This window comes from Macrococcus sp. GL_134 (assembly GCF_057834705.1).
This window is the reverse complement of record NZ_CM174409.1, coordinates 634387-749729: the sequence shown is the minus strand read 5'-3', so window position 1 is coordinate 749729 and position 115343 is coordinate 634387. Positions and strand designations below refer to the sequence as shown.

The 115343-nt window shown below is 38.8% G+C and carries 112 protein-coding genes (2 of these 112 only partly in view); 32 read left to right on the top strand and 80 right to left on the bottom strand.

Translation table 11 applies throughout. The annotated features are described in order from the left end of the window. The 4 genes in view from AC3IPL_RS03930 to cyoE are tightly spaced (at most 31 nt apart) and all read right to left on the bottom strand, a layout consistent with a single transcriptional unit that may run on beyond the window. Positions 1-3, bottom strand: partial view of a cytochrome (ubi)quinol oxidase subunit III gene (locus AC3IPL_RS03930; RefSeq protein WP_489241906.1) — the beginning only. The gene continues 627 nt to the left of window position 1, outside the view; only the first 3 of its 630 coding nucleotides appear in the window; it begins with the start codon at positions 1-3; its stop codon lies beyond the left edge, outside the window. Continuing rightward, positions 3-1904: a cytochrome c oxidase subunit I gene (ctaD, locus tag AC3IPL_RS03925; protein WP_489241905.1), complete on the bottom strand. Its 1902-nt coding sequence runs from the start codon at positions 1902-1904 to the stop codon at positions 3-5. Before ctaD ends, AC3IPL_RS03930 begins: the two co-directional genes overlap by 1 nt. Positions 1905-1925: 21 nt before the next feature. Further along, complete coding sequence (gene coxB / locus AC3IPL_RS03920) at positions 1926-2990, bottom strand: cytochrome c oxidase subunit II (RefSeq protein WP_489241904.1); 1065 nt, start codon at positions 2988-2990, stop codon at positions 1926-1928. A 31-nt stretch (positions 2991-3021) separates the two neighbouring features. Further along, positions 3022-3942: a heme o synthase gene (gene cyoE / locus AC3IPL_RS03915; protein WP_489241903.1), complete on the bottom strand. Its 921-nt coding sequence runs from the start codon at positions 3940-3942 to the stop codon at positions 3022-3024. A gap of 276 nt (positions 3943-4218) precedes the next feature. On the opposite strand from cyoE, the gene AC3IPL_RS03910 reads away from it, so the two are divergent. Further along, positions 4219-5130 (top strand): COX15/CtaA family protein, encoded by a 912-nt coding sequence (locus AC3IPL_RS03910; RefSeq protein ID WP_489241902.1) that lies wholly within the window; start codon positions 4219-4221, stop codon positions 5128-5130. A 54-nt stretch (positions 5131-5184) separates the two neighbouring features. Here the strand turns inward: AC3IPL_RS03910 and AC3IPL_RS03905 are convergent, their stop codons facing one another. The 3 genes from AC3IPL_RS03905 to AC3IPL_RS03895 all read right to left on the bottom strand — a co-directional run bounded on the left by AC3IPL_RS03905 (position 5185) and on the right by AC3IPL_RS03895 (position 10265). Then, entirely contained in the window at positions 5185-8625 is a 3441-nt protein-coding gene (locus AC3IPL_RS03905; protein ID WP_489241900.1) for a pyruvate carboxylase, read from the bottom strand. Between the two features lie 100 nt (positions 8626-8725). After that, positions 8726-9937: an FtsW/RodA/SpoVE family cell cycle protein gene (locus AC3IPL_RS03900; protein WP_489241899.1), complete on the bottom strand. Its 1212-nt coding sequence runs from the start codon at positions 9935-9937 to the stop codon at positions 8726-8728. Positions 9938-9992: 55 nt separating this feature from the next. Then, complete coding sequence (locus AC3IPL_RS03895) at positions 9993-10265, bottom strand: Fpa/YlaN family protein (protein ID WP_489242259.1); 273 nt, start codon at positions 10263-10265, stop codon at positions 9993-9995. 118 nt (positions 10266-10383) lie between these two features. Between AC3IPL_RS03895 and AC3IPL_RS03890 the strand changes: the two genes are divergently transcribed. Beyond that, positions 10384-10860, top strand: a complete 477-nt coding sequence (locus tag AC3IPL_RS03890; protein ID WP_489242258.1) for a hypothetical protein — start codon at positions 10384-10386, stop codon at positions 10858-10860. Between the two features lie 35 nt (positions 10861-10895). On the opposite strand, the gene AC3IPL_RS03885 is transcribed toward AC3IPL_RS03890, so the two are convergent. Next, positions 10896-11243, bottom strand: a complete 348-nt coding sequence (locus AC3IPL_RS03885) for a YlaH-like family protein (protein ID WP_489241898.1) — start codon at positions 11241-11243, stop codon at positions 10896-10898. A 4-nt stretch (positions 11244-11247) separates the two neighbouring features. Beyond that, positions 11248-13092, bottom strand: a complete 1845-nt coding sequence (gene typA / locus AC3IPL_RS03880; RefSeq protein WP_489241897.1) for a translational GTPase TypA — start codon at positions 13090-13092, stop codon at positions 11248-11250. An 87-nt stretch (positions 13093-13179) separates the two neighbouring features. Between typA and AC3IPL_RS03875 the strand changes: the two genes are divergently transcribed. Then, positions 13180-13365 (top strand): DUF5325 family protein, encoded by a 186-nt coding sequence (locus AC3IPL_RS03875; RefSeq protein ID WP_489241896.1) that lies wholly within the window; start codon positions 13180-13182, stop codon positions 13363-13365. A gap of 159 nt (positions 13366-13524) precedes the next feature. Beyond that, positions 13525-14100: a hypothetical protein gene (locus AC3IPL_RS03870; protein ID WP_489241895.1), complete on the top strand. Its 576-nt coding sequence runs from the start codon at positions 13525-13527 to the stop codon at positions 14098-14100. Positions 14101-14401: 301 nt separating this feature from the next. On the opposite strand, the gene AC3IPL_RS03865 is transcribed toward AC3IPL_RS03870, so the two are convergent. Further along, entirely contained in the window at positions 14402-15223 is an 822-nt protein-coding gene (locus AC3IPL_RS03865; protein ID WP_489242257.1) for an inositol monophosphatase family protein, read from the bottom strand. A 104-nt stretch (positions 15224-15327) separates the two neighbouring features. Here AC3IPL_RS03865 and AC3IPL_RS03860 point away from each other — a divergent pair, with 104 nt between their 5' ends. Beyond that, complete coding sequence (locus tag AC3IPL_RS03860) at positions 15328-15936, top strand: YktB family protein (protein ID WP_489241894.1); 609 nt, start codon at positions 15328-15330, stop codon at positions 15934-15936. 51 nt (positions 15937-15987) lie between these two features. Here the strand turns inward: AC3IPL_RS03860 and AC3IPL_RS03855 are convergent, their stop codons facing one another. The 12 genes from AC3IPL_RS03855 to AC3IPL_RS03800 form a co-directional block, all read right to left on the bottom strand. Continuing rightward, positions 15988-16836, bottom strand: coding sequence for a DUF4064 domain-containing protein (locus AC3IPL_RS03855; protein WP_489241892.1), 849 nt, complete (start codon positions 16834-16836; stop codon positions 15988-15990). A gap of 108 nt (positions 16837-16944) precedes the next feature. Next, positions 16945-18018, bottom strand: a complete 1074-nt coding sequence (locus tag AC3IPL_RS03850) for an ABC transporter substrate-binding protein (protein ID WP_489241891.1) — start codon at positions 18016-18018, stop codon at positions 16945-16947. Beyond that, a complete protein-coding gene (locus tag AC3IPL_RS03845; protein ID WP_489241890.1) occupies positions 18015-18827 on the bottom strand; it encodes an ABC transporter permease in 813 nt (270 codons plus the stop codon). Before AC3IPL_RS03845 ends, AC3IPL_RS03850 begins: the two co-directional genes overlap by 4 nt. Continuing rightward, positions 18824-19633, bottom strand: a complete 810-nt coding sequence (locus AC3IPL_RS03840) for an ABC transporter permease (protein ID WP_489241889.1) — start codon at positions 19631-19633, stop codon at positions 18824-18826. The genes AC3IPL_RS03845 and AC3IPL_RS03840 overlap by 4 nt, the downstream gene beginning before the upstream one ends. Continuing rightward, positions 19630-20715, bottom strand: a complete 1086-nt coding sequence (locus tag AC3IPL_RS03835; protein ID WP_489241888.1) for an ABC transporter ATP-binding protein — start codon at positions 20713-20715, stop codon at positions 19630-19632. Before AC3IPL_RS03835 ends, AC3IPL_RS03840 begins: the two co-directional genes overlap by 4 nt. A gap of 9 nt (positions 20716-20724) precedes the next feature. Next, positions 20725-21267 carry a helix-turn-helix domain-containing protein gene (locus AC3IPL_RS03830; RefSeq protein ID WP_489241887.1) on the bottom strand — a complete coding sequence of 181 codons (543 nt, stop codon included), beginning with the start codon at positions 21265-21267 and terminating at the stop codon, positions 20725-20727. Between the two features lie 115 nt (positions 21268-21382). After that, positions 21383-21670 (bottom strand): UPF0223 family protein, encoded by a 288-nt coding sequence (locus AC3IPL_RS03825; protein ID WP_489241886.1) that lies wholly within the window; start codon positions 21668-21670, stop codon positions 21383-21385. A gap of 73 nt (positions 21671-21743) precedes the next feature. After that, positions 21744-23150, bottom strand: coding sequence for a dihydrolipoyl dehydrogenase (gene lpdA, locus AC3IPL_RS03820; RefSeq protein ID WP_489241885.1), 1407 nt, complete (start codon positions 23148-23150; stop codon positions 21744-21746). Between the two features lie 3 nt (positions 23151-23153). After that, positions 23154-24461 (bottom strand): dihydrolipoamide acetyltransferase family protein, encoded by a 1308-nt coding sequence (locus AC3IPL_RS03815; protein WP_489241884.1) that lies wholly within the window; start codon positions 24459-24461, stop codon positions 23154-23156. A gap of 83 nt (positions 24462-24544) precedes the next feature. Further along, positions 24545-25522, bottom strand: a complete 978-nt coding sequence (locus tag AC3IPL_RS03810; RefSeq protein ID WP_489241882.1) for an alpha-ketoacid dehydrogenase subunit beta — start codon at positions 25520-25522, stop codon at positions 24545-24547. A gap of 3 nt (positions 25523-25525) precedes the next feature. Continuing rightward, on the bottom strand, positions 25526-26641 hold the full coding sequence (gene pdhA, locus AC3IPL_RS03805) for a pyruvate dehydrogenase (acetyl-transferring) E1 component subunit alpha (protein ID WP_489241881.1): 1116 nt from the start codon (positions 26639-26641) through the stop codon (positions 25526-25528). A gap of 172 nt (positions 26642-26813) precedes the next feature. Beyond that, the gene (locus AC3IPL_RS03800) at positions 26814-27446 is read right to left on the bottom strand and encodes a YkyA family protein (RefSeq protein WP_489241880.1); all 633 of its coding nucleotides are present in this window, start codon (positions 27444-27446) and stop codon (positions 26814-26816) included. 113 nt (positions 27447-27559) lie between these two features. On the opposite strand from AC3IPL_RS03800, the gene def reads away from it, so the two are divergent. Then, positions 27560-28114, top strand: coding sequence for a peptide deformylase (gene def, locus AC3IPL_RS03795; RefSeq protein WP_489241878.1), 555 nt, complete (start codon positions 27560-27562; stop codon positions 28112-28114). A 33-nt stretch (positions 28115-28147) separates the two neighbouring features. Here def and AC3IPL_RS03790 read toward each other — a convergent pair whose 3' ends face one another. Then, positions 28148-28417, bottom strand: coding sequence for a hypothetical protein (locus AC3IPL_RS03790; RefSeq protein WP_489241876.1), 270 nt, complete (start codon positions 28415-28417; stop codon positions 28148-28150). A gap of 11 nt (positions 28418-28428) precedes the next feature. After that, positions 28429-29202: a Cof-type HAD-IIB family hydrolase gene (locus AC3IPL_RS03785; protein WP_489241875.1), complete on the bottom strand. Its 774-nt coding sequence runs from the start codon at positions 29200-29202 to the stop codon at positions 28429-28431. A 201-nt stretch (positions 29203-29403) separates the two neighbouring features. On the opposite strand from AC3IPL_RS03785, the gene AC3IPL_RS03780 reads away from it, so the two are divergent. Further along, positions 29404-29616 (top strand): DNA-dependent RNA polymerase subunit epsilon, encoded by a 213-nt coding sequence (locus AC3IPL_RS03780; RefSeq protein ID WP_489241873.1) that lies wholly within the window; start codon positions 29404-29406, stop codon positions 29614-29616. Next, a complete protein-coding gene (rnjA, locus tag AC3IPL_RS03775) occupies positions 29616-31292 on the top strand; it encodes a ribonuclease J1 (protein ID WP_489241872.1) in 1677 nt (558 codons plus the stop codon). The genes AC3IPL_RS03780 and rnjA overlap by 1 nt, the downstream gene beginning before the upstream one ends. 28 nt (positions 31293-31320) lie before the next feature. Here the strand turns inward: rnjA and AC3IPL_RS03770 are convergent, their stop codons facing one another. The 3 genes from AC3IPL_RS03770 to AC3IPL_RS03760 are packed head-to-tail and all read right to left on the bottom strand — an operon-like array spanning position 31321 to position 34363. After that, positions 31321-31983: a potassium channel family protein gene (locus tag AC3IPL_RS03770; protein ID WP_489241871.1), complete on the bottom strand. Its 663-nt coding sequence runs from the start codon at positions 31981-31983 to the stop codon at positions 31321-31323. A gap of 11 nt (positions 31984-31994) precedes the next feature. Next, complete coding sequence (locus tag AC3IPL_RS03765; RefSeq protein WP_489241870.1) at positions 31995-33014, bottom strand: cytochrome d ubiquinol oxidase subunit II; 1020 nt, start codon at positions 33012-33014, stop codon at positions 31995-31997. A gap of 2 nt (positions 33015-33016) precedes the next feature. Beyond that, entirely contained in the window at positions 33017-34363 is a 1347-nt protein-coding gene (locus AC3IPL_RS03760; protein WP_489241869.1) for a cytochrome ubiquinol oxidase subunit I, read from the bottom strand. 187 nt (positions 34364-34550) lie between these two features. On the opposite strand from AC3IPL_RS03760, the gene AC3IPL_RS03755 reads away from it, so the two are divergent. Together AC3IPL_RS03755 and AC3IPL_RS03750 are read left to right on the top strand one after the other, a co-directional pair. Beyond that, positions 34551-34787, top strand: coding sequence for a glutaredoxin family protein (locus AC3IPL_RS03755; protein WP_489241867.1), 237 nt, complete (start codon positions 34551-34553; stop codon positions 34785-34787). Continuing rightward, entirely contained in the window at positions 34780-35604 is an 825-nt protein-coding gene (locus AC3IPL_RS03750; protein ID WP_489241866.1) for a metallophosphoesterase, read from the top strand. The genes AC3IPL_RS03755 and AC3IPL_RS03750 overlap by 8 nt, the downstream gene beginning before the upstream one ends. A gap of 23 nt (positions 35605-35627) precedes the next feature. On the opposite strand, the gene ptsP is transcribed toward AC3IPL_RS03750, so the two are convergent. The 5 genes from ptsP to auxA form a co-directional block, all read right to left on the bottom strand. After that, complete coding sequence (gene ptsP, locus AC3IPL_RS03745) at positions 35628-37340, bottom strand: phosphoenolpyruvate--protein phosphotransferase (protein WP_489241865.1); 1713 nt, start codon at positions 37338-37340, stop codon at positions 35628-35630. After that, positions 37340-37606 carry a phosphocarrier protein HPr gene (locus AC3IPL_RS03740; protein ID WP_489241864.1) on the bottom strand — a complete coding sequence of 89 codons (267 nt, stop codon included), beginning with the start codon at positions 37604-37606 and terminating at the stop codon, positions 37340-37342. The genes ptsP and AC3IPL_RS03740 overlap by 1 nt, the downstream gene beginning before the upstream one ends. A 152-nt stretch (positions 37607-37758) precedes the next feature. Further along, positions 37759-38307, bottom strand: coding sequence for a DUF697 domain-containing protein (locus AC3IPL_RS03735; RefSeq protein ID WP_489241860.1), 549 nt, complete (start codon positions 38305-38307; stop codon positions 37759-37761). Positions 38308-38361: 54 nt separating this feature from the next. Further along, positions 38362-39531, bottom strand: coding sequence for a class I SAM-dependent rRNA methyltransferase (locus tag AC3IPL_RS03730; RefSeq protein WP_489241859.1), 1170 nt, complete (start codon positions 39529-39531; stop codon positions 38362-38364). 183 nt (positions 39532-39714) lie between these two features. Continuing rightward, positions 39715-40992, bottom strand: coding sequence for a lipoteichoic acid stability factor AuxA (auxA, locus tag AC3IPL_RS03725; RefSeq protein WP_489241858.1), 1278 nt, complete (start codon positions 40990-40992; stop codon positions 39715-39717). Between the two features lie 140 nt (positions 40993-41132). On the opposite strand from auxA, the gene AC3IPL_RS03720 reads away from it, so the two are divergent. After that, positions 41133-41285 carry a hypothetical protein gene (locus AC3IPL_RS03720; RefSeq protein ID WP_489241857.1) on the top strand — a complete coding sequence of 51 codons (153 nt, stop codon included), beginning with the start codon at positions 41133-41135 and terminating at the stop codon, positions 41283-41285. Between the two features lie 69 nt (positions 41286-41354). Here AC3IPL_RS03720 and purD read toward each other — a convergent pair whose 3' ends face one another. Genes purD through purE form a run of 11 tightly spaced genes read right to left on the bottom strand, consistent with a single transcriptional unit; the run spans position 41355 to position 52466 of the window. Continuing rightward, positions 41355-42593: a phosphoribosylamine--glycine ligase gene (purD, locus tag AC3IPL_RS03715; protein WP_489242256.1), complete on the bottom strand. Its 1239-nt coding sequence runs from the start codon at positions 42591-42593 to the stop codon at positions 41355-41357. 10 nt (positions 42594-42603) lie between these two features. Further along, positions 42604-44082, bottom strand: a complete 1479-nt coding sequence (gene purH, locus AC3IPL_RS03710; RefSeq protein ID WP_489241856.1) for a bifunctional phosphoribosylaminoimidazolecarboxamide formyltransferase/IMP cyclohydrolase — start codon at positions 44080-44082, stop codon at positions 42604-42606. A 10-nt stretch (positions 44083-44092) separates the two neighbouring features. Continuing rightward, positions 44093-44659 (bottom strand): phosphoribosylglycinamide formyltransferase, encoded by a 567-nt coding sequence (purN, locus tag AC3IPL_RS03705; protein ID WP_489241855.1) that lies wholly within the window; start codon positions 44657-44659, stop codon positions 44093-44095. 1 nt (position 44660) lies between these two features. After that, positions 44661-45686, bottom strand: a complete 1026-nt coding sequence (gene purM / locus AC3IPL_RS03700; RefSeq protein WP_489241854.1) for a phosphoribosylformylglycinamidine cyclo-ligase — start codon at positions 45684-45686, stop codon at positions 44661-44663. A 2-nt stretch (positions 45687-45688) separates the two neighbouring features. Continuing rightward, positions 45689-47107, bottom strand: a complete 1419-nt coding sequence (purF, locus tag AC3IPL_RS03695) for an amidophosphoribosyltransferase (RefSeq protein ID WP_489241853.1) — start codon at positions 47105-47107, stop codon at positions 45689-45691. Beyond that, a complete protein-coding gene (purL, locus tag AC3IPL_RS03690; protein ID WP_489241852.1) occupies positions 47086-49263 on the bottom strand; it encodes a phosphoribosylformylglycinamidine synthase subunit PurL in 2178 nt (725 codons plus the stop codon). The genes purF and purL overlap by 22 nt, the downstream gene beginning before the upstream one ends. A gap of 1 nt (position 49264) precedes the next feature. Continuing rightward, the gene (gene purQ / locus AC3IPL_RS03685) at positions 49265-49924 is read right to left on the bottom strand and encodes a phosphoribosylformylglycinamidine synthase subunit PurQ (protein WP_489241851.1); all 660 of its coding nucleotides are present in this window, start codon (positions 49922-49924) and stop codon (positions 49265-49267) included. After that, on the bottom strand, positions 49924-50184 hold the full coding sequence (gene purS, locus AC3IPL_RS03680; RefSeq protein ID WP_489241850.1) for a phosphoribosylformylglycinamidine synthase subunit PurS: 261 nt from the start codon (positions 50182-50184) through the stop codon (positions 49924-49926). Before purS ends, purQ begins: the two co-directional genes overlap by 1 nt. Then, the gene (gene purC / locus AC3IPL_RS03675; protein ID WP_489242255.1) at positions 50184-50888 is read right to left on the bottom strand and encodes a phosphoribosylaminoimidazolesuccinocarboxamide synthase; all 705 of its coding nucleotides are present in this window, start codon (positions 50886-50888) and stop codon (positions 50184-50186) included. Before purC ends, purS begins: the two co-directional genes overlap by 1 nt. Further along, complete coding sequence (purK, locus tag AC3IPL_RS03670; RefSeq protein ID WP_489241849.1) at positions 50888-51997, bottom strand: 5-(carboxyamino)imidazole ribonucleotide synthase; 1110 nt, start codon at positions 51995-51997, stop codon at positions 50888-50890. Before purK ends, purC begins: the two co-directional genes overlap by 1 nt. Further along, positions 51984-52466, bottom strand: coding sequence for a 5-(carboxyamino)imidazole ribonucleotide mutase (gene purE / locus AC3IPL_RS03665; protein WP_489241848.1), 483 nt, complete (start codon positions 52464-52466; stop codon positions 51984-51986). The genes purK and purE overlap by 14 nt, the downstream gene beginning before the upstream one ends. Positions 52467-52670: 204 nt before the next feature. Here purE and folD point away from each other — a divergent pair, with 204 nt between their 5' ends. Then, positions 52671-53525, top strand: a complete 855-nt coding sequence (gene folD / locus AC3IPL_RS03660; RefSeq protein WP_489241847.1) for a bifunctional methylenetetrahydrofolate dehydrogenase/methenyltetrahydrofolate cyclohydrolase FolD — start codon at positions 52671-52673, stop codon at positions 53523-53525. Between the two features lie 56 nt (positions 53526-53581). Here the strand turns inward: folD and AC3IPL_RS03655 are convergent, their stop codons facing one another. Then, the gene (locus AC3IPL_RS03655; RefSeq protein ID WP_489241846.1) at positions 53582-54724 is read right to left on the bottom strand and encodes a globin domain-containing protein; all 1143 of its coding nucleotides are present in this window, start codon (positions 54722-54724) and stop codon (positions 53582-53584) included. A 134-nt stretch (positions 54725-54858) separates the two neighbouring features. Between AC3IPL_RS03655 and AC3IPL_RS03650 the strand changes: the two genes are divergently transcribed. Beyond that, the gene (locus AC3IPL_RS03650) at positions 54859-55284 is read left to right on the top strand and encodes an RrF2 family transcriptional regulator (protein WP_489241844.1); all 426 of its coding nucleotides are present in this window, start codon (positions 54859-54861) and stop codon (positions 55282-55284) included. Between the two features lie 19 nt (positions 55285-55303). Here AC3IPL_RS03650 and AC3IPL_RS03645 read toward each other — a convergent pair whose 3' ends face one another. From AC3IPL_RS03645 to AC3IPL_RS03590, 12 genes are all read right to left on the bottom strand, one after another. Next, positions 55304-57103, bottom strand: coding sequence for a polysaccharide biosynthesis protein (locus tag AC3IPL_RS03645; protein WP_489241843.1), 1800 nt, complete (start codon positions 57101-57103; stop codon positions 55304-55306). A 243-nt stretch (positions 57104-57346) separates the two neighbouring features. Further along, positions 57347-58252: an ABC transporter ATP-binding protein gene (locus AC3IPL_RS03640; RefSeq protein WP_489241841.1), complete on the bottom strand. Its 906-nt coding sequence runs from the start codon at positions 58250-58252 to the stop codon at positions 57347-57349. Beyond that, positions 58236-59585, bottom strand: a complete 1350-nt coding sequence (locus AC3IPL_RS03635) for a glycosyltransferase (protein WP_489241840.1) — start codon at positions 59583-59585, stop codon at positions 58236-58238. The genes AC3IPL_RS03640 and AC3IPL_RS03635 overlap by 17 nt, the downstream gene beginning before the upstream one ends. An 8-nt stretch (positions 59586-59593) precedes the next feature. After that, a complete protein-coding gene (locus AC3IPL_RS03630; protein WP_489241839.1) occupies positions 59594-61339 on the bottom strand; it encodes a hypothetical protein in 1746 nt (581 codons plus the stop codon). Beyond that, entirely contained in the window at positions 61339-64020 is a 2682-nt protein-coding gene (locus AC3IPL_RS03625) for a glycosyltransferase (RefSeq protein ID WP_489241837.1), read from the bottom strand. Before AC3IPL_RS03625 ends, AC3IPL_RS03630 begins: the two co-directional genes overlap by 1 nt. Next, the gene (locus AC3IPL_RS03620) at positions 64017-64958 is read right to left on the bottom strand and encodes a GW dipeptide domain-containing protein (RefSeq protein ID WP_489241835.1); all 942 of its coding nucleotides are present in this window, start codon (positions 64956-64958) and stop codon (positions 64017-64019) included. Before AC3IPL_RS03620 ends, AC3IPL_RS03625 begins: the two co-directional genes overlap by 4 nt. Before the next feature lie 5 nt (positions 64959-64963). Next, a complete protein-coding gene (locus AC3IPL_RS03615; protein ID WP_489241834.1) occupies positions 64964-66151 on the bottom strand; it encodes a glycosyltransferase family 4 protein in 1188 nt (395 codons plus the stop codon). 8 nt (positions 66152-66159) lie between these two features. Next, positions 66160-66969 (bottom strand): ABC transporter permease, encoded by an 810-nt coding sequence (locus AC3IPL_RS03610; protein WP_489241833.1) that lies wholly within the window; start codon positions 66967-66969, stop codon positions 66160-66162. 51 nt (positions 66970-67020) lie between these two features. Next, positions 67021-68271: a nucleotide sugar dehydrogenase gene (locus tag AC3IPL_RS03605; protein ID WP_489241831.1), complete on the bottom strand. Its 1251-nt coding sequence runs from the start codon at positions 68269-68271 to the stop codon at positions 67021-67023. Positions 68272-68487: 216 nt separating this feature from the next. After that, positions 68488-70161 (bottom strand): CDP-glycerol glycerophosphotransferase family protein, encoded by a 1674-nt coding sequence (locus AC3IPL_RS03600; RefSeq protein WP_489241829.1) that lies wholly within the window; start codon positions 70159-70161, stop codon positions 68488-68490. A 17-nt stretch (positions 70162-70178) separates the two neighbouring features. Next, on the bottom strand, positions 70179-71204 hold the full coding sequence (locus AC3IPL_RS03595; protein WP_489241827.1) for a ribitol-5-phosphate dehydrogenase: 1026 nt from the start codon (positions 71202-71204) through the stop codon (positions 70179-70181). Beyond that, complete coding sequence (locus AC3IPL_RS03590) at positions 71197-71913, bottom strand: IspD/TarI family cytidylyltransferase (RefSeq protein ID WP_489241825.1); 717 nt, start codon at positions 71911-71913, stop codon at positions 71197-71199. The genes AC3IPL_RS03595 and AC3IPL_RS03590 overlap by 8 nt, the downstream gene beginning before the upstream one ends. A gap of 88 nt (positions 71914-72001) precedes the next feature. Here AC3IPL_RS03590 and tagD point away from each other — a divergent pair, with 88 nt between their 5' ends. Beyond that, positions 72002-72397, top strand: a complete 396-nt coding sequence (gene tagD, locus AC3IPL_RS03585; RefSeq protein ID WP_489241823.1) for a glycerol-3-phosphate cytidylyltransferase — start codon at positions 72002-72004, stop codon at positions 72395-72397. An 8-nt stretch (positions 72398-72405) separates the two neighbouring features. Here the strand turns inward: tagD and AC3IPL_RS03580 are convergent, their stop codons facing one another. Then, positions 72406-73443 (bottom strand): glycosyltransferase family 2 protein, encoded by a 1038-nt coding sequence (locus AC3IPL_RS03580; protein ID WP_489241822.1) that lies wholly within the window; start codon positions 73441-73443, stop codon positions 72406-72408. After that, positions 73440-74477 carry a CDP-glycerol glycerophosphotransferase family protein gene (locus tag AC3IPL_RS03575; RefSeq protein WP_489241821.1) on the bottom strand — a complete coding sequence of 346 codons (1038 nt, stop codon included), beginning with the start codon at positions 74475-74477 and terminating at the stop codon, positions 73440-73442. Before AC3IPL_RS03575 ends, AC3IPL_RS03580 begins: the two co-directional genes overlap by 4 nt. Before the next feature lie 42 nt (positions 74478-74519). Here AC3IPL_RS03575 and AC3IPL_RS03570 point away from each other — a divergent pair, with 42 nt between their 5' ends. After that, positions 74520-75656: a glycosyltransferase gene (locus AC3IPL_RS03570; protein WP_489241820.1), complete on the top strand. Its 1137-nt coding sequence runs from the start codon at positions 74520-74522 to the stop codon at positions 75654-75656. Positions 75657-75696: 40 nt separating this feature from the next. Here the strand turns inward: AC3IPL_RS03570 and AC3IPL_RS03565 are convergent, their stop codons facing one another. Then, on the bottom strand, positions 75697-76497 hold the full coding sequence (locus tag AC3IPL_RS03565; protein WP_489241818.1) for an ABC transporter permease: 801 nt from the start codon (positions 76495-76497) through the stop codon (positions 75697-75699). Between the two features lie 20 nt (positions 76498-76517). Then, complete coding sequence (gene tarA / locus AC3IPL_RS03560) at positions 76518-77300, bottom strand: N-acetylglucosaminyldiphosphoundecaprenol N-acetyl-beta-D-mannosaminyltransferase TarA (protein ID WP_489242253.1); 783 nt, start codon at positions 77298-77300, stop codon at positions 76518-76520. A 182-nt stretch (positions 77301-77482) separates the two neighbouring features. Here tarA and tagH point away from each other — a divergent pair, with 182 nt between their 5' ends. The 4 genes from tagH to AC3IPL_RS03540 all read left to right on the top strand — a co-directional run bounded on the left by tagH (position 77483) and on the right by AC3IPL_RS03540 (position 83373). Beyond that, on the top strand, positions 77483-78277 hold the full coding sequence (gene tagH / locus AC3IPL_RS03555; RefSeq protein WP_489241817.1) for a teichoic acids export ABC transporter ATP-binding subunit TagH: 795 nt from the start codon (positions 77483-77485) through the stop codon (positions 78275-78277). A 69-nt stretch (positions 78278-78346) separates the two neighbouring features. Then, complete coding sequence (locus AC3IPL_RS03550) at positions 78347-79636, top strand: LCP family protein (RefSeq protein WP_489241815.1); 1290 nt, start codon at positions 78347-78349, stop codon at positions 79634-79636. Positions 79637-79650: 14 nt separating this feature from the next. Then, the gene (locus tag AC3IPL_RS03545) at positions 79651-80124 is read left to right on the top strand and encodes a DUF2538 family protein (protein ID WP_489241813.1); all 474 of its coding nucleotides are present in this window, start codon (positions 79651-79653) and stop codon (positions 80122-80124) included. 228 nt (positions 80125-80352) lie between these two features. After that, entirely contained in the window at positions 80353-83373 is a 3021-nt protein-coding gene (locus AC3IPL_RS03540; protein WP_489241812.1) for an N-acetylmuramoyl-L-alanine amidase, read from the top strand. Positions 83374-83426: 53 nt separating this feature from the next. Here AC3IPL_RS03540 and AC3IPL_RS03535 read toward each other — a convergent pair whose 3' ends face one another. Next, positions 83427-83873: a MarR family winged helix-turn-helix transcriptional regulator gene (locus AC3IPL_RS03535; RefSeq protein ID WP_489241811.1), complete on the bottom strand. Its 447-nt coding sequence runs from the start codon at positions 83871-83873 to the stop codon at positions 83427-83429. A gap of 184 nt (positions 83874-84057) precedes the next feature. On the opposite strand from AC3IPL_RS03535, the gene AC3IPL_RS03530 reads away from it, so the two are divergent. Further along, positions 84058-85044 (top strand): acyltransferase family protein, encoded by a 987-nt coding sequence (locus tag AC3IPL_RS03530; protein ID WP_489241810.1) that lies wholly within the window; start codon positions 84058-84060, stop codon positions 85042-85044. 28 nt (positions 85045-85072) lie between these two features. Here the strand turns inward: AC3IPL_RS03530 and AC3IPL_RS03525 are convergent, their stop codons facing one another. After that, entirely contained in the window at positions 85073-86464 is a 1392-nt protein-coding gene (locus tag AC3IPL_RS03525) for a polysaccharide pyruvyl transferase family protein (protein ID WP_489241809.1), read from the bottom strand. A 134-nt stretch (positions 86465-86598) separates the two neighbouring features. Here AC3IPL_RS03525 and AC3IPL_RS03520 point away from each other — a divergent pair, with 134 nt between their 5' ends. Further along, positions 86599-87780, top strand: coding sequence for an aminotransferase class I/II-fold pyridoxal phosphate-dependent enzyme (locus AC3IPL_RS03520; RefSeq protein WP_489241807.1), 1182 nt, complete (start codon positions 86599-86601; stop codon positions 87778-87780). An 18-nt stretch (positions 87781-87798) separates the two neighbouring features. On the opposite strand, the gene AC3IPL_RS03515 is transcribed toward AC3IPL_RS03520, so the two are convergent. After that, a complete protein-coding gene (locus tag AC3IPL_RS03515) occupies positions 87799-88224 on the bottom strand; it encodes a competence protein ComK (protein WP_489241805.1) in 426 nt (141 codons plus the stop codon). 216 nt (positions 88225-88440) lie between these two features. Between AC3IPL_RS03515 and AC3IPL_RS03510 the strand changes: the two genes are divergently transcribed. Genes AC3IPL_RS03510 through AC3IPL_RS03500 form a run of 3 tightly spaced genes read left to right on the top strand, consistent with a single transcriptional unit; the run spans position 88441 to position 89781 of the window. Then, a complete protein-coding gene (locus AC3IPL_RS03510; RefSeq protein WP_489241804.1) occupies positions 88441-88956 on the top strand; it encodes a sigma-70 family RNA polymerase sigma factor in 516 nt (171 codons plus the stop codon). Positions 88957-88997: 41 nt separating this feature from the next. Continuing rightward, positions 88998-89180 (top strand): YkvS family protein, encoded by a 183-nt coding sequence (locus AC3IPL_RS03505; protein ID WP_489241802.1) that lies wholly within the window; start codon positions 88998-89000, stop codon positions 89178-89180. A gap of 1 nt (position 89181) precedes the next feature. After that, positions 89182-89781, top strand: a complete 600-nt coding sequence (locus AC3IPL_RS03500; protein ID WP_489241801.1) for a CPBP family glutamic-type intramembrane protease — start codon at positions 89182-89184, stop codon at positions 89779-89781. 73 nt (positions 89782-89854) lie between these two features. Here the strand turns inward: AC3IPL_RS03500 and AC3IPL_RS03495 are convergent, their stop codons facing one another. Next, on the bottom strand, positions 89855-91321 hold the full coding sequence (locus AC3IPL_RS03495) for a bifunctional metallophosphatase/5'-nucleotidase (protein WP_489241800.1): 1467 nt from the start codon (positions 91319-91321) through the stop codon (positions 89855-89857). A gap of 65 nt (positions 91322-91386) precedes the next feature. Here AC3IPL_RS03495 and AC3IPL_RS03490 point away from each other — a divergent pair, with 65 nt between their 5' ends. Then, positions 91387-92871, top strand: coding sequence for an ATP-binding protein (locus AC3IPL_RS03490; RefSeq protein ID WP_489241799.1), 1485 nt, complete (start codon positions 91387-91389; stop codon positions 92869-92871). A gap of 38 nt (positions 92872-92909) precedes the next feature. On the opposite strand, the gene AC3IPL_RS03485 is transcribed toward AC3IPL_RS03490, so the two are convergent. The 6 genes from AC3IPL_RS03485 to AC3IPL_RS03460 all read right to left on the bottom strand — a co-directional run bounded on the left by AC3IPL_RS03485 (position 92910) and on the right by AC3IPL_RS03460 (position 99751). Next, positions 92910-94253 carry a TrkH family potassium uptake protein gene (locus tag AC3IPL_RS03485; RefSeq protein ID WP_489241797.1) on the bottom strand — a complete coding sequence of 448 codons (1344 nt, stop codon included), beginning with the start codon at positions 94251-94253 and terminating at the stop codon, positions 92910-92912. 16 nt (positions 94254-94269) lie between these two features. Beyond that, positions 94270-95571: a S1C family serine protease gene (locus AC3IPL_RS03480; protein WP_489241795.1), complete on the bottom strand. Its 1302-nt coding sequence runs from the start codon at positions 95569-95571 to the stop codon at positions 94270-94272. A gap of 77 nt (positions 95572-95648) precedes the next feature. Then, entirely contained in the window at positions 95649-96437 is a 789-nt protein-coding gene (locus AC3IPL_RS03475; protein ID WP_489241793.1) for a TerC family protein, read from the bottom strand. 31 nt (positions 96438-96468) lie between these two features. Further along, the gene (locus AC3IPL_RS03470; RefSeq protein WP_489241791.1) at positions 96469-98031 is read right to left on the bottom strand and encodes a peptide chain release factor 3; all 1563 of its coding nucleotides are present in this window, start codon (positions 98029-98031) and stop codon (positions 96469-96471) included. A gap of 9 nt (positions 98032-98040) precedes the next feature. After that, complete coding sequence (locus AC3IPL_RS03465; RefSeq protein ID WP_489241789.1) at positions 98041-98280, bottom strand: YueH family protein; 240 nt, start codon at positions 98278-98280, stop codon at positions 98041-98043. Continuing rightward, the gene (locus tag AC3IPL_RS03460) at positions 98270-99751 is read right to left on the bottom strand and encodes a UDP-N-acetylmuramoyl-L-alanyl-D-glutamate--L-lysine ligase (protein ID WP_489241787.1); all 1482 of its coding nucleotides are present in this window, start codon (positions 99749-99751) and stop codon (positions 98270-98272) included. Before AC3IPL_RS03460 ends, AC3IPL_RS03465 begins: the two co-directional genes overlap by 11 nt. Positions 99752-99982: 231 nt before the next feature. On the opposite strand from AC3IPL_RS03460, the gene AC3IPL_RS03455 reads away from it, so the two are divergent. Beyond that, complete coding sequence (locus AC3IPL_RS03455) at positions 99983-101155, top strand: diglucosyl diacylglycerol synthase (RefSeq protein WP_489241785.1); 1173 nt, start codon at positions 99983-99985, stop codon at positions 101153-101155. Continuing rightward, the gene (ltaA, locus tag AC3IPL_RS03450; protein WP_489241783.1) at positions 101133-102332 is read left to right on the top strand and encodes a lipoteichoic acid biosynthesis MFS flippase LtaA; all 1200 of its coding nucleotides are present in this window, start codon (positions 101133-101135) and stop codon (positions 102330-102332) included. Before AC3IPL_RS03455 ends, ltaA begins: the two co-directional genes overlap by 23 nt. A gap of 44 nt (positions 102333-102376) precedes the next feature. Here the strand turns inward: ltaA and galU are convergent, their stop codons facing one another. Next, complete coding sequence (gene galU / locus AC3IPL_RS03445) at positions 102377-103252, bottom strand: UTP--glucose-1-phosphate uridylyltransferase GalU (RefSeq protein WP_489241781.1); 876 nt, start codon at positions 103250-103252, stop codon at positions 102377-102379. 59 nt (positions 103253-103311) lie between these two features. Beyond that, a complete protein-coding gene (locus AC3IPL_RS03440) occupies positions 103312-104415 on the bottom strand; it encodes an AI-2E family transporter (RefSeq protein ID WP_489241779.1) in 1104 nt (367 codons plus the stop codon). Between the two features lie 136 nt (positions 104416-104551). Here AC3IPL_RS03440 and AC3IPL_RS03435 point away from each other — a divergent pair, with 136 nt between their 5' ends. Then, on the top strand, positions 104552-105274 hold the full coding sequence (locus tag AC3IPL_RS03435) for an alpha/beta hydrolase (RefSeq protein WP_489241777.1): 723 nt from the start codon (positions 104552-104554) through the stop codon (positions 105272-105274). Between the two features lie 42 nt (positions 105275-105316). Beyond that, on the top strand, positions 105317-105826 hold the full coding sequence (locus tag AC3IPL_RS03430) for a YjcG family protein (protein WP_489241775.1): 510 nt from the start codon (positions 105317-105319) through the stop codon (positions 105824-105826). Positions 105827-105912: 86 nt separating this feature from the next. Here AC3IPL_RS03430 and fabI read toward each other — a convergent pair whose 3' ends face one another. From fabI to AC3IPL_RS03395, 7 genes are all read right to left on the bottom strand, one after another. Then, on the bottom strand, positions 105913-106686 hold the full coding sequence (gene fabI, locus AC3IPL_RS03425) for an enoyl-ACP reductase FabI (RefSeq protein WP_489241773.1): 774 nt from the start codon (positions 106684-106686) through the stop codon (positions 105913-105915). A gap of 98 nt (positions 106687-106784) precedes the next feature. Then, positions 106785-108614 (bottom strand): monovalent cation:proton antiporter family protein, encoded by a 1830-nt coding sequence (locus tag AC3IPL_RS03420; RefSeq protein WP_489241771.1) that lies wholly within the window; start codon positions 108612-108614, stop codon positions 106785-106787. Positions 108615-108622: 8 nt separating this feature from the next. Continuing rightward, complete coding sequence (gene mgtE, locus AC3IPL_RS03415; RefSeq protein ID WP_489241769.1) at positions 108623-109984, bottom strand: magnesium transporter; 1362 nt, start codon at positions 109982-109984, stop codon at positions 108623-108625. Positions 109985-110011: 27 nt separating this feature from the next. After that, positions 110012-110863 (bottom strand): RluA family pseudouridine synthase, encoded by an 852-nt coding sequence (locus tag AC3IPL_RS03410; protein WP_489242252.1) that lies wholly within the window; start codon positions 110861-110863, stop codon positions 110012-110014. Next, positions 110863-111663: an NAD kinase gene (locus tag AC3IPL_RS03405; RefSeq protein ID WP_489242251.1), complete on the bottom strand. Its 801-nt coding sequence runs from the start codon at positions 111661-111663 to the stop codon at positions 110863-110865. The genes AC3IPL_RS03410 and AC3IPL_RS03405 overlap by 1 nt, the downstream gene beginning before the upstream one ends. A gap of 11 nt (positions 111664-111674) precedes the next feature. After that, positions 111675-112301, bottom strand: a complete 627-nt coding sequence (gene yjbM, locus AC3IPL_RS03400; protein ID WP_489241767.1) for a GTP diphosphokinase — start codon at positions 112299-112301, stop codon at positions 111675-111677. 17 nt (positions 112302-112318) lie between these two features. Beyond that, on the bottom strand, positions 112319-112663 hold the full coding sequence (locus tag AC3IPL_RS03395) for a UPF0738 family protein (protein WP_489241765.1): 345 nt from the start codon (positions 112661-112663) through the stop codon (positions 112319-112321). 117 nt (positions 112664-112780) lie between these two features. On the opposite strand from AC3IPL_RS03395, the gene AC3IPL_RS03390 reads away from it, so the two are divergent. The 3 genes from AC3IPL_RS03390 to AC3IPL_RS03380 are packed head-to-tail and all read left to right on the top strand — an operon-like array spanning position 112781 to position 114578. Beyond that, positions 112781-113362: a CYTH domain-containing protein gene (locus AC3IPL_RS03390; protein ID WP_489241763.1), complete on the top strand. Its 582-nt coding sequence runs from the start codon at positions 112781-112783 to the stop codon at positions 113360-113362. Between the two features lie 45 nt (positions 113363-113407). After that, positions 113408-113788 carry a globin domain-containing protein gene (locus AC3IPL_RS03385; RefSeq protein WP_489242249.1) on the top strand — a complete coding sequence of 127 codons (381 nt, stop codon included), beginning with the start codon at positions 113408-113410 and terminating at the stop codon, positions 113786-113788. A gap of 4 nt (positions 113789-113792) precedes the next feature. Continuing rightward, the gene (locus tag AC3IPL_RS03380; RefSeq protein ID WP_489241761.1) at positions 113793-114578 is read left to right on the top strand and encodes a DsbA family protein; all 786 of its coding nucleotides are present in this window, start codon (positions 113793-113795) and stop codon (positions 114576-114578) included. 275 nt (positions 114579-114853) lie between these two features. On the opposite strand, the gene pepF is transcribed toward AC3IPL_RS03380, so the two are convergent. Continuing rightward, on the bottom strand, positions 114854-115343 hold the 3' portion of the coding sequence (pepF, locus tag AC3IPL_RS03375) for an oligoendopeptidase F (RefSeq protein WP_489241759.1). It continues 1319 nt past the right edge of the window; 490 of the gene's 1809 nt are visible here — the last part of the coding sequence; its start codon lies off the right edge, out of view; its stop codon occupies positions 114854-114856.

Below are 115343 nucleotides of genomic sequence, written 5' to 3'. Positions count from 1 at the left end.
CATTATTTCACACCTCTTTCAAACTCAATTAACTCTTCTTTAGAGATATGGTAACCATGATCATCTTTAAGAGAACGAGTAATCATTGCGCCGGCAGTAATTGCAAGACCTAGACCAAGAACAAATGGTGCCCAAGGTTGAACTGGTAGATCTTTTACTGCATCAATTGCCCACTCTCTGCCATCTGCAAAGTAAAGTGCACCGAACGCTGCAACAAATAATCCTAATGATTGAATAAACGGAATAATAGAATTGTTCGGCATATGAATATCACCTAAAGATTCAGCCGGCAGAATTTTTCCGTCCCCTTTTGTTTTTTCTAACCAGAATGCATCAATACCACGAACTAATGGGGTTTGTGCAAAGTTATAGAATGGTACAGGCTGTGGTAATGACCATTCAAGTGTACGTCCATCGCCCCATGGGTCGCGTCCGACATGTGGTGCTTTAGCAATGGTCATGATGACATTGATCAATGTAATAATAACAGCGACTGCCATCGTGAATGCACCGATAGTTGAGATCAAGTTGAATAAGTCATACCCTTGACCCGGTAAATAAGTGAAGACACGTCTAGGCATACCCCATAAACCAAGGAAATGCTGTACTAAGAATGTTAAATGGAAACCGATAAAGAATAATACAAATGCGATTTTACCCAGTTTATCGCTCAGCATTTTTCCGAACATTAATGGCCAGTAGAAGTGAAGACCTGCTAATAAGGCAAACACTACCCCACCGACGATAACATAATGGAAATGGGCTACGATAAAGTAAGAATCATGGAACTGATAATCAGCTGGTGCAGATGCCTGCATTACCCCTGTTACCCCACCCATTACGAAAGACGGAATAAATGCGAGTGCATACAGCATAGGAGTTGTAAATTCAACACTACCACCCCAAATAGTCAACAGCCAGTTGAATACTTTGACACCAGTTGGTACTGCGATAGCCATCGTTGCAACTGCAAAGATTGCATTTGCTGTCGGCCCGAGACCTACAGTGAACATATGGTGAGCCCATACCATGAATCCTAAGAATCCGATTAACACTGTAGCGAATACCATTGCTGAGTAACCGAACAATCTTTTACGTGAGAATGTCGGAATAATTTCTGAGAAAATACCAAACGCTGGTAACACTAGAATATATACTTCAGGGTGACCGAATATCCAGAATAAATGTTCCCAGATGATGGTGTTACCACCTTGAGAGACGATGAAGAATCCTGTACCGAACATTCTGTCAAAGATCAGTAAGAATAAACCGATAGTCAGTGGAGGGAAGGCAAAGACGATTAATGCACTGGCAACAAAAGTTGTCCATGTGAAGAGCGGCATACGCATATATGTCATACCCGGTGCTCTCATGTTAACAATGGTTACAAGGAAGTTAATTCCGGCAATCAACGTACCAAAACCAGAAATCTGTAAACCTAATGCATAGAAATCAATACCGTGTCCAGGTGAAGCAAGTGATAATGATGCATATGATGTCCACCCTGCATCAGGAGCACCGCCCATTAACCATGATAGGTTAAGGAATATACCACCGAAGAAGAACATCCAGAAACCTAGTGCATTCAAGAATGGGAATGCAACGTCACGTGCACCGATCTGCAACGGTACAACTGCATTCATAAAAGCGAATAATAGCGGCATAGCTGCCAGGAAAATCATTGTTGTACCATGCATCGTGATAATCTGATTGAACAGACCTGCAGACACAAAGTCATTTTCAGGTACTGCAAGCTGAAGACGAATGAACATCGCTTCCAGACCACCAAGGGCGAAGAAGAAACCACCCATGATCAAATAGAGAATAGCAATTTTTTTATGGTCAACAGTAGTAAGGTATTCCTTAATTGTTGCCCCAAAACCTCTTTTAGTCTGTGTAGACAATTGTGTAACCTCCCTTTAACGTTAGTTTCCGACTTTACGTTCCATTAAGTATTTCGCTAATGCATCGATATCGCTATCAGAAACTTTGTATTGCCCAGTCATTTTATTGCCTGGTTTAATGCTGTCAGGATCTTTGATCCATTTTTTCAAGTTTTCTTCGTTATGCTCTAAAACACCAGCGATTGTCGTTCTATCACCGAAGTTCGTTAAGTTAGGACCTTTAGCTCCTGAACCTGTTGGTGTCACAGCATGACAACCGATACATGACTGCTGGAATACTTTTTCGCCATCTTTAGCGTCACTGCTTGAAGCTACAGGTTTTTTAACTGCCTGCATATCATCTACCCATGCATCAAATTCGCCCTGCGGCAGCGCTTTAACTTTGAAATCCATCAATGCGTGAGAAGGACCGCATAACTCAGTACATTTACCGTAGAAGATGTTGTTCGCATCTTTCGCTTTTTTGTCATCAAAAATTAAATAGAATTTATTGATGTTTTCTACGTTAGTATCTAATTTCCCGCCGACTGCAGGAATCCAGAATGAGTGTTTGATGTCAGAAGAATGTAAACGGAAATAAACTTTTCTGTCAGTTGGAACGACAAGTTCCTGAGATGTTACAATTTTTTGGTTAGGATATTCAAATTCCCACCAATATTGGTTCGCTGTCACATTGACAATCATTTCTTTGTTTTTACCTTTAGAATCTACTTTGTCCATCGCGTCAACACCAGCAAGTTTAAATGTAAGTAATACAGTTGGAATAGCAAGGATGATCAGAAGGACTATCGGGAATAACGTCCATACAATTTCCAATTTTGTATTGCCATGTACTTGTTTGGGCATGAAATCTTCGCCAAGTTTGCTGCGTCTACTCTTCAGAAGAGCTAAGACGAAAACGACTACGACTACAAGAATAACAAATAACATGATGTAAATAGACAGCATCATCAAATTGAATTGTTCCTGCGCAACTTCACCCGCCGGACGAAGTGTCGATAAATATGGTTTGCCACACCCAGCCAGTGTCATTACCAGCACAAAAAACAGGCTAAACAATTTTAAATGCTTTAAATTGTTTTTCATTAAAATAAACCCCTCTTTCACTCATTCATAATTAAATCATTTGAACTAAAGTAACTACCACTATCATAACAAAAAAGATCATTAAATAGTTTAAAGAATAAATAAACATTTTCATAGCCCACTTCTCTTCATTCAGTCCTTTTTTGAAGCCGGTAAGAGCTAGTCCTAACCAGCCGACATTAAGAAGTGAAGCAAGAATGATAAACAAGGTTCCTAACTCTCCCATAAAAAAAGGAGTCGGAAGAAGAACAAGCACCCAGAACAGCATTCCAATCCTAGTTCTGTTAAAACCCTTGACTGTCGGAAGCATCGGTATGCCGGCCATGCGATATTCTTCTTTGCGTTTTATGGCAAGCGCATAGAAATGAGCAGGCTGCCACGCAAACATAATCACAAACAGCATCCATGAAATATTGGATAGCGCTGGATCAATACTAGCCCATCCAATTAACGGAGGGACGGCTCCCGGAAAACTCCCTAATATAGTATTTGATACTAAATGACGTTTAGACCAGATTGAATAGATGATAACATATCCAAAAACACCTAAAAATCCTATAATACCTGTTGTCATATTAATCATGAACAACATGATTTCACCTGCCAATATCAACAGAAGAGCAAAATTCAGTAAACTTGCACTATTGATTTTGCCGGTGACACTTGGTCTGTTCATTTTACTTGGCATTAACGCGTCAATATCCTGATCGTAATAGTTATTTAAAGCACAACTGCCCCCCATAATTAATGTCGATCCTATGAACATCGTCACAAGCACCGGGATACTCCCTAAAAATGATTGGTTGGTCATGATGATGGCTAGCCATGCTGCCGCGAATGTAGGAATAAGGTTCCCCTGGACAAGTCCAAGTTTGATAATCGCTTTGACATCCTTCATTGTTAACTTGTCATCAACAGTTCTGACATCGCTGATGATTGATTCATTTTGCATTTCCACCCTCCTTTACACCATTAACACATATAATAACAATAATAAATCAAAAACCTTATATTTTCTATACCATTTGAAATAAAATATGACAATTTCTGATTAAGTCGGTGCTACTAAAGTTCATGGATGTGACACATTTACAGATTACAATCACTGTTATACTATTATTTAAGTACATATCATGTGATTGGTCTTGATTCTCTTATATTCTACCATATGTATTGGCAAGTTATAACTTGAATTTCAACGATTGTGATGATTATAGAGGTGAATTTAGTGTTAAAAGAAAAGAATTTAAAATGGCTGTCAGTCTTCACTACCATACTGATGCTGTTTGTACAGATAGGTGGCGCTCTCGTCACTAAAACTGGATCAGCTGATGGCTGCGGCAGCTCATGGCCGCTTTGTCACGGACAATTTGTCCCCACCCAGATTCCTAAAGAAACACTGATCGAACTTGCTCACAGAGGAGTATCAGGTCTCGCATTGATCTCAGTGACATGGCTCGTCATTTTAAGTATCAAATATATCGGCCATAAACGAGAAACTAAGTTTTTAAGTTTCATGAGTATCGCCTTTATTTTTGCTCAAGCTTTAATTGGGGCAGCTGCAGTGATATGGCAGCAGAATGATTTTATTCTCGCTCTTCATTTTGGTATTTCACTGATCAGCTTCAGCTCTGTTTTCCTGCTGACACTGCTTATCTTTGAAGTAGATCAGAAATTTGATGCTACGCAGATTGTAATCAAAAATCAGTTGCGATACCATACGATTGCTCTTACATGCTTCATCTATATCGTCATTTACAGCGGTGCACTTGTCAGACACGCAGAAGCGAGTCTTGCCTGTCTGAGCTGGCCGTTATGTACAAACGGCACATTAGCTATGCCGGCTAATTTTTATGAATGGATACAGATGAGTCATAGAACTCTAGCAGGCATATTGTTCTTCTGGCTGTTTTATCTGTTCATTCATGCTGTACGTCATTATCAGCAGTATCGCGTCATCAAATATGGTTATAGCATTGCATTTCTTCTTGTCTGCCTGCAGGTCACGACAGGTGCACTGAGCGTTTTGACGATGTTGAACTTGAATATCGCACTGCTGCATGCTCTGTTCATTACTTTACTGTTCGGTCTACTCTGTTATTTCATCCTGCTCATTTCAAGAGCGCAGTTGAAAAATTAATGCTATTAAACAAAGGAAATCATGATGTCATCATGATTTCCTTTGTTGTTATATTCATCCTGTTCGCTTGACAACCAACAACAGGTCTCTCGTCTTTATAGAATCGCCGGCAGACACATGCAGCGCTTCTACTATCCCTGAGAAAGGTGCCTGCACAGTGCTTTCCATCTTCATTGCTTCAGTAATGATGAGTGGCTGACCTTTTGTCACTACATCTCCTACTTTAACTTTTACTTCTGTGACAGTTCCCGGCATCTGTGCACCGAGATGCTGTGGATCAGATGGATCAGCTGTTGGAATAACCTGTACTGCTGATTCAGCATGTTCGTCTTTAACATATACTTTTCTTGGCATTCCGTTCAGTTCAAAATAAACCCAGCGATATCCATCCGCATGAACATGTCCGATATTTAATAAATTAACGATTAATGTTTTTCCTTCATCTATGACGATTTCCAGTGTTTCATTTTTGCGCATGCCATAGAAGAATGTCGGTGTATCCAGCAGCGAGATATTGCCGTAACGATCGTTGGTCTGACGATACTGTTCATACACCTTAGGATAGAGCGCATAGCTCAAAATATCTCTATCAGTGACTTCATCTTCCTGTTTATCTTTAAGTTCGGCTCTTAACTGTTCAAAGTCGACGGGTTCAAGTAATTCGCCTGGACGTTCAGTGATTGACGGTTGTCCTTTAAGGATGACTTTTTTAAGAGATTCAGGCAGACCATTAGCAGGCTGTCCAATTTCACCTTTAAAGAATGAAACGACAGATTCCGGAAAATCAAGTGTTTCTCCTTTTGCAATTACAGAATCTTCATCCAGATGATTCTGCACCATGTATAGTGCCATATCTCCCACTACTTTTGATGACGGCGTTACTTTAACAATATCTCCGAACAAGAGATTGACGCGAGCATACATCTCCTTCACTTCATTAAACCGTTCACCGAGACCTAGACTTTTAGCCTGCTGACTTAAGTTAGAATACTGACCCCCCGGCATTTCATGTTTATAGACTTCGGTATGAGGTGCCCTGATGTCACTTTCAAAACTCTTATAATAAGGTCTTACTGCTTCCCAGTACTCAGACAGCGACTCTAGTCCATCTATTGATGTTCTTAACTGACGTTGTCGACCGCTCAGCGCATAGTACAAAGTGTTGCTGCTCGGTTGACTGGTCAATCCGCTCATTGCCCCTAAGGCAGTATCCACAATGTCTACTCCTGCATCAATTGCGCGCGAATAGAGCATGATTCCATTGCCGCTAGTATCATGAGTGTGTAAATGAATCGGCATGTTGACTGCTGCTTTCAGTTCTCCTACCAGTTCATATGCAGCTTCAGGTTTCAATAATCCTGCCATATCTTTAATCGCTAATATATGAAATCCTTCTCTTTCCATTGCTTTAGCCATTTTTACGTAGTAGTCCAACGTATAGATGGACGAGCGGGCAGGATCAAGGATATCACCAGTATAGCAGATAGCTCCTTCAGAAATCTTACCTGCTTTTTGAACAGCTTCATTTGCTACTTTCATCTGATCGAGCCAGTTCAATGAGTCAAATATGCGAAATACATCGATTCCGGCTGCTGCACTTTCTTCAACGAACTTAGTGATGACGTTATCAGCATAATTTTTATATCCCACTGCATTAGAGGCACGGAGCAGCATCTGAAACAACACATTAGGTACTAATGCTCTGAGTCTCGTCAATCTTTCCCACGGGTCTTCCTTTAAAAAATTATAGGCGACATCATATGTTGCCCCGCCCCACATCTCGAGCGAAAAGGCATCTTTTAAATAATGACTTGTCGCCGGCGCAATCTCTACCAGATCTTTTGTTCTTACACGAGTTGCAAGAAGTGATTGATGCGCATCTCTAAACGTTGTATCGGTGAGCAGGACATCTTTTTGAGCGGATAGCCATGCAGCCACATGTTCAGGTCCATGATCATCGAGCAGCTGTTTGGTTCCTTTAGCTGCTGAAACAGAAAGCTCTGGAATATGTGGTTGATCAAATTCTGGTTTATCGACTTGTTCAATACCAGGAAATCCATTGACCGTAATGGAGGCGATATATTCCAGCGTCTTCGTTCCTCTGTCTCTCGGCGCCTTAATATCAAACAGCCCTTTCTCCTGATCAAGAAAGCTCGTATTGTAAGTACCGTTTCTGAACTGCGGGTGCTTGATGACATTCAACAGAAACTGAAGGTTCGTTTTTATTCCCCGGATACGCATTTCTTTTAGAGACCGCATCATTTTTTCTTCTGCTTGTTTAAAAGTCATCGCATGGGTCGTTACTTTGACAAGAAGTGAATCATAGTAAGGTGATATTTCGGCTCCTTGGAAGCCGTCACCCGCATCTAGTCGAACTCCGAATCCGCCAGTAGAACGATATGCCATAATTTTACCTGTATCCGGCATGAAATTATTGAGCGGGTCTTCTGTTGTCACCCGGCACTGAATGGCGTAACCTAGTGTCGTTATGTCTTCCTGCTCAGGCATTTCAATACGGTCTCCAAATAAATCTTCACCATCTGCTATTAATATTTGAGATTTCACGATGTCTACGCCTGTGATCATTTCAGTGATGGTATGCTCTACCTGCACACGAGGATTCACTTCAATGAAGAAGAATTCATCTTCCGTCACTAAAAATTCTACCGTTCCCGCATTAACGTAGCCGACATTTTTCATCAACTGCACCGCCGCCTGGCAGACAGCTAACCGCATCGCATCAGGAACCCCTACTGAAGGTGCCACTTCGACCACTTTTTGATGACGACGCTGCACTGAACAGTCGCGTTCATACAGATGTACCAAATTGCCATGTGAATCGCCTAGTATCTGAACTTCAATATGCTTTGGATCTTTGATGAATTTCTCCAAATATACTTCACTGTTTCCAAAAGATTTCTTTGCTTCAGATTGGGCTCGGTTGAAGGCGTCCTCAAGCTCTATTTCACTATTGACAATACGCATCCCCTTACCGCCGCCACCTGAAATTGCTTTGATGATGATCGGAAATCCATGAGTATCGCTGAACTGTTTGACATCTTCAAAGCGTTTGACAGCATTCTTTGTCCCTGGAATAACGGGCAGATCTGCGTTCACTGCTTGAGTTCGTGCTTTCACTTTGTCACCGAACATATCAAGATGCCTCAATTCAGGTCCTATGAAAATAATTCCTTCTTCGAGACAGCGCTTGGCAAAAGTTTCATTTTCACTTAAAAATCCATAGCCCGGATGGATAGCATTCGCTCCACATTTTTTAGCAATAGCGATGATTCCTTCAATATCAAGATAGCTTTCAGTCGGACTTAAGTGTTCTCCGACCATATATGCTTCATCAGCTTTATAACGGTGTAGTGAGCCTGAATCCGCCTTAGAATATATTGCAACTGTAGGAATCTCCAGTTCTGTCGCTGCTCTAAAAATTCTAATAGCGATTTCTCCGCGGTTAGCCGCAAGTATTTTATTTATACGCTGCATATCAATACCCCTCTCATTGCTATTAATATATTTATATCACAAATCTGAATATTCATACAATTTAATTCAAAAAAATATGTCAGCCACGCTGACATATATATTACTTTCGTTTGCTGTAAGTATGCTGTTCTGCTTCCTGCTTCACATGCTTAGAGGCCATTAAGAGCAGTCCGACAGCAATAGACAGACTGAGCATACTTGATCCTCCGTAACTTAAGAAAGGTAGTGGAACACCTGTCAGTGGTATCAATCCAGAGACGCCTCCTAAATTGATAAAGGTCTGAATCCCTATATAACTTGCAACACCGACACAAATTAATTTATAGAATAGCGAATGAGCAAGCGCTGCATACAGAAACCCTTTGTAGACAATAAAGAATAACAGGAAGATAACAACAAGCACGCCTATTAGTCCCAATTCTTCTGAGATCACAGCGAAAATAAAATCAGTATGTGGTTCAGGGAGATAACCAAGTTTCATGATACCGTTCCCCAGTCCGCGGCCGAATAACCCGCCGTTACCGATAGCCAGCAGTGAGTTGGACAGCTGGTAACCACTGTTACTCTCATCTTTGAAAGGGTTGTTCATCACTTCAAACCGTTCTGTCTGATGCTCAAGTAAAAAATTCCCTGTAGCTATATAAGTTCCAAGCATCACCACTAGTGTCGCACTTGCGACTATGCCTCCCATAATCATCATCGGCTTGAATGCAATTCCCGAATACAGAAAAATACATCCGATGATCATCATGATGAGCATCGTTGAACCTAAGTCCGGCTGCAGCAGTACAAGTCCTGAGCAGATCCCGATGAGTATGAGCGGCGCTAATAAATCCAAGCTCATTTCATTCAGACGTTTTTTCCGGTCATAAATATATGCTAAATAAATAATAGTGACGATCTTTAAAAACTCTGACGGCTGAAGACTCATAATACTTAAATTGATCCAACTTCTTGCACCATTGACTTTAGTGCCGATGATCAATGTCAGGAGCAGAATGATTAACATTCCGAATATAGAAATTTGCTGCACCCGTTTATCTTTAATAATATTGATATGCATAAAATACGCCATAAAAAACACAATCCCGAAACCTAAAATGACGGAAAAAAGCTGTCTCACATAAAAGTATGTCGAGCTGACAGCACCATTTCCTCCTGTCAGCATCCCTCGTGGTCCTGCAACCATACTCGCACTATAGATCATGACCAGTCCTATGAGACATAGAACAACATAGGATATCAATAAGGTGAAGTCTACATATTTTGAGTAGACACGTATGTATTCAACAAATTTCTTAAGCTGGTTCACCAATTCAATCACTCGATTCTAATAAAAAATAGTCTAAAGCGTGAGCTCTAGACTTTTATACGTTCGTAAAAGCATCATGCAGCTTGGATAATTCTTTTTCCAGGCTGGATAGTATTGCTTTTCCAACCTCTCTATCAATTAAACCCAACTTCACTGCGAAATCCACTTCGCGGCTCAAGCCGAACATCTGGGTATCCAACACTTCTTCGTATAGGGGACATTGGGGCATCGTTAAATTATCCATCTGAACTTTAATCAGTTGCAGGATTTTATCTGCATCTTGATGAAGCTGGTCATATGCCTGTTGTTTATAGTTCACTTCCTGCATAGACATACACCCCCATTAATCATTCTATAATATAAAATTCTATATGAGCAACCGCTAAAAATCAAGCAAAATTGTATGCTCATTGTGTTAGAATGATTGTGAAGGAGTGAAAAGAATGATTATTCAAATCAAGGGGAACGTCAAGTTTTCAATTACATTAGATCCATCAACCTGGATTTTTGACGACAGAAAAATCACAGTCGAAGAAATGGAGCAAGGCCATAAGTCAGGAGAAAAACCTATTGATTTTAAGGACAACAAAGAATGGAACCGTAATATACTTGAAGGTGGCGCAAAACCTCCTACTTTGAATTCAGAGAGAAAATTCAAAAAACAAGCCCTGCTTGAAGGGACATTTGTCATCAATATGGAGACGTTCTTCCTCAATGCAGAACCTGGAGAAGGCGCATCTGTCATCGCTTTATCCAATGAAGACACAACAGAAGAAATCTCACTGTCTGATTTGACTAACCTATACTTCCAATTCTCTAAAGATGGCAAACGTCTTTATGAAGATGGAATGGTTGATGCATTTGTCTACTACAACGGCTATAAACAGCGCATTAATCACGTGACGAAAATTGAAGTCAAGTAAAAAACAGGAATCCATCAAAGGATTCCTGTTTTTTGTTATTGATGAGCCGTATGCTGACGTTCTTTATGCAGTCTATAGCGATATAATCCAAGGACAATCGCTGCAATCATCAAACTTTCACCAACCGGCAGAAACACTGCCAAAAAGTTCAGTATGATGCAGCCAAGAAACAGCAGAATGTAGATGACGACGTTCTGCCATAGCTTGAGCTTTCTTGCAAATCCCAGATTATAGACAATCGCACTTAATATAAAGATAGCTATCAGCAGATACCACATGCCTGTATCCGGGTGTTTATCGACTTGAAATAATTTTGCTAGAAATGACATCCGTTCATTCGGATTGACGCTGACGCCTTTAGCCATTGCCAGAACAAAATTCATAGGATCACTCCTGTTCCTGTAATGCCGCTTTTTGCTTTTTTTGTTCTCTTTCACGCTGTGCTTTGTCTAATACTTTCTTTCTCAGACGAATAGACTCAGGCGTTACTTCAAGTAACTCATCGTCATTCAAGTATTCAAGTGCTTCCTCCAAAGTCATGATGCGAGGTTTTTTCATAGTTGTTGTCTGTTCTTTAGTAGCAGAACGAATGTTGTTTGCCGCTTTTACTTTAGTGATATTGACAGTCAGATCGTTATCACGTGAGTTTTCTCCGACAATCATTCCTTCATATACTTCTGTTCCTGGTTCCATGAAGTTAGTCCCACGGTCTTCCAATGCCAAAATAGCATATGTACTAGCTACACCTTTATCCATTGAAACGAGAACTCCGTTATGACGACCACCGATACGACCTTTCAATAATGGACGGTATTCATCGAATGTATGGTTTAAAATACCATAACCACGCGTCATTGACATAAACTCAGTACGGTATCCAATCAATCCACGGGCAGGGACATTAAAGATTAACCGTGTCTGACCATTGCCTGTATTGACCATATCAACCATTTCACCTTTACGTGTTCCTAAAGATTCAATGACTGAACCAGTGTTTTCTTCAGGCACATCAATTTGGACACGTTCGTATGGTTCATATTTCTTGCCGTCAATTTCTTTGACGATGACTTGAGGTTTTGATACTTGAAGCTCAAATCCTTCACGACGCATGTTCTCAATCAAGATAGATAAGTGAAGTTCACCGCGTCCGGAAACTGTCCATGAGTCTGGACCAACTGCTTCTACTCTTAACGAAACGTCAGTCTCAAGCTGAGATTCAAGGCGATCTTGAATATTTCGGGCAGTGACAAACTTACCTTCTTTACCCGCAAACGGGGAGTTATTGACAGAGAATGTCATCTGTAATGTCGGTTCATCGATACGAAGAACAGGTAATGCTTCCTGTACATCTACTGGCGTCACCGTTTCACCGACGTTGATGTCTTCCATACCTGATACCGCAATCAAGTCGCCTGGATAAGCTTTCTCAATCTCTACACGACGTAGTCCAAAGAAACCAAAGATTTTAGTGACTCGGAAGTTTTTAATCGTACCGTCAATTTTAATCAATGAGACTTGCTGTCCTACTTCCATAGTACCGCGGAATACACGACCGATACCTATACGACCGACATAATCGTTGTAATCAAGCAGAGCTACTTGGAATTGGAGTGGTTCATCACGGTTATCAACTGGTGCCGGTACGTAATCAAGAATGGTTTCATACAGACTCTGCATGTTCTCATCCTGTGATTCAGCGTCAAGACTTGCTGTTCCATTAATGGCACTCGCATATACCACTGGGAAATCAAGTTGTTCGTCGTTGGCATCAAGTTCGATGAATAGGTCATATACTTCATCCAGTACTTCAGCTGGTCGCGCTGAAGGTTTGTCGATTTTGTTAACAACGACAACTGGTTTTAAGTTTTGCTCCAATGCTTTTTTAAGGACAAAACGCGTCTGAGGCATCGTTCCTTCATATGCATCTACCACAAGAACAACGCCGTCCACCATACGCATAATCCGCTCAACTTCACCACCGAAGTCCGCGTGTCCTGGTGTATCAAGAATGTTGATACGTGTTCCTTTATAATCTATCGCAGTATTCTTTGCTAAAATCGTAATACCACGTTCTCTTTCTAAATCGTTTGAGTCCATTGCACGTTCTTCAACGTGCTCATTGTCACGGAAAATTCCTGATTGTTTAAGTAGTTCATCTACTAATGTCGTTTTACCATGGTCGACGTGGGCGATGATGGCAATATTACGAACATCTTCTCTTAAGTTTGGCATATTGTATCCCTTTCACATGTACAGTTTATTATCTAACTGTGATATTATAGCATATATAAAAGACATATACTATATTGAGGAGTTACTATGAAAAAAAGTAAAACAAGATTTTTGCTGCTCGCTATTTTTGCGGTTCTTATGCTCATTGTTATCAGTGCTGGTATCGCTGAAGAAAGTTTATTGCTGATCCTCATCGGGCTTATTTTATTTATTGCAACTTTCGGTGTCGGTTTTACTCAGAAAAAAAAATACAGAGAAAACGGCTGGCTGTAATTTTTTACGAAACATCGTCAAAAATGCACGCAATTTAATGAAAAAGCATCTTTTCATGATGAAAAGATGCTTTTTTTGCTGTTTTTCATCATCTTCTGCAATTTGCAGAAGATATCATTTCATAATAGATTAGACGTATCAACTGTAAAGGAGCATTTTATGATTATTAAAGAACGGAAAAATTATAAGCAGCTTGATGTTCTTGAAGCGTTAACCCATCGCACTGATCTGACCTCCTATCAACTTAAACTCCTCCACCAGCTCAAAGAAACAACGTTACTTGAACAACAGTTTGAGCATTACTTAGCTGAGCTTAACAGTGAAACCATCGATGTCATCTGGCAGTTCAATTATTCGGATTATCACCAGGATGCATTGATCAATCTTGTATTGATTGCTGATTCAGGCATTTATTTATTTAAGCTTAATAATTACTCAGGGCTGCATTATATTAATCACCAAGGTATGCTCGCTGATTATTATACTGATGAAATAAAGATTGATCTCGTCCACTTGAACTGCGTTAAATACAGTATTTATCACCTGCTGGACCCCGCTGTCAAACAACTGCCTATCATCATGAAATCTGTTTGTCTCAACGACCAATTCGAACTGGACATCCACTCTTCTCAAGAGCAGTTCCTCTTTAAAGAAGATATAGCAGATTATATATCAATGATTAAAGGAAGCCATAAAAAAAAACGAGATTTATCTCTGAAATCATCAGTCAAATAGATGTTCCAGATGAATCCATCTCATTTAATCACGTACGTCAAGGACTCCGTTGTCCAAATTGCCGTCACATTTCAGATTTCAATCATTACCAGCGGCTCTACCTCTGTTTGTCCTGCAGGTCCATCAGCTCAATCGACCACGTATTCGTTCAGACGGTAAAAGATTATCAACTGATCTATCCAGACAGAAAATTAACTAAGTCAGCCATGTACTCATGGTGTAATAGAAGAATACCACCAACAAAAATTTCAGTGCTGCTGAAAAAACATTATAAGTTGGAAGGTCGGACAAAAGGAACGCATTATCTCGAAGTAAACATTCCTTGATGAATCTCACGCAGCTGTTTTTCGTAGGTTTTTAAATAGCCATTTAATATGTCGTGGTGCAGCTTAGGATTCGCCACAAGTATTGAATTTGATTTCAATGGGTCTAACGCTTCACCTAACTGATTAGTCACGACTGCACCCGTCTCTTCTGCAATAATTTGGCCGCCCATGAAATCCCAAGGGTGGAGACGAAGCGTCATATAGCAGTCAACGATGCCAGATGCCACGTAAACAAAATCAAGTGCTGCTGAACCGTAGCTTCTAGCACTTCTGGCATCAGCGATAATCGGTGAATAAACTTCTTTGATCCACTCTTTCGTTAACCAGTTTGGATTCATCGAAATAATGGAAGTCTCAATCACTGTGTCATGAACATTATTTAAATGAACCTCATTTAAATAGGCACCTTCACCAGCAACTGCATGAAACAACCGATCATTCATCACATCATAGACAAGTCCCGCATATTTTTTGCCATCTTTTAAAATCCCGATAGAAATTGCAAAATTCTGTTGCTGATGTACAAAATTCAAAGTACCATCAATTGGATCAATAATCCAGATGACACCTTCCAGCGAATTGACATCTTTGCCATGACCTTCTTCTCCGATGATGACATGGTCCGGATATGTACGCTTAATTCTATCTACAAGTAACTGTTCTGTTTCTTTATCCATATTAGTCACTAAATCATTAGGATTAGATTTAGTCTCTATAATTAATTCTCTTGATAAATTATCTTTAATATTCTGCCCAGCTTCTAATATTATTTCTTTTGCAAACTCATGAATGGTCATATCGATTCCTCCTTGCAATAGTTTCATTATACATTACTCATGTATGAATAAGAATTTATTCAGCTTTGCAGATATGATAAAATTAAAACTGAATGGAGGGTACTATGGCTAAATATCACTTTACAAAAAAAGATTTTGAAGTTTTCAATATTGATGGCCTAGAGCCAAGAATGGCTGCGCTCATCGAACTCATCAGACCTAAACTGAATCATCTCGGCGATCACTTCAGCACATTTCTGACTGAACATACAGGTGATGTCTACTATGCACATGTTGCAAAGCATTTAAGACGAAAGACAAATCCACCGAATGATACATGGGTCGCTTTTGCTATCAATAAAAGAGGCTATAAAATGCTTCCTCATTTCCAGATCGGTATGTTCGGCACACACGCATTTGTTTTGTATGGTGTTATCTATGAATCTCCTGAAAAAACAAGAGTCGCTGAATTATGGAAGAACAATGTGGATGGGCTGCTCACTCTACCTGATGACTTCATTATGAAGAAAGATCATATGAAGGAAGACTTCGAACAATTGTCACATATGTCAGAAGAAGAATTACTGTCTGCCATTGAGCGTCTACAAAAAGTAAAAAAAGGAGAATTGCTTTTCGGAAAAGTTTATCAACCGGATCATCCTGCACTTAAATCTGATGATGCATTTATCAACGAAATTGAAGAAACATTTCTTACCCTTATTGAAATCATGTAATGAAAGAACAGCTCCCGGCATCTGCCGGGAGCTGTTCTTTCATGTAATAAATTAGTCTCTGTTATTCATACGATCATTATAGTTTTGTCTGCGTTCTGCAGTCGCATCTTTAGTTTTATCAACATATTTGACACGATCTCTATCATAATCCTCTAACTGATTACCGCGCTTTCGGTCATCTTCAATCGATTGTCGATTAGAAGATGTCTCATCTACATAATAACCATTGCCTCTATCATCATTAGAACGATTGACACCCGTTTGGTTAGAAGAGTAATCATCATTATACGTCTCACGCTGACGTGAATCATCTGCATCATAAGTATAGTTTCTATCGCGATCAATTGACTCATCTCTATCTACATAAGCAGGTGCCACTTCACGATGACGGTCATATGTGTCACGACGATTATCATCATAATAATCATCATTGCGAATGACTTTATCTTTTCTGACAAACAGCAGAATGGCTGCAATCAAGAAGAATAAAGGAATCCAGAAAATCGCAAACAGTGGTAATGTCAATAAGCCAGCAAGCAGTAATAATATCCCTGCTAAAATACGCTTTTTCATTGAAAGTAAGCCGATTAATCCTAAAATGAGGGGTATTGCTAAAAATGCAAGCAGATACCATCCTGCATTTAACAGTGAATCTACAAATTCCTGTGGTGATAAGTTATTATTCTCCATGAAATCACCAATCTCTGGATTGGTGCTCATCTGTCTTTCAAGTTCAGATGTAGCTGAATCCATGAAATTCGGATCATTCCCGGAAACAAGAAGACTGTAAAGAATAAAACCAGTAATAGCTAATAACGTCAACCACGCCAGCCAACCAAATATTTTTTCAGGTATCCGGCTCACCGGCCGAACTGTTTGTGTGTACTCTCTTTTAACCATATATTCATCTCCTCATTTCTAAAGTTATATTACATTTACCCTGTTGCTAGTCTTATTAATCATTTTAACGCTATGAATAGGATGAACTTTGAATTAAATTGTATGATATTATTTTAGAGACATTTTGAATTTCAGAAAAAGTTCGTTGTATTCTCCGATTTTTTCAGGACCTAAATCTTTGTATACTTCTAGTTTTTCCTGTACTTCCTTAGATGGATAAAATCGTTCATCTTCTCTTACTTCTTTGTCGAGCAGTTGGTAACTCTTTGCGTTAGGTGTCGCATATCCTACCCATTCGGTGTTCTGCTTACCGTTTTCAGCATCAAGCAGGAAGTTAATGAATTCATGAGCTCCCTGTACATTCTGCGCTGTTTTAGGAATGACCATGTTATCGAACCATAAATTCGATCCTTCTTTTGGAACGACAAAGTCAAGGTCTTCATTTTCAGTCATGATATCAGCACCCATGCCGCTCCAGACAACTGCCACATCCGCTTCTTTCTGAACCATCATCGTATTGATTTCATCACCGACGACGCCGCGGACATTCGGCGATAATTGTTCAAGCTTCTGTTCTGCCTGTTTTAATATAGCCGGATCCGTTTCATTCAGCGATTCTCCCATACTATTCAAAGCAAACCCTATACCTTCACGTGCCCCATCAACAATGAGCACATTGTTTTTTAGACGCGCATCCCATAGACTGTCCCAGCTGGAGAAATCTATGCCTTTTGTCGCTTCAGGATTATACAGAATACCAACCGTTCCCCAGAAGTAAGGGATGGAATATTGATTGCCTTTGTCAAAATCAAGATCTAAAAATGAAGGATCAATATTTTTTAAATTTGGAATTTTACTGTGATCGATAGGTACTAACAAATCTTCACTCGCCATCTTCTGAATAGCATATTCACTAGGAATGGCTATATCATAATGTGTCCCGCCATTTTTGACTTTAGCAAGCATCGATTCATTTGAATCAAATGTTTCATAGATGACGCGGATGCCTGTTTCTTTTTCAAACTTCTTAATTAAATCAGGATCCATGTATTCTCCCCAGTTATAAACATATAGCACATTCCCTTTGCCTGCTTCAGGAGGTGGATCAATAAACCGTGTTGAAAATAGCAGTAGTACTGCGATTAGTAGTGAAATCCCGATAAGCTGCATCAGTCGAATCATTTGATCACCCCCGCCTTCACTTTTCGACGTCGTTCTTTTCCTGTTGACAGGAAGTAATAAACCACTATGATGACCATGACAATAAGGAATAACAGCGTTGATAATGCGTTGATTTCCATAGAGATTCCTTTTCGTGCCATGGAGTAAATCTCAACTGACAGCACGCTGAATCCATTCCCTGTGACAAAGAAACTTACTGTGAAGTCATCCAGTGAATACGTAAGTGCCATAAAGAATCCCGCTATTGCACCAGGCATTATGTGCGGAATGATGACACGTGATAATATCTGATAAGTTGATGCTCCGAGATCTGTTGCAGCATTGATCATTGACTGGTTCATGTCATAAAGTTTAGGGATCACCATCAACACGACAATCGGCACACAAAATGCAATATGAGACACTAACACTGACCAGAAGCCAAGCCCTAGACCTGTATAATGACCAATCACTGTAAATAAGATCAGGAACGATGAACCAATGACCACATCTGAGCTGACCATCAAAATATTATTCAAAGTCAGCAGTCCGATTTTCAGCTGCTTATTGCGCATATAATGTATGCCGAGTGCACCGAAGACACCGATCAATGTTGAAATACTTGCAGCAATCAAAGCAACAGCAATCGTGTTCATAATAATGACAATCAATCGTTTATTTTGAAATACTGCTTTGTAATGATCTAATGTAAATCCTTCAAAATGATTCATATTACCTGCGGCATTAAATGAATAATACATGAGGAAGAAAATCGGGAAGTACAGCAGCAACAAAGCAGCAGCTAAAAATAATTTTGCCTGTAGCTTCATCGTTCATCCCTTCTTTCTTTTGCATTTGATTTCGTAATAATCATGACAAGAGCCATAGCCAGTATTAGAAAAACAGCTATTGTAGAACCCATGCCATAATTCTGCGTGACAAGGAATTGTTCCTCTATTGCAGTACCTAGGTTGACCACTTTGTTCCCTGCAATCAATCGAGTGATCATGAACAGACTTAACGTAGGAATAAAAGTTACTTGAATGCCCGTCTTCACACCTTCCCATGACAGCGGCATTACAATCTTCTTGAAAGTTGTCCATTGGTCTGCCCCTAAATCTCGAGATGCCTGCAGTAAATTCTCAGGTATTTCATCCATACTGTTGAATATCGGCAGAATCATAAATGGGATGTAGATATAGACCGATACAATAACGAATGCGATATCCGTAAATAATAGCTGTGTCGTCGGTAAATGCAGTGCACTTAACAAGTCATTTATCGTTCCTTCTTGGCTTAATATCCCAATAAATGCATATGTTTTAAGCAGTAAGTTAATCCACGTCGGTAATATAATAAGCAGCAGCCAGAACTGCTTATTTTTAGCACCTCGTAGCGCGAGTGCGACTGGATAAGCAACAATCAGACAGATCACCGTGATGATCAAAGCATAGATAAATGAAGACAAAGTCATCTCTAAATAGGCCGGGGACAGAAAGTTTTTATAGTTTTCCAGCGTGAAATGATTGTCCAGATCCTTGAAACTTGTATAAAAAATCATGACGAGCGGCGTTATAATAAATAAGACGATCCACAATAAGTAAGGTATTAAAAAGTATTTTTTGGCCTGACTCATACGTTTACCTCATAGGATTCAATTCGGGCATCAAACTCTTCTTCTGTCTCCCCTGGAAGCATGATATGAACATCCTGTTCATCAAACGTCAGTCCAACCTCATCACCTATTTGCGCTGGTTTCGTAGAATGACAGATCCACTCATGTCCAGTTTTATCGTAGAGACAGATTTCATAATGAACGCCTCTAAAGAGCTGCGAGTCCACTCGCGCAGTCAATTTTCCTTTGCCGGCTGAAGTAATCTCGAGATCTTCCGGTCTGATGACAACATCTACCTGCGCATTGGGTTCGAAACCTCCATCTACACATGCATAATCATTGCCATGAATATTGACGACATAATCTTGGACCATCCGTCCTTCAACAATATTAGATTCTCCGATGAAATCAGCGACGTATCGGTTGATCGGTTCATCATATATATCAAGTGGAGTCCCACTCTGTTCGATACGTCCATTTCGCATGACAAATATATAATCGCTCATTGCGAGTGCTTCTTCTTGATCATGAGTAACAAATATAAAGGTAATACCTAGACGCTGCTGTATTTCACGAAGTTCGTACTGCATTTCTGTACGCAATTTTAGATCGAGTGCACTTAGCGGCTCATCAAGAAGAATCACTTCTGGTTCATTGACGATGGCTCTGGCAATCGCGACACGCTGTCGTTGACCCCCACTCATTTCGTCAATCCGGCGGTTTTCATATCCTTCAAGCTTAACAAGTTTCAGTGCTTCTTTGACCTTTGTTTCTACTTCAGCTTTCGCAGTCTTCTTAATCCGCAGACCAAAAGCCACATTTTCATAGACATCTAAATGAGGAAACAACGCGTAGTCCTGAAATACTGTATTGACTTGTCGTTTGTTCGCCGGCACATCATTAATTCTTTTTCCAGCAAAATAGACATCACCAGAACTCGGTTTCTCAAATCCAGCGATCAATCTTAGTATCGTTGTTTTGCCGCATCCCGATGGACCGAGTAATGTATAGAACTTTCCTTGTTCTACTTCGAAATTAATCTTATCCAGCACTTGATTGCCATCGTAAATCTTAGATACGTTATCGAATGTTATGAATTCCATTGTTTCCTCCTAAAGATATGATTCGGTTGCTACTATAAGGATTTTTGCTTCATGTTGTTCACTATTGAATAACTGATGTGATTCATTGGCCTTAAAATAAAAACTTTCACCTGTCAATGCCTGATATTCTTTCTTACCAATTCTAATCGATGCTTTTCCTTGAAGAACGTACATAAAACTCTCTGATAATGACGGTTCAAATTTTTTGTATTCTGCACCGGACTTCAATGTGATGATTACCGGTTCCATATCGTATTCATTGGAATCCGGTACCAACCAGTTGATTAAGTAGCCATCATCATATTCATCATATAACGTCTGTTCACTTTCAGGATAGTAAATTTTCTGCTGATGCAGTTTCTCATTAAAGAAATCGCTAGGCTCCGAACCGAGCACTTCTAAAATATTAAAAAAGGTTTCCATCGATGGTGAACATAAATTGCGTTCAAGTTGAGAGATATAACCTTTTGACAAATCTGTACGTTCACCCAGCTCTTCCTGTGTCAAATTCTTCTGGCGTCTTAAATCCTTAATCTTCTTTCCAATATCCATTCGACACCTCGCTATGTTTAATATATATAAACTAAATGTTTAATGTATTAATAAATTAACAAAAAAAAATGGATAAAACAACACTTCTACTAAATTTTTTTAAAAAAGTTTAGTATTACTTTGTTTTAAGAGATATTGCTTTCGGCTGTTCTTTCAATAACTCATCTTTCATTGCTTTGATCACGAGATAACCATCATAACCAGATACTTTTTTAAAATCTTTATAGATATTATTCTCTTCAGCTTTACCAGGAGCCACCTGCTTAAATTTTTTATAAAGGCGGTTTAATTGCTGGGCATCCATCTTAGCTTCATATGCTTCTTCCACAGCTGATAGGAAATTAACAACATCGACCATTTCTTCCTGGCTCCAGCTGAGATCAATCGGGTAACTGTATTCCATTCTATTTTCCTCCTTAAAAAAAACGTTATCCCATAATAGAATAACGTTTTAAAATATATGTTTAAACTTAAAATTACATAGTGTGGATTGGATGTCCAAGGGCAACTTCAGCAGCTTCCATTGAAATCTCACCTAATGTAGGATGCGCATGAATGGTCATAGCCATATCTTCAGCTGTCATACCTGTTTCAATAGCTAATCCAAGTTCAGCGATAATATCAGAAGCACCAGCACCGGCAACTTGTGCACCGATTAACAGGCCGTCTTCTTTCAATGAAATCAATTTAACAAATCCATCAGTAGCATTAATAGATAATGCACGGCCGTTCGCTGCGAACGGGAATTTAGAAGCTTTGATTTCTAGTCCCTCTTCTTTAGCCATTGTTTCTGTGTAACCTACAGTAGCAAGTTCAGGTTCAGTGAAACATACTGCAGGAATAGCTAAGTAATCCACTTCAGATTTTTCACCTGAAATTGCTTCAGCAGCGATTTTCGCTTCATATGATGCTTTGTGAGCAAGTGGTGGTCCGGCAACGATATCACCGATAGCGAAGATGTTATCCAATGATGTACGACCTTGTTTGTCGACTTCGATAAGTCCGCGGTCCGTCATTTTTATTCCTAATTCTCCAAGACCGATTTCATCTGTGTTAGGACGACGACCTACTGTTACTAAGCAGTAATCCGCTTCAACTGTTTTTGTTTCGCCATTTGCTTCATAAGTCACTTTTACACCGTTGTCAGATTCTTCAGCTGATTTAGCCATTGCTTCTGTTACGATGTCAACACCTTTTGCTTTTAATCCTTTTTTGACGATTTGAGTCATTTGTTTTTCGAATCCGCCAAGGATGTCTTTTGCGCCTTCAAGAATTGTCACTTTAGTGCCGAAGTTAGCATAAGCAGTTCCTAATTCAGAACCGATATAACCGCCACCGACAACAACAAGACTTTCAGGAATTTCTTCAAGTGCAAGCGCACCAGTAGAATCAATCACACGCTTGTTGAATTTAAAGTTAGGAATTTCAATCGGACGTGATCCAGTTGCAATAATTGCATTTTTGAAAGTATAAGTTTGTGATGCTTTTTCAGTCATGACACGAAGGTTGTTCTGGTCGACGAAGTAAGCTTCCCCTTCTACTACGTCTACTTTACGGCCTTTTAGTAATGAACCGACACCGCCTGTTAATTTATTAACGACGCTGTTTTTGAATTCCTGAACTTTTGAGAAGTCAACTTTAACATTCTCAGCAGAAATACCCATATCTTCTGAATGTTTTGCTGTTTCATAGCGGTGAGAAGCTGACAATAACGCTTTAGAAGGAATACATCCAACATTCAGACATACACCACCTAACGAACCTTTTTCAACGATTGTTACTTTTTGGCCTAATTGTGCTGCACGGATAGCTGCTACATATCCACCAGGACCTGCCCCAATAATTATAGTATCTGTTTCAATTGGAAAATCGCCTACTACCATTTTTTACCCCTCCATTAATAATAATTCTGGATTATTTAACAAACGTTTAATATGGTTCATAGCATTTTGAGCTGTTGCTCCATCAATTTGACGGTGGTCAAAGCTAAGTGATAATGCTAATACTGGTGCTGCAATAATCTCGCCGTCTTTAACGATTGGTTTCTGCGCAATGCGACCGATTCCTAGGATTGCAACTTCTGGATGGTTGATGACTGGAGTAAACCATTGACCACCAGCTGAACCGATATTACTAATTGTACATGAAGCACCTTTCATTTCGCTAGCTTGAAGTTTGCCGTCACGTGCTTTTCCTGCCAACTGATTGATTTCATCAGAAATAGCAAAGATTGATTTACGGTCTGCATTTTTAACAACAGGAACAAGTAAGCCACGTTCTGTATCAGCTGCAATACCAATATTATAGTAATGTTTTTGAACCACTTCATCCGTTGCATCGTCAATAGATGTGTTTAAGGCAGGATATGCTTTTAATGCTGATACTAACGCTTTAACAACGTATGGCAGGAATGTTAATTTAATACCTTGCTCAGCTGCCACATCTTTGAATTTTTTACGGTGATCCCATAATGCTGCAACATCAATTTCATCCATCAATGTAACATGAGGCGCAGTGTGTTTAGAGTTGACCATTGCTTTAGCAATTGCTTTACGCATTGCAGGAATTTTTTCGCGTGTTTCTGGGAATTCACCTTCTGGTGCTGCAATAGGCTGTTTCTCTTCAACGGCTTGTTCAGTCGCTTCTTTCGCAGGAGCTGCTTCAACTTCTGGCGCTTGTGCTTGAGCCCCACCATTTTTGTATGCTTCAATATCTTCTTTCAAGACGCGACCGTTTTTACCAGTGCCTTGAACTGCTTTAATATTAACATCATTATCACGAGCAAATTTACGAACAGAAGGCATCGCAATGACACGGCGATTTTCATCAATTTCAACATTCGCTGCTGCTTCATTCGTTGCTTTCACTGGTTCTTCTGTTTTAGTTTCCTCTGGTTGTGAGTCAGCAGCTGCTGGTTCTTCAGCTGATGAATCATGTGAGTCAGAAGCTGGCGCATCAGGTGAATCAATAGTAATGATAACATCACCTAAGTTTGCAACAGTTCCTTCTTCAGCAACGACTTTCTCAACTGTACCTGATACAGGAGATGGGATTTCTACTACAGATTTATCGTTTTGCACTTCACAAAGAATATCATCTTCCTGAATTTCGTCGCCAGCTTTAACAAACCACTTGACGATTTCTCCTTCAAAGATACCTTCACCTAGCGCTGGTAATTTAAATTCAAATGCCACTATAGGTTCCTCCTAAAAATTTCATAATATTTAATATGTGAGAAAGGTAACAGAATCTGCTACCTTTCATACAGTCATTTCAACTAGAATTCCAATGTTCTCTTTGCTGCTTCTAAAATATCCGTTTTGTTTGGCAGCCAAACATTCTCTGCTTGAGTAAATGGATATGCAGTATCGACTGCTGCAACACGAGCAATCGGAGCTTCAAGGCTTAAGACAGCGCGTTCAGAAATCTCTGAAACTACATTAGCACCGACACCTGCTTGTTTTTGTGCTTCTTGAACCACTACGACACGACCCGTTTTTTCAACAGATGCAACGATTGTTTCAATATCAAGTGGTTGGATCGTACGTAAATCGATAACTTCAATAGAGTGACCATCTTTGGCAAGTTCTTCAGCCGCTTTCATTGACTCTTGAACCATAGCGCCATAAGTAATGATTGAAAGATCTGTTCCTTCTTGTTTAACAGCAGCTTTGCCAATTTCAACTGTATACTCTTCTTCCGGTACTTCGTCACGGAAAGAACGGTACAATTTCATATGTTCTAAAAATACAACAGGATCATTGTCACGAATAGCAGCAATCAATAACCCTTTAGCATCGTATGGGTTTGATGGAATAACAACTTTGAGACCCGGTGTCTGAGCCATTAAACCTTCCAGGTTATCAGCATGAAGTTCAGGTGTATGAACACCACCGCCGAATGGTGCACGAATAACAACAGGTGCTGGTTTAGTTCCACCAGAGCGGAAGTTTTGACGAGTTAATTGAGCTGCAATTGAGTCAAATACTTCGAAGACAAAGCCGAAGAATTGAATTTCCATTACAGGACGGAAACCTGTTAAAGACAATCCAACTGCAAGTCCACCAATACCTGATTCAGCAAGTGGTGTATCGAATACACGGTCTTCCCCGAATTCTTTTTGAAGTCCTTCAGTCGCACGGAATACACCACCATTGACACCAACGTCTTCTCCGAATACAAGAACGTTTTCGTCATTTTTTAATTCTGTTTGAAGTGCATTAGTTATTGCTTGAATCATTGTCATTTGTGCCATGACTTACTTCGACTCCTTCTCTTTATAAATTTCATATTGCTCTTTTAAGTTAGCAGGCATTTCTCCTGAGTACATAATCTCAGCTAATTGAGAAACTGTTTGTTTAGGAGTCGCATCTGCTTCTTTGATTGCAGTTTTGATATCTTCTTTCGCACGTTCCATGACTTCATTTTCTTTTTCTTCATTCCATAACCCTTTAGCTTCAAGGAATTTACGGAAACGCACTAATGGATCTTTTTTAACCCATTCAGCATCATCGTCAGAAGTTCTGTAACGTGTCGGATCGTCACCTGCCATTGTATGCGGACCGTAACGGTATGTCATCGTCTCAATTAATGTCGGGCCGTCACCAGCAATGGCACGTTCACGCGCTTGTCGTGTTGCTGAATAGACAGCAAGCACGTCCATACCATCTACTACGATACCCGGGATACCTGCAGCAACTGCTTTTTGAGCCAAAGTTTTTGCCGCAGTCTGTTTGTCTCGAGGAGTAGAAATGGCATAATTATTGTTTTGGATAACGAAGATCGCTGGTGCTTTAAAAGCAGAGGCAAAGTTAATACCTTCATAGAAGTCACCTTGAGATGTTCCTCCATCACCTGTATAAGTAATAGCGACAGCTTCCTGGCCACGTTTTTTAAGACCAAGCGCAACGCCCGCTGTTTGAACATATTGAGCACCGATGATAATTTGAGGTGCAAGTGCGTTCATACCTTCCGGGAACTGACTTCCAACAAAGTGACCACGTGACCATAAGAATGCTTTAGTCAATGGCAGACCTTGCCAGATTAATTGTGGAACATCTCGATAACCAGGTAGAATCCAATCTTCTTTCTCCAGTGCATAGTGTGAGCCAAGTTGAGATGCTTCTTGTCCAGCTGTCGGCGCATAGAAGCCAAGACGTCCTTGACGGTTAAGAGAAATTGAACGTTGGTCAAGCACACGTGTCCAGACCATTCTCTCCATTAATTCAACTAACTGCTCATCAGTTAAGTCCGGCATAAATGCCTCATTTACTACGTTTCCATCCAAATCTAAAACTTGAACTACTTCAAATTTAGACTCGATCTCATTAAGAACTGCTACTGCATCGAATGGTGCTTGTTTCTTCGAAGCCATCCAATTCACCAAACCTTTCGGATTTAATATAATTTCTTTACTAAGTCATTTTACCATATAACTGTAGCAGTGTTAAATAAAAAAAATTGAATGAACAAAACTACAAACGACAACTGTTTCATTAACTGTATTAGTATTTATTTCACTGCTGTTATATATCAAAATTTAGTTTTTATTTTTGGTTTAATATATCAATGACATCTTGCTTTTCTTTTTCAAGGGCTTTTGAATTTTCAGTATATGAATTCGTTAACGTTTGGAAGTCTGCTGTAATTTTATTCAGCTGATCGATTTTTTGATTGACATCTTTACCAGAAGGTTTCTTCTTCTGCAAATAAGTAAAAATCTCTTTTTCCTTCGTTAAAATCTTCTCGTATGATGTCATCAATTTGTCATGAGTTTCATATTTAATTTCCATTTTATCTACAATATCTTCTGCTTCGTTCTTGTTGTTCTGATTGTCAACCTCCTTAGCAAGCGACAAAGCTTTTTTAAACTCTGCTTCAGATTGTGCAATGGCATCTTTTTCTTCTTCTATAACTGTCTTTCTTTCATCTGCGTTGGCATCTAATTTCTTAGCCGTCGCATGAATAGTCTTGATACTGCCTTGATTAATTTTATCGAACATCTCAACCTTTTCGCTTTCAAGTTGACCTAGTTTGTCACTTGTCTGCACGATAGATTTTTCCTGTTCATTTGCTTGTTGAACCTGCTTATAGAAGGTTTCAAGCTGTTCATTTTCATTGCCACACGCTGATAGGAACAATACAGACAAGCACATGGCAGCAATTTTATACTTTGGCATCGTGTTACCTCCTTATGATTTCTTTATCATAGTAGCGGTTTTTATCGATTGATTCAATCATTTGGTGGAAGCAGCATATGCTCTCTGTTATATTAATACCAAGGAGTGATAATATGTTGACAATGAAAGATATAATAAAGGACGGTCATCCAGGACTGCGTCAAAAAGCACAGGAGGTCAGCCTTCCTCTCAGCAGTGAAGATCGAGAGACGATTGACGCTATGCTCGAATTCATCAAAAACAGCCAAGATGACGAGATTGCAGCAAAGTACCAGCTGCGAAGTGGTGTCGGTCTTGCAGCACCACAATTGAACATTAACAAAAGAATGCTGGTCATTCATTTCTTTGATGACAAAAAACAAGATTATATTACCCATCAATTAATTAACCCTAAAATTGTCAGTCACAGTGTCGAGAAAAGTTATTTACCTCAAGGCGAAGGGTGCCTGAGTGTCGATGAGAATATACCAGGCCTCGTCCACCGTTACGCTAGAATCACTGTCAAAGGATTTACTCCTGAAGGCAAGGAAGTGAAACTGCGGTTAAACAGTTTTGCAGCCATCGTCGCACAACATGAGATCGATCATCTGAACGGGGTCATGTTTTATGATCACATTAATCATGACGACCCATTCTCGCCTGAACCTCATTCAATGCCTGTTGAATAAAATCAGTCCCTCTTTAGCAGAGGGACTGATTTATTATATAAAGATATCTGTTCGTTCGTGAAACGACCAGTGGTGGTCATCCAAATATTTTTTCAAGGTGTTCATTTCTTCAATCGTCAGCCATTCCGGATCTTTGTCATGCGGAGCGAGGTGCGGTTCTTTATGCTCATGTGTCTCCGGAAAATACACATAGGTCATAACCACTTCTTGACCTCTTCTATTAAATTCTACATGGCTTAATGATTTCGTAGGATGATGAAACTCGTTTTGAATGTCCTGCTTGATCTTTTCTAAGTTTGCCATATTGACCACCCTTATATCAGTTCTAAATTTTTGAATGCTTGAAAGAGTCCGTCCTCATCTACATGGCCGGTCACATAATCTGCGACTGTTTTTAATTCTGCGACGGCATTTCCCATCGCAATGCCAGTCCCAGCCCACTGTATCATTTCGAAGTCATTGTTTCCGTCTCCGATTGCAATACAGTCTTCACGGCTGAAACCCAGTTTGTCAGCAAACTGCTTAATTCCTTCAGCTTTTGAGCCGTTGCTTGGTACGACATCCCGACTGACTTCGTGCCAGCGATAAAATTTCAGTTTGTCATACTGATTGTCATAGAGATGATCTTCCTTGCTCTCATGAAATAACAGCGCTTGATAAATAGCATTATCATCGAAATATTTATCCGCATAGCGCGGGTGTGCTAATTTGATGGATGATAAGCTTTCCTCAATGTGTTGATGATAATCAACATTTGACACCATTTCATGATGTGAGAAGAATACCATTGGATGATGATGGTCCACTGCCTGCTGTTCCAGCTGACGAAGCGATTCAATATCCATCGGGTTTTTAAAAATGACTTCATCATTATAGACGACATATTGACCATTAAATGCTACATAATTCGGGATATCGGTATCTGCACATACTTTCTCAAGCGTAAACGGTGCTCTTCCGCTTGCAATTGCCAGTATATGTCCATTATCTTTCAACTTATTGATTGCTGTATGTGTTGCTTCAGGTATTTCAAGATGACTATTATAGATTGTTCCATCGACATCAAAAAAGATTAATTTACGTGTCACACTACCGCCTCCATTTTTTTAATCATACAAAAGATTGTAACTAAACTCTAGTTTTTAAGTTAAAGGCTTTACACTCACTCTCAACATCATGTAAAATAACAGTACTCATACATTTATTATAAATGTCTTGTACGGTTTGAATTAGCCCTAGACTACCTAGGGCATTCTTTATGTAGTTTAAATTTATTAGGAGGCTATACCATGGCAATTTTTAAAGTATTTTACCAAGAAGACAGAAGTGAAGTAATTATCCGTGAAAATACACAAGTGAAATATGTAGAAGCAGAAACAGAAGAACAAGTGAGAAAATATTTATCAGATCGCCCTTACAATATCGAATTTGTTCAAAAACTGGAAGGTGCTCATCTTGAATATGAAGAAAAAGCATCGAACTACCAAGTGGAGACTATTTAATGAATCTTCTTCAAAAAAATGAAGTAGGTGTTTTTGCTTTAGGTGGAATGGGCGAAATCGGTAAAAACACTTATGCTATTGAATATCAGGATGAGATTGTCGTCATTGATGCAGGAATCAAATTCCCTGAAGATGAACTTCTAGGCATTGACTATGTGATACCTGACTATTCATATTTAGTTGAAAACCAAGATAAAATCAAAGGACTTTTTATTACCCATGGACACGAAGACCATATCGGCGGCGTCCCGTTTTTATTGAAACAGCTGAACGTCCCTATTTACGGTGGTCCACTTGCTCTAGGTCTGATTAGAAATAAGCTGGAAGAACATCACTTATTAAGAACAGCATCACTTAATCCAATCAACGAAGACAGCGTCTTTGAATTTAATCATCTAAAAGTATCCTTTTATTTAACAACACATTCTATTCCAGAGGCATACGGTGTGGTTGTGGAAACGCCGGAAGGAAAAATTGTTCATACGGGTGATTTCAAGTTTGACTTCACACCAGTAGGCGAACCGGCGAACATTGCCCGGATGGCTTCGCTCGGTGATGAAGGTGTACTGTGCTTATTATCAGACTCAACGAACGCTGAAGTACCGAACTTCACTATTAGTGAACGAGAGGTCGGACAGAATGTCGAACAGATTTTCAGAAAGTGTACGGGCAGAATTATTTTTGCTACTTTCGCTTCAAACATCTATCGCGTTCAGCAGGCCATAGAAGCTGCTGTTAAATTCGACCGTAAAATCGTTATCTTCGGTCGTTCAATGGAAAACAACATTAAGATTGGCACTGAACTCGGCTATATCAAAGTACCCCCTGAAACCTTTGTGGAAGCTAACAAGATCAACAGTATTCCTAAACATAAACTGTTGATTCTATGTACCGGTTCACAAGGAGAACCGATGGCTGCACTTTCGCGTATCGCTAACGGGACTCATCGTCAAATCAGCATCATTCCAGAAGATACAGTCATCTTTTCATCTTCACCAATTCCAGGTAACATACGCAGCGTCAACCGCACAATCAATGCATTGTATAAAGCTGGTGCGGATGTTATTCATGGCAAGCTGTCCAACATCCATACATCTGGGCATGGTTCACAAGAAGAGCAGAAGTTAATGCTGCGTCTCATTAAACCAAAATTTTTCATGCCGATTCACGGTGAATATCGCATGCAGAAACTGCATGGTCAGTTAGGGATCGACTGTGGTGTCGATCCTGACAATGTCTTTATCCATGAAAACGGTGAAGTTCTAGCATTGACTAGAGATTCTGCGAGAAGTGCAGGCAAAGTTCAGTCCGGTGATATTCTAGTAGATGGAAGTGGCATTGGTGATATCGGTAATGTCGTTATTAAAGACCGTAAAATCTTATCTGAAGATGGTCTTGTCATCGTCGTTGTCAGCATTGACTTGAAAACAAAGCAGCTGCTGGCTGGCCCGGATATCATCTCAAGAGGATTTGTCTATATGCGTGAGTCCGGTCACCTTATTTACGATGCACAGCGCCGCTTAAAACGTGTTGTCATTGAAAAATTGAATAGCTCTGACCATGTGGAATGGCACCATATTAAAACTGCTATATCCGAGGAACTCTCACCTTATTTATACGAAAAAACGGAACGTAATCCGATGATTCTTCCAATGATCATGGACGTCAAACAATAAAAGCATCCCTGCTGCGCAGGGATGCTTTTTAATCGTTTGCTATTTTTTTCTCGAAGCGGTTCAAATCATTATCATGTCCGATGACGATTAAAATATCGCCTCGTTCAATGACTTCGTAAGGATCAGGAGAAACCAGTATTTCTTTTCCTCTTTTTAATGCGATAATATTCAATCCATAATTTGCACGGACATCAAGATCAAGAATAGTATTACCTTGGAGCATCTCTCCGGCACGTATTTCGACAATAGAATACTGATCAGCAAGTTCAAGATAATCAAGGACTGATGCACTTGCCAAATTATGGGCGATACGACGTCCCATATCACGCTCGGGATGTACGACTGTATCAGCACCAATTTTATTCAGAACTTTGGCGTGATAATCATTTTGAGCTTTAGTAGTTACTTTCTTAACCCCTAGATCTTTAAGGATTAAAGTGGTCAATATACTTGCCTGGATATTATCACCGATTGCTACAATGACATGATCGAAATTCCGTATTCCTAGACTTTTCAGCACTGCTTCATCTGTTGTATCTGCTATCACAGCATGTGTTGCAATATCAGCATATTCATTGACCCGGGCTTCATCATTATCAATGGCCATTACATCTACGCCGAGTGCATTTAATTCACGGACAATGCTGCCGCCAAATCGACCAAGTCCAATTACTACAAATTCTTTATCCATATGTCCCTCCGCTACTTCTTATTACCTTTAACATAATCTGCATCAAAGATAAATAATCTCAATAACAATAGTAAAGAAGGAACAAGTAAAAGTAAACCTAAAATAAACACTACGACTAAGGCGAATGCCATGTTATCATTGACGACTGCTGTATCAATATTGACATAAGGATACAAAATATACGGCAGTTTACTTAATCCATATCCATAGAATGCCAGAGCAAATTGCACCATGATCATGATAAATGCTAAGCCATGATTCTTTTTCATCCAGATCAGCACGACAGCAATAATGAAAAATACAATACTTAGTCCGAACATCCACCAGTAATGTGTCACAGCCTCATTAAAGTGCTGTTCATTATGTTGTCTTAAGCTCAAGAAGACAAACTGGCAGATAATCAGCATTGGACCGGCCCAAATCAGGAACCATTGACGCATTAACTGATACGCTGCCTTATCCCCTGCTTTATCCGCATAATAAGTAAGAAATCCGGATGAAATATATAGGACAGAAATCACTGCTAAAAACACGACTGCCCATGCATAAGGACTCATTAACAGCTCCAGCCAGTCCAGAGCTACTCCTTCCGACGTCTTCTCAATAAATCCACCTTCAGAGATAGATAGAACTGTTGAAAATGCAGCTGGTATCAACAGACCTGTCATCCCGTATAAAAATATCCATGCAAACTTAGAATCCTTACCGTAAGTTTCAAACGCATAAAATGCCCCACGAATAGATAACAGCAGCAATGCGACCGTTCCTGGTATCAGTAATGTTGATCCAAAGTAATACGCTGTATCAGGAAAAAATCCTACTATTCCAACAAAGAAGAACACGAGGAAAACATTCGTAACTTCCCATACCGGATTCAAATATCTTGAAACAAGGCTGCTGATCAAGTGGTCTTTCTTAGTAAATTTAGCATAGAGCATGAAAAAACCTGCCCCGAAGTCTATCGCTCCGACAATGATGTATCCGTATAGGAAGGTCCATAATACAGCAATACCAATATGTTGATAATCCATTATCATTTCCCTCCTACAAGTGCTTCGTTTTGTTTAACATCCAGTTCAGCAGGTTTATCTCTGAACATTCTAATAAGCACATAAGCGCACGAGTACCCTAATACAGCATAGAGTAAAGCAAATGCTATGAGTGCAAGTGATAAGCCATCAGCATGAGTGGCACCTTCAGCTACTTTCAAGTATCCTCGTAACAGCCATGGTTGTCTTCCCATTTCAGCGAGGAACCAGCCGAATTCAATGGACAGCATACACATTGGACCTGTCAGTGCAATCATATAAAGAATAAATGGATGTTCCGCAATACCCGGCTTAAATTTCTTCAGTATAAAGTAGAGAATGGAAATTGAAAAGGCAAACATTCCGAAGAACACCATTAAATCAAAGAAATAATGAATGATGAGCGGTGGGCGTTCATCTTCAGGAATTTCATTTAATCCTTTGACTTCAGTATCAAAACTGTTATCTGCAAGGAAGCTTAAGACTCCAGGAATTTTAACTGCGCCTTTAACTTCCTGTGTTTCGGGATCCAGTATACCGAACAGAACAAGATCCGCTTGACTTTCCGTCTCAAAGTGCCATTCCATTGCTGCCAATTTCTCCGGTTGTTCGTTGTGAAGGAATTTGGCAGATAAGTCTCCAGCAGCAATCGTTAAAATACTAAATAACAGACCGGTCAGCATCGTTATCTTCAAGCCTTTAAGATGATAATTTCTATCTCCAGGAAACTTATTGCGAAGAATTTTGACAGCAGCAATACTTGCCAGAATAAAAGCTATAGTCATTCCACCTGTTGCTACTACGTGAAACGCCCGCACAAAGAATGATGGGTTCAACATCGCAGCAATAGGATCGACACCTGTCATTTTACCATTGACGATTTCAAAACCTTGTGGTGTATTCATAAATGAATTGACACTTGTAATAAACAATGCGCTCATAGTCGATCCGATGATAATCGGAATATTTAGCAGCCAGTGGAGCCATCTATTTTTAAATCGATCCCATGTATATAAGTAAATACTTAGGAAAATGGCTTCAAAGAAAAATGCAAATGTTTCCATAAAGAGTGGCAGCGCAATTACTTGTCCACCAAGTCTCATAAAGGTCGGCCAAAGCAGTGATAACTGCAGACCGATGATCGTACCTGTTACTACACCTACTGCAACAGTAATCGTAAATCCTTTTGCCCAACGTTTAGACATCGCTAAATAACGTGCATCTTTTTTGTAGAGCCCAAGACCTTCCGCTATCATGAACATGACAGGAAGTGCGACCCCGATTGTTGCAAATATTATATGAAACGCAAGCGTCATTGCTGTTAACAGACGACTTAAAACAACTGCATCCATCGCTTTCCTCCTAATTGTGATTTTTATCACAAATTGATATAAATCCATTATAACGAATTTCACATGTGATTTCTATTGATAAACTCGCTGAAAATGTGACAATAAAATTGCGAATTTGTCATTACTTCATTTGTATTCTCTATTAATAAAGGGTATATTATTAACATTCTAAAAAGGAGTTACAACGATGAACATTACACTATATACTCAGAATCAATGCCCTCCGTGTGAATATATCAAACATTATTTCACCGAAAGATCAATTAAATATACGGAGAAAAATATCAGCCATCCAGCATTTCGTCGAGAAATGATAGCACATGATGCATTCAGCACCCCGCTTATCATTATAAACGATGAAGTCATTCGGACTGTAGATATTGCGGAAATTGAACGTGTGCTGCAGGAGGAGTGTCATGATTAATCAGGCTGTCCGGCTGTTCCTTAAAATAAAACCTCGTTTTCTTTATTCTGATGCGGAGGATGTTAAGATTCGGAATTATCGTCTCCCACTGTTGAATCAACCGCATGAGCGCCCGTTAAGAATCGTTCATATTTCCGATCTGCATATTGGATTTAACTATACCTATGAAGATTTGATCTATCATATTAAAATCATCAATCAACTTCAGCCCGATATCGTTTTGATAACAGGAGATCTATTTGATAAGATCGATATTTATAAAGGTAAATCAAAAGCATTTTCACCGTTGCTGAGAACCATTAAAGCACCACTTGGCGTTTATTTCACTTACGGCAATCATGACCAGCGGAGCAATCACACGCACAAAATTCAATCGGTCATTGAAAATAGTGGAATCCATCTTTTGAACAATTTTGGTCGAACCATTGATTACGATGGTGAAGCTATCTATTTAGGTGGGACTGACGATATATTAAGTAGTAAAGGCAATGTGATTCAAGCACTGAAAAACAGAATCAACGATGAGCAGGTCACTCTCATGATGGTCCATGAACCTGACTATGCAGACTATGTTAATCGCTTCAAAGTAGATTTACAGCTATCTGGACATACACATGGCGGTCAGATCAGAATCCCCTTTATAGGCGCGCCGGTTCTTCCAAAACTCGGCAAGAACTATGTCAAAGGGTTATATGAGCTCAACCAAATGCTGCTCCATGTCTCTCCGGGACTCGGTACCACCCATCTGCCGGTCCGCTTCTTCTGTCCTGCTGAAATTACTTTACTGGAGCTGGAAACAAAAAAAGATATTAAGTGAACTCACAGTTCACTTAATATCTTTTATTTTACACGGTTTACCAGTTCAATGACTTCTTCCTGTGTCGCACAGTTCAAAGCCTGTTCTGCTAATTTTTTCATTTCAGTCTGATTTAAGTTTTTAATTTGACGACGTGCTTTAAGGATACTTGTCGCACTCATAGAAAATTCATCTAATCCTAAACCAAGCAATAATGGAATAGCAGTTGTGTCGCCCGCCATTTCACCACACATCCCTGTCCATTTACCTTCTTTATGACTCGCGTCAATGACTTGTTTCACAAGACGAAGGATGGCCGGATTATAGGGTTGGTATAGATACGATACACGTTCTGACATGCGGTCTGCTGCCATTGTGTATTGAATCAGATCATTAGTACCGATACTGAAGAAATCTACTTCTTTAGCAAAGATATCCGCCATAGCAGCAGTTGATGGTATTTCAACCATGATACCTAACTCAATATCATCAGATACTTTAATTTTATTATCTATGAGTTTACCTTTTTCTTCTTCAAGAATCGCTTTTGCTTCACGGAACTCATTGATTGTCGCAATCATCGGGAACATGATGCTTAAGTTGCCGTGAGCAGAGGCACGTAATAAGGCACGCAATTGTGTTCTGAATATGTCCTGCTGATCAAGACATAGACGAATTGCACGATATCCTAAGAAAGGATTCATTTCATGCGGCAAGTTTAAATACGGCAGTTCTTTATCGCCACCAATATCAAGCGTACGAACAACCACACGTTTATCCTTCATCTCCGACAGAACGCGTTTGTAAGCTTCATACTGTTCATCTTCTGAAGGCATATTATCTCTGCCCATATAAAGGAATTCTGTACGATATAGACCGATACCTTCAGCACCATTATTGATGACACCTTCTAAATCATTAGGTGTTCCAATATTAGCTGCAAGTTCGACGTGTAAACCATCTTTTGAAGTCGTGTTGTCATTGACTAACTGTTTAAGCTCTTCTTTTTCCTGAATAAAGTTCGCCTGCTTCTGTTTGTAAGCGATAATAGTTGTCTCATCAGGATTGATAAGGACTTCACCTGTTGAACCGTCAACAATGACCATATCGCCGTGCTTGACAACATCAGTAATGTTTTTAGTCCCTACTACTGCCGGGATTTCAAGAGAGCGGCTCATAATAGCCGAGTGGCTTGTCCGGCCACCGATATTAGTCGCAAATCCTTTGACAAATTCTTTGTTCAGCTGTGCCGTATCAGATGGTGTCAAGTCATCCGCGATGATGACTACACTTTCATTGATTGTCGTTGGATTCGGCAGTGTCACACCTAATATATGAGCCAGCACACGTTTGGACACATCACGAATGTCCGCCGCACGTTCTCTCATATACTCATTATCCATTGATTCAAAGATCGTCACAAAATTATTTGATACCGTCATCAATGCCGCTGCAGCATTAGATTGGTTCGTACGAATATCTTCTTCGATAGGTTGGATCAATTCTGGGTCTTCCAATACTAATAAGTGAGCATCAAAAATAGCTGCTTTATCCGGGCCAAGAGCAACTTCTGCATTATTTCTGATTTGCGTCAATTCAACTTTTGATTGATTGATGGCCGCTTTAAATTTAACAACTTCTGCTTCACTATCAGTGACAGTATCGTTAGTGTAAGATAAGTCCGGTTCTACTAAAAGATAGGCCTTCGCAATGGCAACGCCATCAGAAGCACCTATACCGTTTAACATATTAGACATTACTCAGTTAAACCTTCTTTAGTTAATACGTCTGAAATTGCTTGAAGGGCTTCTTTTTCATCGCTACCTTCAGCATAAATAGTAATTTCAGCATTTTTACCTACACCAAGACTCATAACACCCATAATTGATTTTAAGTTTACTTTTTTACCGTTGTATTCTAATTGAACATCTGAATCGAACTTGCTTGCTGTTTGTACAAGCATCGTTGCAGGACGTGCGTGAATACCAGTTTCATCAATAATTACATAAGATTTTTGTTCCATAGTTATATTTCTCCTTTGGCCGCATAATTATGCACTTTTTTTTATATATAAACTGAAACGGTCTATACAGTGAATAGAATAACAAATTATAGCGTTAACTTCAATTGTTTGATACTTAAACTTAAAATGTCTATCGATAATGTGATGCACGATTATGCTGCAGCATCTTTAATCAAAGTACGGGCCACTCGTTCACACTTTTCGATATGTGCAAGTCCCATACGTTTCATCATATAATAACTGATGGAAGCAGATATAGCTTGTCCAACGATAGGAACCCACTTAGACTGTTTGGCGAGCTCTCGTCTTGCCATCGCTTTGAAGATCACTGCAATCAGTGATTTTGAAATTCTTTTGCCGATGAACTCGCTGCCCTGCTTAGCTGCAGTTACCATAACTTTTTGTTTCAGCTCATCCGTCATACCGCTGACCTGCTTATAACTGAGTCCATACGTCCGGTTAATCTGCTCAATCAAGTCAGTCATCAACTTCATATCAATACCAACATCAAGTCCAGGAATAGGAACAACTGCCCCGGCTGAACTCATCAATGATTTATTTCTGATTAAATTTTCTGCCGCTTCGCGGCGCTCAATCAGTTCAGTCTCATTGACCGGTAAATCATTTTTCTCCATCTCTATCTTTTTGGCACGATTTAACTTTTTGGAAACATTATTAATCACCATATCCATTATACCCATGTCGTCACTCCTCGATAATTGTTTTCATGAGTTAATTCCCTGAATCAGCGATCATTAATCCAAAAACTTTACGAGAACCACTTTTAAATATTTAGAAGGTTTGTAGTGATTAGTAGTCTTAAAATCTTTAGGGAGGCCCATCACTTCAACGAATTTAAAATCACGGCTCTGCTTGTCAAGTGCAGCTTCTATCATCTTCTTGAATTGCGGCAGCGTATAGTCACTGGCATTCGTACTGAGCAGCAGGTAGCCATTTGCGCTGACGATCGGCTCTGCTCCCGAAACTAATTCATGATAATCTTTTTTGACACTGAAGCGCCGTTTTTTAGATCTGGAAAAGCTCGGTGGATCAATGACAATTAAATCATATGACAGTTTTTTTCGGTAGCAGTATTTGAACATATCAAAAACATCGAGTGTATATCTGTAGTGATCATCGAGCGTCAACTCATTCAATGCAAAATTCTGTTCAATGAGTTCAAGCGATCGTTTAGCAATATCTACACTTGTTGTCAGCATGCCATTTTTAGCAGCTGCAACACTGAAGCCTCCTGAATAAGCAAACAGATTTAACATGGTCCCTTCCTCTAACGGTAACGACTGAATTTTATTTCGGACATCACGCTGGTCAAGAAAAATACCTGTCATCGGGCCATCTTCAAAATGAATCGTGTAAAAGAGATTGTTTTCTTTCACAATGATCGGAAATTCAACTGCTTTATCTGACAGTAGAAATGTCGGTACATCTTTTTCAAATCTTAATTTTTCATAGATGGAGTCAAAATCAAAAATTGCTCTGACAGCTGTCAGCACTTCCTGCTGATAACGATAAATGCCTTTTGAATACCACTGAATCAGCAGATTGCCATCATAGTTATCGATAGTGAAACCGCCAAGGCCGTCCCCTTCTCCATTATAGAGACGAAACGCATTTGTATGTTCGGCCTGGAAAAGTGAAACACGTTCTGACTTAGCCTGTTCCATCAGATTCGTAAAGTAGCTCTGAGTCAGCTTCACTGTTAAATCATTACTGACTTTGTATCCGATTCCTCTATTTTGACGTCCAAAATAAAACAATCCTAAATCTTCGGATGATGCATTCTTCAAAATAAATAAGTCACCCTCATTAAGGGCGTCCATATCAAATACATCTGATTCTTCAACAACTAGATACCCGTCTCGATATTTCTTATCCTGCCGTTCTTTTAGCGTTACTGTCTTCACACACTTCACCTCATTTAGTTATACTCCACTATAACACAAAAAGAGCGTCCTAAAGACACTCTTCACCTTCATTTTATCACTGTACTTTCCCCAAAGTACATTTCTCCCACCGATATGAAAACGTTTTCTAACCCATTATAGATTACTTGCTTTATAATGACAACCCCTAAATTGATTACTGATTTAATATTTTTTTCTTAGATGGTAGAGAAATAGCGGGGTAATCATCAACAGCAGCAGAATCATGACCGGCGGAATAAACAGCGACAAATTAATCCCTTTAAACAGCATTAAATAAAAGGCTGTCACTATTTTTACAAATAGAACTGTAACAGTAAACAGCTGACCGATATAGCCTCTTTTACTAGTGTATATGGTAATCGTAAAGAATAAGTAGGCCGCAATGACAATCAGCATTCCGGTAAGGTTAATCCATTCATAGAAATACTGCATTTTGACAACGTTAAACTTGCTGACTTGAAACAACGTACTTCTATTGTTAAGTTCAATCAATGTAAGGATCAGCATCAATATGCCGAAAAGAAGTTCGATATGAAAAAACTTAAACCACTTTGGTTTTTTCATCCATCCTGGTATATCTTCCTCTTTTAAATCAATCCACTGGACGATTTTTAATTTAAGTTGTTTTAAGGCTAGTGCTAGACGTTCATCAATTTTTAATGATTGTCTTGAAAATTGTTCTACCGCTTCATTGGTCTGATGATTGATCATTTCACTCACTTGTCGATCTCTTTTATTGCGATTGACCCGAGACATTTCCTGTTGGACAGCTGTCAGCTTTTTAGCGCGATGAAGAAATATATAATTACCGAGTGCCGTTAATCCCATCAGTGTAATGAACATGAAGAAGAAATTCAAACTCATGACATCAAGCGGGGTAACAGAATGATCAGCAAGATAATCATAAATTCTATTTTGCGTCAATAAGTAAGCCAATGAAAAAAAGAATAACAGAACGCTATAGTGAATTTTGCGGTAATCCTGATTCAGACGCTTTCTATTCAACACATAGAATACTAGTATGACAAATGCAATGATATAGAAGATAGTAAATATGTCATAGACGCCGTACATCAAAACAGCTGTGAAAAGAAATAGGAAAACTGCACTTAACAAGTAAAATATAGCAATCGACTGATCAAATTGCGTTGTTTTTTTCAGCGTCCGGCTCATATATATAAATCCAAGTCCATAGATGATCAATGCTGAACCATAAACGACAGCATAGCTGTTAATATAGTTACTCAATATTTTGATGAATGCATACGTGTAAATATTAATAAAGTCCATAAAATGAGACATATGCAGTTTATTAACTGCAATCTCTTTGAAGTCAACGATTTCCTCACCTTGAACTATAATAAACAGACCGATCGCTATAAAAATCAGACCGAGCACATAGCCTATGAAGACCTCTATATTATTTTTAAACCATCTCATAGTTTCACCTCAACCTTATTATAAGGAATGGACGACCCAATGTCCTATGAATACGAAAATTTCAGTCTTAAGTATGAGATGTTTCAATCCGGCAGTAACCGGGAATATAGTTGATAAGATTAAATGAGGAGGAATGAACAATGGCTCAAGATAAAATCGAAGAATTTAAAGATGATGCTAAAAAAGCACAGGAATCTACAGAAAAGAATGCAGAAGAAAAAGTGGATTCACTGGAAAATGATAATTCCGGTGAAGAAGAAACAAAAGAAGATATACAGGAAACTTTTGAATAGAACCTAAACAATAAGGTAACTGATGAATCTAGTGAAAAGATTCATCAGTTACCTTATTTGTATGATGAATTAAGAGTTCATCGCCCTATGAGCAATATCATTTCTATAGAACAATCCATCACTAGTAATCCGACTGACACGTTCATAACTCGCATTGACTGCTTCTGTTAATGTTTTCCCTCTACCGACTGCCAGCATGACACGGCCCCCATCAGTTTTCCAGCCGTCATCCTGTTTCAGGCCGCTGACATAATAATCGAGCTCTCCGTGATAGCCATGAACAGGCATTCCTGCAACGTATGAAGCGGGATATCCTTTTGAAGCAAGAACTACGCCGACTACCGTGTCTTCAGACCATGACAATGTAATGGCCTTTTTGTTCTCAAGTGCCACTATGATTTCAATCAAATCAGTTTCGAGACGTGTCAGGAGCACTTGACATTCCGGATCTCCGAACCGTGCATTGAATTCAATTACTTTAGGACCTTGTTGTGTCATGATAGCACCAACATAAAGCAGTCCGAAATAATCAAGGCCTTCCTTATGCATCGCTTCAGCAATAGGGTATGAAATGAGCTGATTGGTTAATTCGACGATTGTCCCATCAATATGCGACACAGGGCAGTAGGCTCCCATGCCCCCGGTATTAGGTCCATGATCACCATCAAAAGCACGTTTATGGTCCTGTGCTATACAATCAAATGGAATGATAAAATCATCATTGACAAATACCATCAATGAAAACTCTTCTCCTTCAAGGTATTCCTCAAATACAACAGGATTGTCTCCGTGCACATACAATTCATTGATGGCTTCTAATGCTTCCTGCTTTGTCATCGCTACAACGACACCTTTACCGGCTGCAAGTCCGTCCTGTTTCAAAACAATCGGTGCGGGGTGTTCTTCAATATAAGCAAGTGCCTCATCTCTTGATGAGATAAGGTCATAAGCTGCGGTTGGAATATTATATTTTTTCATCAGCTGCTTGGCAAAAGATTTGGATCCTTCTACCTGTGCCGCCTGTCGATTCGGCCCAAAGACTTTAATCCCTTGCGCCGTCAATATATCTGCAAGCCCCTCAGTCAATGGTTGTTCCGGGCCAATAATCACCCAGTCAATTCTGTGGTCACGCGCGAATTCACCGATGCGTTCGTGCTCATTTTCAGCAATGGTACCGACCACAGTGGCAACATTAGTCATGGCATCATTGCCAGGTATTACATAAACTTCTTTGACGTGGTCAGACTGGCTGACTTTATGCGCAACTGCATGCTCTCTTCCCCCTGAACCGATCACTAGTATGTTCATCATCCACCTCCTAATGTTTGAAATGACGCATGCCTGTCATCACCATGGCTATTCCATGCTGATCTGCCATATTTATGGACTCCTGGTCTTTGATGGATCCACCGGGCTGAACAATACATTTAATGCCTGCACGTGCTGCTGTTTCCACCGTATCACTCATCGGAAAGAACCCATCAGACGCCATTACGATATTATCATCGATACCGATTGCACGCTCTATTGCTATTTCAGCTGAGCCTACTCTATTCATCTGACCAGCACCGATTCCAACAGTCTGATGTTGATTGGCAAGTACAATAGCATTACTCTTTACACTTTTGACAACGGTCCATGCAAATTCTATCGCCTGCCACTGTTGTTCTGTCGGCTGTACTTTGGTGACAACAGTCATCTCATCAACTGTGCGTTCTCCATTATCTTTATCTTGAATTAAATAGCCACCTGATACAGAAACAAACTCTTCTGATTCTGAATCATCGTCCATCTGAATTTCAAGAAGACGTATATTTTTCTTTTGCGTCAATAATTTAATGGCGTCATCAGAATAGGAAGGTGCAATAATGACTTCGAGAAATATGTCTTTAAGTTGTTCTGCTGTCAGACGATCCACTTCCCGGTTCAGACTGACAATTCCACCGAAAATAGACTGATCATCCGCCTCGTAAGCATGACGAAAGGCTTCGTTGATTGATGTTCCCGTACCAACACCGCAAGGATTCATATGTTTCACTGCAACTGCTGCTGGTGTACTGAACTTCTTAACGAGCTGCAGCGCCGCATCCGCATCCTTTATATTATTGTAGCTCAGTGCTTTCCCGTGCAGCTGCTTCGCTCCAGCAATAGTATTCGCTGCTTGAGATGTTTTGACGAACCGTGCTTTTTGCTGTGGATTTTCACCATATCTAAGCGGTGTCTCTTGATTGCCAAAGAATTTGACGATAGCTGCATCATATCGGTAAGTATGGGTGAATACTTTGATCATCAACTCTTTTCTAAAATTCTCATCGAGTTGCTGCTGTTTGATCTTTTCGACGATCACTGCGTAGTCATTAGGATCGACAATCGTCAATACATGCTTGAAATTTTTAGCACTTGCTCTCAGCATCGATGGTCCACCAATATCGATATTTTCAATAGCCTCTCGTTCTGTAACATCAGGATTGGCAACAGTTTGTTCAAATGGATAGAGATTGACTGCGACTAAATCAATCAGTTCAATATGATGTTCCTGCAATGCAGCTAAGTGTTCTGCATTATCTCTATCGGCGAGGATGCCTCCGTGAATATTCGGATGAAGCGTCTTCAGACGACCATCCATTATTTCAGGAAACTGCGTCAGTTCACTCACTGAGTGCACCGGTACTTGCTGTTCCTCTAATGCTTGTTTTGTTCCACCTGTGGAGTAGAGCTCATAACCGAGTTGAATCAGTTCTTCAGCAAACTCAACAATACCCGTTTTATCTGACACGCTTAATAATGCTTTTTTCATTATAAACTCCTTAAGAAATAATTTTCTTGATAACCCTTGGGTATAATTCATACTCAAGATTCTGAATGCGCAGCTGCAGCGTTTCCTCCGTATCATCCTCATATATTGGACAGCTCATCTGATCAATGATGCGACCCGTATCTATCCCACTATCGACATAATGGACAGTAGCACCACTGACCCGGCAGCCGTAATTCAAGGCTTGACCCACAGCATCTTTACCAGGAAAACTTGGTAGAATTGACGGATGGATGTTGATGATTCGTCCGGTATACGCATTCAATATAGTAGGGCCGATCAGTTTCATATATCCTGCAAGTATGATCCACTCTACTTGATCGCGATGCAGCTGCTTTAAAATAGCAGATTCATAATGTTCTTTGTCGTCAAAACTGCTTCTATTAAAAATATGGACCGGCAGGCTGAATCTCCGCGCACGTTCAATCGCAAATGCTTGATTTTGGTCAGTATATAGCCCTGTGACATGAATATGATTCAAATAACCCACTTGAATGTTCTCCATAATTTTTTCGAAGTTCGATCCATTGCCGGAAGCAAAGACAGCGATATTTCTCATATCAAATACCCACCAATTCTATTCCAGACTCATCCGCTTCGATAGTACCGATAACATATGCTTCTTCGCCCGCATCCGCAATTGTTTGAATGATTGCTCTGCTATGCTGTTCATCAACAATCAAACAATAGCCAATTCCCATATTGAATATATTGTACATCTCGTTCCATTCAAGGTTTCCCTGCTCTTTCAACCAATCAAACACAGCCTGGCGAGGAAAAGATGTGACGTCAATCACAGCAGTCATCTTGTCGGGCAGTATTCTCGGAATGTTTTCGATGAAACCACCGCCTGTAATATGACACATACCTTTGATGGTATACTTCTCAAGCAAAACTTTGACAGATTTTACATAAATACGTGTCGGTTCAATTAATACATCTAGCAGTGAGCGGTCACCGAAGCTTTTTGTCAGCTCTGTATGGTTATCTTTAATAATCTTGCGTACAAGGCTGTATCCGTTTGAATGAATGCCGCTTGACGGCAGACCTATGATGACATCACCTGCAGCAATAGCTTCACCTGTAACATAGCTGCTTTTTTCAACTGCGCCTACTGCAAAACCTGCGATATCATAATCCCCCGGATAATACATTTCTCCCATTTCAGCTGTTTCACCACCGATTAATGCACACTCTGCCTGTTGACAACCGTCTGCCACCCCTTTGACAATTTGTTCGACGATGATTGGATCCACTTGATGTACAGCCAGGTAATCGAGAAAATATATGGGCAGTGCACCTGTTGTCAATATATCGTTGACACACATGGCAACGGCATCTATGCCGATGGTATCGTGTCTATTATGATCAATAGCAAGTTTCAGCTTCGTACCCACACCGTCCGTACCCGAAACGAGGACAGGTGCAGTCATATTCAACGCTGACAAATCAAATGCTGCACCGAATCCACCAAGCCCTCCCAGTACTTCAGGACGCATCGTACGTGCCACGTGTTTTTTCATCCGTTCCACTGCTTCGTAACCTGCATGGATATCGACTCCTGATGCTTTATATGCTTCAGACATCTTTAAACCCCTTTCGTTTTCTTTTCTTTTTCCTGTGGCAGTAAATGATCAACAATTTCAACCGGATAATTACCCGTAAAGCAAGCATCACATTCTCCGTGAGAACCATGTCTTCTATATACGTCATGCATCCCTTCGACAGTGAGATAGCTTAACGAGTCTACTTCTATTTCAGCTCTTATATCTTCCACTGACTGATAAGCGGCAATCAGCTCTGCATGACTAGATACATCAATGCCGTAATAGCAAGGATGTTTAAGCGGAGGTGAGGAGATGCCCATATGAACTTCCTTCGCTCCTGCACTTCTCAATGCTTTGACAATATATTTACTCGTTGTTCCGCGAACAATAGAGTCATCGATAACTATCACTCGTTTCCCTTCAATAACATCTCGAATCGGAGCATGTTTCATCTTTACGGCACGCTCACGCATTTCCTGATTCGGCGTAATAAAGGTTCTTCCGACATATCTATTTTTTAATAACCCCTGCTCATTCGGAATGCCGGAGTAACTTGAAAATCCCATGGCAGCCTGCAGTGAAGAATCGGGTACACCGATAACGATATCGGCTTCCACATTCATTTCCTTTGCCAGCTGTTCACCTAATGATTTTCTGATGTTATAGACAGAATGTCTGTTAAATTCCGAGTCCGGCCTGGCAAAATACACATACTCCATCGAACACAGCTTACTGTCTCTGTACTGAGCATAATTATCTTCATGGATGCCGTCATTGTTAAATGTCAGCACTTCACCCGGTCTAATATCTCTTATATAGGTTGCTCCTATCGCATTGAACGCACAAGTTTCACTCGCAACACAATAGGCACCATCAACGACACCAAGCATCAGTGGTCTAACCCCATGATTATCAAGCGCAGTTGATAGACTATCTTTTCTGAGCACTAAAAAAGCAAAGGCTCCTTTGATCATATTGAGAGATGCTTTTAAGTTTGCCAGCTCATTTGACGAGCGTGCTTTAAGCAGCAGATGTCCAAGCACTTCAGAATCGCTTGATGTCTGGAAAATAGATCCTGCATCTTCAAGCGCCAGTCTGATTTGCCGAGCGTTAGTCAAATTACCGTTATGCGCGAGTCCTATATCACCTTTGGAATGTTTAAAGATAAAAGGCTGAACATTCGACAGCTCAGAAGCACCGGTCGTCGCATAACGTACATGTCCGATAGCATTCGTATAGCCTGCCAGTGAATCCAGCTGCCTTTGACTGATAGCCTCAGGAAGAAGGCCCATGCCACGCGCACCAAAAATATTTTCGCCATTTGAACAGACAATACCCGCGCCTTCCTGTCCACGGTGCTGCAGACTATGAAGGGCCATATAAGTGAGTTCAGCTGCCTGCGGATGATTCCATATACCGAATACACCACATTCCTCGTTTAAACCGCGGATGTCATACATGTCGGTATAGCTCCTTTCCAAGTGTTCTTTATCATTTCAACGTCGTGATTCAGCTGCCCATTATGATAGTGCAGCGTCCAACGCTCACCACCGAACGTTCCGATTTTTACAGCACCTTGAACAGGTAATTCTTTGGCGATCAAAATATATCGTCCTGGTGTTTCTGAAAATAATTCAGCTGCTGTTAATGCGACCTTAACATCTAATCCCGTTTCAAAATAAGCTGCTATCTGTGCCAGTTTAACTGCAACGCCTCCTTTGCCGATTGCCTGTGCATGAGACACTTTGCCGGAACGGATAGCATCAAGCACCTGCTGACCTCGTACGACTTCCTGCTCCAGATCAATATCTACCTGCTGATGGGCTACGTTATCATATAACAATTTCTCAAGCTGCGAGCCACCAAAGTCCTGCTTTGTCTCTCCAACTACATAAATGGATTCACCAGCAGTAGGATGGTATTTATGTAAATAGCTTATATCATCAATCAGTCCGACCATGCCGACTACTGGTGTTGGAAAAATGGACTCACCAGTCGTTTCGTTATAGAGGCTGACGTTGCCTGAAACAACAGGGGTGTTCAATACGTTACATGCTTCTGCCATTCCTCGTGTTGATTCAGCAAGCTGATGGTAAATTTCAGGTTTTTCCGGACTACCGTAGTTCAGACAGTCTGTCATTGCCAGCGGTTCGCTGCCGACTGCTATTAAGTTACGGTACGCTTCAGCCACCACCATTTTCCCACCATTGTAAGGATCATTGAATACATAACGTGCCTCACCGTCAATCGTCGAAGCGATGGCTTTGTTTGTTCCTTCTACACGGGTTACTCCAGCAGATAACCCTGGTCTAATAATCGTATTAGCACCCACCTGCTGATCGTATTGTGAGTACGCCCAGTATTTAGATGCCATTGTCGGATGACCCAATAGCTTAAGCAATGTGTCTTCAGCATTGATCGTACTGTAGTCATGTTCTTCTTTTTCATAGTCCGCTGATTGTCCTTCAAGAATATAGACAGGTGCTTCGTCAGACAAAGGTTGTACAGGAATATCTGCAAATACTTCTCCATCGTAAGTCAGTACGAAACGATCTGTGTTTGTGACTTCTCCGATGACTGCTGAATCCAGTTCATGGTGTTCGAACAGATCGAGAAACTTCTGTTCTGCTCCTTTTTCGACAACGAGCAGCATACGTTCCTGCGTCTCTGATAGCATCATTTCATATGGAGAGATCCCCCTCTCTCTCACCGGAACCTTTTCGAGCGTCAAATGAATACCGGAACCTCCTTTTGCAGCCATTTCTGATGAAGATGAGGTCAAGCCTGCCGCTCCCATATCTTGTATACCGACAAGCTCTGGATAAGTAATCGCTTCCAGAGTTGCTTCCATCAGCTTCTTACCGACAAATGGATCACCAATCTGTACAGAAGGTCGTTTAGATTCTGATGATTCATTCAATTCCTCAGAAGCAAATGTTGCACCGTGAATCCCATCTCTTCCTGTTTTCAGCCCGACATATATCACCGGATTGCCTATGCCTTTAGCGGTCCCCTTTTGAATTCTGTCATGATCAATAATACCGACACACATCGCATTGACGAGCGGATTGCCATCATAATGCGTATCGAACTCGATTTCTCCCGCAACAGTCGGAATACCGATGCAGTTGCCGTAACCGCTGATTCCAGCTACAACCCCTTTGAACAATAGTTGATTCTGTCTGCTGTCCAGTTCTCCAAAACGCAGGCTGTTTAACAGCTGAATAGGACGTGCACCAATAGACACGATATCACGAATAATACCTCCGACACCTGTAGCCGCTCCTTGGTATGGTTCAATGGCACTAGGGTGGTTGTGGGATTCCACTTTGAAGACGACCGCTTGATTATCACCGATATCCACCACTCCTGCCCCTTCCCCGGGTCCCATCAATACTCGAGCTCCCGTTGTAGGGAACTGCTTTAAAAATGGTTTGGAATGTTTATACGAACAATGTTCACTCCACATCACTGAAAATATGCCGATTTCGGTATAGTTCGGCTGCCGTCCGAGAATGTGACATACTTTTTGATATTCATCATCTGACAAACCCATATCTTGATAAAGATGATTGATTTTAATCTCTTCGGCAGTCGGTTCTAAAAACTTTGCCATGTTATCTCCCCCAGCTTTCTAGAATGGATTGAAATAATCGCTTACCATCATCAGAACCGAGGAGGGTCTCCATCGCGCGTTCTGGATGCGGCATCATTCCTAAAACATTGCCTTCTCGACTGATAATGCCTGCAATATCGTCAACAGAACCATTAGGATTGTCCGTATAAGTTAATACAATCTGCTGGTTTTGCTGTAATTCTGATAAAGTGTTGTCGGAACAGTAATAACTTCCTTGTCCATGAGCAATAGGAAATATCACTTGTTCATTATCATCATAGAGCTGGGTGAACTTCGTATGATTGCGGATTGTCAGTTGTTCATCCTTGCAAATGAACTGATGGCTTTCATTGTGCAGCAGCGCACCAGGCAGGAGTCCAATCTCAGTTAAAATTTGAAACCCATTACATACCCCGAGTACAGGCTTTCCTTCTGCAGCAAACCGCTTCACTTCACTGACGACAGGAGCCACTCTTGCCATCGCACCACAGCGCAAGTAATCTCCGAATGAAAATCCTCCCGGTATTAATACACCGTCATACGCATATAAAGAGGTCTCTCTATAGTCTACGTATACGGCTGTTATTCCTGTATTCATTGCTGCATTCAACATATCTCGATCACAATTGGATCCTGGAAATTCAATAACCGCTAATTTCATCAGCTATTCTCCTTTGCCTCAACAATATTATATGAATACTCCTCTATCACTGTATTGGCAAATAACTTTTCACTGAGTGTTCTAACTACTTTATCTACTGCTTCATCTGTCGCTTCGTCTACAGTCATATACAATACTTTTCCGACCCGGATATCATTGATCTGTGGATAACCTAAATCATGAACAGCTCGTGTTAATGCCTGACCTTGTGTATCCAGTACTTGCTGCTGCAAAGTGATGTACAGTTCAATAGTTTTCATTACTTAAGATCCTCCAGTTTATTATAAAATGCTGTATACGTATCAATCAGCGAGGCTGTCTCTTCACGGTATACATCTTTGTCGAAGTTTTCCTCTGTCACCTTATCCCATATTCTGCAAGTGTCCGGTGAAATTTCATCGGCTAGTATGATATGACCCTCTTTATCCTTGCCGAATTCAACTTTAAAATCGACGAGTGACATATTCAACTTATCCATGATACTTGTTAAGATGTTATTGATAATAAGTGCCTGTTCTTTTAACTGCTGAATATCATCATCATCTGCAATATGCAGCAGCTTAATATGATCTTCTGTCATGAGCGGGTCGTTTAAAGCATCATTTTTGTAATAAAATTCTACAAGCGGATGTTCAAGCGTTTCACCCTTAGCTAGTCCGAGCCGTTTGACAATGGACCCTGCTGCTTTGTTTCTGACAACTACTTCAAGCGGGATAATATCGACCGTTTTGACCAACTGTTCCGTTTCAGATAATCGTCTGATGAAATGTGACTGATAACCAGCGTCATTCAGTTTTTCAAAAAACAGAGAAGTAATCATGTTGTTCAGTCGCCCTTTACCAGCCATATAATCTTTTTTCGTCCCATTACCCGCTGTCACTTCATCTTTATATTCAATGCGGTAGACGTCAGCTTCATCTGTACTGAAGACACGTTTTGCTTTACCTTCATAGACTAAAGTCATCATTTTCGCTCCTCATAAATGGTTTCGTAGTCATTAGCCAGCTCTAATATCGTCACATGCCCCATCTTTCGATCACGCTTTCTTACTTCCTTACCGTAAATATGCACATGCCATTGTGAATGTTCATTCAAAACATTTTCCATAACGTCAAGATCTTGTCCGAGCAGATTGTACATCACTGCCGGTTTATGCAAAATAATATGCTGCGGTAGTGTCCATCCTGCGACAGCCAATATATGTGTGTCGAACTGCGAATAATCACATGCTTCAATAGAGTAGTGTCCGGAGTTATGAGGTCTCGGTGCTATTTCGTTGACATATAGTTCATAGTTTTTATCTACAAAAAATTCCACAGTGAATGTGCCGATCAATGGAATCTGCTTCATTATCTTTTTTACTTCACTGATTGCTTGTTGTTCTAAAGGATGATTTCCTGTAACTGTTGTACGGTATAAGATCTGGTGACGATGTACATTTTCCTGAACAGGAAAAAACACAGTAGTGCCATCGCTTGATGCAGTAGCGGTAATAGAAATCTCTGAGTCAAGCTCAATCATCTGTTCAGCCACACAACTCGTGTTGTTAATAAATACTGCTGCTCCTTCAAGCTGCTCCTTGTCATTGATAACGAGTTGACCTTTTCCATCATAGCCGCCGAATATTGTCTTTAAAATAAAAGGATAGCCCAATGTTGTGACAGCTGATTCTAAGTCGTTTTCGCTCTCCACTGGTACATAAGGAACTACTTTAGCACGAGCTGCTGAAATCGCACGTTTCTCTGCCAGTCTGTTCTGAGTTATAACGACAGCTTCCACGCCTTGAGGGACAGTATATTTTTCAGCAATCAATGCAAGTGCTTCACCGTTAATATTTTCAAATTCATAAGTGATTGAATCTGACAATTCACCAAGCTCCATCAATGCTTCAACATCGTTGTATGCTGCATGAATAAAGTGATGGGCTGTAAATCTTGCCGGACATGTCTCATCCGGATCTAATATCACTACTTTAAAACCCATTCTCTGTGCTGACTGTGCCATCATTTTACCAAGCTGACCACCACCGATAATTCCAATAGTGCTGCCTATCGGAAGCTTAGATAAGTTCATGCTGCATCTCCTCAACTTTCAACATGAGTGATCGTTCGTAGTTTTCCAGTGCTTCAATCAGCTTCCTATCTTTCAGACTCAGCATACGCGCTGCAAGAATTGCAGCATTTTTAGCACCTGCTTGACCGATCGCTGTGGTCGCTACTGGTATCCCAGCCGGCATCTGTACGATAGATAACAATGAATCGATTCCTTTTAGAATCTTAGTCTCAATAGGAACCCCGATTACCGGCAATGTTGTAAGTGAGGCAATCATGCCTGGTAAGTGAGCTGCTCCTCCTGCTCCTGCAATAATGATATCGATATTATTTTTTCGAGCGTCTGCAGCAAAATTCATCATCGCTGCAGGTGTACGGTGTGCTGAAACGACAGATTTCTCATATGGAATTTTAAAGTAATCAAGCAGGTGACACGTTTCTCTCATCGTCTCCCAATCGGATGATGAGCCCATTACAACAGCTACTTTCATGAGTTACTACCCCCGCAAATATTTGATGTGACAAATTGATAAGGTGTATATTACTTGTATAGCATATCAATTAAAAGATAGAATTTCAATTCAATATACGGACATTTTTTAAAAAATGATTTAATTTTATTGATTTTTGTTCGGATTTTTAGTTGAATTATATATGAGAAAAACAATAATGTTCGATTAAAGGGAGGATCACTCATGACAGCTATTATTTTAGACGGAAAGAAAATTGCTCAGGATTATAGAGCTGAGTTGAAGCAGACAGTGAGCAGACTCAAAGAAGAAGGAATCACCCCTAAACTGACTGTAGTTCTTGTTGGTAACGACGGCGCAAGTTTAAGCTATGTCACTTCCAAGCAAAAGGCAGCAGAAAATATTGGGATGGCATCAGAAATCGTGAAGTTAGAAGAAGATACAACAGAGGAGGCCCTCCTGGAAGTCATCAGTCAGTTGAACATAGATAGTGACGTACATGGCATCCTGGTTCAAGTCCCCCTGCCATCTCACATCAATGAAATTCATGTATTAGAAGCTATCGCACCTGAAAAAGACGTGGACGGATTCAATCCAGTCAACATCGGCCGCCTATATGCAGGTGTCGACACATTTGTCCCTTGTACACCACTTGGTATTATGGAGCTGCTTAAGCATGCCCCCATTGACCTCGCAGGTAAAGAAGTTGCGGTAATCGGACGCAGCCATATAGTCGGCCAGCCGGTCGCTAAACTATTGACTGATCATGATGCGACAGTAACTTTGCTGCATTCAAAAAGCCAATCACTGAAAGAGACACTAAAACGTTCGGATATTATTGTGTCAGCTGTCGGAAAACCAGGGCTTGTTACCAAAGAGGATATCAAAGCCGGCGCTGTAGTTATAGATGTCGGTAATACAGTAGTAGAAGGTAAATTACAAGGCGATGTTGCTTATGATGAGGTAAAAGAAGTAGCTGGAGCGATTACACCAGTCCCGGGCGGCGTCGGCCCGATGACCATCACGATGGTTCTTAACAACACACTCATTGCTGCACAGCGATCAGTAGAAAAGAAATAGATATGAAAAAGAGGCCTTTCTGGCCCCTTTTTCATATCTATGGATGTTCCATGCTATTAAACTGTAATACTCATTTTCGGTCCGAACGGTTCAAAATGAATACGAGTCCGCTCAATCCCCATGTCATCAAAGATCCCCAGCATCGCTTCCATAAATGCTAAACTACCGCACATATAGATTTCTTCATCACCTTGAATGACTTTGCTCAGCTTCTCTTTATTGAGTCTGCCCGCTTCATCGGAATAATTAAAATAAAACTGAATGTTCTCCTTATCATGAAACACAGTAATTTCATCCTTGAAAGGCACAGCAGAACGATTATAGGCTGAATGAACAAATGTAATTTGCTGATCAGCAGCTGATTCCAGCATACACATTAGTGGAGTCATACCGACTCCACCACTTAAAAATAATAAGGGCTGTTCAGTTTTTTGGAGCGTGAAGTCACCTGCTGGAGCAGACAATAGGAGCTGATCGCCAACTACAATCGTATCATGCAGATAATTTGAAACCACCCCTCTATGACTGTCCATCACGTCTCTTTTCACAGCAAATTTAAGTCCTTTTGTCAGGTCGGTAGAGCAGATTGAATAATGACGTAAAGCATCGTTATCTTCATCTTCTGGATGAACTTTCACTGTAATGTACTGTCCGGGTACTATCGGTTTCAACTCGATGTTATTTTCAGGTGTTACAGTAAATGTTTTAATATGTTCAGACTCCTGTTTGACGTCCGTCACTTTAAATGGTTGAAAACCATGCCATTCTTCCGCTTCATACAATCCTTTCTCCATTTGAATAAAAACATCTGCGATAACACCATATGCTTCAGTCCAGGCATTGATAATTTCAGGGGTTGCCGCTTCACCTAGAACTTTTTTAATGGCATAAATTAAATGCTTCCCAACAATAGGATAGTGTTCTGGTTTGACTTGAAGCGCACGATGCTTATGCGCAATTTGATTGACGTTTGGCACTATTGCTTCCAGATGATCTATGTGTTTTGCTGCCGCTAGAACAGTCTGAGCCAATGCTGTCTGCTGTTTTCCTTGCTTCTGATTAATTTTGTTGAAAATATTCAGCAACTCCGGGTGTTCTTCAAACATATGGTCATAAAATACTGTAGTGATTTCTATGCCATGTTGCTCTAAAACTGGAACAGTAGCTTTGACAATAGCTTTTGTCTCTTGTGATAACATGTAGGAGCCCTCCAAAGATATATTTTAAATACATCTTTAATATAGTCTAATTTTTCTCTAAAGACAATAGCTTTGCAATTTGTTTGTTAATCTGTAACAATTAATAACACAGTATTGATAAGGAGTCAGATTCTATGAAGTTAACTCTGTATTCAGATTATTCATTAAGAGTTTTAATGTTTCTAGCAACGAAACATCACTTGACTCAAATAGATGAGATTGCAGTATTTTATCGTATCTCTAAAAATCATCTGACGAAAGTAGTTCATCATTTAGCCACTTTAGGATATATCACTACAGTGCGTGGACGTGGTGGCGGTATCAGGCTTAAATTAAAACCGGAAGAGATTAATGTGGGCTCTTTAATCAGAAAGACTGAAGAAAACTTCACGTTAGTCGAATGTTTCAATCCTGAAACCAATACATGTCCCTTGATTGGTCACTGCGGCCTGGAGCGGGTGTTAGGAGAGGCACTGTTTGCATATATCAATGTACTGGATCAATATACACTAGCAGATGTAACACCAGGATACCGTAATAAATTAAAAGGAACTGAGTAATATTACTCAGTTCCTTCTGCTATTTATTAGTATAATTAATTATTTTTTCTTTGCTGTAATCAGTTATCAAATCATTTATTATACTTTCAACCTGCTCTTTGCTCACAGGACTTACTTTTCCCCTATATATTTTTTCATAGGCCTGTTCAGGATGAATTTCATCTTCATTAAGTAATTCTTCGAACAATTTTTCTCCTGGCCTGATACCGCTAAATTCAATGCCTATGTCCTCAACTTTGTAACCTGATAATTGTATCAAGTTTGTTGCTAAATCAACTATTTTTACAGGTTCCCCCATATCCAGAACAAAGATTTCACCACCTTCAGCTAATGCACCAGCCTGCAAAACAAGTCTTGAAGCTTCCGGAATTGTCATAAAATACCGTGTCATGTCCGGATGAGTGACTGTAACAGGGCCGCCTGCTTCAATTTGTTTTTTAAATAGGGGAATGACTGAGCCTCTTGAACCGAGAACATTTCCAAATCTAACAGCGACAAAATCTGTAACGCTGTTTTCTGAATTAAAACTTTGAATAACCATTTCAGCAATTCGTTTTGTTGCCCCCATGACATTGGGTGGATTAACAGCCTTATCCGTCGAAACCATAACAAATTTATTAACATTTGCAGCACTCGCCGCTTCAGCTGTATTTTTTGTGCCTAGGATATTATTTTTAATTGCTTCTTTAGGATTGAATTCCATTAACGGAACATGCTTATGAGCAGCAGCATGGTAAACCATGTAAGGTTTGTATTCTTCCATAATTTGAAACATGCGAGCGCGATCTTGAATGTCAGCAATAATTGGAACTATATCAATTTGATTGTGATAAGTATTAAAAAGCTCTTGATGGATAGTATATATACTATTTTCACCATGCCCAAGCAGAATAATTCGTTCTGGACTAAATTTACATACTTGTCGACAAATCTCAGAGCCAATAGAACCACCTGCTCCTGTCACAAGAATTGTTTTATGCGTTAATTCTTTTGATATCATCGCCATATTAAGATGAACAGGATCACGTCCTAATAAGTCTTCTACTTCTACCTTCTTTATTTCACTTACCTTCAACTGTCCAGACATGACATTTTCAATATTAGGCATACGAAAAACTTCTATTCCTAAACCTTCACATAATTCACTGATTTCCTTAAGACGATTTTGTGATAGTGTTGGAATCGCAATAATAATCTTTTTAATCTTATATTTCTTTACTAACTCTGGAATATCTTTAATATAACCTTGCACTTTAACGCCTGCGTAAATAGATAAATTTTGTTTATTCTTGTCATCATCGACTACAGTTACAGGCTCCATTCCCATATAGGGAGTTGATAACATCTGTCTAATCAACATTGATCCACCACGTCCTGCACCAACAACTAACGTAGCTTTCTTCTTAATGCTACTGTCAATAAAAGTCCTTCTATAGATTCTCCAAAATATTCTAGAACCACCGATTAAAATTAAATGCATCATCCAAGTTATAAAATATAGACGCAAAAATGGTGGTTTGTGGGTGAAAATCGGAACAATAATGGTTGTCGCTATGATTGATACAGTAACCGCTCTGACAATCATCAGCAATTCATTAATACTCGCATATTCCCATGCTCTATGGTATAAATTAAATATTTGGGCAGAAATATGATGTGAAGTTAATAGAACAAGAGAAGAAAATAAGAGAAGTTTAATAGTATAGCCTTCAAAAAAGGGTTCAAGCACATAGAAGCCAATAAAAACTGAGAAGCTTACAATAATTGAATCAATGATCAGTAAAATTATCAATCTTTGTTTTGCAGTAATGGATAACAATATGTATACCTCCAGGAATTTCATAATGATATGTATGAAAAAACTATTTTTATAACAGCAGTATGTACCACCTTGACCTATATAATAGTATATTAAATTTATAGTATTGACAATAACATACAGTAATAGACATTAATTAATAGTATCTATTTATAAAATTGCTCATCTAATAAGATTAAATACTAATATTTAAAAAGAGAACAGAAATTTTCTGTATCTCTTTTTAGTTTCAACATACCGTGTTCATAGTTGAAATATTATGCTCACCACAAAAAATAAAACTAACAGCGTCAGCATGATATAATCCATCATAGGGGTCGACTGTTTGATCACTGGAATTTTAGCACTTTGTTCCTGCTGTTTTGCGATCATTTCTTTTTTGTAATTGAGCTGCTTTTGTTTTGACATGTTCTTATAGTCTTTAATGTGCGCTGTATAATGAGCTACTACTTGTTGACTTTCTCCGTATTCTTTTACTTCGCCAAAATGTAACCACAATGCTTTATTGCACATTTTTTTAATTTGTGCAGCTGAATGAGATACAAAGAAAATCGTTTTACCTTGTTTCTGAAACTCTCTCATCTTATCAATGCATTTATTTGAAAATGTTTCATCACCTACAGATAACGCCTCGTCTACAATCAATACATCGGGATCTGTGTGTATGGCGATAGCAAATCCAAGACGCGACCTCATACCACTTGAATATGACTTGATAGGCTGATAAATAAAGTCATCGAGTTCAGAAAAAGCAGCAATGTCATCAAATCTATCATTGATCTGTTTTTCAGACAAACCGTGCATCAAACACTTCATTCTTATATTCTCTTCTCCAGTCAAATCATTGTTCAATCCTGCTGCAATCGCAATTAATGAACTGCGACCATCGATTTTGATCGTACCTGTAGAAGGCTGTGTCACTTCGCCGAGTAAGTTGGATAACGTCGATTTGCCCGAGCCATTCAATCCGATAATACCGACAGAATCACCAGGCTCAACTTTAAATGATACATCTCTCAGTGCATAATACGGCCGTTCATTGGTGACATTGCCGAATGTAAACAGCTGGATCAGCTTAGCCCTTTTATTTGTATTCAAATCATATACTTTAGAAACTTGTTCCACTTCTACTTTATACATGGCACTCATCCTCATTGAAATGATTGAACCGCTTTTTGAAATGTGTCGCATGTCCTTTTTCTGTCTGCTTGTAAGTCAAATACAGCTTCTCTTTTTCCACTTCCCAGTTATACTTGAGCTTCGCAATCCGGCAGTTATTGCTCAGCGTGTTTCTCAACGTCTCATCGCGAGTCAAACGATTGACTGCTTGAGCAATTTCATCAACATTATGACTGTCTACAGCAATTCCTATCTTTTCTTCGTTTACTACTTTTGCGACTTCCGGGAAAGAGCAGCTGATGACAGGAACATGGGCCATAATATACTCAAACAGTTTATTGGACGAGGCAGAATAATGATTAAAACAAATATTCTGCAGCACTTGAAATCCTAAATAGGCTTCTCTCGTATAAGACGGCAACTCTTTAAAATGAACTTTTGGAATAAATTTAATCCGATCAGCTGCAACGCTTGATGCGGCCATATCCTTCAGTCGGCTTTCAAGCTTGCCGGCGCCTATAAAGACCAGTGTGCCTTCATCAATCTTCGGCATAGCTTCTATCAACAGTTCAAGGCCACGACCAGCTTGAAGCCCCCCTTGATAGAGGAGAATTTTTTCTTCTTTTGGCAGACCTAGTTTTTCGTGAAGATGAATTTTCGGCTTATCATCAATATCATACAGCTCAGAGTAATTATAGAGCGTCTTAGGATAAAAACCATAGAGTTCTTCATTATGAGCAGCCCTCGTATGATTTTCGACCATCATTTCATCAACGAAATGAAGCAGGAATTTTTCTATTGTTTTAATGCGCTCAGGTTGATAGCCTGTTCTTGATGTCTGAACCTCGTGTGAATCATAAATAAGTTTTCTAGGCTTTAATCTTAATTTTGCGCATGCAATACCTTGCGGCAAAGTGTTCAAGTCATTTGAATGGTAAATGTCTGCATGTTGGAGATAACCTTCTTTAATCATCCTGAAAATAATAGCCCCATTGACGAAGTACTTTCTGAATTTTTTCACTTTGACTACAAACGCTGCTGCAAGAAGCAGCCCGAAATAGATAAGCAACAGCGTCCAATGAATGAAGAACAGGCCGACAGCCACTACTGTCGTTATCCCGCCTACAGTCACTAAAAACTGCTTCTTGTCTTGCTGGTAACTTGTAATGATAAAAGGATAGCGTTTCACACGTTTGACTCTGAAGTGTGGATTCACTCGTTCATCCTGTAAAACGGTTTTATCTTTCGGATCATCTATAGCGATTAAGTTAACATCATATGTTTCACTCAGTGCTGTACATTCTCTATTGACCCGTGCATCATTCGTAAAATGATTCCAAACAAACATCGTTACTTTTTTCATATAATCACCTACAATTTGACTGTTAATCTTGCAGCCTTCTGCCAGGAAGGTTGCTCGTATAACTTCTTAAATTTAATCATCATTTTGACAGATTCACCGGGTGCCATCGTAACATTTATTCCTTCATTGATGTCAGTATAGTCATAGCGCGAATGTCCCACTTCAAGCGTCAGACTGCCTTTACCTTGAGGATTATGATAATGAGTGGCAAAAGATATGGACCGACGTTCATCGGATATATTTTTTACTATGAACGAATGATTCTTTTGCTTAATCGGAAACTCAGGCTGAATGACACAATCTATCATCACAAGAGAACTTTCCATGCTGAGATGAATATGACGATGCAGCGCTGCTGTTTTTTCATGTTCTTTATACATATCATACAGCGAGTCACTGTTATTGATCGGATAATAATTCAATACTGGCCATAGTGCATTAATCCATTCTCTATGAATCCATTTGCCTTCTCTTATTTCAAGCGGCATGGATATCACTGCATTAATAAGGTCACGTGTATTCAACAGTACAAATACTTCTACGGAATTATCGGTTTCCTGCGTCAGATTACTATGCCAGTTACCCATGCGTGACTCAACGTAATATAAATCAAGCAGAGAATAATCTGTATTCATGAGATTATTTCTTTCGAGATACTTACTGACTGCTTGGTGAAGATCAAAATCTCTCCCTAAAATTTTAGAGGTTCTGCCTGCTATGATTTTAGTTAAACTTTCAACAGGTTCACTTTTATAAAGTGCTGCTTTGTATGGAAGTTTTGCCAGTTCATATATTGTTGATTTAACATGAAGCTTTCCTGAATACGGACTTGACTTCAAATAGTCACTTAATGCAAATGAATGCAGGGATTCCAGCTGTTGTTTCAGCAAATGCTCATAATCATCCGGCACTTGACTTGGATGGATATTAATTAAAGTATGATTGAGATTTAAATCATCAACCATTTCACTGACTATTCGCACGTCTGTTTCATATATATTTGCTGCTGCTTCAGACATTTTTTCATTGTTATTGAGATAAGTGAGTACGGGCAGCTCTCTGTTTCGAGTGAGTGCGAGTGATACTCTTGAATCTGACCCTGCAGTTAATGTCAAAAATGCATCTTGTGTCTTCAGCCATTCTTTTTGATTCAGAAGCAGCGGGAGTGTCTCTTTAAGCGCATCTGAAAGTGAATGTTCCTGAAAAGGATTTTCCGGGAAGAACCGGACTGGTCTTTTGGTTTTTACATCGTAATACATATTAGGGCTCAATTTATAGATATCTTCGTATTGACTAAAATCTAAGAAGCCATTGACTCTGCCCCGCCGTTTGACGTCTCTATCATAAATGGGTGCAATCGCTGCAAGCAGTGGACTATGAGATGCTAACAAGCATACCTCTGAATAATAAAAGATAGGTCTCATCGTCGTCGCATCTGGATAGATTCTTATGTCCCCATCATTTATAAATAACAGATACCGGCCGTTCATACGATTCAACAATTGATGGAATTCCTGCTCAGTTGAGCAAGCAGCAAGTGTCGTCAACAATTCCTGTTCACTTATCGAGACATCATGTGTATCGATAGCATAACCAAGCATGATAAGGTGCTTATCAGCTTTGTATTCATGGAGTGTTAATGAAGAATCTACATATAGATAGCATGAACCTATCTTCTTTTGGATTCCTTGAATTTGAAGGGGTCTTTCACTAAAGACATATCCTTTGAAAAATGTCTTGTCATTATAGATCATTACATCACCTTGTTCTTTGTATACTGAACTTCTTTCTTCAAGTTGTCGATGATTTCATTTAAATCTTTGTTTTCAGGACGTTCATAGTCATCATAAAGTGAATAAATATCTAGAAAACGAGTTACCGCTTCAGCGCGTTCTTCGGATGCGACACGTTCCAGTCTGACTAAATACCATCCTCTAATATAGAAATTAAAACGATTATCCAAATATGACTGAAGTAAATGATGTTTTTTCAGAAATGGAATGCGTTCAAGTTCGAGAATATAATATTTATCGAAGAACTTCTTAGAAACCGTGTTCGTCACTGAGCCTGATACAGCTGCATAGTACATGTGAATATTTTCTTCAATTACTAAAGCCTTTCTGGAAGCAAGCATTAATTCCTGAAAGAACATCGTATCTTGACCTGCTGCCCCTTCAACCATACGAATTTGATGGTCTTTAATAATATGAGACTTAACGATTAATGCTTGAATGCTCTGTGCACGAAGGCCGGAAGCTTTCATAAACTGATGTGTATCGCTGATAAGTGGTTTATCATGATTGTATTTGAGTACAGTCTTATAATAATTGAACAATGATCGACGTTCGTTATCTTCTTTTATAATATTACCGATAACGATGTCAACATCCGGATACAGCTTCATCTGTTCCAGCAGTTCATAATAACCATCACCCGTCGCTTCGTTATCTGGATCAAGATAAGTGATAAATGGTGTTGAGGCAAGTTCAGCCCCTTTATTACGCGGTCTTGATGCTGAACCAGAACCCTTTTCGAATTCATAATAGACAATCGATGGATTTTGTCTTCTCAGTCGATTAATAATCTGATTTGTCAATGGATCAGTGCTGCCATCATTAACGAATATAATTTCCATTTTGTTATACAAGCTTGAGCGTTTAAGTGAAGCCATACATTTGTCTCCCAGATAAATACCATTATTGTGTATCGGGATGATGACACTTAACTCTTTTGGCTCACGAGAAGCGACCGGCAGTTCACTATGTCTGAGTAATTCCGATGTATCGAGTGCATAGCCTGACAACTGTTCCTGTGACAATGCTGCAGCATCAAACATTGTTTTCCCGTGCTCGAATGCTGTAATGTAGTCATGATGTTTCGATTCATCCTCAATCTTAGTGACAAAATCTACATCTACATATTTAAAAGCACTTACCATGTCTTCCAGATAATATTCTTCGTAGTAGTAATCATTGATGAAATGAGTAACAAATGCATCTTCTGTCAATACAAGTTCATCAAATTCATGCTGTGACAATAATATTTTATTAGTATAGTTTTGATGTTCAAACTGCTCTTTAACGCTGTCAGATGTTATATCGGCAATGACATACACCGGTTTATTCAATACTTCTTGTGCTTCTAGTTGCAAATCTTCTGCAATTTGCGTCATACGATGATAAGTCGTCTCACTGCGCATCACATTTCTGATGCCTTTTGCCTGAAGCTCATTCAACTCACGTTCAGATAAGTGATTATATATCGCAGCAAAATCTTTTTCGCTGTTCAACATCATGATATTCGGAAATTTATTATTAACTCCAACCGAATAGTTAGATAAAATCAAATTGCCGAATGCCTGCAATTCATATATTCTATTGGCAAACATTGTCTCAGAATATTTTACGGAATTGACATTAATTGCCCATCTGAATACTTTATGCATTAACTGCAGCTGTTCATGGCTCATCGGATAAGTAAGCTGTGGTATAAATTGAGCTGGAAAGTGATAGCGTGAGCGGTTTAAGTGTAAATTTCTATCGATAATCGTAAGTTCAGTCTCATTGTCAATAATCGCTTCAAAAATCTTCTTAGCTTCGTTATTACGGACTGGATACTTCTCAATCCAACTGCCAGCAAAAATAACTTCGTCCTTTTTCTTTCGACTGATAGGCGAGCGGGTACCGACTGGATTGTGATAGTGTGGATTGATGCCGAATTCTAGAACAGATACACGCTCAGTGTTACAGAATGCTTTATATATATCGACCATCTCTCTTGCAGATGTATAGATGAAGTCACATTCTTTAGCGATATTTTTGAATAAATCATAGTTGACAGGATCTTCTTTTGAATAAAATACAACCGGTATATTTTTGGCTTTTAATAAATGAATCAATCCATACAAATGGGTTCTTTGATCAGATTGGTCGTTTGCGACGCCTTTCCAGCTGCCATCCACGCCATTCCATGTCGTTGCAATGATGACAAAGTCAAAATTAGTATCAATTGATGTATAGTCGTATGGAATATATGTCATCTCTGTCACATCTTTATAACTATTAAATAAGAATTCATCGCTGACAATGCCTACACGAAACTTTAGTTTTTTGAAATACCGACTGCCGTTGCTTTTAGGGATACTGGATAAATAGGGTTCTAAGTCAGTAAGAAAATTAATTTTACCATTCTTTTGGAACCGCTCCTGGTAATCAATGAATGCTTTAGAATCTTTTTCTTTTCTCAGCTGATTCAGACCTACTAAATAGTTGGAAGACAATAAATCGATGTAATCCTTATATCGATTTATTTTCTCTATATCCTCACTATAGCGGTCATCGTACGCTTCATTCAGTGATGATTCACTAATATCATCTGTTCTGCCTAACAGATGATTGACTATAAGCTGCTGGCGTTCCTCATTCTCAAATGTCATTTCCGGCGACCTCCACGTGATTTTCTTTCCCAAAAAGCAATTTGGATTCGACCGAGCTTAGAATTTTTCAAGTTATGATACAACTGTTCTGTCCTCATCTTTCTTTGATCCATTTTCACGAGTCTGCTTCTCAAGGTCATACTTTCATTGAGCAGTTTCTTGATCACTGTCTTATGTTGATTGCGTTCAGCAATCCAAGTTTCAATCACATGTTCCATCATCAGTTCTTCCGGGGAACGGTCTTCTGATCCTCGATCCAGCTCATAATTGGGAATAGCAGACTGATCAATCCATCCTGTCAATGACCCTTGCTTCACTTTATACATTTTCAGCTGCGGATAACTATCGATGACTTGAACCGGTAACTCGGAGTCAAACGTTATAGTTACTGGTTCTTCTTTTGTTGGTGAGGCGTATACTGTATATAACCCTAGAGTAAGCTCTGCTTCCGAATTTTTCAATTTTACGCTGCGTGATAACACATGTGATGGTGCAAATCCTAGAAATCTGTTTCCTGTATATATGGCTTCAATCTGTTCGCCGTCATGAATAGCAAAGTATTTACTGACAATCTGATAGCTTTTGAAGGCATGTGACAGATCAGCTTTGTTATTCATTAATGCATTGATCGTTGGAGACTTGAAGTGCTCATAATCTACTATGACATGTTCAAATTTCTTGTGGTACAACATAATGGAATCCGTCGGCTGAAACCAACCGATTAATTCCCCTTTCACTTCGAAAAGAACAGTCAGAATGCCATTAATTTTCTTCTGAGCTATTACTTTAACCATCCTGTAATTATAATCTGACACACTTCCCGCACTGATCTGGCACTGTTCATCTAAATATAGTTCCGCTGTTGCTGATTCTATAATCAACATATGATAACTGTACGAGATATCTGTCAACCGGTTGCGTAAATAATCTGCACTCATTACATTCACTCCATAAATTTAATCAATTTGATAATATTTTTTTCCCAAAGAAATTCCTGTTCTGCCAGCGCCTCTGTATGAAATCGGCTCTTCTGCCATAAGACTGGATTGTTGCGATAAGAAATGATGGCTGCAATCAACTCTTCTGTCGTCGCTGAACATTTAGCGAATCCCACATCATATTGATTGATCAACTGGTTGGCCGGTCCTCCTAAATTTGAAATAACAGGTACGCCTGATCCAATGGAATCAATGACTTTACCAGGCAGTACATTCAAAAATACTTCAGTATCTTTCAGAATAGACAAGGATAGATGGTGCCGGCTGGTAAACGTGAGACAATCTTTCCTGGTCATCGTCGGAATCACTGTCACATACGTGAGCTGTTCCGCTTCTACAAACTGCTTGAAATCATTAGCATGTACGCCGTAAGCTACGACATTAAAATGAATCTGTTCAGCATTGATAGCACGTGCTATTTCTTTCAATTGACTGAGACTTTGGGCAAACCCTAGATTGCCGGTATAAATAATGCTGAATTCTGACAGCAGCTCACCTTTTTTCACCTCATCAAGTGCCAGCGCATTCGGAATATAAATCATCGGTTTTGAAGATTTTAGTTTAGCGTTGATATGAGGTATGAAACTCTCGTTATTAACAACCAGTTTATCGGCTTTATTGTACATTCTCTGTTCTAGAAACTTAAGCAGCGGCATGAACGGCTTAAGTTTAATCATATCGATAGCTTCAACACTATCCGGCCACAAATCACGTATCTCAAGCACCGTTTCACTTGTTCGTGCCGGCTGAAAGAATAACGTTCCCCACGGCACAAATATATTTGGACTAGTGACATAGATTTCATCGAATAAATAATCAGCATGTCTGACAAAATGATGAACCTTCAACATAAACTCAGCATAATAACTAAGCCTCGCCTTCAAACCTCTTTTATGTTTTTCATGTCTCATCTTCAGGCGGATGATATCACTGTCATGAGCAGCATTCAACTCCTCATCGTCCCAGAATGCATCATCCTCATACATTTTTTGATTTGGATATGACGGCTCTGCAGTCAGAACATGGACTTGATATCCTTGTTTTTTTAATTGTTTGTATAGGTGTTTCATTCGATTGGCACCGGATCCTATTTCAGGATAAAAATTCTGGGTAATCAGCAATAGTCTTTTCATATGGTCTCCTACAAATAATCTACAAGTTTATTTCTGAATTTGAAGTGCACATGACTTCCGACGAACAGCAGCAGCAGACTGAAGCTCCAGAAATATAAATGGTCGTTCCAACTCCCGTAAATCATCGTTTGATTATTGATAAAAGCAGAGCGATAGACACCGATTAAATAGCTGAACGGATTGAATGCAGTAATTTGATGCATAATCGGTGCAGATGTTTCAACAGCCCAGAAAATAGGAGTGACAAAAAATGCCATACGCATAACGTTCTGCAATATATTTTTAGTATCTCTGACAAGAATGACTAAAGTACTCATCATCAATGAAATGCCAAAGATTAAAATGTAGCTTGCAAAAACAAAATAAATAAAGATTAAATAATGCCACCAGCTGACATATTGGTGATAGATGGACAAAACGAATAAAATACTCGTGGTAATCAATAAGTTGATCAGTGAATTGGTAAATGAAATGGACAATAATGTACTCGATGGAAATTTCATTTTAGTGACTAAGTTCAGTTTGCTATGAATAGCTGTTGAGCCTGCATTGATGGACTGTGAAATAAAGAGCCATGGAAACAGGCCGCTAATTAAATGGATGATAAATGGAACACCTACTACATCTTGATGTGATCCTCTTAAACCAAGTCCAAAGACGACATAGTAAAGAATCACCTGCATCAATGGTTGGAGAAAATTCCAGAATACTCCTAAATAATGATTGGAATACTGGCTCTTCATGTTATAGATGGAGAGCTTATAAATCAGCTCTAAATGCATGAGTTGTTCCTTAAACAGTGTGAGTAATTCTTTCATATAGACTCCTACAAAATAAGCAGAATACAGGTGTATTCTGCCGTTTATTATTTAAAAAGTATAAAAGTTACCGTAGTTCAAATAACGTACTTCATCAAATTCAGTTTTAACGACATTCTTCGTATCGAAAATAATGGCGTCCCTCATGACTGAAAGTGCAGATTCTTCCAGCTGCTTGAATTCGGAGTGATCACTTAACACAAGAACGAGTGAACTATCAGTCAACGCAGTTTCCATATCCTGCTCGACAAAATCTAGTCGGACATGAGGATCATAAGCAGTGACGTTTAGATTCTCGTCTTTCAGCATTTTGTAAATATCAAATGCCGGAGATTCTCTAATATCATCCACGTCTCCCTTATAAGTCAGGCCGAACACAGTCACTTTACGGCCACCCCTTCTTTTGAGGATTTCTTTCGTTTTAGAGACGACATAATGGGGCATCTGATTGTTGATTTTACGTGCCACTTGAATGATATCTGAATTAATCGGGTCTTTAGCAATAATGAAGTAAGGATCTACGGCAAGACAATGACCGCCTACACCTGGACCTGGCTGATGAATATTGACTCGTGGATGTTTATTTGCCATTTCAATGACATCCAGCGCATTAATCTCCAGCATATTGCAGATTTTTGCTAGTTCATTTGCAAGCGCGATATTGACATCCCGGTATGTGTTTTCCATGAGCTTACTCATTTCTGCTGTTTTAGCGTCTGTTTCAATCATTTCACCCTGCACAAATGTACCGTATACCTTCTTACCTGCAGCGATACATTCTTTTGTCACCCCACCAATGATGCGGTTGTTGAAGACTAATTCGTGCATGATTTTGCCAGGCAGTACACGTTCAGGACAATGTACTAGAAAGATGTCTTCTCCAATAACGAAACCTTTACTCTCAATTAAAGGTTTCACAAAGTCATCCATTGTCCGAGGTGCAATCGTTGATTCAACGATGATTGTATTTCCTTTTTGGATTAATGGTAAGATCGTTTCAACTGCAGTCATGACCAAAGAAATATCACAGGACTTAAATTGATCGGCCATGTTAGGTGTCGGAACTGCGATAATAAAGCAATCTGCAGGTTCCGGGGTTGTTGTTGCTTTGAATTTACCCGACGCCAGTACTGCTTCAAAAGCTTCCTGTAAACCAGGTTCTTCTATATGAATTTTTCCGTTATTTAATGAATCGACTGCTTTCTGGTTGATGTCTACTCCTACAACGTCTACACCATGTTTCGCAAACATAATGGATGTCGGCAGCCCGATATAACCCAGGCCAATAGTTGTTAATTTCAAGAAAATCCCGCCTTTAAGCAATAATTAAGTTCTAACTTAAAGAATAAATTAATTGATTCACTCAATGTTGAAATTTACCGAACCTTTAAAGTTATTTACAAAAATTCAACAAACTCAATATTAAGAACATAAATTTTATAAGCATAAGAGTTGTGTTGATGATTTCAAATAAAAACGGAAACCCCACAATAATGGAGTTTCCGTTAAACTGATATTCTATTTTAGAGTAAATACTTCCTTAACAATACGCTCTGAAGAACGGCCATCTTGATATTTAAAGTGTTTATCAAGAAATGGTTTTACTTTATGTTGTTCAAAATCATTATGGTTCAATGCATCAATCAACTGATCAAACGTTTTTACAATTTTACCAGGCACAAAGCTTTCATAAGGTTCATAAAAATCTCTTGTTGAAATATAATCTTCTAAATCGAAAGCATAGAACAACATACTTTTTTCCATAATTGAGTATTCGTATATTAATGATGAATAATCTGTTATCAATATATCTGTAATAAATAAAATATCATTAACTTCGCGATAATTTGCTACATCCTGGAAAATATCTTTGTATTGATTAGGTATGACGAATTTATTCTTAACAAACGGATGCATTTTAAATAATACAACAGCATTGTTATTATAGCAGTATTCTGCTAGAGCTTGAATATTAATTTTAAAGAATGGATAGTGAGCAGAATTTGCACCTGCCCCTCTAAATGTTGGCGCAAACAGCACAACTTTTTTTCCTTGAATAATTGGCAATTCCCTATTCATGTGGTTAATAATACGAGTTTTATACTGTTCATCAAAGAATATATCTGTTCTTGGTACTCCAGTCGGTAATATATTAGTTTCTTTGATGCCGAATGCTTCAGCATAAAAAGGAATGTCCGTTTCTGAAGATACTGTCGCTTTAGTATAATTTCGATGAACTAATGAATCAAAGAATGGTCCACCTTTTTTTCCAGCTCGACTATAACCTACCGTTTTAAATGCTCCGCAGGCATGCCATACTTGAATAAGTTCCTGCTTATCATGAAACTTGACTGTATAAATCAATGGATGAAAGTCATCAACAAAAATATAGTCAGCACGTCCAAGTTTGAATGGAAATGTAAATTTATCTTTGAAGCTGCGTCGTGATGAAATATGCGGCTTAAAAGATGTTAAAATGTTATATTTTTTATCTAGACCAATCTCAATCATCTTGTCATAAATAAATTTAAAATTACCACTCATTTCAGAACGTGAATCAGAAGTGAATAATACTTTTTTTCCGTTAAAACGTGCAGAATACTGGGATAAATAAAAAATACTTTGAAACATCGTCTTTCTAAGACTAAAACTTATTGCTCTAAATTTTTTCTTTATCTCTTTAATTTTTTTTCGAATACCTGACAATTGTGCAGCCGGCTTTTTAAAAACTACTTTAAGAACAAATTCATTTATTTCTGAAGAAATTTCAGGAGTAATTTCATAATAATAATTTTTAGCACTGCCCCCGCGTTTGTAAGTCTTTTTATAACGCTTTAAATAAAAATTCTGTTCAGCGGTCTGAGTATCAAATTCCATTTCCAGCTGTTCTTCTTCAACTGTAGGACTTGTCAACTCAGGATTAACCGTTGCTATATATTCTTCTCTACCTTTTTTAGCTACAATTAAATATTGATCAGGTGTTAAATAATTTCCATCATCTAATATAGCGACATTAAATCTAAGTTTAAAATGTGCACCATCTAATATCACTTGATGCGCTTCAAATTTTAAAGTCTCTGTTAAATTCCGAAGGTAGAACTTCACATTTTTTTCAGGCTGTTCAGAGAATGTCCCTTCGATAAATAACTGTACTCTTTCGTAATAAATATTATTGATTATCATTCTATTCATATTTACTCACCTAACTATTAGATTGACCATTTCATTACAGTCTTACCCCATGATGAAGTTAAATCAGCTTCAAAAGCGCTGACAATATCATTAATTGTACGAACCTCGTTGACAGAGCCGATTAATAACGATAAGTCTGTGATTAAATCAGGATTTTCTTTATAAAGGTTAACTGTATCCTGAAAGTCTTTTGCTCCACTCCGACTGCTTCCAATTAATGTGAGGCCCTTTTCAAGTACCATACGCGTATTAATCTCAACTGGATATTCACTGACTCCAAGCAGACAGATTGCACCTTCAGGATTGATGAGATCAATAATTTGATCAATGGCAGACTGACTTCCTCTTCCACCTACACATTCTATACCATGGTCGATTTCTACACCTTCAGGCACTTCATTAATATTAAATGTTTGATCAGTGAAAGCAAAATGGCTCATTTTATAGTCAGTTTTTCCAAATGCAAATATTTTTGCCTCAGGATAAATTTTTCTTAATAACAAACATGTGATGTATCCAAGATTTCCATCCCCCCATACACCAAACGTATCTCTCTTATTTATCGATTTTGTTTCAAAACGTCTTAGTGCATGCATTGCTATGGTTACTAGTTCAGTAAATGCCAGTACTTCAAGATCAAATTCTTCAGGAAGTTGTACAAGACGATCCGCATCCAGAAAGATGAAATCTTGCATAAATCCGTCATAGCCACTTGATCTAAAGCGACTGGATCTCAAATAATTTTCGGCCACAAATTCATTTTCTTCGATAGGTGTATTAGGAACCATGACAACTGGTGTTCCAACTTTAAAGGTGTTCGTGCTGTCGAAAACAACTTCTCCAACTCCTTCATGAATTAGAGCCATGGGAAGTTTTTTCTTCATTACTTCTTCTCCGCGCGTACCAGTATAATAGCGTTGATCTGCTGCACATATAGATAAGTATTTAGGTCTGACGACTACTTGAGCCTTGTTCAAAGAGTAATCTGCATAAGAAATTTCAAACTGACGGGGAGAAACAAGTTGATATTTTTGATTAATCATTTAAGATATTCTCCTTCAGTATAGAATTAGCTACTTTAAGATCATATGGTGTGGTTACTTTAATATTAAAGATTTCTCCTTCCACCAGTTTTACCGTTTCACCATTTAAAGTGAATACTTTACACGCATCAGTCAATAGCTTTCTATCTTCTTCAGATATCTTGTTGTACAAACTTTTAAAAGATTTGATGCTAAATGATTGAGGCGTCTGTCCTTGATACATTTTGGAACGTACAGGAATTTCGCTGATTGATTCGCCATCTTCGGATACAACAATCGTATCAATAGCACTGATGACTGTGTCAACCGCTTTATGCTCCAATACACCTTGAATATTTTCTTCAATAATACGATGTGTTAAAAACGGTCGGACTGCATCATGAGTGACTATCACATCATTATCATTAGAACCGAATGTTTCTTCAATATAATCGATAATATTGTTTATAGTATCGTTTCTTTCTTTTCCCCCTTGAATAACATGGACTTTATCATTAGACAGCCCATTTTTGTCGATAATGTCCTTCGTATGTTTAATCCATTCTTTTGGCGTCGCTATAATAACTTTATCAATTTTATTATTCAACAAAAATTTTTCAAGGGTATGAATAATAATCGGCTTATCCTTTAAAGTTAAAAATTGTTTTGGTAAAGGCACATTACCCATTCTAGAACCAATACCACCTGCTAAAATACCTGCATAGATCATTAGGATTCTCCTTTTGTCGAAAAGTTTACATTCTTTTAAATATATATTAACATTATATTAACATATTCAATAATTAGGGGGTAGTGATGTGAAACGGATAATAACATATGGAACATTTGACCTACTCCACTACGGCCATATAGAATTACTGCGCCGTGCAAGAGAGCTCGGTGATTATTTAATTGTCGGACTTTCATCGGACGAATTTAATCATCTGAAAAATAAAAAATCTTACTATAACTTTGAACAGCGTAAAATGATGCTTGAATCTATTCGTTATGTCGATCTTGTTATTGAAGAAAACAACTGGGAACAGAAAATCAATGATGTTCAAAAATATGAGGTTGATACTTTTTTAATGGGTCATGACTGGTATGGAGAATTTGATTTTTTAAAAAAATATTGTGATGTTGTCTACTTAAGACGTACAGAAGGTATATCGACAACTCAAATTAAGAAAGAACTTTACGGATCTGATGATTAATCATCAGATTATTTTTTTATCCATTTCTTTACGATTGATTTAGTTAAATCTTTACTCGTTACCAGTCCTTTGATGAATCGATGTCTTAATTGCTGCGCTTTATTATTGCCAGTGAGTGCATGATAATCGTAAAATGTCAGATCAGCTGAACAAAGTTCCAGTATTGAATGAAGCTTAGCTATATATTCCGTTGTCCCAAATTTTGCTGCTATTTCTATATATTCCTTCAGTAATTGCAATGTAGCCAAGTCACCCTTGTTTTTTGACCAACCATTTTTCACAAGGTAATAGACTATTAAATAGTCCATTCTGTAGCTGTAATATTGCTTTACGTTCTGACTGTGAAATTCAAGTAGTCGATTGACACGTTCTCTGACTTTCAGCGCATCTCTTAAGTATTCATGATAAGCATTTATGTCTGAAGTAATTGAATGTTCATTTGTCTTATTATACAAATAGACACACTTATCAAACATGACTACATTATTTTGAAAAACTGTTATGTTAAAAGTATGTTCCTCACAAAATGTCACATCTTCATCAAAGGATAATGCAGCTATGGCCTTTCTTCTATATAATTTTCCACCGGGTCCAATGGATTGTATCATTTGCGGGTAATGCTCTAATGTGGCTCTGCTTAAATTTGGAAAGTCATTATATGTATTAATTGGCTGAATACCTTTAGAAGTTACTGCTGCAATGGTTCCTATGTAGACATCTCCATCAGGGAAACGTTCTTTAGCATCTTTATAATGTGTAACAGCATCTTCAGGAAGCTGGTCATCGCTATCAATAAATAATACATAATCACCTGTTGCTTGTTTTACACCGTTGTTGCGTGCTGCCGCTGCTCCTTGATTATTCTGCCATTTATAAATGATTTGAGGATATTTTTGTTTCAATTGATCAATGATAACTGCACTATTATCTGTTGAACCATCATCTACACAGATTATTTCTGTTATTTCCTTGCTTAGCAACGATAAGAGTGTACTTTCAATCGTTATTTCTGAATTATAAATCGGAATGATAGCAGAGATGCTCATCTTTCCACTTCCTTTTGTATAAATTGAACAACTCGCTCAGTAGCATGACCATCATTATAAGTATTCCAAAATTCATTAATAATAGAGTTTTCTTCGTAATTTTTTATCGTATGAATTAACGTTTCAAAATCATAGGCCTTATTTTTTTGAGACATCTTATAATAAAACTTATTTAATCCTCTAAGGTGTGCATACTTTTTTTCGTCATAACTATAGAATATTACTTTTTTATTATTGAGTGCTGCTTCAATAGCAAGTGAACTGTAATCAGTAATTACATATTCTGACTCTTTAATTATCTTTTCAATGGATATATGATCGCTTTGACCTAGGGCAGGGTGCAGTTTTACTACAATATCATAATCAGGAAATTCTGCTGCAAGTATATTTTTATCAAAGTGATAATCATTATCTTGGTAATCTCTATACGTTGGAACATATGCAATTAAACGTTTATTTTCAGATGATATAGGAAAATATTTATCAAGTCGTGGCAATCCGTAATATAAAAATTGACTTTCCGAGGCATCGAGTGAATGATTGAAAATGTCTGCCATAGTATGGGATGCTACTAAATAATAATCTGTTGCATGATAAACCTTCTTATAATCTTCTATCATTTTGCTATCAGCATTTTGAATACTTCTATCTTCAAGGCCAAATTGTTTCAGTGCTCCAGCTGCATGCCATGTCTGAATTACAGTTGCATGTGAAGTGTCAATAGCACCAAGCATCAGATAATAAGTATCGATAACAATAACTTTAGAACTTTTAATGGCCTTTAACTGTTTGACACTTTCTTTCATGGATAGTGAAATTTTGTTTATCTGATATCCTTCGATAACAGACTCATATTTAGGATGGTATAATAAATTGATTATAAACTTATCAGTCTGAATGACAGCTTCCAGAACTGGGATAATATCATCACTGAACGTCATCATAAATGTAATTTCATTGCATGAACGAGGCTTTAATATTTTATCCAATTTTTGTAATCCTGACAAGTAAAGCTGTTTTTTTATATTTTTCATATAATAATCTCCTAACTCTATTAACCATTTGAGGTGTTGTCATTGAAAATTATTTTTATTGTCCATAACCTTTTTTTTCCAGGGGGAACTAATAAAGCGATAATCAATCTAGCCAATGGACTAGCTGAGGCAGGTCATAAAGTCGCCATTACGTCTGTTATAGCACGTAAGCAATCGTTTTTATTCGAACTTCATTCAGCAATTGAGCTGGACACTATTGTCCCTTATGATTTAAAGCATCCTAAAGGAATCATAATTAATCGACTAAGAAAATACACTCCATTATTCAAACCAGTTATAATGTCAGAGCAAGAGACAGGCTATGACCAATATAATCGCTATATTGAGTATAAGATTAAGGAATATGTCTCACTTCAGTCGAATTGTTATATTATAGGGACGCGTCCTATTATTAATATGTTAATAGCTGATTCTGAAGCTCCAGCTGTACACAAGATTGGCATGGAACATGCTATTCTAAATTCTCATGCTCCCACTATTCAGAAAAAAATGAAAAACTATTATCATCAACTCGATGTTTTAACTACGTTGACAGAGCAAGACCTCATAGATTACAAAAAATTACTTCCAGAACTAACTGTCGGCGTACTTCCTAATATCGTAACAGTTAACGCTAAACCAAAAACAAAGCGAAATGTCATCGTGGCTGCTGGTCGCTTTGAATATGAAAAAGGCTTCGATCTACTCATTGAAGCCGTTCATTTGAGTCATGATATTATTACAGCTCATCAATACAAAGTAGAACTTTACGGTTCAGGTAGCGAGAGAGAGAAATTAGAGTCATTAATAAAGCAATATCATCTTCAGAAACTCATTACCATTCTTCCACCACATGAACATCTAGATGAAATAATTGCTTCTTCCGCTATCACTTGTGTCCCTTCAAGATTTGAAGGTTTTGGAATGGTTATATTTGAAGCAATGCTGCTGCGTTCACTTGTTATTACTTTCGATTGTCCGAATGGACCGAAAGAACTGTTAACAGATCAGTTAAATGCATTGAAGGCAGAAGAGCAAAATATACAGTCATTATCAAATAAAATCAATAGTGCTATTACATCAAATAATGACTTAATTATAGAACAGGGTTATGTTAAAGCCCAGAGCTACAACTGCGCTTCAATCATTAATCGCTTTTTAAAAATCCTGCCATTGTAAAGTTGGCAGGATGAACCAAACGATTCATCCTGCCATTAAATTACATAAAATCACTGAAACGATTTCTGAATTTCATGTGAAGATAACTTCCTAAAATAAAAAAGACAACGACAAAAATAATATTATATACTGCCAACTGCCAATGTTCTATGAAATACCACTTATGATACAAAATAGCACTACGATAACTATTTGCAATGAAGTATACAGGATTTAACTTTAAAAAGAACTCAAGCGTTGTATTATGATTTACCCATAAAATTGGTGAAGCATAAAATAAGATTCTAAGTATGGATTGTACGAGCATCTGAACATCCCTTATTAATACGCCGAGAGTTGACGTCAATAATGTAACAGACAAGCTAAAGATATAAACAAAAGGAATATAAATCAATAGCTGTAAGATATGAATTGTCGGAAAAATCCCGAAGAACATACAGATTAATACGACAATCAGTACAAGAATGATATGACCATAAAACTTACTCATAAGAACATAGCTCGGTATAGTTGATAAAGGGAAATTCATTTTTGCTACTTGATTATATTTTGTGGCAATGGATTTAGTACCATCCAAAATCCCTTGATTAACAAAGAACCACATGCTGATTCCAACTAACAGCCATAGAACAAATGGCACACCTTCAACTGGACTATTATTACGTATGCCATAACCAAATACTACCCAGTACACTGCAATTTGAATAAGAGGATTGATTATTTCCCAAGTAAGTCCAAGATAATTATCATGATTTGCAATCTTCAGCTGAAATTGTGCGAGTCTATTTATCAAATAAAAATTGTTAATCTGTTCCTTCAAAACAAGCACCGTTGATTTCATTTCTTTCCCACTTTCCTAAATTAATCCTTGTCAGCCAGATGAGCGTGAGGATCCATTCTTTCATTGAAACGCTGCTTTCTTACTTCCCATAAAAATAATGGAATAACAACCGCCCTCTTCAAACGCTTATAATCAGTAAGAATACGATATAACCATTCAAGGTTCAATTTTATAAAAAATTGCGGGGCACGTTTAACATTACCACTAAATACATCAAAAGAACCTCCAACACCCATCATAACAGTATGATTAAAATGATGCTTATTGTAATATATCCAACTCTCTTGTTTAGGATACCCCATTGCAACAAATATATAATCGGGTTTGAACTTTTTCACTTGCTGTAATCTTTTATAATCATGCAAATCTTTATAACCATGTTTTGCTTTGAATTTTATATTTGGATATTGCTCTTTTAATTTTTTTTTGCATTGTTTAACCGTTTCTTTAGAAGCACCTAACAAGAAAACTCGTTGGTGCTGTTGATTTGCAATTTCAAGCATCGTCTCCATTAACTCTATACCAGGCACACGCTCTCTTAGAGGACGTCCAAGAGTTTTAGCAGCTTTTACGACACCTATCCCATCAGCAATAATATAATCAGCTGCTTTAATTCGAGTCATATAATTATCATTAGTTTTAGCATAGTAGACAATCTCAGGATTTGCCGTTACAACAAACAAGTTATCTTTCGTTTCAGATTGTGAAAAATCATGTACAATCTGATTCATTTCCTGCATGGTAACGTTGCTAAATGGAACACCAAGAACTTCCACCCTTTTGTCTATCGGTTTCTGTAGGATAGCGATTCCCTCCCATTTCAATCAACTATAGAACGTATTTAATTTACATGATTTTAATATGTTTTACAATACTTTTACATTATAGCGTTTTAGTATAGAAACGGTTATGGCTATTAATTTTCATTGATTTGTAATAAAATAGGTTGAAAATGAATTAAATTATTTGCGATTGGAATGAATGTATGAAACCCTCGGTTGAATTTCACAATGTTACTAAAGAGTATAAGATTTTCAGAAATAATAAGGAACGGTTAAAAGATGCTTTTCTTCCAAAACATAAAACACGACGATTTCATGCATTAAAAGATATATCCTTTAGTGCATATGAAGGTGATATCATCGGTCTTGTAGGTATTAATGGTTCCGGAAAATCAACATTAAGTAATATATTGGGTGGATCAGTACCTCCATCCGATGGTACTGTGATTAAAAATGGTGAAGTTAATGTTATCGCTATTAACTCCGGTCTCAATACTCAGCTCACCGGACTAGAGAATATTGAATTCAAATTATTGCTAATGGGCTTTAATAAGCGTGAGATTAAAGAACTCACACCAAAAATCATTGAATTTTCAGAGCTCGGGGAATTCATTCATCAGCCCGTCAAAAAGTATTCCAGCGGTATGAAATCTAAGCTCGGCTTTGCAATCAGCGTGACAATTGATCCCGACATTATTGTAATTGACGAAGCATTATCAGTAGGAGATCAAACATTCACGCAGAAAAGTCTTGCAAAGATGCAGGAATTTAAAGAAGCCGGTAAAACTATATTTTTTGTAAGTCACAATTTAAAACAAGTAGAAGATTTTTGTTCAAAAATTATCTGGATTGAAGGCGGCCGAATCAAAGAGTTCGGTGATGCAGAAACTGTATTAGCTAATTACAGAAAATTTTTAAGGAGTTATAAAAAACTTACAAATAAAGAACAAAAAAATTTCAAAAAATCACTGGATGAAACGAGATTTTTTATTAAATAGCTTGTTAATTCAAAATATTCTAAGTATAATCGTATGATTTAAATAAACATAAGATAAGGTGACCAAGCGATGAATAAATTATTTAAAGCATTACTTATTGTATTAAGCTTGAGTTTAATAATAGTTCCAGTGACTTATGCCAGTTATTTGTATTTCACGACTAAAGGCGCAGTTAATCAATCCTTCACAAATGGAACTAAGAAATCCGATTTAAGACCGAATGGTGTTAATCCGGCAATGGATCACGTATCCATTTTATTTCTCGGTATAGACGACAGTCTCAGCAGAAGAAAAAATGGACAGGATGTTTCTGAAGCAAGAACAGATGCTATGATTCTTGGTACATTCAATCGAGACAAAAAACAAATCCGGCTTGTCAGCATTCCACGTGATACTTTGGCTTATATCCCATCCGTCAAATACTATGACAAAATTACCCATGCACATGCAGATGGCGGCCCTGTTTCTTCAATGAATGCTGTCGAGCAGTTATTCAATGTACCCGTCGATTACTACGCACGAGTCAATATGCAGGCTTTTGTGGATATCATTGATGAACTGGGCGGTATTTATTTCGATGTACCATTCGATATGAATGAACCCACTAAAAATGATAAAGGAAGAATCAAAGTTAAAGAAGGCTATCAGCTGCTTAATGGTGATCAAGCACTTGCTTTAGTAAGAAGCAGACATGTGGATACCGATCTCGGTAGAGGACGACGTCAAATGGAAATGATTGAAGCGATTGTCAAAAAAGCACAAGGTACAGATTCTCTTTCAAAACTTGATGAATTAGTTGAAATCGTTGGTAATAATGCAAAGCACAACTTAACATTCAATAACATTACATCCCTGGCATCATTTTACTCATCCAAAGATGTTGAGTTTGAACAATCTCAGTTAAAAGGCACAGATTATATGTATAATGGGGTCTACTATTACAACCCAGTATTCAAAGATATTGCACGTATTTCTAAACTTGTAAGAAAAGATCTTGGGTTACCCGAAGGCAAAAAAGAAGACCTGCTTGATTATAAAGTCATTTCTCTGTACGGCGACCTCATTCCACTCAAAAAATTAGATATCAGCGAACTGGACGAACAATTACAAGACAACGAAACTAACAATAAAGATGTCCAATCAGACGATAATCAAACAACTGATGAGTCCACAACTGAAACACCAGTGACACCACAACCGGTTACAGAAACACCAGTTATAACAGAACCGGTTACAGAGACACCAGCAACTGCAGAGACACCTGTTGAGTCCAATGAGCCGGTTGCACCACAAAATTCAAATAATACAAATCCTACAGTCAATACGCAACAGTCGACTGAAACGTCCAATCAACAATAGAAAGGAATGAGTTGATGAGTCAGCGTAAAACTTATGAAAAGTATGAACAGATTAATCAGATGTTTGACCGTCTGGAGCATCAGATTGTTCACGCTGGAGATCTTGAGTACTTTCGTTCACAATTTTTCTATCTCGATGAATACCATCGTCAAAACTACGAATCTTTGAGAATCTATTATCATCAAGCACATGAGAGCCCTATTATCGACGGGGCGTGCTATATACTCGCTATTCCAGAAATATTCAATGTCGTCAATATATTCGATTATGAAGTTCCACTTGATTTTGTCTTTGAAGATGGCCAATTGAGTGAAACCTTTAAATCACTAAACGTCTACTATCAGTACATGATAGCTGCGGTTCTCGAAGTGTCAGACATTAAAATCTTTGAACCATCAGGTTATTCGCTAGGTATGACGAATTGGAACATTACACAGATGAAACTGTTCTGGCAGTATACAGCTATTATTAGAAGACATGCATTGTAGTTACGCTGTTCACCTAGCAATGAAGACCGGGACAATTGTCCCGGTCTTTTTTTCATTTTGTATACGATATATAGTATGATAAGTAATTTCAGATGAATGTCACCTTGAGTAAAATTTTTAATCTTCAAATAAAAAGTAATATAAAGTTTAGTTATACTATATACTTCAATAAGTAAAATTATTATAATATTTATACAATTATCAATTTCAACTACGAAAGGATGCATTATGGATAATAAATTTTACTTTAGAGCACCCGCTCTACTACTCATGATGTTTGCTGCACATACTACGGCAGCTCATGCTTCTGAAAATGAATCAACTGACCTACAAACTGATGACTCTTCTTATCAACCACCTACTACTCTTGATCAAGTAGAACCAAACTTATCAGAAACACGTTCCGCTCATCCTTATAACGTTGTAAAATCAGTCAATGCAGCAGATCTGAGCAATATTCAGACAGCTCCTGAGAAACTTGACACTGTTTCTATAGAACCAATAGAAACAGTGCCAAATGAACATGAAGCGACAGTGACTGCTCCGACTACTAAGGATACACAATCAGAAGAAATTTCTTCAAAAGAACCTCTCTCATCTGATGAACCATCTGCAGACAAAGTCACTACTGACAAACAGCCTGTAGCGGTCACTACTGATGACTCCTTAAACAGTAATGTCAACACTACGAAAGAACCAATCAAAACAGCCGTCCCGGAAAATAATATCAGCAGCACTACTAACAGTTCAGCTGAAACTCCCAAACCAGTAACAGAAGCAGCTGTCACTGATGACCAGCGTCAGAAGTCAGCTGAAACTGTGAAGCCACTCTCTTCAACTGAAACAACTACTGCAGCGTCGAAAGCAGTGGTCAGACCTAAACTTACTTTACGTTCAACTAAGGCAACAACACTAACTTCAACAGTGAAGAAAACAGCATCAGATATGTCAGTCAATGACTATATTAAATATAAGAACTATGAAGTACCAAAATATGAAGAAGATTTCTCTACTGATATCCCCAAAATTGCTTATCGTGCAGGTGTTGGTGCTCCTGAAGGTATTATCGCACATGAAACTGCTAATAACACATCGACCATTGATGGTGAAATTGCTTATATGAAACGTAATTATCAAAATGCCTTCGTTCACGCATTTGTCGATGATAACAGAATTGTCGAAACTGCACCGACCGATTATCTCGCATGGGGAGCAGGTCCTTATGCCAATAGTCGATTCATACAAGTCGAACTTGTCAGAGTTCAAGGAAAAGACCGCTTCAGCAAAGCGATTAATAACTATGCTGATTATATTGCTACTAACTTGTTATATTACAAACTGCCTGTTGACAGCGCTGAATATGACGGGACGGGGACATTGTGGTCTCATAAAGCGATATCCAATTATATCGGTGGAACCGACCACACAGATCCCTATGGATGGTTCGCGGAGAACAACTATACATTTGATGAACTTGTTTATCTCGTAGCAGAAAAGTACAACTATAAAACAAGTGGTATTCCAGCAACAACGCCTGCTCCACCGACAACGCCGGCACCTGCTCCGGTAAAGACAGGTCAAATCACTACAACCGCTGTCTCAAAGATGGTCCGTATTAAATCTAAATCATCACCAGTCTACAGCAGTGTATCAGATGTAAATAGTCAGGAAGCTAATTCAAAATATGGTGTTTCATATTATGTGAACAAAAAAGCAGTGCTCAATGGTGTAACTTATTATTCACTACAAGATAACGAAAAAGTATCACGTGGATGGGTTGAAGCCAAATATTTAACACAGGCAGCAAGAAGCGCTGAGAAAAAGATTACGACAAAATATACTATTAATTCTAAAGTGAGCGGAATTTATTCAGTACCATGGGGAACAAGTGCACAAAAAATTAATGATCTCAAGTCTTCCATTAACAAATCATTCTCCCCCAGCAAGAAAGTAACTATTAATAACACACCGTACTATTTTGGCACTATTAATAAAATGACTGGATGGATCAACGGCTCTCACCTCACGCTGAATGTCGGACCGACACAGCTGAAAACAGTTGATATGATCGGTAGAACATCATCCAAAGGTGCCACTTATTATACTGATAGTAAAATCTCTAAGAAAGCTGCTAAAAAGTTAGTGAATATGCAGTACTATATTGATAAACAAGGAATGAAAGGTTCAACGAAATATTTCAGAATTGTTGATAGTGCTAATAAGATGGTTGGCTGGGTCAGTGACAGCGGCATTAAACAATCTTCTCATAAAGTCGTAAATTATCAAAAGGCACCTTACGTGATCAATAACACAAAAACGTATGTCTATCATATCCCTGGTGGAAGTGCATCGCAGCGTGTTGCTCCCTTAACTCACCTCACAAGTAAAGTGTTCAACGTCGTTAAAGCTGAACAAGTAGGTTCAGCGCTATGGTACAAAGGTACCATTGCCAATACGCGTACAATCGGGTGGATTGCAGGAAAGTATTTAACAAAACAGACGATTAAAACTAAAAAAGCGCCTGATTCTTTAAGTTCAGCTGTCAAAAAACAAATGAAGCTTAAAAATTCAAAGCCTCAAGTCAGTTATATCAAGAGCAATGGAACTCATGCGTGGCGAAATGCTACTACTGCGGAAGTGAAGCGGGCAATGAATACCAACAATACGATGAATGATTCTGTTCAGAAGTATCAGTTCCTTGATCTTCATTCCTCTCAGGGAATATCTGGTTCACAGCTTAATAAGCTGCTAGTCGGTAAAGGAGTTCTTGAAGGACATGGAGATGCATTTGCTAAAGCAGCGAAGACATTGAATATCAATGAAATTTATTTAATCAGTCATGCACTGCTTGAAACAGGTAACGGTACAAGTGCCCTGAGTACAGGATTAGGATATAATCGTAAAACAGGTAAAGTTACTACAAAATCTTCAGTGAAGTATTATAATATGTTTGGTACAAAAGCGACTGATAAAAACGTAGAAAATGGCGGCATTAAGTATGCCTATGAGCAAGGATGGAATACGCCGGCTAAAGCCATTGTCGGCGGTGCAAAATATGTTGCTGACAGCTATTTTAAAAATCAGCAGGTCACCTTGCATCAAATGCGCTGGAATCCTGTTAATACAGGAAGTCATCAATATGCAACTGATATTAACTGGGCTTCAAAAAATGCTTCTCGTATAGCCCAATTCTATCAGCAGCTTGGACTTGAAGGTCTGAAATACTTTATTCACCGTTATGACCAGTAATAAAAAACACTGTGAACAAAATTAATGTTCACAGTGTTTTCTATTGAAATTAATTAAAATCTAAATGGATCTCGTATTACGAATGAATCGTAAATTTTTTCAAGTAAAATCATTAGTTCTTGAGCTTCATCATTACTTAATTCTTTCATAAAATTATGAACGACCTTTGCTTTAATATCTTCAGCTTTTTCCAGCACTTCTTTACCCGGCCCTGTAACTTTTAGGACTGTAGAGCGTAAGTCGTATATACTTTGTTCCTTATAAACATAACCATTATCCACTAACTTTTTGATGGCACGTGAGACAGCAGTCTGTTCCTTATTCAATCGATAGATGAGTTTTTTCTGAGTCATATTATCTTCAGCAGCAATTATTTCCATCATATACAACTGTTCTCTTGTCAAGTTAACATCAGATAATTCTGTCGAAGTAAAATCATCAATTTTTGAATTCATTATGTAAATTAATTGCCCAAATCGTTTTAAGCGGTTTTCATCCATGCTTTGTCTCCTTCAATTCTGTTAACATGAATTATAATGCACCACAATTAGTTTATCAACTATTTATTAAATTTTAAATAATGATTGTATACTATTTAATGGCTATTTTAGTTTCACCTGTGCATATATTCTCTGATTCAGGGTAATGGGATATTAGTTTTGTAATGAGAAAGTAGGTTATGATATGGCTAAAACACGCGATCATTATTTCGATAACGCAAGATTCTTCTTAATTGTACTTGTCGTTTTCGGTCATCTTCTTCGATCGTTTGTCACAGAAAACCATTTCCTTCAAGCACTCTATATGTTCATCTATAGTTTTCATATGCCTGCATTTGTACTCATTTCTGGTTATTTTGCAAAAGGAATCAATAAACCAGGGTATTTGATTAAATTGGTAAAGAAATTACTGATACCTTATTTAATCTTCCAGACCTTTTATGCTTGTTATTACTATTTTATCGATGATGTGAAATCAATAGACGTCAACCCGTTTGATCCTCAGTGGGCGATGTGGTTTTTACTGAGTCTGTTCTCATGGCATGTCATGCTGTATTTAGTGAAAAATTTCAACATGATAATCGTTGTTCTCTTATCGTTTCTTGTCGGAATCATAGTAGGTTACTTTGATTTCATTAACAATACTTTAAGTTTATCCAGAACATTTGTATTTTTTCCTTTGTTTCTATTAGGCTATTATGCAACCTCCGAACATTTTAATGTCATCAAAAATAAAAAATATTTACCATTATCGGTTGCAAGTCTTGCAATTATTTTCACCTTTTATATGTTGACTGACTTTAACTTCGAATGGTTGTTTGGTAGTAAGCCCTACAGTTCATTAGAGAACGCCGATATTTACAGCGGTGTGAAACGTGGTCTAATCTATATCGTCATAATCGTTAGTACGTTCAGTTTTTTGAACATTGTACCAAAAAGAAATTTAACACTCACTTATATAGGCTCCAGGACGATGTTTATCTATCTGCTTCATGGACTGTTCATCGGCTTGTTTCGTGCAAATGGCTGGGATAAGGCATTTGGAGGTAATATGATGATTATCATGTTAGGACTGCTGATTATGTCTGCACTTATCGTCTATATATTCAGTCATAACATGACAAAGAAAGTAGCTGCACCTGTAGTTGAAGTTAAAAATCCACTGAATTAAAAAGCTTCCAGCGAACTGGAAGCTTTTTCTATTTTCTATTTTTTAATTGAGATACTTTATCAGCTAAACTTAACGCGCTCTTAACACTTCTTCTATTAAGAGTGGCATTTTTAAAATTTAACTCATCTTTTAATTGTTTATTTTGTTGTTTTATTTTTTTTAATTCAGCAGTTAATTTAGCTTCTGTCTTTGATTTAGACTTAACAGGTGTACTATGCAATTGTTGTAAACGTTTTGTCTGTTCAGTTGGTGAAACTGCAATAATAGGATGGACAATCTCTGAATTTACAACTTTAGAATCGAAGTCTGTCTTTCCACCATAATTATAAATATGATCAAGATCATTTTTGTTAAGGAAATCAATATAGTTATTAAAGTTTCGCTTTTGCATCTTTTCAGGACTATGGAAATCAACTTGTTCAATTAAATCAAATATCGTTGTATCATCAGTTACTTCATTAGCCATCACATGAGTCAGTTGATGATACTCAGCAAGTTCTCTCATTCGTGCATCTTTAGGAAATAGGATACTTGGTGTCCCTGCAATAGTTGCTGTGATATTACCATGAAGTCTTGCGCCAAAACTTAAATCAACCGTTCTCAAAAATTCAATCCAATCATGAGCCGATAAGAAGTAGTTCACTTTATCTTCTTGATAGAGACGATGTGTAAGACTTGTTGGATATGTCAATTGATCTTTATTATCAATGTCAGGTCCTCCGTAGTAGGTTAATTTCAATTCTTTCATCCATTGTGGAATAAAAGTAATATCATTAAATTCACGTTGAGAGCGCTCTAAAAATTTCAATAGATTTTCAGGAGATAGTCTTGAATTATTAATAGCTACTTTTGAGTCTTTATTAATAACAGTATCTCTTATTATCAAATCAGGACCAAATGTATACATTGATGGACAACCGATAACATGGTGATCAATACCCTCTTTAAACCCTAGTCTTGTTAAATAATCTGAAGTAATTTGTCCTCGAAGTCCAATGATATTAGAATGATTCAATACAGCTTTAATAAACTCTTTAACTGTTTCATCGAATGCAAAACCTTCATTCAATTTCGGTTCGAAAGGGGCTCTTAATCCAACGCCTATCACATATACCGGAATGGTTAAACGATTAATTAATTTTGTATAGTTCTCCAATGTAGAAACAAAATCTGTTCTAAAAGCGTCTGCAAGTGGAATAATATAACCATCATACTGCTCATTAATTTCTGCAGCTTTGTCTGGATTAATTTTGTAATCATCTGGTTCGATGATAACATTATCAGTCTGTAATGTCCGATATATACTATTCTGATAAATCAAATTACCTACATTACTTCCAATAAGATTTTTATTCATCACTTCTAAAGCAGTGTTACTTTGAAAGGGAGTTTTTCCAGCTCTCATTAAAAATTTTTTCATCTCTTTTAATTTCTCCTTTAATACTGTGTGATACACTTAGTAAATCAATCGTATATTTTATTAATTATACCGGATATAAATATTTTTATCACTTATTCTATACTGTATAATAAACAATAAAAAAGGATGGTTACATGTCTTTATCATTAAATCAATATGCTGAAAAATTAGAAGTTCCCGGCATTAGAAAATTCTCTAACCGAGTATCTGAATTTCCTGATGCGATTAATTTAACTGTCGGTCAGCCGGACTTTGCAACGCCGGCTATTGTTAAACAAGCTTTGATTGATGCTGTCAACTCTAACTATACGACTTATTCACATAATCAAGGGCTGCTGGAACTTCGTCGCTCAGTCAGTACATTTATGCGCGATAAATATTCAGTCGACTATCCTGCTGAAGATATATTAATTACTAATGGTGCTTCTGAAGCCATTGACACGGCTTTTAGAACTATTCTAGAGCCTGGTGATGAAGTCATTTTGCCAGGTCCCATATATGCCGGCTACATCCCAGTGATTGAAAATATGGGGGCGCATGTCGTTGTCATCGATACTACTGCTAACCATTGTAAAGTGACGCCGGATATGATTGCATCAGCTGTTACTAAGAAAACGAAGGCTGTAATGTTGAATTATCCGAACAACCCTACCGGTTCTGTACTGTCGTATGAGGAAACAGCAGATCTTGCTCACTATTTGGCTGCACAAGATTTCTATATCATCAGTGATGAAATATATAGTGAAAATACATTCGGGCAGCAGCATGTATCATTTGGCAGTTTTAAGTCGCTTCACCATCAGCTTATCCTAATTAATGGATTAAGCAAATCTCATGCGATGACAGGTCTAAGAATCGGTTTTTGTATGGGACCATCCAAACTGATGAAGCATATAACGATTGTCCATGCCTATAACTGTATATGCGCCAATGTCCCCGCTCAACATGCGGCGATTGCTGCTGTCACTACTGCTAAAGACGCAGCAATTGAAATGAACAAAGCCTATATCGAGCGTAGAGATTACTGTATCAGCCATCTGTCAAAAATGAATCTTAACTGTATTCCCCCTAATGGCGCTTTCTACTTATTCATAGATATTCGTCACTTCGGTCTATCATCATTTGATTTTGCTAACATGGCACTTGAGAAATATGGCGTAGTCCTTGTACCGGGTTCAACATTCACTGAAGCCGGTGAAGGCTATGTGAGATTAAGCTATGCTTATCATAAAGACATTCTTGCTCAAGGCCTTGATCGCCTCGAAACAATGACAAATGAATTAAATGCCGTTCCATGCGAAAGACGGGAATCCTGATACAGGATTCCCGTTTGTTCAATAATCATATTTGATTTTCTGCTCTCTGATCTTTTTCTGATAATCAACCATCGACAGCGCCCTTTCATACTGTCTTCTGACAAAAGACTCAGGCAGTGAACTCAATAATATAGCATTGTTTGTAAAGACAATCTGTTCATCGACATAATCATAGAAATAGTTGCTGTTAATATAATAGCGGCAGTAATCGGTCTGCTTATGCAGCGGAAAAAAAGCAATCCCCATTTCTGAGTCAATGACAATCGGTATAAACTGTTTTATTTTATGCACTTTTTTTGCAGTGGTACGTCTTGCCTTCATATTGCTGCCAAGAAAAATCAGCGTTTGATTGAGCAATTTATCTGGATCTGTATCGACGCTGATGGTATTCCCATTTCTTAACACAACTTCTGTCTTTCCGTGAGTAGATTCATCTCTTCTCAAAAATACAACATCATTATTCACTGTATCGATGACTTTTCCTCCTTTCTCTATTAATAACTGAATTATATAAGTAATCAGCCGCTAAAAACGAAAACCATCATTATTTTTAATAATCTTGCTGATTATTTTTAACATATGTTGCAATTACTTAATTCCGTTAAATTTCATTTAACTTTTTGTTGATTTATGATTGACCTATCCGGAAATTCATCGTTTATGCATAGACAGAAACAGGCGAAGATGTTTGAAGAATGGAAATTGCAATACGACCGTATGATTTATCATCTCCTTCATCAATTCCAGATTAAATATGATTTTGATGAATTTTATCAGCTCGCTTTAATCAGACTATGGCAGCTTGAAAAAAGCTATGATTCTGAACGCTCACCAAATAGAGATCAGTTTGTTTATTTAAAGTTAAAGTTCTATATCATCGATGAACTGAGAAAGAAAATTAAGTATCAGCAGCGTCATCCTGTCACATCAGACGAGGCATTGATTTCTTTAATTGATTGTCAATATAATAGTTATGCGAGCCTATATTTAGAAGGAATCCCTGAATTATTAAGTGAAGATGAACGTATTTGGTTTCAGTATGCACTATCCGGCTATAAAATCTCAGAAATTGCCTTGCTGACCAATAAAAGTCCTTCAACGATTAAACGCTGGAGAAAGAATGCCCGTGAAAAAATATGTAAAAACAATAGTTTAACATTTAAAAATGAGCCATAATTTAGTATAATGTCGATTAGTACGTTTTTAGGAGGAACATTATGACAATTGCTAAGGTAGGAAATATCGTTGAGTTTCATGATGGATTACGCGGTAAAGTAGAGAAAGTCAATGAAAACTCCGTGATCGTTGATCTGACTATTATGGAAAATTTTGAACAACTTGATTTACAGGAGAAAACTGTAATCAATCATAAGCGTTATACAATCATAGACGAGGTATAGTATGTCTACTAAAAAGCCATTAACATGGTTTGTCATCACTTATCTTATCTTTCAATTGATCGTTATACTGATGCGTAATGATGAACAAGTATTCTGGCATATTATGACTGGTCTGATGCTGTTTGCTTCAGTCAGCTATTTATTCTATGAGCGCAGCATTGAATCGAAAAGAATTCCTACTTCCGTTGGCGTAGGAATTGCTGCAAGCTTTGCCATTGTTATCGTTCATACATTGATTTCATATATCATTAAAGACGTTCATTACTTCCATATTTTAAAGACCCTTGTCACTGTTGGTGTCTATTATAAATGGCAGTTGATTATTACCATGGTCGTCACTATACCATTACATGAACTCTATATGAGAACTATGCTGCAGCAGCGACTGATGGAACATACAAGTAAATGGGCGGCAGTTTTGATAACAAGCCTTGCATCAGCATTACTTTTTGTCTGGACATTGAATTTAGAGCTTGTCTTGTTCATCTTCGTAATCCAGTGCATATTAGCAGTCAGCTACGCTTACACAAAACGTCTGATCACTCCAATGATCGGACAAATTCTCGCCATCATCATACTGATTTTGATTCATGCCCGCTAATAAGAATCAAATCACAGCGAAACGGAAATCCTAAAAGATTAGGATTTCCGTTTCGCTGTCTTTATAGTTCTGCTTACGATTCATTTAATGTCTGCAAATGGCTTTCAAGACGTTCAATCATATGTCTGTCATATATTTGCAGTAAATCTTCATGGTGTATCATGTCACTGTATTGTCTGTAGATATAGTCTGTCGTGCCGACAATGTAATGTGCATCGGGTTCAAGAGAGAGCGTCACACGCTGTCCAATAGGTTGTGACAAGTCAATTGAGTAATCGAAGCCGCGCCAGTCAGTAATTACAGTCGGATCCATCATCTCTTCCCGGATATGTATCCCATCATCATCATATAATGCAGCGGCACTCCGCTCCATGATTCTTTTGATCTGATTACCTGTCAACGTCAGCTGTACAGGATGATCAATACTGATATAAGATTCGTACAGATCATGGTGCGTGACACGCCCTTTTAAACCTCGTGCTTTCACATGAGGAATGTGGCAGCACGTAATTTCTGCAGTACATGATTTTAATATGTCATGAAGCATCGCTTTAAATGGATGCGGCTGCATGAAATCTTCATAATGATTCAGAGCTAGATGTTCATCCACTACAGCAACTTCACTCTTCAGCCATTTTCTGAATACTTTTTCCTCGTAGTACACCACATCTTTCAATTGTTCATCTTCATGATAGACCGTCAAATCAACTAATGTAGAATCACTGCCCACTAACTCAAAGGAATTTGTCCGTTCTCTGAACTGGAGGTGTATATGGCAGAGATGGCTCATGTTGCTTCCCGCCTGGATGAACAATGTGTCATCAATCATCTTATTGATGGTCTGTTTTTGATGTCCCGTAATCATGACATCGATACCTTCACTTGCCTGGATGATGGCTTCTGCTTCGTTACTTGTTAATTCTTTGTAATCTGAATGATGAACGAGTTCATTCAATCCACCATGATAAAGTGCAATGACAAAGTCAGGATTCTCTTTGTCACGCATATGGCGGATCCAGCGTTTTGCCGCTCTCACTGAATCTTCAACCGCAAATTCACCTACTGTTTCGACCACTTCTTTTGACATCAGGCCTCTTGAAGTAATGCCAATAATCCCTATTTTCATTCCTCCGAATGTCTTAATGATATAAGGAGAGTTGAAGTAAGGTTCTTTTGTCCGCGCATGCAGAATATTGGCAGACAAAAAGGGGAAGCTGGCCATTGCCTGGGCTCTATTGAAATAAGCAAGGCCATACCGAAATTCATTCGGACTGATACCACTTGCATCGTACTTCATTTGATTCATCAAAGTAATCATTGGATTACGAAATTTATTCTTATAGCGCGAAAAGAAATAAGTACTGACTGAACCGCTCAAAGCATTCCCATTATCGATGAGCAGCAGATGATCTGACGCACGTCTCACCATTTTGACGTATGTCGATGCCTTCATAATACCGACATCATTTTCTGTTGGAAAGAGTGCCCCATGAATGTCATTTGTTGCTATAATATGAATATCGATTAATTCTTGATTCATATATATCACCTATCCACGTTTTCTTTAATTATAACAAATGAGCGTCCAGGAGGTTTAACAGTTTAATGAAACAACTGAAAAAACATATCATTATAAATCTTCTTGTGACGCTTATATTGTCATCCTTTATATTTGTCATAATGCTTCGCGACTATAATGAAAATGAACTGAACAGAATTGACAGAAACATTGCGATACATCAGCAGCATATTGAGACGTTATTCAACGATGCATCTGCTACAATTGATAATTTAGCGACAGTCGTTGCTCTGAGCGAGGGCAACACTCAAATTAACCAGGCCATCAATTCTATAAAAACACAGGAGCCAAGATATAAAACCATCTATATATTGAACAAACAGAGCAAAGTTGTTAATTCTTCGAGCCGTAATATACTCGGTAAAAAATTAGAAGGCTATGATTATTTCAATACTCATCTGAACTTAAATAATGTCGCCATCAGCGGCCTTGAAAAAGATAGAAACGGAATGGATGTTATCTATATTTCAAAAGCCATACCCAATAACTCTGATAAAGTTCTCGTAGTTATAGAACTGGATATTAACGGATTGATTTCAGTGATTGATGCTATTCAATCTGATAGCACCATTACGATTACGGATAGCGATAATCAAACCATTTTTGAATCAAAGGATCCGAGGAAAACCAACCTATCAAGAACTGTATCATTCCAAAACATGCAGTGGAAGCTCACCATCACCTCCAACCAGCCTGTTGTACTAAAAACATTAAAACAGAGTTTGATTGTTATGCTCATTATCAGTCTCGCGACAGCAATGATTCAGCTGTTCAATCATAATAGAGAAGTTCATACTGAACGTCAGAGATTGATTGAAGAAATCAATGTACAGAAAAAAGAGCTGATCGGTATGCTCGCTGCCAACACTGCTCATGAAATCAAGAATCCACTCACTTCAGTCAAAGGGTTTGTCGAACTCATTGAGCTGACTTATGATAAGGAACATAAAAACGCTCACTTTTCGATTGTTAAGAGTGAACTTGACCGTATCAATGATATCGTCAGCCAGTTTTTACTCCTGGGTCGTCCTACCGCTGCAGTTGATGATTCTGTAGATATCAATGACGTAGTTAAAGACACATTGACATTTATGAGATATGAACTTGAACTCTACAATGTCAGGTTAATCAGTAAATATCCGGACTATCCACTCTATATCCCAATATCGAGCGATCAGCTTAAGCAAATATTGATCAATCTTATCCAGAACGCTATTGAAGCCATCCCGAATGACCGTCAAGGAATTATTGAAGTGAAAGTCAGTCATCGTGATGATGTCTTTCTGTCTATTCGTGATAATGGTGAAGGAATGTCAAAACAAACTGTGCAGCATCTGTTTGATACATTTTACACGACCAAACCAAGTGGTACTGGACTCGGTCTTTCAGTCACAAAGAATATCATCGAAACGAATGGCGGTACAATTTCTGTAGATAGTGAGCCAAATATCGGTACCACCTTTATCGTTCATTTTCCTGAAATCAAATCATTTAAGGTCCACCTACTATAATCAGAATAGGTGGACCTTAAATGATTAATACATGTTAATCAGCCGATCATAATCCGCTCTTTAGGATATCTGAACTTATCTGGTTCAGCCTTTCCGCCGAGCATAATAATAAAGGATATCAGTCCCACTCGCCCGACAAACATTAGAAACATAATGACAAACTTGGATGGTGTAGACAAGTCGTCTGTAATTCCGAGTGATAAACCACATGTCCCGAAGGCACTCATGACCTCAAAGAAGATGGACAATAGATCGATTCTACCATTCTCAAAACTTAGAATGAGCGTCAAACCAGTGAAACAAATGACGATTGCAAGAATCATTACAGCAAATGAGCGCTGAATATCAATCGGATGAATTTCTTTGTTGAATACTTTGATTGTCGTTCTTCCATTACTGAAGTTCAGCAGAAATAGAATTAAAATGGCAAGCGTCGTTGTTCTGATCCCCCCGCCTACGGAACTAGGTGAAGATCCTATAAACATGAGCCCTCCCATAACAAACTGTGTAGCTTCAGAAAAACGAGTTAAATCAATAGTGGTCAAACCGGCACTCCTTGTCGTCGCTGACTGGAACATAGCATAAAAGATTCCTTTATGCCATGTTTCGCCTTTAAAAGCGTGATTGAATTCCAGTAAATAGATTGCGATAAAACCGATAGTCAGTAACAGTATATAAGTGCTCACTGTCACTTTAGCGAACAAACTGAATCTGAAGTTGGGTACTTTGTTCGTTAAATACGTCTTCATCTCTATGATAACCGGGAAACCTATGGCACCTAATATAATCAGCAGCATCGTAATGGATTGAACAAAGTAATCACCGGCATAGGGATTTAAGGATTCTCCTGTAATATCAAGACCGCCGTTCGTTGTCGCAGATACACTGGCAAATAACCCATGATAAAGCGACTTCGTGATTGAATGAAAATCCTTATAGAAATAAAAAGCGAGCATCAATGCACCGATCAATTCAATCATCAGCATGGTTTTAACGATTTCTTTGATCAGTGCCACTGCACCAGACATCTTATCCCGATTATTGTCGACCATGATCAATTGACGTTCCCGCATACCAATTTTCTTGCCGAGCAGTACCCAGATCAATGTACCCATCGCCATCACACCGATACCACCGAAATTAAGTATGACAAGTATCATCATCTGTCCGAAGATGGAATAGGAATCTGCAATAGAAACAGGGGTCAGCCCTGTGACACTAATTCCTGATACTGCTACAAATAACGAATCGACATAAGAAATATTAACGCCGGGGCGATGCACATAAGGAATTCTTAGCAGCAGAAATGAGATGAGCATGGCAACGAGATAATATAACACTATCCCTTGCTGAGGTGTCAGTTTTTCAAATAATTTTTGCATGTACTATGTCACTTCCTCATTTCAACTTGGCTTTTACAGTTTCCTGCTTGCCTTGTCTATAAAAGGTTATATTAAGGTCATCACCTATTTTTTTGTTATAGTAAAGGACTTTTCTGAACTGAACTAAACTTTCAATAGGCGTATCATCAATTTGAGTGATGACATCTTTTGTTGCAAGACCTGCATCTTGAGCCGCTGAGCCAGTATCAAACCCTGTAATTACGACTCCTTTATTGACCGACTCAGGTAAATTAATCTGAGCTCTGACCGCATCTATTTCAAGGTTAGACAAATCTTCTACCATCACTCCGAGTGAGGGTCTTTTGATTTCACCCTTATCTTCAAGTATGGCCGTGATTTCTTTGACTTCATTAGCCGGAATAGCAAAGCTGATGCCTTCTACATTATCCAATGATATTTTTAATGCATTTATACCGATCAATCGCCCTTCTTGATTGATCAGAGCACCGCCTGAATTCCCCGGATTAATAGCTGCATCAGTCTGCAGTACATTGGCTTCATAATCATATTCCCCGTCATTGTCAAAATCTACAGGAACAGAACGGTTTTTTCCTGAAATAATACCTTGAGAAACACTACCTGCGAATGCCTGACTCAAAGGGCTGCCAATAGCAATTGCTGTTTCTCCGACGACAACGGAATTACTGTCAGCAAACTCGATATGATTTTGTATTTTACCTTTTGGAATTCTCAGCACTGCTAAATCAGTCCATTGATCAGAGCCCATGACCTTAGCGACTTGCTTTTCATTGTTTGTCATCGTCACTTCAATAGTATTCGCATCTTTAATGACATGTTCATTCGTAACGATATACGCATACTCGTCTGTCACTTTGTATATGACACCACTACCTATCCCTAACTCATCCGTATCCGGCTTCTCGCTGCTCTCTAATAGATCAGAAGCTTTCTGACTATTGATGACGCTGACGACATCATCTCTCACCTGTTTGATAGCTGTTTCAGTTGTTTGTCTCTGTGGCGCAGGTTCTTCTGTCTTCTGATTCATAAACAGCATCGCAAACAAATACATCAATGCAGCACCTAGCAGCAGACCAAGTGCCAGCCAAAGCCAAAATGGCGAACGCAAGCCACGCTCATGAGATTGTGGTTCTGCATGCATCTCTTCGACTTGATGATCTTGACTAGTACTGTCAGTCGGCGTTATTTCCTCACTAGGTTCTTCTGCAGCTGTCACAGGAATTGTTTCTTCACGTGATTCCTCATGATGTTCTTTATCAAAGAAATGCCTTCTCCTTCTTCGATAATCAGCTCTGTTAATCGTAATCTTTTTCATTATTGCCTCCACAAAAAAACTTAGTATTTCCATTATACAAAAGAAATACTAAGTTTAATATAATCGATTCTGTTTATCTACTGGCTGTCAGCATTTTTCTGACCTGATAACCAGCCGACTACCAATATACCAACGAGTACAGTCCAGAATATCGTCTGCCATAAGACAGAATGCGGGAAGTCGTGCGGCAGTATACCGATTTGTTCATGAGCAAGAACTATTACTACAAGTTTAATACCTACCCAGCCGACTATCGCAAATGCTGCAGCTTCCAGTGCTGGATATTTCTGAAGCAGCGCAACAAACCAGTTGGCAGCAAAACGCATGATGATTACACCCAGCATACCACCGATGAACATCACCGTGAATTGGCCGGAATTCATTCCGCCGAACTGTGGACCAACTTCAGGCAGCGTAATGGCAATCGCAATGGCAGCAAGCATAGAGTCAATAGCAAAAGCAATATCTGCAAGCTCTACTTTCAGTACAGTCATCCAGAAGCCCTTACCACCTGTTTTAGCAGGACCTGAAACAGATTCAACGAGTTCTTCCTCCTCAGCAGCAGGTGATGCATCTCTCATTTTGAAAAATTGGTACAGATTTTTAATAGATATATACAGTAAATAGGCAGCACCAATGGCCTGGATTTCCCATATATTTGCAAGATAACTGATTACAAATAATGAAACAAGTCTAAAAACAAACGCTCCTAATAATCCGTAGAATAATGCTTTTTTTCTTTGATCTTCTGGTAAGTGTTTTACCATAACTGCCATCACAATCGCATTATCTGCAGCAAGCAGCCCTTCTAGAACGACTAAAACAATGACTACCCAGCCATAGGTCAATAAAATACTTGGATCCACTAGGATTCCCCCTGATTAGTTAATTCAATCATTATAACAGACTATACAACTTAATTTCCGGAAATTTGTCTTCAAACCATCTCGTCGCAAATTCATTCTCAAATAAGAACACTTTGTTGCCGAAACGGTCATCAACAAGAATGGAGCGGCTGGAGTTCATCGCCTCACGTATCTCGTCTTCATTCTCAATCCATCGTGCAATTTTTTTACCGACAGGTTCCATGATGACATCTACATTATATTCATTGTTCATCCGGTGTTCAAATACTTCAAACTGTAGTTGCCCGACAGCTCCTAAAATAATCTGATTCGTATATAATGTCCTGTATAGTTGAATGGCACCTTCCTGCACCAGCTGTTCAATCCCTTTATGAAAATGCTTCTGCTTCATCACGTTTTTAGCACTGACTTTCATGAATAGCTCCGGCGTAAACTGAGGCAATTTTTCAAAATGAAATTTTTGGTTGCTTCCAACCAAAGTATCACCGATCTGATAGTTACCGGAATCATACAGACCGATGATGTCACCACTGACTGCATGATTGACCGTTTGTGTGTCGTCCGCCATAAATGATGTTGATCTTGATATTTTAAGCTTCTTATTTGTGCGAGTCAGCGTGACATCCATCCCTCTTTCGAACGCACCGCTGACGATTCTCATGAAAGCAATTCTATCACGGTGTGCAGGGTTCATATTCGCCTGAATCTTAAAGATAAACCCTGAAAAGTCACTATCAAATGGTTCAACAACATCTCCTTCTACTGTCAGACGGCCACCAGGCATCGGAGCAAAATCCACATAAGCGTTCAAGAAATTCTGTACGCCGAAATTAGAAAGTGCTGAGCCGAAGAATACCGGGGTTAAATCACCTGTCTGTAATTTTTCTTCATCAAATGACTCACCTGCTGCATCTACCAGCATCAGTTCTTCAATGGCTGCTTCAAAAGCACTGTCACTTTCAATTGGATGACTCTCAGTCAGTTGATAGTCTTCATCCAGATGAAGCAGATTTTCTTCATCTCTGAACGGTTCAATCGTGCGTGTTCTGCGATCAATGATACCGAAGAATGATTGACCCATCCCAATCGGCCAGTTCATAGGATAAGTCTCAATTTCAAGCGTCTTTTCAATTTCTTCCAGTAATTCAAAAGGTTCTTTCCCGACCCGGTCGAGCTTGTTGATAAACGTGAATATAGGAATGCCGCGCATCTTACATACTTTGAAGAGTTTCAATGTTTGTGGTTCGATCCCTTTAGCGACATCGATGACCATGACCGCACTGTCGACGGCCATTAATGTCCGGTAAGTATCTTCAGAGAAATCTTCATGTCCAGGCGTATCAAGAATATTGATTTTAAAGTTATCATAGTCAAACTGCATGACCGAACTAGTGACGGATATTCCACGTTCTTTCTCAACTTCCATCCAGTCACTCGTTGCGAATTTACCCGTTTTTTTTCCTTTAACGGTACCCGCTTCGCGAATCGCTCCGCCGAATAACAGTAATTTTTCAGTTAATGTCGTCTTACCAGCATCTGGGTGTGAGATGATGGCAAATGTCTTTCTCGCTTCTACTTCTTCTCTTAATGTCATATAGTCTCCTTATACTTCGCTCGTCCACTGAGTAATACGCAGTGCCAGTTCATTCGCTTCTTGTTCGTCCAGAATATTAAATAAGTGCAGGTATAAATATTCGGTCAGTGACTCTCCGTAGAGTTCATAATCAAACTGAATGGAAAAGAAGATATCTGGAATACTGACGAGGAATGTTTCTTCTTTTTTGTTTTCGTGTATATATACTTTCACTGTCAATGAATCGCTGTTGCTCTGTCTAATTTTCATCTGGTCCTCCAAACTTATCGTAGGCAGCATTTAATCCTATTAAATCATCACGGTGCGGCACTTTAACATAGTTTTTCATAATTTGGTAAGGCTCCCGTCCTTTTGAGGCAAGAACAACCATGTCACCTGGTTCAGCCACTTCTATAGCATGAAGAATTCCTTCCTTGCGATCATCGAAGGACCGGAAGTTTTGGTGCGTCACACCTGCTTCAAGGGCACCAGTCAACTTTTTAGGATCATCATTTGCAGGATTATCAGGCGTAAAAATCACATAATCTGCACGACATGCAATCGTTCCCATCTCTGCAGCTTTTGACATATCCCGTTCTCCTGCCATACCGACAAGGAAAATGAGACGTCCTTTGACAAACGGTTGTACTGCATCTATCAGCTTATTCATCCCATCTGGTGTATGCGCATAATCAATCAATAAATCTATCGGTAACTTTCTGTCCAATACTTCAAGACGACCTTCGACTGGTGGAAGTTGTGATATTACCCCGCAAATCGTTTCAAGATCATGACCCGCTGCATATAAAGAGGCCACGGCTGCCATTAAATTATAAATATTGAATTCACCAAGATACGGACTGTTAATAACAAAATCCCCTTCTGGTGTCACCAGTTCAAATGTCGTCCCATAGATGGACGGGTCCATATTAACTGCCATGAAGTCCGCCTGCTGCTTAATACCATATGTGATGACTTCTCTTGATGTCACTTGTGTCAGTTGTGCCGAAAAAGGGTCGTCACTATTAAGGACAGCATATTTAGGATGTGCAAAGTCATGACCGAGCTGGCTGAACAGCAGTGATTTCGCAAATCCGTAATCCTTCATCGTCCCGTGAAAATCGAGATGGTCCTGTGTTAAATTCGTAAAAACAGCAACATCAAACTGGACCCCGTTCAACCGCCCTAACACAAGCCCATGACTTGAAACTTCAAAACTCATCGCCTGTGCACCGGCATCGACAGCTGTGGCCATACTTTTGACAAGCGTCACTGTCTCAGGCGTTGAATTGGCACCTTTAGTAACGGTTTCGTTGATCTGTAGTCCATTAGTGCCTAAATAAGCACTGCCTATCCTCATTGCACGATGGAGATGATGAATCATTGTTGCAACACTGGTCTTACCATTCGTACCTGTGATGCCGTAAGTCGTAAGTTTCGTGCTCGGCTGATCATAGATTTGATGCGCAAACAAACTAGCGATGCGCAATGTGTCTTTGACGACCATCTGTCCCACATTGTCACTTGTCTCTACATGACGATTGGTTACAATAAAACGGCAGCCTTGTTCAATGACATCTGGTATAAAGCGATGACTATCAACTGTGTATCCAACAGACGCAATAAACACACTGCTGGCATCTGCCTGTCTCGAATCGGTTGTGATAGTAGTCACTACATCCGGAAATTCACCATATAATTTTTTCGCTTTTATAGAATCTATTAATTCTTTTACATTCACAGGGCAGCCTCCTTTTATTCAATTTTTTATTATACACCTTTTTGCTGTCTGATATGAATGATTCTCTATAAAAATTCTAAAGTCACTGTTGTAATATGACGCTATGTGTTAACCTTTCATTAAAACTTCATATTTATTTGTAATTTTTTTGTAATTATCATGTTTTATTTTTCAAAATTCTCTATAATGAGATAAAATGGTGAAATAAAATAATTGTTCCGGGGCGTGATTGTGTTGAATACAAACAAAAAGATCTTAATTATAACAGGCTCATTTGGAAACGGTCATATTTCTGTAACCAATAGTATCGTCAACCAGTTCAATCAGATGAACTTGAAGCACCTGGATATCATTCAGCATGATTTATTCCTTGAGGCACATCCAATTATGACTTCTCTGATGAAAAAATGGTATATCAACAGTTATAAGTATTTTAGAAACACCTATAAATATTTTTACTATTCCCGACCTGACGAAATTGATAAATGTTTCTATAAATATTATGGTTTAAACCGTTTATTGAATCTACTCATTAAAGAAAAGCCGGATTTAATTCTGCTGACGTTTCCAACACCTGTCGTCTCGCTCATCACTCAGGAGTTCAATATGAACATCCCTATTGCAACAGTGATCACAGATTATAATATGCAGAAAAACTGGATCACTCCAGAATCTAGCCGTTACTACGTGGCTGCAGAGCATACTAAACAGCAGCTCACCGCTATCGGCATCGATGAAGATGCTGTGCAAGTGACTGGTATTCCGATCGATAACAAATTCGAGCAGCAGGTGGATCGTGCCAAATGGCTGCATGCTCATGGTTTATCAGCAGACAAGAAGACGTTGCTGATGGTTGCCGGAGCATTCGGTGTCGTTCAAGGTTTCAGTGATATGTTAGCAGATATGAATCAGCGTTCGAATGAACAGTTTGTAGTCATATGCGGTAATAACACTCGACTGTTCAAAGAATTGAAGGAGCAGTTTGCTGGTGCGCCTCATATTGTTATTATCGGATATACGAAGGAGATGGATCAATGGATGGCTTCCTGCGATCTAATGCTGACAAAACCAGGAGGAATCACCATTTCCGAAAGTCTTTCTAAAGCCATTCCGTTAATTTTCTTTAATCCTGCACCAGGTCAAGAAGGAGAGAATGCGATTTACTTCAGTCAGCAAGGATATGCACGTATTACACATACCGTCGCTGAAACTACTCATGTAGCTCTTGACCTGTTAACAGACGACAAAGAACTTAGCAAAATGAAACAGCAGATGACAGAAGATTATATGCCCTCAGCAGCAGAAAATATTTGTTACGACATTATCCAATTACTCGATACATCGCTCATTGATCAGCACATTCAATCTAAGGTTTCTATATATGCACGCTTCTTTGCGCGATAATCGCCTTAAAGGATTTAATTTCTGGTTAATGCTGACAGTGTTATTTTTAATGGAATTTGCAAGGGGCATGTTTATTTTAAGTTACCTTCCTATTCTGCCGACGACAGCTATCGGTATTTCAGTAGGGCTGACCTCTTTATGTATCACCCTTCATTTTGTGAGTGATGCACTGATGAATTTTGCGACAGGATTTCTGCTGAGAAGATTCGGCACTAAGTTGATTCTCAATTTTGGTTTTTTCCTTGCTGTGATAGGACTGTTCTTAATCATCTTCTTCAAGTCCACCGTCGTTCTTGTCATTACAGCCGTCCTTCTCGGCATTGCTGTCTGTCCGATATGGGTAGTGATGCTGAGTTCAGTGCAGGAAGACAACCGCGCCAATCAGATGGGCTATGTTTATTTCGCATGGCTTGTCGGGATGCTCGCAGGTATGATCAGTATGAATTTAATATTCAAGTTACATCCTGACCGCTATACGTTCGTCATGGCCTTGACTGCAGGAATTGCCTGGGTCTTTTATTTGTTTGTTCATACTGAAGTATCTTTCATCGAAAAAAAATCTTTAAGAGCCCAGATTAAACTTATAAAATCAGTGATGCAGCAGCACCGTGTTCTTTTTCCTGGTATATTGTTTCAAGGACTTGCCATCGGAATGCTTGTGCCGATTCTTCCTACCTATGCCATCAGTCATCTGAAAGTCACTACGCTTGAATATACTTATTTACTGGTGAGTGGTGGTGTCGGCTGCGCAGTAGCGATGTTATTTATTTCAAGATGGATGGACCGTATCAGTCGGGGATTGCGATATAGCATCATCGTTTTAGGATTTTTAGTATTCGGAACAGCCATCTACTTACTCAGTACTTTAAACTCATTTATTATCGCATTAGCTCTCGCTTCACTCATCGGACTATTTTATGGGTTACTGCTACCTGGCTGGAATACATTCCTCGCAGAAAATATTAGTGATGAGATGAAAGAAGAATCATGGGGTGTCTTTAACAGTCTGCAAGGAATTGGTACGATGATTGGACCTGTAGCCGGTGGTATTGCAACTGAACTATTCAAAGATGTCAATTTTACGCTCTATTTATCTGCCTTGATATTTATGATGCTGACATTGTTCTACAGTATTTATTTTCTGATAAGAGTGGGACATGCTCGTCTCAATGATTAATCTCTCAACGTAAAGAGATCCTGATGGCCGTCATCAGGATCTCTTTACGATTGATATTTCTGGATGAGATGCTCTAAGAACGGGATTAACTCGTCCTTCATTTCTGAGCGCATCGCGTATTCCATCGTTGTTTTGACAAAACCGATCTTATCTCCGACATCATATCTATCACCTTCAAAATCATAGGCAAAAACAGATGTTTGTTCATTCACCCGCTGAATAGCATCAGTAAGCTGGATTTCTCCACCTGCTCCGATATTTTGCTCCTCAAGATAATCAAAAATATCAGGTGTCAAAATATAACGCCCCATAATAGCTAGACGTGACTCAGTCGTTCCAATGGCTGGTTTTTCAATCAAATTCTCAATTTCATACAGACGACCATTTGTTGAATGGGATTCGATGATCCCGTAACGCTCTGTTTCATGTTCAGCTACAGTTTTAGCACCGATGACTGAGGTCCCGGTCTCTTCATATACATCCATCAACTGTTTAATAGCTGGAACATCTGCATCAACGATATCGTCTCCTAGTAATACAGCGAACGGTTCATCTCCGATAAATTGTTTGGCCGTCCATATCGCATGACCTAGTCCTTGCGGTGATTTCTGTCTGACATAGAATATATTCGCGAGATTCGTTGAGTGTTGAACTTTCTCAAGTAATTCAGTCTTGTTCTTTTCTTTCAAGTTCAGTTCAAGTTCAAGCTGCGAATCAAAATGATCTTCTATCGCTCGTTTATGTTTACCCGTGACGATAATGATATCTTCAATACCAGCAGCGACCGCTTCCTCTACAATGTACTGGATAGTCGGCTTATCGAGAATCGGAAGTATTTCCTTCGGCATCGCTTTTGTTGCCGGCAAAAATCTTGATCCTAGTCCAGCGGCAGGTATCACCGCTTTTCTCACTTTTTTCATATAGTCTCCTTATGAGCAAAATTTTTCTATAGTTTAGCAGGAGCCGGAATCATCGTAAGCTATTTTTCTGCTTTCGGTTGATCCTTCACTACTTTTTGAGCCTGCAGCTGTATATCTTGTCTGTGCTTATAGAAATTAGTGACAATTGTTTTCAACACAGCATATGTCGGTACGGCTATTAGTATCGCAAAAAATCCACCTAAATTACCTGCTGCTAGTATTACTGTAATGACAGTCAATGGATGGACACTCAGCGATTTGCCGATAATATTAGGTGTAATCACATTACCTTCAAGCTGCTGTGCGACAAACATAATAATGATGACATAAATGACCATAATCGGATCCTGGATCAAAGCGATGACAAGTGCCGGAATGACAGCAAGATATGGCCCAAGAAACGGAATTAAATTCGTGATCATTCCCCATAATGCGAGTACAAGTGAATATTCCAGTCCAATGATCAAATAACCGATTAACAGCAGTAAACCTAAAATAATGCTGACAGTCACCTGACCCTGAATGTAGCTTTTCAACGTTTTATCAATATCTTTGAATAAATGAACAACAAACTTCTTTCTGCTTCCACTGAAAGGAGATGCCATAAAAGGAATGAACTTATCATGATCTTTAAGCATATAGATTAAAAAGAAAGGCACTAATATGAGCAGGAACAATGTAGAGATAAATTTAGTCACATAAGTGACTGTTCCAGATAGTAAGGTTCCTGTATAATCATTGATTTTCTGAATTCCATCATTGATTCCATTCTTCAAACCTTCAGGCAGCTTCTCACGTTGATCAAGAGCATAACTAATGTAAGATTCAAAATCACGCTGAATCTGAGGGAAATTATCAATGAAAGAATTAACCTGTGCGACAATCAGTGGTCCAATAATGGACACAAAACTTGAAACAAATAATACCATCAGCAAAATAATGATAATCAAACTTCCCCATCGTGGTACTCTTCTGTTTTCAAGAAAGTTTTGAAATGGCACTGTAATATAGTACAGGAATCCTCCAAGTAATAGTGGCAGTGCGATAGAATTGACGATGACAATGATCGGATAGAAAATATGATTGATTTCCAGAAAATATTTGATAAGTAGAAATGCAAGTAATAACCCAATCGCTGTCCTTACCCAAGCTTTATTAAGCATATAGACCTCCTAGATTAATTTCTTCTCTATTATACCCAATAATCAAAGAAATATAGAATTTAAATCCAATAAATACAATTAACCGCTTACACATTTGTGTTACAATAATAAAAAAACTGTGAGGAGAGACGTATGAATGTTTCAGCAAGGACTAATAAATCCATATGAACTTAAAAGTCGGTTCTTAGATCGAACTGTTAAACTGGGCATCTATTTACCCCAAAATTATTCCAGACTCTATAAGCACCAAGTCATCATCGCATTCGATGGCCAGGACTTCAGTCAGCTTGGTCAACTACATCGCAGCTACGAGAAATTATATGCTGACAATGAAATCGAACGTGCCATCATCATCTATATTCATTATCCGGATGTTGCCGTTAGAACGAAGGAGTATCATCCAGATAGTCCCGCTAAACAACAAATGATTCAATTTGTTACTGCAGAACTGATGCCCTATCTCGACCAGAATTTTGCTACTTTAAAGACAGGGAATGCACGGTTATTGATGGGTGACAGCCTTGCTGCAAGTATCTCATTATCCATCGTTCTTGCGTATCCTATGAATTTCTCACGTGCTGCTCTGTTCAGTCCAATGATTACCGATACAATCAATGAGGAACTCGCTGTCGCTGGAACATCACCTCTTGATCTCTATCACGTTATCGGCAAAGAGGAACATGCCTTCAAGCTGACAACAGGAGAAGAAGCAGATTTTCTGACGCCTAACCGAGATTTTCATGACCGTCTTATCGCTACCGGAGTCACGACAGAATATAAAGAGCTTGAGGGCGGTCATACGTGGAAGACATGGAAACCCGAGCTTGAGTTAGTTCTGAAGTATTTTTTATCGCACTAATTTGATATAATTGATTTGAATACAACAAAGGGAGGCTTTTTCATGAAATTAGGTATCGTAATTTTTCCATCAAAGGGGTTCCAGGATAAAGTTAATTCATACCGTAAACGTTATGATTCACATTATGCATTGATTCCACCGCATATCACTCTGAAAGATGCATTCGAAGTGGCTGAAGATGACGTCGAAAGTGTTACAAAAAAATTACAGGAAGTCACAGCTGATATGGAACCAGTTGAAATTTCAGTCACTAAAGTATCCAGTTTCTCTCCTACGAAAAACGTTATTTTCTTCAAAGTAGTCAACAATGATGGTTTGACGAAGATATATGATGCCTTAAACGACGGCTCTTTCTACGGCAAAAATGCGCATCCGTTTGTTCCGCATTTCACGATTGGTCAAGGCTTCTCAAGTCAGGAATTTGAAGATGTCTATGGCCAGTTAAAAATGGCAGGCATTGAACATAACGAAACAGCAGATAAAATCAGTCTCTGCTACCAGCTTGAAAATGGCACATGGAATGTCCTTGAAACATTTAAATTAGGTCAGTAATGATCGACTAATGATTAATTGAAAGAAACCAGAAGGAATGATAAACTCCTTCTGGTTTCTTTATTATTGAATACGGATGCTATGATCTAACCGAGGATATGATACCCGGAATCGACATGAATATTCTCACCAGTAACACCGCTTGACAAGTCAGTCAGTAGATAGGCAGCTGTTTTTCCGACTTCAAGAATATCGACATTGCGTTTAAGCGGCGCACGTTCCTCTACTTCTTTTAAGATGACATTGAGCCCTCCGACACCTTTCGCACTTAATGTACGAATAGGACCAGCAGAAATAGCATTGACACGGATGCCCTCTTCACCAAGATCTAATGCTAAGTATTTAACATTAGCTTCAAGCGACGCTTTTGCGACACCCATGACGTTGTAGTTAGGTACGGCAAATTCACCACCGATATATGTAGTCGTCACGATACTGCCGTTTTCTACTAGAACTTTCTTTGCTTCTCTAGCAACGATTGTCAATGAATAGGAGCTGATATCATGTGCAAGCAGAAATCCATCTCTTGATGTATTTGAAAATCTTCCTCTTAAATCCTCGGTATTAGCAAATGCAATCGAATGGAAGACGCCATTGATTTTTCCGCATTTCTCACCGATTTCTTCAAATGCACGAACTACCGCTTCATCTTCCTGCACATCACATTGGATCAGCAGTGCATCCTGATTATTTTTTAATTGAGGCAGCAATCTGTCGAGTTCATTCCGGCTGCGGTCTTTACGATATGTAAAGATGACTTTTGCGCCTGCTTCGTCTAATACTTGTGCCACTCCAAAACCGATACTTCTTTTATTGGCAATACCCATAATGACAAATTGATGTCCTTCTAAGTTTAACATGATATCCCTCGCTATTATTATAAGTTATTAGTACCTGTTACTAATTTATAGTTTTTACACTTGAAATGCAAGAAAAACAGGTTTCCCTGTTTTTCAGTCTATAATAATTCAAGCTCACGTTTAATCTCATCAACGTAATCACGGGACCCTGTGACAATGAGGCGGTCTTTGAAGTGCAGTTCTGTATCCCCATGCGGTACAATAGAATCTTTGCCGCGTAATATTCTGACGAAAATAATGTCTCCGCGGAATGGGAAGTCTCTCAACCGCATTTCATGATAGCGCGTATTCAGCATTTCTATTTCGTATAATGATGTCTCTACATTGGACAGCAGATTCAACATGTTCGGAGATTCAATTAACCCTTTCAACAATGTTTTAGTGCTCTGGAATTCACTGAACAGCTCAATACCTTCTCCAGCCAGCTGCTCATCATCATTCTTGTTTTCGATACGACAGATGACGCGTTTGACACCTCGCTGCTTGGCCATTAAGGCAATATCTCTATTGATCTGCTCATCATTCGTTGAACATACTACAATATCAAAATTAAATAGTCCTAAATTCTCCAATGTTTCAACATCATAACTGTCAAGCTCAATCGCCTCGATATCCTCAAGTGTTCGATTATCTGAATTATCCTTTCTATAGAACAAAGTCGGCTGGTAGAGTTCTGACCGAATACTCTGAGCCACCGGAATCGATAGTTGATTCTTACCGATGAAAGCAATTTTAAACACTTTGTCTTCTGATAACTGGACCGGAAACAATTTCTTGAAGAAAATCGGTACAATGACACACGTGATAATGGCACTTAAAATTAAAGTTCCTGATAAAACATTGCTGATAGTACCGAGCTGTTCTGCGAGTTTAGCCGATACGATGACGAGAGACAATGTAGACGTCAGTAGAAAGGACGAAGCTACTACTGTTTTCTTGTCATACCACTTCATCAACACGAGCATCGGAAAGAACTTGGTCAGGAAAAAGACAAGTAATAGTAAGGGAATTAAAATTAATAGCGACGGATCCTTCAGCAACTCTCTAATATTCAGTTCTACTCCGACCATGATGAAGAAAATCGGAATGAGAAACCCATAGGCGAACGAATCCAGTTTGTTGACTAAATCTTGATCCGCTCCGATTAAACTGACGACAACACCAGCTAAAAATGCACCTAGTATATTTTCCGCACCAACCCCCTCTGCCAATGCCACCAGCAGAATAATCAACGCAAAAATCGCACGAATGCCTATCTGTGTTGTGCCCTCCATCATTTTCTTCAGCAGTGATGACTTCTTGAAATAGCCACCGAGCACATAAAACAATGCAGTGAAGACGACTAATATTCCGACAAGCCATAATGGCGAATCACCTTTAGCATGCAGTGTCCCATAGACGGTCAATAACAGCATCGTTACTAAATCTGCAATTACAGCCACGAGCAGGATGATTTGACCAATAGACGTCCGAAGCAAATTCATTTCTTTCAAAGTAGGCATAACTACCCCTAATGAAATGGTCGAAATGATAATGACCATCAACAAAATATCATCTACAAGGCCCGTCCACTTAAACACGTAGGCTGATAATACAGATAGTATCAATATGCCGATAAAAATACTTCCTGTTAATACTAATCGGTTCGGCTCATCTGTATCTTTTTTGTCATTCTTCTTTGTTTTAAATGTTGAAAAGTCAATTTCAAGCCCACTTAAAAACATCAGGAAAATAATACCGAGTGTCGATAAAACATTCAGCATTTCATTCGGCTGTACAAGATTGAATACTGATTTACCGATAAGAATTCCCATTAAAATCTCTGCTACTACGACCGGCAGGAAATTGAGATGAAGTCTTTTAATTAAAATCGGTGTAATAAGTGCTGTCATGACGATTATGACGAGTGATGGTAAGTGATGTTCCATAGTTCCTCCTACAATAAGTAACTCATAAATGTTGTTGCAAGACCAAAGTATATCAGCATACTGATAATATCATTGATTGTTGATATGAAAGGCCCGCTGGCGACCGCAGGGTCAATCTTAATGCGATGCATCAATATCGGGACAAGTGCTCCAGCAAGTGTTGCAACAGTCATAGCAATCGTCAAACTGAAAGCCACAATGGCGGCCAGTACAGGTTCTTTATAGACGACATATATGATAATGAATAACAACAGAGCACAGCACAATCCAGTCAGTAGACCAGATCCTGCTTCGCGTAATGCCAGCTTAAATTTGTTCTGACCTTCAATCTCACCTGTTGAAATACCACGTACAACAACAGCCAGACTTTGGGTACCAGAATTACCGGCCATACCACCGATAATCGGTATAAACGCAGCAAGTAAAGCCACCTGTTCAAGAGTGGTCTCAAAACTCCCTAGTATCGTCGCTGTCCCCATACCCATAATCGTCAGTGCCGCAAGCCATGGCAGACGCTTTCTGGCAGTCGAGAACACTGAATCGTCCGTGGAATCGATATCGCTGACACCGGCAAGTTTAGAATAGTCCTCACTTGCTTCTTCATCGATAACGTCGACGATGTCATCAATCGTGATGATACCGAGCAGATGATTCTGATAATCAACGACCGGAAGTGCCAATAAGTCATAATCTCTGACAACCATAGCAACATCTTCCTGGTCATCAGCGACATTCACACTGATGACACGTTCATTCATGACCTCTTCAATATAGGCATCATTCTCAGCAATAATTAAATCTCTGAGTGAAATAACGCCAACAAGCTGATTACGGTCATTCACGACAAAAATATAATAAATGGTTTCTGCACTAGGTGCCTGCTCTTTTAGCTGGAGCATCGCTTCACGGACTGTCACCAATGACGATACTGAAATATACTCAGTAGTCATCAGACCACCCGCTGTATCTTCTTCATAATGAAGCAGCGCTTTAATTTCAGACGCTGCTTCTTTCTCGATCATCAATAACAGGCTTGCAATTTTTGCCTTAGGCAGGTCATTCAATATATCTACAGCATTATCATATGACATTTCACTGAGCATCTGACCGGCATACATAGTATCCATTGTTTCAAACACTTCATCATAGTTTTCAAGTTCAGTCAGTTCGAAAAATTCAGCGACTTCCTGAGGCGACAGCATCTGGTAAATGACACTACGCTTATCTTCATCTGATTCAGTGAAATATTCACCTTGCTCATAAATGTGCAGCGCAAGGAAGACTTCTCTGAATCGGTCCATATCATGCTGCTCAAGCAATTCATCTAGTAATGCTTTATCGTATAATTGCTCTTCTAATTCTTCTGCCATGCGCTCACCTCCTAAAAATACAATTCATTATAACATAGGTATTATACTTCTTAAATCTTGAGCGATTGAATCCTGCAGTGTGATAGAAACACCTGTCATCGGATGAATGAATTTAATCTGGAAGGCATGTAGAGCTTGTCTCGGCAGTCGCTTATCACGGCCATATAATGTGTCTCCTACAAGCGGATGACCAATTGCCTGGAAATGAACGCGTATTTGATGCGTACGGCCAGTATGCAAGCTCACTAAAGCGATACTATGATCATCCTCCCGGTGCAGCGCAACGAAGCTTGTTAGTGCCGGTTTACCTTCCGCTGACACCTGTCGTTCGATGATTGAGTCGCGCTTTCTCATAATTGGATAATCAATCATTCCGGACAATGGAATCTTGCCGACTAATACACAAATATAAGTTTTAGTAATAATATCGGTCATGAGGTGATGAATCAACTGATGTTTGGCAAATACAACGATACCGCTTGTATTTCTATCCAGCCGGGTGACAATGTGAGGGATGCCTGTCTCTTCGTGCTGCTGAAAATGATAAAGCACTCGTTCCAGCAGACTATCATGTGGATGCAGCTGAGAAGGCATTGTACTGATACCTGCAGGCTTTGACACAATACACAAATATTGATCTTCATACAGTATGGTCAGTGGACCATCACTCGCTGTAAGGCTCGGACTCGGCATTTCTTCCGGCAGATGGACTTCTACTCGATCACCGGGAGTCAGTTCATATCTCACAGTGACAGGATTCCCATTGACAACTAAAGCGCCATTCTGCTTAATGGCGCTTAAACTTTTCTTAGATATGTGTTGAAGCTGAAGAAAATCACGTAGTAACATAGAATGGCTGACAGTATATAACAACTTCATCATTCACTCGCTATAAATGAGTCATGAACCCTTTTCCAGAATGGAAACGGTCTGAATCTCGCAAATTTAATTTTTTCGTCAGCTACTCTATATTGAATTGAGGCAATCCCTTGATGATCGCTTGCGATGTGATCAACCGTCAACTGCAGCATTCCTCTGTTAACAGGTGTGACATGAATGGTGTGATGCTTCGGCAGAACAAGAGGCGAACCGACTGTTCTGAATACACGGTTATTGATCGAGGCGATTTCAGCCATCTGCATCGCTTCAAGTGACGGATGGATGAGTGCACCGCCGAGCGCTTTGTTATAGGCTGTAGACCCACTTGGTGTCGACATGCACAGACCATCGCCTCTGAATCGTTCAAACTGCTGGCCTCGAATATCCACATCAACCACAAGAGTCGCACCATTATGGGTTTTAATCGTCGATTCGTTCAGCGCTAAGTACCGGGATTCCCGACCGCCGTTTGTATATCTTACAATCACTTCTAGAAGCGGATATTCGATGCGTTGAATCGGCTCGTTATTGATAGCAATAATCAGTCGTTCGACTTCATGAGGCAGCCAGTCGGCATAGAAACCAAGATGTCCTGTATGAACTCCGACAAAACTGCAGTCGTCCAGCCGGTGACTGTAAGTATGAAATGCTTGCAGCAGTGTGCCGTCTCCGCCAACTGAAATAACGATATCCGGCATTTCTAAATCTTCAATCATCTTGAAGTCCTTCATATAACTTTTCATTTTTTGTGTCAACGCATTGCTTTTGGAATCACCTTTTGAAAGAATGGCATATTTCAGCTGACTCACCCCTATCTTAATTCGCTTCTCTGTTCAGTATAATATTTCTGTGCTTCTTTTATTTCTTCTCGGATTTCTGACATTTCTTCATCGAGTAAATAAGCAGCTTCTGCGGCGCGTTCGAGTCGATGCTGGATTTCAGGCGGATAATCACCATCGTATTTGTAGCGCAATGTATGTTCAATCGTTGCCCAGAAATTCATTGCCAGCGTTCTGATCTGAATTTCAGCCAAAATAAATCGCTGACCTTTTAGCGTCTCTATCGGATACTTGACGATAACATGATAAGAACGATAGCCGCTTTCTTTTGTTTCTTTAATGTAATCGCGTTCCTCGACTACTTCAAAATCTTTTCTGTTTTTTAACAGCTCGACTACGATATCAATGTCATCTACGAACTGGCACATCATGCGCAGCCCCGCGATGTCATACATTTCTTCTGACAATTTGTCGAACTGAATACCCCTTTTGTTTGCTTTTTCGATGATACTTGGTATGGGTTTCACTCGACCTGTGACAAATTCAATAGGTGAAGATTTCCCCTCTCGTTCATATTGTTTACGAATACCCTTCAACTTAATTTTCAGTTCATCAATCGCCTGTTTATAAGGTGCTAAAAAAACATCCCATTGATTCATTCATCTCACCTCTGCCTTTACAGTTCGAACACTTCTTCAACACGCTCGACAAATGGCTTTCCGTAATTATGATTACCTTCAATATTGTCCAGCAGCATTGCGAACTCTTCATTAAATCGGTCAAGTTCAATAGTACCGTATAAAAACCATTTCTTATCTTGATATAGATTCATCATCTGCCAAGTCTCCTCGACAAATCTTAAATGATGATAGACGTTGCCATCATCCAGTAAATAAACAAATTGAAAATGGTCGCTGTCAGTCAGCAATTGCCCTGCAGGCTGCACCATCATTGGTTCTTCCTCAGTAAATACATGAACCTCATGATCTACGAGTTTAATTTCATTCACATGTAAATTCATTAAAATCTCTCCCTTAACATAGATATTTTAACATAAATCAAAACTAAGTCGTACTATAGCTTATTTCTTTACTTCAATTATATTGTCGTCCATAATTTTAATAAGGAGGGATTGCTTTTGGAAGAATTAGAAATTGAATTTAAAAACCTACTCACTTACGAGTCCTTTGCGCAACTAAGAGACACGCTCTTCAAAGAAGTCGACTATAAGACACAGACCAATTTTTACATAGATACATTGCAGCACGACCTCATCAATCAAAAAATAGCTTTGCGCATAAGAGATACTAACGGCAGTCTTGTGATGACTCTGAAAATTCCTCAGACAATCGGTGTGATGGAATATCACGACGCTATCAATGCTGAACTACTGGACCATGAGTATATTGTTGAAGAGGACATCCCTGATAATATTAAAGAACAGCTCGCCCGCTATCCCATTGACTTAAAACAACTGCGTATTGTAGGGGTGCTATCTACTGAACGTAGAGAACTTCCTTATCATGATGGACTGCTTGTCCTTGATGCGAGCCGTTATCTCGATGCAGAAGATTACGAAATTGAATTTGAAGTGCAAGACTACGAAATAGGACGTGCACAGTTTGAGAATTTCCTTTCAGAGTATAACATCCCTAAGGAAAAAACATTGAACAAAGTCCAAAGATTTTATTCGCGTCATCATCAATTAATAAGCAAATAACTTTAATATTATTGCTGAAGTGATATATTTAATGAAAAGGTGATTATATTGTCAACTCCATATGATGCTATCGGACAGGAAACCTTGTATGCTGTTATCGACCGGTTTTATAGCTATGTCAGTAACGATGAACGCATCAATCACTTATTTCCGGACGATTTAACTGAAACTGCTCGTAAACAAAAACAGTTTCTCACTCAATTTTTAGGTGGTCCATCACTCTATACAGATGAACATGGACACCCTATGCTGCGCATGCGGCATAGCCCTTTTCAGATTACGCCTTCTGCGAGCAATGCATGGTTAAGTAATATGCAGCGGGCACTAGATGATTTTGAGATAGATGAAGATTTAAAAGACTATGTATTTGAACGTTTGAAATTGACTGCGACGCATATGATAAACACTGAAGAAAATTGTAGGTGAAAGTATGAAACATTTACAGGTCATTCATAATGACAATGGTCTCTCCCTTCAACCAGTGAAGAAGGTAGAAATCTATTCATTCTTTGATCCGTTCTGCAAAGATTGCTGGGAATTAAAAGCAGTTCTGCGCAAGCTGCAGATTGAATACAGCCAGTACGTTGAAATTAAACAAATACTTCTTCCGACACTGCGAGTACTGACAAAATGTCAGGCTCAAAGTACAACAGAAGATGATAACATCGCTTTAGCTTATAAAGCAGCAGAACTGCAGGGTAGAAAGAAAGCCATGATGTTTCTCCGTTATGTTCAAAATGAAATAATGCCGAAACAAGATATCATTACGCGTGAACTGATTATTGAATGTGCTGAAAAAGCACGACTTGATATAGAAACATTTTTAACAGATATTAAAAGTGTGCACGTAACCAACTCCTTAAAAGTCGATCAGCATATCTCAAGAGAGATGGAAGTCACGATGTCTCCAACGCTTGTATTTTTTAATGAGAACTATGAAGATGACGGACTCAAAGTCGAAGGCATACAGCAGTATGCAATCTATACTTATATCATCAATGAGCTGATCAATCACACAATAGAAAAAGAACTTCCTCCAAAAATTGATGAGTACATCATTGAAAATGAGCTGGTCAGTGAAAGTGAATTAGAAGTGATTTACGAATGGCCGAAGAACGTACTGTCCAGGGAGTTAAAGAAATTAAAGCTGATGAACAAAATAGAAGTCGTCACTTATACGACCGGCCAGTACTGGCGTAAAAAAGAAGTGGTTTAATTTAATCAGATCGCTGCTCTTCACACAGCAAAAAGGTTCTAGTGGTCATCCACTAGAACCTTTTTGCTGTGTGAAATTAGTTTTAAAGACAAAAAAAATACCGTGTCTGTATACACGGTATTTAAACAAAGGGGATGGGAGAAATTTTCACTCAAACAAAGGGGTATGTTTGGTTTGTGATAAATTTCATGTCTGTATAATATCATGAATATACAGGCTGTACAACCTATTCCTCACGAATTCACAATATCGCCATAATGAAAACGTATTCTCTATCAGACTGTCTGTTTAATCAATCGCTCAAATTCATTCAGTCGTTCTTCAAATACTTTGCATGCTTTTTCAATCGGTTCACTCGTCGTCATATCTACGCCAGCTTTTTTCAGCACTTCTATTGGGTAATCTGAACTGCCCGCTTTCAAGAATGAATTAATATAGCGATCAACAGCGGGCTTACCTTCATTGAGAATTTGATCGCTGAGCGCCATCGCTGCACAATATCCTGTCGCATATTGATAAACATAATAATTATAGTAGAAGTGTGGAATTCTACTCCATTCGCCTGCGATATAGTCATCATGTTTGACCGCATCACCATAATACTTTTCATTCAACTGTTTGTATTCCTGGTTCAATCGTTCTGCTGTCAACGGCTCGTTGTTTTGTGCAAGCGTGTGGATCAGATGCTCAAACTCTGCGAACATCGTCTGTCTAAACACTGTTCCACGGAAACCTTCCAGCTGATAGTTCAGTAAATAAAGCTTT

Excerpts from the sequence above, each read along its gene's own strand:
- coxB (WP_489241904.1), bottom strand. The coding sequence starts at position 2,990 with ATGAAAAACAATTTAAAGCATTTAAAATTGTTTAGCCTGTTTTTTGTG.
- cyoE (WP_489241903.1), bottom strand. The coding sequence starts at position 3,942 with ATGCAAAATGAATCAATCATCAGCGATGTCAGAACTGTTGATGACAAG.
- AC3IPL_RS03905 (WP_489241900.1), bottom strand. The coding sequence starts at position 8,625 with ATGCAGCGTATAAATAAAATACTTGCGGCTAACCGCGGAGAAATCGCT.
- AC3IPL_RS03895 (WP_489242259.1), bottom strand. The coding sequence starts at position 10,265 with ATGCAGGAAGTGAACTATAAACAACAGGCATATGACCAGCTTCATCAA.
- AC3IPL_RS03885 (WP_489241898.1), bottom strand. The coding sequence starts at position 11,243 with ATGAATTTTGTTCTGGCAATGGCTAAAGGCGTCAGCGTCAATCCGAAT.
- typA (WP_489241897.1), bottom strand. The coding sequence starts at position 13,092 with ATGCCAAACTTAAGAGAAGATGTTCGTAATATTGCCATCATCGCCCAC.
- AC3IPL_RS03875 (WP_489241896.1), top strand. The coding sequence starts at position 13,180 with ATGAAAAAAAGTAAAACAAGATTTTTGCTGCTCGCTATTTTTGCGGTT.
- AC3IPL_RS03870 (WP_489241895.1), top strand. The coding sequence starts at position 13,525 with ATGATTATTAAAGAACGGAAAAATTATAAGCAGCTTGATGTTCTTGAA.
- AC3IPL_RS03865 (WP_489242257.1), bottom strand. The coding sequence starts at position 15,223 with ATGACCATTCATGAGTTTGCAAAAGAAATAATATTAGAAGCTGGGCAG.
- AC3IPL_RS03860 (WP_489241894.1), top strand. The coding sequence starts at position 15,328 with ATGGCTAAATATCACTTTACAAAAAAAGATTTTGAAGTTTTCAATATT.
- AC3IPL_RS03855 (WP_489241892.1), bottom strand. The coding sequence starts at position 16,836 with ATGGTTAAAAGAGAGTACACACAAACAGTTCGGCCGGTGAGCCGGATA.
- AC3IPL_RS03850 (WP_489241891.1), bottom strand. The coding sequence starts at position 18,018 with ATGATTCGACTGATGCAGCTTATCGGGATTTCACTACTAATCGCAGTA.
- AC3IPL_RS03845 (WP_489241890.1), bottom strand. The coding sequence starts at position 18,827 with ATGAAGCTACAGGCAAAATTATTTTTAGCTGCTGCTTTGTTGCTGCTG.
- AC3IPL_RS03840 (WP_489241889.1), bottom strand. The coding sequence starts at position 19,633 with ATGAGTCAGGCCAAAAAATACTTTTTAATACCTTACTTATTGTGGATC.
- AC3IPL_RS03835 (WP_489241888.1), bottom strand. The coding sequence starts at position 20,715 with ATGGAATTCATAACATTCGATAACGTATCTAAGATTTACGATGGCAAT.
- AC3IPL_RS03830 (WP_489241887.1), bottom strand. The coding sequence starts at position 21,267 with ATGGATATTGGAAAGAAGATTAAGGATTTAAGACGCCAGAAGAATTTG.
- AC3IPL_RS03825 (WP_489241886.1), bottom strand. The coding sequence starts at position 21,670 with ATGGAATACAGTTACCCGATTGATCTCAGCTGGAGCCAGGAAGAAATG.
- lpdA (WP_489241885.1), bottom strand. The coding sequence starts at position 23,150 with ATGGTAGTAGGCGATTTTCCAATTGAAACAGATACTATAATTATTGGG.
- AC3IPL_RS03810 (WP_489241882.1), bottom strand. The coding sequence starts at position 25,522 with ATGGCACAAATGACAATGATTCAAGCAATAACTAATGCACTTCAAACA.
- pdhA (WP_489241881.1), bottom strand. The coding sequence starts at position 26,641 with ATGGCTTCGAAGAAACAAGCACCATTCGATGCAGTAGCAGTTCTTAAT.
- AC3IPL_RS03800 (WP_489241880.1), bottom strand. The coding sequence starts at position 27,446 with ATGCCAAAGTATAAAATTGCTGCCATGTGCTTGTCTGTATTGTTCCTA.
- def (WP_489241878.1), top strand. The coding sequence starts at position 27,560 with ATGTTGACAATGAAAGATATAATAAAGGACGGTCATCCAGGACTGCGT.
- AC3IPL_RS03790 (WP_489241876.1), bottom strand. The coding sequence starts at position 28,417 with ATGGCAAACTTAGAAAAGATCAAGCAGGACATTCAAAACGAGTTTCAT.
- AC3IPL_RS03780 (WP_489241873.1), top strand. The coding sequence starts at position 29,404 with ATGGCAATTTTTAAAGTATTTTACCAAGAAGACAGAAGTGAAGTAATT.
- rnjA (WP_489241872.1), top strand. The coding sequence starts at position 29,616 with ATGAATCTTCTTCAAAAAAATGAAGTAGGTGTTTTTGCTTTAGGTGGA.
- AC3IPL_RS03770 (WP_489241871.1), bottom strand. The coding sequence starts at position 31,983 with ATGGATAAAGAATTTGTAGTAATTGGACTTGGTCGATTTGGCGGCAGC.
- AC3IPL_RS03765 (WP_489241870.1), bottom strand. The coding sequence starts at position 33,014 with ATGGATTATCAACATATTGGTATTGCTGTATTATGGACCTTCCTATAC.
- AC3IPL_RS03760 (WP_489241869.1), bottom strand. The coding sequence starts at position 34,363 with ATGGATGCAGTTGTTTTAAGTCGTCTGTTAACAGCAATGACGCTTGCG.
- AC3IPL_RS03755 (WP_489241867.1), top strand. The coding sequence starts at position 34,551 with ATGAACATTACACTATATACTCAGAATCAATGCCCTCCGTGTGAATAT.
- AC3IPL_RS03750 (WP_489241866.1), top strand. The coding sequence starts at position 34,780 with ATGATTAATCAGGCTGTCCGGCTGTTCCTTAAAATAAAACCTCGTTTT.
- ptsP (WP_489241865.1), bottom strand. The coding sequence starts at position 37,340 with ATGTCTAATATGTTAAACGGTATAGGTGCTTCTGATGGCGTTGCCATT.
- AC3IPL_RS03740 (WP_489241864.1), bottom strand. The coding sequence starts at position 37,606 with ATGGAACAAAAATCTTATGTAATTATTGATGAAACTGGTATTCACGCA.
- AC3IPL_RS03735 (WP_489241860.1), bottom strand. The coding sequence starts at position 38,307 with ATGGGTATAATGGATATGGTGATTAATAATGTTTCCAAAAAGTTAAAT.
- auxA (WP_489241858.1), bottom strand. The coding sequence starts at position 40,992 with ATGAGATGGTTTAAAAATAATATAGAGGTCTTCATAGGCTATGTGCTC.
- AC3IPL_RS03720 (WP_489241857.1), top strand. The coding sequence starts at position 41,133 with ATGGCTCAAGATAAAATCGAAGAATTTAAAGATGATGCTAAAAAAGCA.
- purD (WP_489242256.1), bottom strand. The coding sequence starts at position 42,593 with ATGAACATACTAGTGATCGGTTCAGGGGGAAGAGAGCATGCAGTTGCG.
- purH (WP_489241856.1), bottom strand. The coding sequence starts at position 44,082 with ATGAAAAAAGCATTATTAAGCGTGTCAGATAAAACGGGTATTGTTGAG.
- purN (WP_489241855.1), bottom strand. The coding sequence starts at position 44,659 with ATGAGAAATATCGCTGTCTTTGCTTCCGGCAATGGATCGAACTTCGAA.
- purM (WP_489241854.1), bottom strand. The coding sequence starts at position 45,686 with ATGTCTGAAGCATATAAAGCATCAGGAGTCGATATCCATGCAGGTTAC.
- purF (WP_489241853.1), bottom strand. The coding sequence starts at position 47,107 with ATGTATGACATCCGCGGTTTAAACGAGGAATGTGGTGTATTCGGTATA.
- purL (WP_489241852.1), bottom strand. The coding sequence starts at position 49,263 with ATGGCAAAGTTTTTAGAACCGACTGCCGAAGAGATTAAAATCAATCAT.
- purQ (WP_489241851.1), bottom strand. The coding sequence starts at position 49,924 with ATGAAATTAGCGGTTATTGAATTTCCAGGATCCAATTGTGATCGAGAT.
- purS (WP_489241850.1), bottom strand. The coding sequence starts at position 50,184 with ATGAAAACTATTGAACTGTACATCACTTTGCAGCAGCAAGTACTGGAT.
- purC (WP_489242255.1), bottom strand. The coding sequence starts at position 50,888 with ATGACTTTAGTCTATGAAGGTAAAGCAAAACGTGTCTTCAGTACAGAT.
- purK (WP_489241849.1), bottom strand. The coding sequence starts at position 51,997 with ATGAACTTATCTAAGCTTCCGATAGGCAGCACTATTGGAATTATCGGT.
- purE (WP_489241848.1), bottom strand. The coding sequence starts at position 52,466 with ATGAAAGTAGCTGTTGTAATGGGCTCATCATCCGATTGGGAGACGATG.
- folD (WP_489241847.1), top strand. The coding sequence starts at position 52,671 with ATGACAGCTATTATTTTAGACGGAAAGAAAATTGCTCAGGATTATAGA.
- AC3IPL_RS03655 (WP_489241846.1), bottom strand. The coding sequence starts at position 54,724 with ATGTTATCACAAGAGACAAAAGCTATTGTCAAAGCTACTGTTCCAGTT.
- AC3IPL_RS03650 (WP_489241844.1), top strand. The coding sequence starts at position 54,859 with ATGAAGTTAACTCTGTATTCAGATTATTCATTAAGAGTTTTAATGTTT.
- AC3IPL_RS03640 (WP_489241841.1), bottom strand. The coding sequence starts at position 58,252 with ATGAGTGCCATGTATAAAGTAGAAGTGGAACAAGTTTCTAAAGTATAT.
- AC3IPL_RS03635 (WP_489241840.1), bottom strand. The coding sequence starts at position 59,585 with ATGAAAAAAGTAACGATGTTTGTTTGGAATCATTTTACGAATGATGCA.
- AC3IPL_RS03630 (WP_489241839.1), bottom strand. The coding sequence starts at position 61,339 with ATGATCTATAATGACAAGACATTTTTCAAAGGATATGTCTTTAGTGAA.
- AC3IPL_RS03625 (WP_489241837.1), bottom strand. The coding sequence starts at position 64,020 with ATGACATTTGAGAATGAGGAACGCCAGCAGCTTATAGTCAATCATCTG.
- AC3IPL_RS03620 (WP_489241835.1), bottom strand. The coding sequence starts at position 64,958 with ATGAGTGCAGATTATTTACGCAACCGGTTGACAGATATCTCGTACAGT.
- AC3IPL_RS03615 (WP_489241834.1), bottom strand. The coding sequence starts at position 66,151 with ATGAAAAGACTATTGCTGATTACCCAGAATTTTTATCCTGAAATAGGA.
- AC3IPL_RS03610 (WP_489241833.1), bottom strand. The coding sequence starts at position 66,969 with ATGAAAGAATTACTCACACTGTTTAAGGAACAACTCATGCATTTAGAG.
- AC3IPL_RS03600 (WP_489241829.1), bottom strand. The coding sequence starts at position 70,161 with ATGAATAGAATGATAATCAATAATATTTATTACGAAAGAGTACAGTTA.
- AC3IPL_RS03595 (WP_489241827.1), bottom strand. The coding sequence starts at position 71,204 with ATGATTAATCAAAAATATCAACTTGTTTCTCCCCGTCAGTTTGAAATT.
- AC3IPL_RS03590 (WP_489241825.1), bottom strand. The coding sequence starts at position 71,913 with ATGATCTATGCAGGTATTTTAGCAGGTGGTATTGGTTCTAGAATGGGT.
- AC3IPL_RS03580 (WP_489241822.1), bottom strand. The coding sequence starts at position 73,443 with ATGAGCATCTCTGCTATCATTCCGATTTATAATTCAGAAATAACGATT.
- AC3IPL_RS03575 (WP_489241821.1), bottom strand. The coding sequence starts at position 74,477 with ATGAAAAATATAAAAAAACAGCTTTACTTGTCAGGATTACAAAAATTG.
- AC3IPL_RS03565 (WP_489241818.1), bottom strand. The coding sequence starts at position 76,497 with ATGAAATCAACGGTGCTTGTTTTGAAGGAACAGATTAACAATTTTTAT.
- tagH (WP_489241817.1), top strand. The coding sequence starts at position 77,483 with ATGAAACCCTCGGTTGAATTTCACAATGTTACTAAAGAGTATAAGATT.
- AC3IPL_RS03550 (WP_489241815.1), top strand. The coding sequence starts at position 78,347 with ATGAATAAATTATTTAAAGCATTACTTATTGTATTAAGCTTGAGTTTA.
- AC3IPL_RS03545 (WP_489241813.1), top strand. The coding sequence starts at position 79,651 with ATGAGTCAGCGTAAAACTTATGAAAAGTATGAACAGATTAATCAGATG.
- AC3IPL_RS03540 (WP_489241812.1), top strand. The coding sequence starts at position 80,353 with ATGGATAATAAATTTTACTTTAGAGCACCCGCTCTACTACTCATGATG.
- AC3IPL_RS03535 (WP_489241811.1), bottom strand. The coding sequence starts at position 83,873 with ATGGATGAAAACCGCTTAAAACGATTTGGGCAATTAATTTACATAATG.
- AC3IPL_RS03530 (WP_489241810.1), top strand. The coding sequence starts at position 84,058 with ATGGCTAAAACACGCGATCATTATTTCGATAACGCAAGATTCTTCTTA.
- AC3IPL_RS03525 (WP_489241809.1), bottom strand. The coding sequence starts at position 86,464 with ATGAAAAAATTTTTAATGAGAGCTGGAAAAACTCCCTTTCAAAGTAAC.
- AC3IPL_RS03520 (WP_489241807.1), top strand. The coding sequence starts at position 86,599 with ATGTCTTTATCATTAAATCAATATGCTGAAAAATTAGAAGTTCCCGGC.
- AC3IPL_RS03510 (WP_489241804.1), top strand. The coding sequence starts at position 88,441 with ATGCATAGACAGAAACAGGCGAAGATGTTTGAAGAATGGAAATTGCAA.
- AC3IPL_RS03505 (WP_489241802.1), top strand. The coding sequence starts at position 88,998 with ATGACAATTGCTAAGGTAGGAAATATCGTTGAGTTTCATGATGGATTA.
- AC3IPL_RS03500 (WP_489241801.1), top strand. The coding sequence starts at position 89,182 with ATGTCTACTAAAAAGCCATTAACATGGTTTGTCATCACTTATCTTATC.
- AC3IPL_RS03495 (WP_489241800.1), bottom strand. The coding sequence starts at position 91,321 with ATGAATCAAGAATTAATCGATATTCATATTATAGCAACAAATGACATT.
- AC3IPL_RS03490 (WP_489241799.1), top strand. The coding sequence starts at position 91,387 with ATGAAACAACTGAAAAAACATATCATTATAAATCTTCTTGTGACGCTT.
- AC3IPL_RS03485 (WP_489241797.1), bottom strand. The coding sequence starts at position 94,253 with ATGCAAAAATTATTTGAAAAACTGACACCTCAGCAAGGGATAGTGTTA.
- AC3IPL_RS03480 (WP_489241795.1), bottom strand. The coding sequence starts at position 95,571 with ATGAAAAAGATTACGATTAACAGAGCTGATTATCGAAGAAGGAGAAGG.
- AC3IPL_RS03470 (WP_489241791.1), bottom strand. The coding sequence starts at position 98,031 with ATGACATTAAGAGAAGAAGTAGAAGCGAGAAAGACATTTGCCATCATC.
- AC3IPL_RS03465 (WP_489241789.1), bottom strand. The coding sequence starts at position 98,280 with ATGAAAATTAGACAGAGCAACAGCGATTCATTGACAGTGAAAGTATAT.
- ltaA (WP_489241783.1), top strand. The coding sequence starts at position 101,133 with ATGCACGCTTCTTTGCGCGATAATCGCCTTAAAGGATTTAATTTCTGG.
- galU (WP_489241781.1), bottom strand. The coding sequence starts at position 103,252 with ATGAAAAAAGTGAGAAAAGCGGTGATACCTGCCGCTGGACTAGGATCA.
- AC3IPL_RS03440 (WP_489241779.1), bottom strand. The coding sequence starts at position 104,415 with ATGCTTAATAAAGCTTGGGTAAGGACAGCGATTGGGTTATTACTTGCA.
- AC3IPL_RS03435 (WP_489241777.1), top strand. The coding sequence starts at position 104,552 with ATGTTTCAGCAAGGACTAATAAATCCATATGAACTTAAAAGTCGGTTC.
- AC3IPL_RS03430 (WP_489241775.1), top strand. The coding sequence starts at position 105,317 with ATGAAATTAGGTATCGTAATTTTTCCATCAAAGGGGTTCCAGGATAAA.
- fabI (WP_489241773.1), bottom strand. The coding sequence starts at position 106,686 with ATGTTAAACTTAGAAGGACATCAATTTGTCATTATGGGTATTGCCAAT.
- AC3IPL_RS03420 (WP_489241771.1), bottom strand. The coding sequence starts at position 108,614 with ATGGAACATCACTTACCATCACTCGTCATAATCGTCATGACAGCACTT.
- mgtE (WP_489241769.1), bottom strand. The coding sequence starts at position 109,984 with ATGGCAGAAGAATTAGAAGAGCAATTATACGATAAAGCATTACTAGAT.
- AC3IPL_RS03410 (WP_489242252.1), bottom strand. The coding sequence starts at position 110,863 with ATGAAGTTGTTATATACTGTCAGCCATTCTATGTTACTACGTGATTTT.
- yjbM (WP_489241767.1), bottom strand. The coding sequence starts at position 112,301 with ATGAATCAATGGGATGTTTTTTTAGCACCTTATAAACAGGCGATTGAT.
- AC3IPL_RS03395 (WP_489241765.1), bottom strand. The coding sequence starts at position 112,663 with ATGAATTTACATGTGAATGAAATTAAACTCGTAGATCATGAGGTTCAT.
- AC3IPL_RS03380 (WP_489241761.1), top strand. The coding sequence starts at position 113,793 with ATGAAACATTTACAGGTCATTCATAATGACAATGGTCTCTCCCTTCAA.